Annotated in this window: 93 protein-coding genes, 10 pseudogenes and 1 riboswitch (1 of these 104 cut by a window edge); of the genes and pseudogenes, 56 read left to right on the plus strand and 47 right to left on the minus strand. The window is 55.6% G+C overall.

Going from position 1 to position 109,863, the window contains the following annotated elements; genetic code table 11:
* Positions 1 to 183, minus strand: a pseudogene (gene xth / locus CPJ18_RS23915) (exodeoxyribonuclease III); its annotated part reaches 529 nt to the left of the window's first position; the annotation flags it as partial.
* A gap of 9 nt (positions 184 to 192) precedes the next feature.
* Positions 193 to 369: a hypothetical protein gene (locus tag CPJ18_RS23920; RefSeq protein WP_080803337.1), complete on the minus strand. Its 177-nt coding sequence runs from the start codon at positions 367 to 369 to the stop codon at positions 193 to 195.
* 281 nt (positions 370 to 650) lie between these two features.
* Between CPJ18_RS23920 and CPJ18_RS23925 the strand changes: the two are divergent.
* The 7 genes and pseudogenes from CPJ18_RS23925 to tnpC all read left to right on the plus strand — a co-directional run.
* Positions 651 to 895 (plus strand): annotated as a pseudogene (locus tag CPJ18_RS23925) (hypothetical protein); the annotation flags it as partial.
* A 440-nt stretch (positions 896 to 1,335) separates the two neighbouring features.
* The gene (locus CPJ18_RS23930; protein WP_080803339.1) at positions 1,336 to 1,923 is read left to right on the plus strand and encodes a putative pterin-binding protein; all 588 of its coding nucleotides are present in this window, start codon (positions 1,336 to 1,338) and stop codon (positions 1,921 to 1,923) included.
* Positions 1,920 to 3,830 carry a putative bifunctional diguanylate cyclase/phosphodiesterase gene (locus CPJ18_RS23935; RefSeq protein WP_103660267.1) on the plus strand — a complete coding sequence of 637 codons (1,911 nt, stop codon included), beginning with the start codon at positions 1,920 to 1,922 and terminating at the stop codon, positions 3,828 to 3,830. Before CPJ18_RS23930 ends, CPJ18_RS23935 begins: the two co-directional genes overlap by 4 nt.
* A gap of 188 nt (positions 3,831 to 4,018) precedes the next feature.
* On the plus strand, positions 4,019 to 6,763 hold the full coding sequence (locus CPJ18_RS23940) for an EAL domain-containing protein (protein WP_167397972.1): 2,745 nt from the start codon (positions 4,019 to 4,021) through the stop codon (positions 6,761 to 6,763).
* Between the two features lie 574 nt (positions 6,764 to 7,337).
* Positions 7,338 to 7,724 (plus strand): IS66-like element accessory protein TnpA, encoded by a 387-nt coding sequence (gene tnpA / locus CPJ18_RS26660; protein ID WP_245445482.1) that lies wholly within the window; start codon positions 7,338 to 7,340, stop codon positions 7,722 to 7,724.
* Entirely contained in the window at positions 7,721 to 8,074 is a 354-nt protein-coding gene (gene tnpB, locus CPJ18_RS26665; protein ID WP_146258722.1) for an IS66 family insertion sequence element accessory protein TnpB, read from the plus strand. Before tnpA ends, tnpB begins: the two co-directional genes overlap by 4 nt.
* A 69-nt stretch (positions 8,075 to 8,143) precedes the next feature.
* Positions 8,144 to 9,715, plus strand: a complete 1,572-nt coding sequence (gene tnpC, locus CPJ18_RS23950) for an IS66 family transposase (RefSeq protein WP_103660269.1) — start codon at positions 8,144 to 8,146, stop codon at positions 9,713 to 9,715.
* A gap of 87 nt (positions 9,716 to 9,802) precedes the next feature.
* Here tnpC and CPJ18_RS23955 read toward each other — a convergent pair whose 3' ends face one another.
* The 4 genes and pseudogenes from CPJ18_RS23955 to CPJ18_RS23970 form a co-directional block, all read right to left on the minus strand.
* Entirely contained in the window at positions 9,803 to 9,985 is a 183-nt protein-coding gene (locus tag CPJ18_RS23955; RefSeq protein ID WP_103660270.1) for a hypothetical protein, read from the minus strand.
* 28 nt (positions 9,986 to 10,013) lie between these two features.
* Complete coding sequence (locus CPJ18_RS23960) at positions 10,014 to 10,451, minus strand: EamA family transporter (protein WP_103660271.1); 438 nt, start codon at positions 10,449 to 10,451, stop codon at positions 10,014 to 10,016.
* Between the two features lie 2 nt (positions 10,452 to 10,453).
* Positions 10,454 to 10,837: pseudogene (gene crcB, locus CPJ18_RS23965) on the minus strand (fluoride efflux transporter CrcB).
* Between the two features lie 10 nt (positions 10,838 to 10,847).
* Entirely contained in the window at positions 10,848 to 12,668 is a 1,821-nt protein-coding gene (locus CPJ18_RS23970) for a voltage-gated chloride channel family protein (RefSeq protein ID WP_103660272.1), read from the minus strand.
* An 89-nt stretch (positions 12,669 to 12,757) separates the two neighbouring features.
* Positions 12,758 to 12,834: riboswitch (Fluoride riboswitch) on the minus strand.
* Between the two features lie 406 nt (positions 12,835 to 13,240).
* Between CPJ18_RS23970 and CPJ18_RS23975 the strand changes: the two genes are divergently transcribed.
* Complete coding sequence (locus tag CPJ18_RS23975) at positions 13,241 to 14,692, plus strand: EAL domain-containing protein (RefSeq protein ID WP_167397973.1); 1,452 nt, start codon at positions 13,241 to 13,243, stop codon at positions 14,690 to 14,692.
* A 675-nt stretch (positions 14,693 to 15,367) separates the two neighbouring features.
* Here CPJ18_RS23975 and CPJ18_RS23980 read toward each other — a convergent pair.
* The gene (locus CPJ18_RS23980; protein ID WP_103660274.1) at positions 15,368 to 15,520 is read right to left on the minus strand and encodes a CsbD family protein; all 153 of its coding nucleotides are present in this window, start codon (positions 15,518 to 15,520) and stop codon (positions 15,368 to 15,370) included.
* Between the two features lie 224 nt (positions 15,521 to 15,744).
* On the opposite strand from CPJ18_RS23980, the gene CPJ18_RS23990 reads away from it, so the two are divergent.
* From CPJ18_RS23990 to CPJ18_RS24030, 8 genes are all read left to right on the plus strand, one after another.
* Positions 15,745 to 16,758, plus strand: coding sequence for a sensor domain-containing diguanylate cyclase (locus CPJ18_RS23990; RefSeq protein ID WP_245445483.1), 1,014 nt, complete (start codon positions 15,745 to 15,747; stop codon positions 16,756 to 16,758).
* Positions 16,759 to 17,113: 355 nt separating this feature from the next.
* The gene (locus CPJ18_RS27680) at positions 17,114 to 17,353 is read left to right on the plus strand and encodes a cupin domain-containing protein (RefSeq protein WP_407026505.1); all 240 of its coding nucleotides are present in this window, start codon (positions 17,114 to 17,116) and stop codon (positions 17,351 to 17,353) included.
* Between the two features lie 127 nt (positions 17,354 to 17,480).
* On the plus strand, positions 17,481 to 18,596 hold the full coding sequence (locus CPJ18_RS24005; protein WP_103660279.1) for an ABC transporter ATP-binding protein: 1,116 nt from the start codon (positions 17,481 to 17,483) through the stop codon (positions 18,594 to 18,596).
* Positions 18,593 to 19,243 carry an ABC transporter permease gene (locus tag CPJ18_RS24010; protein ID WP_080803361.1) on the plus strand — a complete coding sequence of 217 codons (651 nt, stop codon included), beginning with the start codon at positions 18,593 to 18,595 and terminating at the stop codon, positions 19,241 to 19,243. Before CPJ18_RS24005 ends, CPJ18_RS24010 begins: the two co-directional genes overlap by 4 nt.
* On the plus strand, positions 19,240 to 19,911 hold the full coding sequence (locus CPJ18_RS24015; RefSeq protein WP_080803364.1) for an ABC transporter permease: 672 nt from the start codon (positions 19,240 to 19,242) through the stop codon (positions 19,909 to 19,911). Before CPJ18_RS24010 ends, CPJ18_RS24015 begins: the two co-directional genes overlap by 4 nt.
* Positions 19,912 to 19,973: 62 nt before the next feature.
* Positions 19,974 to 20,888 carry an ABC transporter substrate-binding protein gene (locus CPJ18_RS24020; protein ID WP_103660280.1) on the plus strand — a complete coding sequence of 305 codons (915 nt, stop codon included), beginning with the start codon at positions 19,974 to 19,976 and terminating at the stop codon, positions 20,886 to 20,888.
* 92 nt (positions 20,889 to 20,980) lie between these two features.
* On the plus strand, positions 20,981 to 21,721 hold the full coding sequence (gene hutC / locus CPJ18_RS24025) for a histidine utilization transcriptional repressor HutC (RefSeq protein ID WP_103660281.1): 741 nt from the start codon (positions 20,981 to 20,983) through the stop codon (positions 21,719 to 21,721).
* Positions 21,722 to 21,795: 74 nt separating this feature from the next.
* Positions 21,796 to 23,289 carry an HAL/PAL/TAL family ammonia-lyase gene (locus CPJ18_RS24030; RefSeq protein WP_103660350.1) on the plus strand — a complete coding sequence of 498 codons (1,494 nt, stop codon included), beginning with the start codon at positions 21,796 to 21,798 and terminating at the stop codon, positions 23,287 to 23,289.
* A 17-nt stretch (positions 23,290 to 23,306) separates the two neighbouring features.
* Here CPJ18_RS24030 and CPJ18_RS24035 read toward each other — a convergent pair whose 3' ends face one another.
* The gene (locus CPJ18_RS24035; RefSeq protein WP_103660282.1) at positions 23,307 to 24,050 is read right to left on the minus strand and encodes a phosphate/phosphite/phosphonate ABC transporter substrate-binding protein; all 744 of its coding nucleotides are present in this window, start codon (positions 24,048 to 24,050) and stop codon (positions 23,307 to 23,309) included.
* Between the two features lie 20 nt (positions 24,051 to 24,070).
* Positions 24,071 to 25,114: a fatty acid desaturase gene (locus CPJ18_RS24040; RefSeq protein WP_103660283.1), complete on the minus strand. Its 1,044-nt coding sequence runs from the start codon at positions 25,112 to 25,114 to the stop codon at positions 24,071 to 24,073.
* Between the two features lie 131 nt (positions 25,115 to 25,245).
* Here CPJ18_RS24040 and CPJ18_RS24045 point away from each other — a divergent pair, with 131 nt between their 5' ends.
* Positions 25,246 to 26,082, plus strand: a complete 837-nt coding sequence (locus CPJ18_RS24045) for a helix-turn-helix domain-containing protein (protein WP_103660284.1) — start codon at positions 25,246 to 25,248, stop codon at positions 26,080 to 26,082.
* 110 nt (positions 26,083 to 26,192) lie between these two features.
* Here the strand turns inward: CPJ18_RS24045 and CPJ18_RS24050 are convergent, their stop codons facing one another.
* The 11 genes from CPJ18_RS24050 to CPJ18_RS24100 form a co-directional block, all read right to left on the minus strand.
* Positions 26,193 to 27,353: a M20 aminoacylase family protein gene (locus tag CPJ18_RS24050; protein WP_103660351.1), complete on the minus strand. Its 1,161-nt coding sequence runs from the start codon at positions 27,351 to 27,353 to the stop codon at positions 26,193 to 26,195.
* 18 nt (positions 27,354 to 27,371) lie between these two features.
* Positions 27,372 to 28,349 carry an ABC transporter ATP-binding protein gene (locus CPJ18_RS24055; protein ID WP_103660285.1) on the minus strand — a complete coding sequence of 326 codons (978 nt, stop codon included), beginning with the start codon at positions 28,347 to 28,349 and terminating at the stop codon, positions 27,372 to 27,374.
* Complete coding sequence (locus CPJ18_RS24060; RefSeq protein WP_103660286.1) at positions 28,346 to 29,344, minus strand: ABC transporter ATP-binding protein; 999 nt, start codon at positions 29,342 to 29,344, stop codon at positions 28,346 to 28,348. Before CPJ18_RS24060 ends, CPJ18_RS24055 begins: the two co-directional genes overlap by 4 nt.
* Positions 29,344 to 30,909, minus strand: coding sequence for a gamma-glutamyltransferase family protein (locus tag CPJ18_RS24065; RefSeq protein ID WP_103660287.1), 1,566 nt, complete (start codon positions 30,907 to 30,909; stop codon positions 29,344 to 29,346). The genes CPJ18_RS24060 and CPJ18_RS24065 overlap by 1 nt, the downstream gene beginning before the upstream one ends.
* Positions 30,910 to 30,913: 4 nt before the next feature.
* On the minus strand, positions 30,914 to 31,816 hold the full coding sequence (locus CPJ18_RS24070; protein WP_103660288.1) for a polysaccharide deacetylase family protein: 903 nt from the start codon (positions 31,814 to 31,816) through the stop codon (positions 30,914 to 30,916).
* Positions 31,813 to 32,598, minus strand: coding sequence for an SDR family NAD(P)-dependent oxidoreductase (locus CPJ18_RS24075; RefSeq protein WP_103660289.1), 786 nt, complete (start codon positions 32,596 to 32,598; stop codon positions 31,813 to 31,815). Before CPJ18_RS24075 ends, CPJ18_RS24070 begins: the two co-directional genes overlap by 4 nt.
* A 4-nt stretch (positions 32,599 to 32,602) precedes the next feature.
* Positions 32,603 to 33,472: an ABC transporter permease gene (locus CPJ18_RS24080; protein WP_103660290.1), complete on the minus strand. Its 870-nt coding sequence runs from the start codon at positions 33,470 to 33,472 to the stop codon at positions 32,603 to 32,605.
* Complete coding sequence (locus tag CPJ18_RS24085) at positions 33,469 to 34,395, minus strand: ABC transporter permease (protein WP_103660291.1); 927 nt, start codon at positions 34,393 to 34,395, stop codon at positions 33,469 to 33,471. The genes CPJ18_RS24080 and CPJ18_RS24085 overlap by 4 nt, the downstream gene beginning before the upstream one ends.
* A gap of 13 nt (positions 34,396 to 34,408) precedes the next feature.
* Complete coding sequence (locus tag CPJ18_RS24090; RefSeq protein ID WP_103660292.1) at positions 34,409 to 35,914, minus strand: ABC transporter substrate-binding protein; 1,506 nt, start codon at positions 35,912 to 35,914, stop codon at positions 34,409 to 34,411.
* A gap of 81 nt (positions 35,915 to 35,995) precedes the next feature.
* Positions 35,996 to 37,453 (minus strand): ABC transporter substrate-binding protein, encoded by a 1,458-nt coding sequence (locus CPJ18_RS24095; protein WP_245445484.1) that lies wholly within the window; start codon positions 37,451 to 37,453, stop codon positions 35,996 to 35,998.
* Between the two features lie 50 nt (positions 37,454 to 37,503).
* The gene (locus CPJ18_RS24100; RefSeq protein WP_103660293.1) at positions 37,504 to 38,421 is read right to left on the minus strand and encodes a GntR family transcriptional regulator; all 918 of its coding nucleotides are present in this window, start codon (positions 38,419 to 38,421) and stop codon (positions 37,504 to 37,506) included.
* 594 nt (positions 38,422 to 39,015) lie between these two features.
* Between CPJ18_RS24100 and CPJ18_RS27495 the strand changes: the two genes are divergently transcribed.
* Positions 39,016 to 40,848 carry a methyl-accepting chemotaxis protein gene (locus tag CPJ18_RS27495; protein ID WP_103660294.1) on the plus strand — a complete coding sequence of 611 codons (1,833 nt, stop codon included), beginning with the start codon at positions 39,016 to 39,018 and terminating at the stop codon, positions 40,846 to 40,848.
* A gap of 301 nt (positions 40,849 to 41,149) precedes the next feature.
* On the opposite strand, the gene CPJ18_RS24110 is transcribed toward CPJ18_RS27495, so the two are convergent.
* Complete coding sequence (locus tag CPJ18_RS24110) at positions 41,150 to 41,569, minus strand: type II toxin-antitoxin system VapC family toxin (RefSeq protein ID WP_103660295.1); 420 nt, start codon at positions 41,567 to 41,569, stop codon at positions 41,150 to 41,152.
* Positions 41,566 to 41,820, minus strand: a complete 255-nt coding sequence (locus CPJ18_RS24115; RefSeq protein ID WP_103660296.1) for a FitA-like ribbon-helix-helix domain-containing protein — start codon at positions 41,818 to 41,820, stop codon at positions 41,566 to 41,568. The genes CPJ18_RS24110 and CPJ18_RS24115 overlap by 4 nt, the downstream gene beginning before the upstream one ends.
* Positions 41,821 to 42,080: 260 nt before the next feature.
* On the opposite strand from CPJ18_RS24115, the gene CPJ18_RS24120 reads away from it, so the two are divergent.
* The 14 genes and pseudogenes from CPJ18_RS24120 to CPJ18_RS24185 all read left to right on the plus strand — a co-directional run bounded on the left by CPJ18_RS24120 (position 42,081) and on the right by CPJ18_RS24185 (position 56,860).
* The gene (locus CPJ18_RS24120; RefSeq protein WP_245445485.1) at positions 42,081 to 44,525 is read left to right on the plus strand and encodes a methyl-accepting chemotaxis protein; all 2,445 of its coding nucleotides are present in this window, start codon (positions 42,081 to 42,083) and stop codon (positions 44,523 to 44,525) included.
* Between the two features lie 453 nt (positions 44,526 to 44,978).
* On the plus strand, positions 44,979 to 45,857 hold the full coding sequence (locus CPJ18_RS24125) for a LysR family transcriptional regulator (RefSeq protein WP_103660297.1): 879 nt from the start codon (positions 44,979 to 44,981) through the stop codon (positions 45,855 to 45,857).
* 5 nt (positions 45,858 to 45,862) lie between these two features.
* Positions 45,863 to 46,174, plus strand: a complete 312-nt coding sequence (locus CPJ18_RS24130; protein ID WP_103587874.1) for a uracil-DNA glycosylase family protein — start codon at positions 45,863 to 45,865, stop codon at positions 46,172 to 46,174.
* Positions 46,171 to 46,479, plus strand: coding sequence for a uracil-DNA glycosylase family protein (locus CPJ18_RS24135; protein ID WP_146258723.1), 309 nt, complete (start codon positions 46,171 to 46,173; stop codon positions 46,477 to 46,479). The genes CPJ18_RS24130 and CPJ18_RS24135 overlap by 4 nt, the downstream gene beginning before the upstream one ends.
* Before the next feature lie 63 nt (positions 46,480 to 46,542).
* Positions 46,543 to 47,688, plus strand: coding sequence for a TDT family transporter (locus CPJ18_RS24140; RefSeq protein WP_103587876.1), 1,146 nt, complete (start codon positions 46,543 to 46,545; stop codon positions 47,686 to 47,688).
* Positions 47,689 to 47,742: 54 nt separating this feature from the next.
* Positions 47,743 to 47,982 (plus strand): thioredoxin domain-containing protein, encoded by a 240-nt coding sequence (locus CPJ18_RS27500; protein ID WP_103587877.1) that lies wholly within the window; start codon positions 47,743 to 47,745, stop codon positions 47,980 to 47,982.
* Between the two features lie 118 nt (positions 47,983 to 48,100).
* Complete coding sequence (locus CPJ18_RS27685) at positions 48,101 to 48,361, plus strand: DsbA family protein (protein WP_425353162.1); 261 nt, start codon at positions 48,101 to 48,103, stop codon at positions 48,359 to 48,361.
* 398 nt (positions 48,362 to 48,759) lie between these two features.
* Positions 48,760 to 48,870, plus strand: a pseudogene (locus CPJ18_RS24155) (IS3 family transposase); the annotation flags it as partial.
* A 785-nt stretch (positions 48,871 to 49,655) separates the two neighbouring features.
* A complete protein-coding gene (locus tag CPJ18_RS24160) occupies positions 49,656 to 50,642 on the plus strand; it encodes a BMP family protein (protein WP_103660300.1) in 987 nt (328 codons plus the stop codon).
* Positions 50,643 to 50,650: 8 nt separating this feature from the next.
* A complete protein-coding gene (locus CPJ18_RS24165; RefSeq protein WP_103660301.1) occupies positions 50,651 to 52,054 on the plus strand; it encodes an amidase in 1,404 nt (467 codons plus the stop codon).
* Complete coding sequence (locus CPJ18_RS24170) at positions 52,051 to 53,571, plus strand: ABC transporter ATP-binding protein (RefSeq protein ID WP_103660302.1); 1,521 nt, start codon at positions 52,051 to 52,053, stop codon at positions 53,569 to 53,571. The genes CPJ18_RS24165 and CPJ18_RS24170 overlap by 4 nt, the downstream gene beginning before the upstream one ends.
* On the plus strand, positions 53,561 to 54,610 hold the full coding sequence (locus CPJ18_RS24175; protein WP_077122903.1) for an ABC transporter permease: 1,050 nt from the start codon (positions 53,561 to 53,563) through the stop codon (positions 54,608 to 54,610). The genes CPJ18_RS24170 and CPJ18_RS24175 overlap by 11 nt, the downstream gene beginning before the upstream one ends.
* The gene (locus CPJ18_RS24180; protein WP_077122904.1) at positions 54,607 to 55,551 is read left to right on the plus strand and encodes an ABC transporter permease; all 945 of its coding nucleotides are present in this window, start codon (positions 54,607 to 54,609) and stop codon (positions 55,549 to 55,551) included. The genes CPJ18_RS24175 and CPJ18_RS24180 overlap by 4 nt, the downstream gene beginning before the upstream one ends.
* A gap of 16 nt (positions 55,552 to 55,567) precedes the next feature.
* Positions 55,568 to 56,860, plus strand: coding sequence for an amidohydrolase family protein (locus CPJ18_RS24185; RefSeq protein ID WP_103660303.1), 1,293 nt, complete (start codon positions 55,568 to 55,570; stop codon positions 56,858 to 56,860).
* A 332-nt stretch (positions 56,861 to 57,192) separates the two neighbouring features.
* Here CPJ18_RS24185 and CPJ18_RS27325 read toward each other — a convergent pair whose 3' ends face one another.
* From CPJ18_RS27325 to CPJ18_RS27335, 3 genes and pseudogenes are all read right to left on the minus strand, one after another.
* Positions 57,193 to 57,432: a hypothetical protein gene (locus tag CPJ18_RS27325; RefSeq protein ID WP_245445497.1), complete on the minus strand. Its 240-nt coding sequence runs from the start codon at positions 57,430 to 57,432 to the stop codon at positions 57,193 to 57,195.
* Between the two features lie 159 nt (positions 57,433 to 57,591).
* Positions 57,592 to 57,666, minus strand: a pseudogene (locus CPJ18_RS27690) (hypothetical protein); the annotation flags it as partial.
* On the minus strand, positions 57,663 to 58,268 hold the full coding sequence (locus CPJ18_RS27335) for a Fic family protein (RefSeq protein WP_245445486.1): 606 nt from the start codon (positions 58,266 to 58,268) through the stop codon (positions 57,663 to 57,665). The pseudogene CPJ18_RS27690 and the gene CPJ18_RS27335, both read right to left, overlap by 4 nt.
* Positions 58,269 to 58,561: 293 nt before the next feature.
* Here CPJ18_RS27335 and CPJ18_RS24195 point away from each other — a divergent pair, with 293 nt between their 5' ends.
* Positions 58,562 to 58,762: a type II toxin-antitoxin system VapB family antitoxin gene (locus tag CPJ18_RS24195; RefSeq protein WP_007597733.1), complete on the plus strand. Its 201-nt coding sequence runs from the start codon at positions 58,562 to 58,564 to the stop codon at positions 58,760 to 58,762.
* The gene (locus tag CPJ18_RS24200) at positions 58,759 to 59,142 is read left to right on the plus strand and encodes a type II toxin-antitoxin system VapC family toxin (RefSeq protein WP_077122907.1); all 384 of its coding nucleotides are present in this window, start codon (positions 58,759 to 58,761) and stop codon (positions 59,140 to 59,142) included. The genes CPJ18_RS24195 and CPJ18_RS24200 overlap by 4 nt, the downstream gene beginning before the upstream one ends.
* Before the next feature lie 225 nt (positions 59,143 to 59,367).
* Here the strand turns inward: CPJ18_RS24200 and CPJ18_RS27015 are convergent.
* Positions 59,368 to 59,536: pseudogene (locus tag CPJ18_RS27015) on the minus strand (IS5/IS1182 family transposase); the annotation flags it as partial.
* On the opposite strand from CPJ18_RS27015, the pseudogene CPJ18_RS27340 reads away from it, so the two are divergent.
* Positions 59,528 to 59,770: pseudogene (locus CPJ18_RS27340) on the plus strand (hypothetical protein); the annotation flags it as partial. The pseudogenes CPJ18_RS27015 and CPJ18_RS27340 sit on opposite strands and share 9 nt — an antisense overlap.
* 431 nt (positions 59,771 to 60,201) lie before the next feature.
* Here CPJ18_RS27340 and CPJ18_RS24210 read toward each other — a convergent pair.
* Entirely contained in the window at positions 60,202 to 61,095 is an 894-nt protein-coding gene (locus CPJ18_RS24210; protein ID WP_077122908.1) for an NAD-dependent epimerase/dehydratase family protein, read from the minus strand.
* Positions 61,096 to 61,531: 436 nt separating this feature from the next.
* Between CPJ18_RS24210 and CPJ18_RS24215 the strand changes: the two genes are divergently transcribed.
* Complete coding sequence (locus tag CPJ18_RS24215) at positions 61,532 to 62,329, plus strand: creatininase family protein (protein WP_103660304.1); 798 nt, start codon at positions 61,532 to 61,534, stop codon at positions 62,327 to 62,329.
* On the opposite strand, the gene CPJ18_RS24220 is transcribed toward CPJ18_RS24215, so the two are convergent.
* Positions 62,317 to 63,288, minus strand: a complete 972-nt coding sequence (locus tag CPJ18_RS24220) for a LysR family transcriptional regulator (protein WP_077122910.1) — start codon at positions 63,286 to 63,288, stop codon at positions 62,317 to 62,319. The two genes, CPJ18_RS24215 and CPJ18_RS24220, sit on opposite strands and share 13 nt — an antisense overlap.
* A 178-nt stretch (positions 63,289 to 63,466) precedes the next feature.
* Here CPJ18_RS24220 and CPJ18_RS24225 point away from each other — a divergent pair, with 178 nt between their 5' ends.
* From CPJ18_RS24225 to CPJ18_RS24250, 6 genes are all read left to right on the plus strand, one after another.
* Positions 63,467 to 64,483, plus strand: a complete 1,017-nt coding sequence (locus CPJ18_RS24225) for an ABC transporter substrate-binding protein (RefSeq protein WP_103660354.1) — start codon at positions 63,467 to 63,469, stop codon at positions 64,481 to 64,483.
* Positions 64,484 to 64,594: 111 nt separating this feature from the next.
* Complete coding sequence (locus tag CPJ18_RS24230) at positions 64,595 to 65,422, plus strand: ABC transporter ATP-binding protein (RefSeq protein ID WP_103660305.1); 828 nt, start codon at positions 64,595 to 64,597, stop codon at positions 65,420 to 65,422.
* Positions 65,419 to 66,213 (plus strand): ABC transporter permease, encoded by a 795-nt coding sequence (locus CPJ18_RS24235; RefSeq protein ID WP_077122912.1) that lies wholly within the window; start codon positions 65,419 to 65,421, stop codon positions 66,211 to 66,213. The genes CPJ18_RS24230 and CPJ18_RS24235 overlap by 4 nt, the downstream gene beginning before the upstream one ends.
* Positions 66,213 to 67,529, plus strand: a complete 1,317-nt coding sequence (locus CPJ18_RS24240; protein WP_103660306.1) for a cytosine deaminase — start codon at positions 66,213 to 66,215, stop codon at positions 67,527 to 67,529. Before CPJ18_RS24235 ends, CPJ18_RS24240 begins: the two co-directional genes overlap by 1 nt.
* 3 nt (positions 67,530 to 67,532) lie before the next feature.
* Positions 67,533 to 68,939: an FAD-binding oxidoreductase gene (locus CPJ18_RS24245; protein ID WP_103660307.1), complete on the plus strand. Its 1,407-nt coding sequence runs from the start codon at positions 67,533 to 67,535 to the stop codon at positions 68,937 to 68,939.
* A complete protein-coding gene (locus tag CPJ18_RS24250) occupies positions 68,939 to 69,529 on the plus strand; it encodes an NAD(P)H-dependent oxidoreductase (RefSeq protein ID WP_103660308.1) in 591 nt (196 codons plus the stop codon). Before CPJ18_RS24245 ends, CPJ18_RS24250 begins: the two co-directional genes overlap by 1 nt.
* 34 nt (positions 69,530 to 69,563) lie before the next feature.
* Here the strand turns inward: CPJ18_RS24250 and CPJ18_RS24255 are convergent, their stop codons facing one another.
* Positions 69,564 to 69,953 carry a RidA family protein gene (locus CPJ18_RS24255; protein WP_103660309.1) on the minus strand — a complete coding sequence of 130 codons (390 nt, stop codon included), beginning with the start codon at positions 69,951 to 69,953 and terminating at the stop codon, positions 69,564 to 69,566.
* Positions 69,954 to 70,230: 277 nt separating this feature from the next.
* Positions 70,231 to 70,722 carry a substrate binding domain-containing protein gene (locus CPJ18_RS24260; protein WP_103660310.1) on the minus strand — a complete coding sequence of 164 codons (492 nt, stop codon included), beginning with the start codon at positions 70,720 to 70,722 and terminating at the stop codon, positions 70,231 to 70,233.
* A 245-nt stretch (positions 70,723 to 70,967) separates the two neighbouring features.
* Here CPJ18_RS24260 and CPJ18_RS24265 point away from each other — a divergent pair, with 245 nt between their 5' ends.
* Positions 70,968 to 72,506 (plus strand): Fic family protein, encoded by a 1,539-nt coding sequence (locus CPJ18_RS24265; RefSeq protein WP_103660311.1) that lies wholly within the window; start codon positions 70,968 to 70,970, stop codon positions 72,504 to 72,506.
* 303 nt (positions 72,507 to 72,809) lie between these two features.
* Here CPJ18_RS24265 and CPJ18_RS24270 read toward each other — a convergent pair whose 3' ends face one another.
* Together CPJ18_RS24270 and rhtA are read right to left on the minus strand one after the other, a co-directional pair.
* On the minus strand, positions 72,810 to 73,913 hold the full coding sequence (locus CPJ18_RS24270; RefSeq protein ID WP_103660312.1) for a GNAT family N-acetyltransferase: 1,104 nt from the start codon (positions 73,911 to 73,913) through the stop codon (positions 72,810 to 72,812).
* On the minus strand, positions 73,913 to 76,186 hold the full coding sequence (gene rhtA, locus CPJ18_RS24275; protein ID WP_103660313.1) for a TonB-dependent siderophore receptor RhtA: 2,274 nt from the start codon (positions 76,184 to 76,186) through the stop codon (positions 73,913 to 73,915). Before rhtA ends, CPJ18_RS24270 begins: the two co-directional genes overlap by 1 nt.
* 160 nt (positions 76,187 to 76,346) lie before the next feature.
* Between rhtA and rhrA the strand changes: the two genes are divergently transcribed.
* Positions 76,347 to 77,288, plus strand: coding sequence for a rhizobactin biosynthesis transcriptional regulator RhrA (gene rhrA / locus CPJ18_RS24280; RefSeq protein WP_149896063.1), 942 nt, complete (start codon positions 76,347 to 76,349; stop codon positions 77,286 to 77,288).
* 42 nt (positions 77,289 to 77,330) lie between these two features.
* On the opposite strand, the gene CPJ18_RS24285 is transcribed toward rhrA, so the two are convergent.
* The 7 genes and pseudogenes from CPJ18_RS24285 to CPJ18_RS24315 all read right to left on the minus strand — a co-directional run bounded on the left by CPJ18_RS24285 (position 77,331) and on the right by CPJ18_RS24315 (position 86,955).
* A complete protein-coding gene (locus tag CPJ18_RS24285) occupies positions 77,331 to 79,136 on the minus strand; it encodes an IucA/IucC family protein (protein WP_103660314.1) in 1,806 nt (601 codons plus the stop codon).
* Positions 79,120 to 80,484, minus strand: a complete 1,365-nt coding sequence (rhbE, locus tag CPJ18_RS24290; RefSeq protein ID WP_103660315.1) for a rhizobactin siderophore biosynthesis protein RhbE — start codon at positions 80,482 to 80,484, stop codon at positions 79,120 to 79,122. Before rhbE ends, CPJ18_RS24285 begins: the two co-directional genes overlap by 17 nt.
* Positions 80,485 to 80,486: 2 nt before the next feature.
* A complete protein-coding gene (rhbD, locus tag CPJ18_RS24295) occupies positions 80,487 to 81,077 on the minus strand; it encodes a rhizobactin siderophore biosynthesis protein RhbD (protein ID WP_077122928.1) in 591 nt (196 codons plus the stop codon).
* Positions 81,070 to 82,824 carry an IucA/IucC family protein gene (locus CPJ18_RS24300; RefSeq protein WP_077122929.1) on the minus strand — a complete coding sequence of 585 codons (1,755 nt, stop codon included), beginning with the start codon at positions 82,822 to 82,824 and terminating at the stop codon, positions 81,070 to 81,072. Before CPJ18_RS24300 ends, rhbD begins: the two co-directional genes overlap by 8 nt.
* Positions 82,811 to 84,295 (minus strand): L-2,4-diaminobutyrate decarboxylase, encoded by a 1,485-nt coding sequence (gene rhbB / locus CPJ18_RS24305; protein WP_103660316.1) that lies wholly within the window; start codon positions 84,293 to 84,295, stop codon positions 82,811 to 82,813. Before rhbB ends, CPJ18_RS24300 begins: the two co-directional genes overlap by 14 nt.
* A pseudogene (gene rhbA, locus CPJ18_RS24310) lies at positions 84,292 to 85,662 on the minus strand (diaminobutyrate--2-oxoglutarate transaminase); the annotation flags it as partial. The pseudogene rhbA and the gene rhbB, both read right to left, overlap by 4 nt.
* A 27-nt stretch (positions 85,663 to 85,689) precedes the next feature.
* Positions 85,690 to 86,955, minus strand: a complete 1,266-nt coding sequence (locus CPJ18_RS24315; protein WP_077122948.1) for a RhtX/FptX family siderophore transporter — start codon at positions 86,953 to 86,955, stop codon at positions 85,690 to 85,692.
* 879 nt (positions 86,956 to 87,834) lie between these two features.
* On the opposite strand from CPJ18_RS24315, the pseudogene CPJ18_RS24330 reads away from it, so the two are divergent.
* Together CPJ18_RS24330 and CPJ18_RS24335 are read left to right on the plus strand one after the other, a co-directional pair.
* A pseudogene (locus CPJ18_RS24330) lies at positions 87,835 to 88,125 on the plus strand (type II toxin-antitoxin system RelE/ParE family toxin); the annotation flags it as partial.
* An 11-nt stretch (positions 88,126 to 88,136) separates the two neighbouring features.
* Positions 88,137 to 88,451 (plus strand): addiction module antidote protein, encoded by a 315-nt coding sequence (locus tag CPJ18_RS24335; RefSeq protein ID WP_103660319.1) that lies wholly within the window; start codon positions 88,137 to 88,139, stop codon positions 88,449 to 88,451.
* A 217-nt stretch (positions 88,452 to 88,668) separates the two neighbouring features.
* On the opposite strand, the gene CPJ18_RS24340 is transcribed toward CPJ18_RS24335, so the two are convergent.
* Entirely contained in the window at positions 88,669 to 89,592 is a 924-nt protein-coding gene (locus tag CPJ18_RS24340) for a MurR/RpiR family transcriptional regulator (RefSeq protein ID WP_080803407.1), read from the minus strand.
* A 100-nt stretch (positions 89,593 to 89,692) separates the two neighbouring features.
* Between CPJ18_RS24340 and CPJ18_RS24345 the strand changes: the two genes are divergently transcribed.
* From CPJ18_RS24345 to CPJ18_RS24355, 3 genes are all read left to right on the plus strand, one after another.
* Entirely contained in the window at positions 89,693 to 91,063 is a 1,371-nt protein-coding gene (locus CPJ18_RS24345) for an MFS transporter (protein ID WP_167397976.1), read from the plus strand.
* Between the two features lie 66 nt (positions 91,064 to 91,129).
* Positions 91,130 to 91,606, plus strand: a complete 477-nt coding sequence (locus tag CPJ18_RS24350) for a GAF domain-containing protein (RefSeq protein WP_077122937.1) — start codon at positions 91,130 to 91,132, stop codon at positions 91,604 to 91,606.
* A 46-nt stretch (positions 91,607 to 91,652) separates the two neighbouring features.
* A complete protein-coding gene (locus CPJ18_RS24355; protein WP_080803412.1) occupies positions 91,653 to 92,879 on the plus strand; it encodes a metal-dependent hydrolase family protein in 1,227 nt (408 codons plus the stop codon).
* A gap of 935 nt (positions 92,880 to 93,814) precedes the next feature.
* Here CPJ18_RS24355 and CPJ18_RS24365 read toward each other — a convergent pair.
* The 3 genes from CPJ18_RS24365 to CPJ18_RS24375 all read right to left on the minus strand — a co-directional run bounded on the left by CPJ18_RS24365 (position 93,815) and on the right by CPJ18_RS24375 (position 96,698).
* Positions 93,815 to 94,978 (minus strand): zinc-dependent alcohol dehydrogenase, encoded by a 1,164-nt coding sequence (locus CPJ18_RS24365; RefSeq protein ID WP_103660356.1) that lies wholly within the window; start codon positions 94,976 to 94,978, stop codon positions 93,815 to 93,817.
* 118 nt (positions 94,979 to 95,096) lie between these two features.
* Positions 95,097 to 95,630 (minus strand): DUF4142 domain-containing protein, encoded by a 534-nt coding sequence (locus tag CPJ18_RS24370; protein ID WP_103660357.1) that lies wholly within the window; start codon positions 95,628 to 95,630, stop codon positions 95,097 to 95,099.
* Positions 95,631 to 95,642: 12 nt separating this feature from the next.
* Positions 95,643 to 96,698, minus strand: coding sequence for an alpha/beta hydrolase (locus CPJ18_RS24375; RefSeq protein WP_103660321.1), 1,056 nt, complete (start codon positions 96,696 to 96,698; stop codon positions 95,643 to 95,645).
* An 801-nt stretch (positions 96,699 to 97,499) separates the two neighbouring features.
* Between CPJ18_RS24375 and CPJ18_RS27695 the strand changes: the two genes are divergently transcribed.
* Both CPJ18_RS27695 and CPJ18_RS24385 read left to right on the plus strand, forming a co-directional pair.
* On the plus strand, positions 97,500 to 97,757 hold the full coding sequence (locus CPJ18_RS27695; protein ID WP_103660322.1) for a DUF3253 domain-containing protein: 258 nt from the start codon (positions 97,500 to 97,502) through the stop codon (positions 97,755 to 97,757).
* 157 nt (positions 97,758 to 97,914) lie between these two features.
* A complete protein-coding gene (locus tag CPJ18_RS24385) occupies positions 97,915 to 98,592 on the plus strand; it encodes a YciE/YciF ferroxidase family protein (protein ID WP_077122942.1) in 678 nt (225 codons plus the stop codon).
* A 386-nt stretch (positions 98,593 to 98,978) separates the two neighbouring features.
* On the opposite strand, the pseudogene CPJ18_RS24390 reads toward CPJ18_RS24385, so the two are convergent.
* The 4 genes and pseudogenes from CPJ18_RS24390 to CPJ18_RS24410 form a co-directional block, all read right to left on the minus strand.
* A pseudogene (locus CPJ18_RS24390) lies at positions 98,979 to 100,192 on the minus strand (IS3 family transposase).
* Positions 100,193 to 100,681: 489 nt separating this feature from the next.
* Positions 100,682 to 100,981, minus strand: a complete 300-nt coding sequence (locus CPJ18_RS24400) for a DUF982 domain-containing protein (RefSeq protein ID WP_103660323.1) — start codon at positions 100,979 to 100,981, stop codon at positions 100,682 to 100,684.
* Between the two features lie 76 nt (positions 100,982 to 101,057).
* A complete protein-coding gene (locus CPJ18_RS24405) occupies positions 101,058 to 101,531 on the minus strand; it encodes an Hsp20 family protein (RefSeq protein WP_103660324.1) in 474 nt (157 codons plus the stop codon).
* Between the two features lie 329 nt (positions 101,532 to 101,860).
* Positions 101,861 to 102,937, minus strand: coding sequence for a LacI family DNA-binding transcriptional regulator (locus CPJ18_RS24410; RefSeq protein WP_077122432.1), 1,077 nt, complete (start codon positions 102,935 to 102,937; stop codon positions 101,861 to 101,863).
* A gap of 223 nt (positions 102,938 to 103,160) precedes the next feature.
* Between CPJ18_RS24410 and CPJ18_RS24415 the strand changes: the two genes are divergently transcribed.
* From CPJ18_RS24415 to CPJ18_RS24435, 5 genes are all read left to right on the plus strand, one after another.
* Positions 103,161 to 104,000, plus strand: a complete 840-nt coding sequence (locus CPJ18_RS24415) for an ABC transporter substrate-binding protein (protein WP_103660325.1) — start codon at positions 103,161 to 103,163, stop codon at positions 103,998 to 104,000.
* A gap of 103 nt (positions 104,001 to 104,103) precedes the next feature.
* Positions 104,104 to 105,618 carry an amino acid ABC transporter permease/ATP-binding protein gene (locus CPJ18_RS27510; protein ID WP_077122434.1) on the plus strand — a complete coding sequence of 505 codons (1,515 nt, stop codon included), beginning with the start codon at positions 104,104 to 104,106 and terminating at the stop codon, positions 105,616 to 105,618.
* A 27-nt stretch (positions 105,619 to 105,645) separates the two neighbouring features.
* Positions 105,646 to 106,653, plus strand: a complete 1,008-nt coding sequence (locus CPJ18_RS24425; RefSeq protein ID WP_103660326.1) for a Gfo/Idh/MocA family protein — start codon at positions 105,646 to 105,648, stop codon at positions 106,651 to 106,653.
* 35 nt (positions 106,654 to 106,688) lie between these two features.
* Entirely contained in the window at positions 106,689 to 107,813 is a 1,125-nt protein-coding gene (locus CPJ18_RS24430) for an NAD(P)/FAD-dependent oxidoreductase (RefSeq protein WP_103660327.1), read from the plus strand.
* A gap of 475 nt (positions 107,814 to 108,288) precedes the next feature.
* Positions 108,289 to 109,431, plus strand: a complete 1,143-nt coding sequence (locus tag CPJ18_RS24435) for a Fic family protein (protein ID WP_103660328.1) — start codon at positions 108,289 to 108,291, stop codon at positions 109,429 to 109,431.
* Positions 109,432 to 109,863 lie beyond the last annotated feature (432 nt).

Genomic DNA, 109,863 nt, shown 5'->3' on the forward strand with positions numbered 1-109,863 from the left:
CGATTTCTGGCCATGCCATATCGCGCCGTAGCCAGCACGCTCCAGCTCTTTGCGCGGAAATTTATTGGACGGTGCCTTCAGTTCTTGCAGACAAACGATGTCAGGTTGCGCCTCGTCCAGCCAACGAAGGAGGATGTCGAGGCGGCCATTGATGCCGTTTACGTTAAAGGTGGCGAGTTTCACCGACATATGTCAGCGCTTGCGATCACCTTTGTCGCCCTCGCCTGATTTGGTATCATTCTTTGCGTCATGGCGCGCATCGGCTGAAAGCGAACGAGAGACATCGACGCTCTCCTTGAACTTTCCGTCTTCATCGCGGCGTACGTAACGCTTGTCAGTGCCGGTATCGATTAATTCGCGCTTGGTCATCACAGATCTCCCTTTTGGTTGCTGTCCAAGGAAAACGCGCGCTGCTGTCAAAAGATGCATTCGAATCAGCGACCTAAGACAGACTCGCAAAACGGGAGACCACGTGCGCCTAAGTCATTGAAAAACGATTCGTTTGTTGAGTTTCAGTTGGATTTGGCCCACTTTTCCATTTCGTGCTGTACCACGTAGCTACGTTTATAGGCTTGACGGCACACTCCTTTTCACCGTGTAGGTGGATCCCCCTGAAATGGAAAAGTGGCTCAAAATCGTGCGGAAATAAACACCGTCATGTCAATGCGATCGTGGATCCTCCCGAGAACAGTCCACGGGACTGCAGGAGATCAACACCGCCGTCAACGTGATGGACCAGGGCACTCAGCAGAACTCAGCTATGGTCGAGCAGCCCACCGCAGCGAGCCACAGCCTTGCTCGCGAAGCCGCTGCGCTCAACCAGTTGTTGGCACAGTTTGACTTGCGCGATGGACAAGGCTCCGACAGCGTTCTGCGCGGACAGTGGGCCGCCTGACGAACGCGACAGTTTTACTCGGACGTGGTGCCAAAAAGCATTTTGGCACCACGTCCGTTGTCATGAACAATGCATTCCGGCAGAATTGGGAGCGGGACGTCGCTTGAGGAGCATCCTTACGATGACGCCCTCTCCGTTGGTATTCCTAACCAGGCCTCGTTCTACCAGTCGGATGGTTGCTTGCTCCGGATGCTAGGTCGTTTGGCCGGTCGATAAGGGCAACTTGTGCTCGGATAGCATCGCCGGTGTCGCATGAAGCTATGACAGTATGAAAAAACCGGATCTACATTTCACAAGTGTCGCATGCCAACAATATACTCTTTCTATTACTGCGGGGCCATCCATCACGAGCCGGTAGGCGCATCAGGCTGACGAAAACATGGACCATCAAGGTAGAGCCAGCAATCCAATACGAAGGTCACTTGCAAATTCGAAATTAAATGAAAATTATTCATAATTTAATTAAGCTGCTGACCATAAGGGATCAGCAACGATTAATGGATACTGGCTTTGTAGTCGAACCGAGGCCTCCCATGCAAACTCGCCGCCAAACATTGCTCATTTTATCAGCACTTTTAGTTACAACATTCCCGACAACCCGAGATGCCTATTCTGCCGATCCAATCCTGAAGATCAACGTGATGGGGTCTGGACAGGACACAAACGTCGTTCTCGATCTCGACGCAATAGATAGAATGCCAAGGACATCTTTTTCTACCACCACACCTTGGCATAAGGGCGTAACCGAGTTCAGCGGTGTCTCTCTGAAGGACCTTCTCGCAACTATGAAATTTAGCGGCAAAAAGCTTCAAATCATTGCTCTCAATGACTACGAAGTTGAAGCCAGCGTTACTGAATTGGAGGCAGCTGGCGCACTGCTAGCAACCCGTCAAGACGGAATTATCATGCCCGTCAGCGACAAGGGTCCGATTTTCATTGTCTTCCCGTTCGACAGTCGCCCTGAACTGCAGCATCAAAGCTACTACAGTCGGGCTGTCTGGCAAGTTGCGGAAATCAACATCCGATGAAAGCGCTGGGCGAGAAGATTGACCTTCCTATTCGTTATCGGCGCCTCAAGACCGCTCTGACGCTCGTAACGTCGATGCTGGCGCTGATTGCGGTCGGGAGTTCTTTCCTTGCCTTCAGTTACCAGCGCCATATCATTGAGGCATCTCGTTACAACAGCACCTTCGATCTCGGTCAGACCGCGGTCGAGTTGTTGCGCCTTCAATTTGCGCTAAAAGAAAGTGAGATTTCTCGCGATATTAGAGACGTCTCATTTCGGTTGAACATTCTTACCAATCGCTTGAAAATCCTATCATCGAGTCCGGCAAACAGCGAGCCCAAGCAAAAGGCGATGCTGGAAAATCTCACGGAAGCGGTGTCTACGCTTGAACCTTTGGTTGTCGAACCGCACTCACCGGCAGCAATGCGCAACGCTGTTGCGTTGCTGCAACCGTTTGTCGCTCCCGTCTTGCGATTAGGATCGATATCTCATGCGAGCGTCGGCGATGAAATCCAGCAAAACCAAAGCCAACTCAGCATAATCTTTGCGACAATATGTTTCGTGACGATGACATTTGTCGCCTTTGGCACCGTACTGCTGTGGTTTGTCTTCCGCCAGAATGCAAAGTTGGACCGCGTGCTGAGGGTTGACCCTTTGACCGGGATAGCCAATCGCGTTGGTTTTAGCGCTTCTATTTCTATGAAATCAGATGTGGAGCAAGCGCTGATTGTTCTGGATGTTGATCATTTCAAGACTATCAACGACACGCTAGGCCATGCGTCTGGCGACCAACTTTTGATCGGGCTCTCGCAGCGACTTGCCACTGCATGCCGCGGCGCGAAGGTCATCGCACGCATTGGCGGTGACGAATTTGCAATCCTCTACAGCGGCCCAAACGCAGTCAACGAGGCCACGAAGTGTTGCGAGCGGATTTTGCTTGAAACTTGCGCGCCATTTAAAATCGACGGTAGGCTAGTACCAGCGACTGTCAGTCTCGGCATCGGATCGGTGGGTGTTAATCCCGACCATGGCTCTACACTATTCAAGAATGCCGACATTGCCCTTTATGAAGCCAAAAAGTCCGGCCGTAATCGGTTTACAACGTTTCATCCGGACATGAACCAACAACTCACGCGCTGGCAGCACCTCCAAAAAGATCTGGGCGACGCGATTGAGAACGGTGAACTCTTTTTACTTTTCCAGCCTATCGTTGATCTAGCTACCGGCTCAACGCGCGGATTTGAGGCACTGGTGCGCTGGCAGCATCGTAAACTCGGCCTAATTTCTCCCACCGAATTCATTCCAATCGCTGAGGAAAGCGGTCAGATTGGACCCATTGGCGCTTGGGTAATTGATGCCGCTTGTCACCAGGCAGCTGTTCTACCAACGGAAACTTTCATTGCAGTCAATGTGTCTGCCGCCCAACTTACGAATCCTTCGCTGGTCCTTCACACACGCGCTTGTCTCACAAGGCACTGCGTCTCGCCGCAGCGGCTTGAGATTGAAATTACGGAAAGCACTTTGATCGAGAATGATGAGCGGGCGCTTGCGGTCCTTCATGAACTTAGGCGCATGGGATGCCGTATTTCTCTGGACGACTTCGGTACTGGCTACGCGTCACTCAGCTACCTTAGGCGCTTTCCGTTTGATAAAATCAAGATCGATCAATCTTTCCTGCGCGGTGCCTCTCATCGAGAGGAAGGCATCGCGATCATAGCAGGAACGTGCGATCTTGCTCACCGATTAAACCTGACGATTGTTGCCGAAGGTATAGAAACTGAGGAAGACCTTGGAATTGTGAAAGCGGCCGGAAGCCATCAGGGTCAGGGCTACCTGTTTGATAAGCCGTTGACAGCCAAGGAGTCTGTGGACCGCACGGCATCTAAAATCAGGTCGCCTGTCCACGAGAGATGCGGATCGTTTGGATAATCGCCTGGCATAACTTGAGGTGAGATATTCTCGGGCTTGATGGAGGTGTAACTCTGAAAGGTTGACTGTCTTCGCTGCGCTCGTAAATCGTCTCGGACTGGCTTGAAGATAGTTATTTTCATAATGCTTATAAAGTAATTCGATTTTAATGCAGCTGCGGCAAAATTCCCCAAAATATGGGGGTTTCCATGATCAATCGCCGACATAAAAACAAGCGGCCTGTTCGAAATTTGATTTCGAACTCGTCACGTGACGATAAATTGGGGCAAGCTCTACGACGCGCGATTGATAAGAAAGAGATATGGCCAGCGTTTCAGCCACTCGTAGATCTAAAGACCGGAACAATTTTCGGGTTTGAAGTGCTTGCTCGTTGGACAGATCAGACAGGAGCTGCGATCGCTCCTTCGGCTTTCATCCCGACGGCCGAGCGAGAAGGACTGATAAACGCTCTGACGGAACGAATCGTTTCCGATGCGTGTCGTCAAGCAGCGACGTGGGTCGGAACATTTGTACTCGCCATTAATATATCGCCAACCCAATTCCGTGATCCGAACTTGTTCGCATCTCTCAATCAGGCGGTGCAGGCAACAGGGTTTCCGCTACACCGGATACAGGTCGAGATTACCGAAAGTGCCCTCCTCGAGAACGACAAAGTCGTCCTGGCAAATATAAAAGCTATCAAGTCCGCAGGTATGGGCCTTGCATTGGATGATTTTGGCACTGGCTTCGCAAGCCTGACCAGCTTGCATTACTTTCCGTTCGACAAACTGAAAATCGATATGAGTTTTGTGCGCTCCATGCAGCACGATGCGGCCAGCCGCAAAATCGTCGCTTCGGTGATCGGGCTTGGTCAAAGTCTAGGCATGGCTGTCGTTGCAGAGGGTGTCGAAACAGAGACGCAGGCTTCTATACTGAGGGGTCTGGGATGCGATCTTGGGCAAGGCTACCTGTTCGGCAAACCTCTCAACGGGAAGGAAACCGAGGAGGTTCTAACCACCTCCCGTCAAAAGGCGTTGCCTGCCCAAGACTCAATGATTTCTATGTTTCAGCGAGTGCATCAATTAGAGGCATTATACAAGGCCGCGCCGATCGGCTTATGCTTCCTCGACACCACGCTGAACCATATTAGCGTCAATAATCGCTTCGCTGACATCTTCGGACTTTTACCGGCAGACATGATTGGCCGTACGGTCCGCGACTTCATGCCCGATAGAGAGGCCCGGCATGTAACGAGAGATTTGAAACGCGTGCTGAGCGGCGAGACGATTATAGTCCAGGATTACCGACCGGCTGGCGGAAGCGGCTCTTATTTTGTGATCAATCAACGCGTGGATGATGACGATGGCCTGCCTATCGGCGTTTCCGTGACTGCGATAGATATTAGTGATCGCAAGTCAATAGAAACAGCACTTAGCAAGACTGAAGAGACTGCACGCTGGTCTATGGAACTCAGCCCAAACATCCCTTGGTCTGCTGACGCAGATGGTGTGGTCAACTTCATGGGCCCCAGCCCCGACGAGGCGAAACAGACTATATCTGAACGTATCGAAGACTGGCAGGCACGGATGCACCCAGAAGATCGTGACCGGGTCAGGGAGGAGTGGGGAACGAGGGTTGCAACCGGAAAAGTTTTCGAGACTATGTTTCGGATGAGGTTGTTGGATAACACGTGGCGATGGATGTTGAGCCGCGCTAAGCCGCAACTCGATCGGACGAACGCGGTCTCAGGCTGGTTCGGCGTGATCACCGAGATCTCGACGCAAGAAGAACTGAGCGTCAAACTTGCGCGCTATAAGACGATGCTTGATATCGTTGAGAGGGGAACACAATCTTCTGCTGGCTTTGCAGGCTCTGAAACGTTGGAGCTGGACAGTATTAGCTCCGTGTCACCGATTATCCATCGGCCTGATAACAACTCGAAAATGGAAGATAGCCTCCCTGCGGACCACCTTGTCGCGATGCTGATGCGAATGTTCGAGTTTTCGCCGATCGCCATGTCAATCACCACCAGTGACACAAAGACTTCCAGTTACGTCAAGGTTAACGATGCGTATTTACGCCTCACTGGACGCAGGTGGGAGGATATTAGTGGGCAGACGCTGACCGGCGAAGGTGCTGCTATAGACAATCCGGCCCGTGATCGGCGCCATCGACTGTTGGCAGAAGAGGGGTCCTACCAACTGGAAGAAGTGGACATCGCCTACGCCGACGGTACTGTCATCCCTACCCTGATATCCGCGCAAAGAACACTGATCGACGGTGTATCATTTGACGTCGAAATCATTTTGGATGTATCTGCCAGAGTAAGGCAGCAACGAGAAATTGAAAACGCGTTAAAAGCTTCCGCACGAACCGACTCCCTCTCAGGGCTCCCAAACAGAGCCGCTTTCGAAGAGTTCCTTACTGAGGCTGTCGAGCGCAACCTGACAAATGACCGAAAACTTGCTCTCGCCTATATCGACCTGAACGGGTTCAAGGCGGTCAATGATGCATCCGGCCATGCAGCTGGGGATGAAGTTCTCAGAACTGTGGCAAGTCGAATGCGCGAAAACTTCAGGGCAACGGACTTTATCGCGAGAATTGGTGGCGACGAGTTTGCTGTCATCCTCGATTTGGACAATCGCCTTGTTGCGAGCTTCCAATCCCATCTCTTTGAAACGATGGAGCGAGTATTCAAGCCTATTCCAGTGAAAGGTCAGGTCAAGTTTATTGGGGCTGCGGTTGGCGTAACTTTCCTGCAAGCTGGAGATACGGCATCCTCTTATGTGGACCGCGCAGATGAATATATGTATTTGGCGAAAAAGACTGGAGATCGGATTGCCATCGTATGCTTCGGTCAAATAATGGATCGGGTGGGGGAACGCTCTGAAAGCCACGCTTACCCTGCCCCGAAGGAGACGAGAAATCTGAAAGACAGAGCGTGCAATGATTAGCAACAAACGCCCTATTCTCGCGATCCAGACGGGTCGTTTAGTTACAGACTGTTAAGTTTGCAGAGGTTTTTTCGAGCTGCACTCCAATCCCGTCGCGGAGAAGATCGTCGTAATGTCCACTTCAGATCGGTGAGGCATTCATAGCCACCAGCATTTAACTGCTCGGCGAAGAGCTTTTCAGGGTATTGCCCTTCCCTGCTGTTCTACGGCTTGCGTGAAGAATGTGAGAATCTGCACATGTCGCAGAGGTCATGGATCTGATCGCCCTCCTCGTCCCCGGACTGTTTTTTGGAGATGCGCCCCTGCCAATCTACGACTGGGATCTGCGCAGTCCCTGGTCGGGATCGGGTCTGCTCGCTTCATTTTTACGCTCGCCTATATCGCCACCAGTAACCTCTGGGTCTCGGCGGGTGCCCATATCATTAAGGACTGGGCAGGATTCATTTTCGTGCTCGAACTTGGCCGTGTACCGACCACCTAGGAGGCGTAGGGGTAACCGGTGTTCTGGTCCCACGTTGCCCTCCGGCGTTTGATCTGTGATCGAGTTTTCATGGATAAAGAGCGGAGTTTCTCGATGGAGACCTCATTTGAGTTTCTCACAACAGGTAGGGCTGGACGTGGGGTTCAGCGACATTGGCCTGATGAGATCAAGGCGAAGATTGTTTCGGAAAGTTTGAGGCCTGGCGCGACGGTCAATGAAGTTGCGCAGCGCTATGGATTGCGGGCAAACAGCCTCTCCACATGGCGGACGATGGCGCGGCAGGGCAAGTTGATCCTGCCAGCACCGGAGGATGCGGTAGAGTTCGCGGCGGTGATCGTTGATCCACCTGTTTTGGAACCTCCGCCTAAAGCGGTTGGTCGCACCGAGATTGTCGTGGGTCCTGTCACGATCCGTCTTGAGGAGGGTGCGTCTGCTGCCCGGATCGCCGCCATCGCGCGTGCTTTGGTGGCGACGACATGATCTTTCCATCGAACCGCGTGCGGATCATGGTGGCGACCAAGCCGGTGGATTTCCGCAAGGGTCATGATGGCTTGGCGGCGCTGGTGAAGAACGAACTGCACAAGGACCCGTTTACGGGAACGGTCTTCGTGTTCCGGTCACGCAAGGCGGACCGGTTGAAGCTGATCTACTGGGATGGGAGTGGTATCGTGCTGGCATATAAGAGGCTGGAAGAGCACACGTTCACATGGCCCAGTATCAAGGATGGATTGATGACGTTGACCCATGCCCAGTTCGAGGCCCTGTTTGCGGGCCTAGATTGGCGGCGGGTTCATGCCGTCAGGACGAGAACGCCGGAGACCATCGAATAGCTGCGGCAAGATGACTCAGGACAACAGATTCCGAGGGCAAATCGGCACAGAATTTGGTAAGTTCCAGCCATGCTGGACACCGCCGATCTTCCCGATGATGTTGCTGCGCTGAAGGCGATGCTGATCGCAGCCCAAGCACGCGAGACGTCCAAGGACGTCGCGATAGCAATTAAGGACGAGCATATCGCTCGCAAAGATGAGCGGATCGAACGGCTTGAGAAGCTGGTGGCCGCCTTCAAGCAGGCAGCCTTCGGGCGCAAATCCGAGAAGACTGATCCCGATCAGTTTGATCTGGCATTGGAAGACCTAGAAACGGCGATGGCCGCGATCCATGCCGAGGACGAGGCGGACGTTCCTGCAGGCACCAGGGTCACCAAGCCACGCGCGACCAATCGCGGCTCCCTTCCAAAACATCTTCCGCGCGTCGAAGAGGTGATCGAGCCGGAAAGCCTGATGTGCGCCTGCGGCGGTTGCCTGCATTGCATCGGCGAGGATGTCTCCGAGCGTCTGGATGTGGTCCCTGCGCAGTTCCGGGTCATCGTTACACGTCGTCCCAAATATGCATGCCGTTCCTGCACCGATGGTGTCGTTCAGGCCCCGGCTCCGGCACGGCTGATCCAGGCAGGAATACCGACAGAAGCAACCATCGCCCATGTGCTGGTTTCCAAGTATGCCGATCATCTTCCGCTGTATCGGCAAGCGCAGATCATGAGCCGCCAAGGCTTGGACCTCGACCGCTCCACGCTCGCCGACTGGGTCGGTCGGGCAGCCTATGAACTGCGTCCCGTCTTCGATGCGCTGATCAGTGAGCTGAAGCGCTCGACCAAGTTGTTCATGGACGAGACCCGTGCTCCGGTTCTCGATCCCGGATCGCGCAAAACCAAGACCGGGTACTTCTGGGCGCTAGCGCGGGATGATCGTCCTTGGAATGGCGAAGCTCCGCCAGGTGTGGCCTTTACCTATGCTCCCGGTCGCGGAGGCATTCATGCGGAACGGATATTGCAGGGGTTTGAAGGGATTTTGCAGGTGGATGGCTATGCCGGATACAATAGACTGATCGGACCCGACCGCATAGGCCGGAACATTCAGCTCGCCTATTGCTGGGCGCACGCGCGGCGCAAGCTGGTAGAGATCACTCGTAACGCAACAGCACCCATTGCTGAGGACGGCGTCAAACGGATCGGTGAACTGTATCGCATCGAGGCCGAATTACGAGGCCTTGATCCCGAGGCTCGTCTCGCAGGTCGGCGCGAACGATCTGCGCCGCTCGTCGATGACATGCAGGCCTGGCTTGTCCATCACCGCGCCAGTGCCGCTGCAAAATCCCCGCTCGGCGAAGCCCTAGCCTACATCGCAAAATACTGGGATGGCCTGAAGCTCTTTTTGACCGACGGTCGCATCGAGATTGATAACAACAGCGTCGAGCGAACCATCCGACCAATAGCCCTTAATCGCAAGAACGCACTATTCGCAGGCCATGACGCGGGAGCTGAGAACTGGGCGATCATCGCCTCACTGATCGAGACCTGCAAGCTCAATGCCGTCGATCCCTTGGACTATCTGACCGCAACAATCACCGCCATCGTCAACGGCCACAAACAGAACCAGATCGATGAGCTTCTGCCATGGAGGAAATACTGACTAGGCGACAGCCTTATCCATGAACCATTATCCTATTGCTGTTCAATTGAATGAACCGATCACCCAAGGTGCGACGCGCTGCGGTCGCTATATCTCCCGGCGGGCAGCTTCATCTTCCTTCTCTCGGTCCGTGCGAAACGAGTTATATTCCCAGCGCCCGGATTGCGGGTTCGTCCGCCGCCAGACGATCTCCAGCCAGAAAAGACGTTCGTCGACAGGCTTCACCGGAAACCATGCGTACCACTCCCGCCATAGGTTCTCCTCCCTCATCCTCCACCACCTCCTCCTGGAGCTAATCTCAAGCCCGATATGCAACGAGTACCGCTCCTCCCGCGATCATCACCACGCCGAGCCAGTTGGGCAGCGACAGACGCTCTCCAAGAAACAGGACGGCGAAGACGGAAACGAGAACGACCGACAGCTTGTCGATGGGGGCCACGCGTGCGGCATCGCCGAGCTTCAGCGCCCGGAAATAGCAAATCCATGACGCTCCGGTGGCAAGGCCTGATAGAACGAGGAACAGCCAGCTTCGCGGCGACACAGACGAGGGCTCTTGCCAGTTGCCAGTGATGTACAGCATCAGGCCAGCGGCCATCAGGATGACGATGGTGCGGAAGAAGGTTGCGAAATCGGAATTGACGTTCTCGATGCCGACCTTCGCGAAAATGGCCGTCAGGGCCGCGAATCCTGCCGAAAGCAGCGCCCAAAGCGGCCAGCTTGTGAGTAAGTTCTTCATGCTCAGCTCCCGTGTCCGCTGAAGCGGATCATTGACAATCCAACAAAGAGGCCCGCCATCGAGCCGAAGAGCGACAGCGCCACGTAGATGGTCGCCATCCCCCATTGTCCGCGCTCCTACAGACTGACTGCATCGAGGGAGAACGTCGAAAACGTTGTGAAGCCGCCGAGAAGTCCGGTCGTCATGAACAGGCGAAGTTCCTGTGGCAGGCCGGAGCGCACCACGAAGAACTCGGTCAGCAGACCCATAAAGATGGAGCCGAGGACGTTCACCGTCAGAGTACCGAAGGGAAAGCCATAGCCGAACAGCCGCGCGGCACTCGTGTTGACCGCGTGGCGCGCAGCCCCGCCGATCCCAGCTCCGAAGAAGACGACGAGATAGATCATGGCCGTTTCCTCAGCGCGTCGCTTCCCTCAAAGCCTCTTCGGCGGCGATCTCGTGACCGAGCACATCCCAGTGCTCGATATGCTTGTAGATGATCACCTTGCCCTTCAGGAGCGCTCCATGTGTGCGGCAGAACTGTTCGAGTTGTTCGCGATCCGCTATGAGTTCGACACACATGGTCAGGTCCGGATTGGGAATCTCCAAGCCCTCGTCCTGGAGCTTGCCACTGTTCGAGTAGCCAAAATGGGTGTGGTGGGCGACGGCGTTCATGATCCCTGCGGCCTTGGCCTGCATCACAAGCTCACGGTAGAGAGGCTTGCCGCCGCCGAACCATCCGCCCTTGCCGACGGCCTTCTCGCGCGGCTTCAGATAAACGCGGATCATCCCGATCTCGCGTGAGGAGAGCTTGTGGCTGGTCATGGCGATTGGCCTTTCCTGTAGATTTGCTGTTGTCCGGAGTGAGCGCAAACGAACCTGAGCCAGGAGGTCGCCTCTGGCTTGGGCGTTCATGTCGCGCATGTGGCGGACGGAAATGTCCGGAGGGATGTCGCTGGCGGCCGCTGTCTTCGGCACGCCGACACGCTGCGAGAGATAGATGCTGGAATGGCCGCTGCAGAGATAGGCGACGAAGCAGGCGACCGCGATGTAGACGGAGTGCGTCGCTCCGAAGAGTTCTATGCCCATGATCATGCACGCGAGCGGCGTATTGGTCGCTCCTGCGAACACCGCAACAAACCCGAGAGCAGCAAACAGGTCCGGCGGAGCGCCCAGCACCCCAGCGAGCGCACTTCCAAGCGCCGCGCCGATGAAGAACAGCGGCGTGACCTCCCCGCCCTTGAAGCCCGCGCTTAGGGTGACGATGGTAAACAGCCCTTTCCAGGCCCAGCTCCAGTAGTCGATGTGATCGGGGCGGAAAAAGCCGAGAATCGTCGCGTCGTCCGGATTGGGCGACCAGACACCCAGGCCGAGATACTCGCGTGTCCCAAGGACGTAGACTAGGCCGATCAGGATGGCGCTGGCCAGCACGGGCCGCAGCGGCGCATAAGGCAGGATCGCCTTGTAGGCAGATGAAGCCAGATGCGAGAGTTCCGCGAAGAAGTGCGCGGCAAGACCGAAGGCGACGCCTGCGATCACCACCTTGAGCATCAGAAGCGCGTCGAGGTGGAATCCGATGCCTTCACCGATCCCGCCGAGATAGGAAATGGAATACTGGACGTGACCGATGCTCCAGGCATGGCAGGTCCAGTCAGCAACGACGGCCGCGAGAAGAGCTGGCAGCAGCGCCTCGTATTGCATACGGCCAATGGTGAGCACTTCCAGCGCGAAGACCGCACCTGCAATCGGAGTGCCGAAAACCGCGCCAAATCCAGCCGCGATTCCAGCCATCAATAGAATTCGAATATCGGATGGCGTGAGTTTGAATACTTTGCCGAACGCACTTGCCAGACTGCCCCCGAGCTGGACGGCCGTTCCCTCGCGTCCCGCCGATCCGCCCACCAGGTGGGTCAGAACTGTCGTCACCAAGATAAACGGAGCCATGCGCAACGGCACGCCGCCGCCCGGTTCATGGATTTGATCGACGATGAGATTATTGCCGCCTTCGGCAGACTTTCCGAACTTTCCGTATGCCCAGACCATGGCAAAGCCTGCGACCGGCATGAAGAAGATCAGCCAAGGGAACTCGAAGCGCAACTCGGTTGCCCTGTCGAGGCTCCAGAGGAACAGGGCGACGAGTGAGCCAACGGCCATCGCCATCGGCACGACGATAACGATCCATTTTGCGAGACTGCGGATTTGCTGAAAGCGAAGACCGAAAATCGATGCGAGCGTCATGCGAGAGACGCTCCGTCGTATGTAGCAATCGAATGGCAATACGGTAGAAAATGAATTCCAGACACAACTCTACTCCTTCGCGTGGTTCGCGTTGAGTAGGAGTCATCAGCTTCGTCGGGGAAGCGGTTCGGCATTGCGCCCGGCAGAATCCATTACCGTGCTCACACCAATATGTGATGTTGGGGCGAACTGTCAACGTCCACCATTCCCGAGATTCCATTGCGAGGGAGAGGTCGCCCGGAAATCCATGCCGTCGGACACCGAGGTGGTACTGGCACATCGCTTACGCGTAGGGGTGGTCGACGGATGCCATCTTACGCCGGATCCTTGCTTACCATGACGGGATTTTGGTTCTGGGTGACTCTTGATCATGTCTTGAAACAAGCGTTCCGCCTCATGACAATCCTAGCGCACTGTTGTAACTGGAAATAGACGGCAGCAAACGGGAGGTCAGCCTGCGACGCTCAAAAATTATCGCGGTTTCGCTCCTTCTCGGTATCCTGGGTGCCGGCGTTCCGATCTTCGGCATGCTCTGGATCACATGGGCTCTGGCCCGAAGTGACGAGCAGACGATGCTCAACACCGTTGCCGAGCGCATCCTGGTTCGAGCCACGCGCGCCGCATCTGAAGCGGAAGCTGCAATCGACATGTTATCCGACAGCGATGGCGAACCCTGCTCAACAGCAAATATCGCCCTGATGCAGCGCGAAGTCTTCAATATGCTGACAATCGAGGAAATGGGATATCTTCAGGACGGAGCTCTACGATGCACGTCTTGGGGCACGCGTCTCGATCTTCCGGAGACAACTCCGGACTTTCGAACGGAAAGTGGCTTGGACGTGACCTTCGCTCTGAGGCCAGCACTCAGGGGTGGCACTCCCAAGCTCGCCTACAGAAAGGATAACTATAACGTTCTTGTCGATCCCGCTCGATTTGTCGATGTGATCACGGAACAGAAAATACACATGGCGGTGGCCGCAAAAGACGGACGCGTTTTTGCGCATACGGAGGCCGCCGACCTTGAGGCCATCCGACGGATTGCTGCCCAGGCGCAATCCGCTCCTGATGGAACCTATGCTTACGGCGTAGTCAAATCCGACGACTGGATCGCTATAGCGCTCGAACCGCATCCAGCATTATTCAGCACGCTGAGGCGAGAGCAACTCCTCATGCTACCGCTGGCGCTTATGCTAGCAGGTGTGATGGTATCGACCGTGGTCTGGTTTTCCAAGCAGAGATTATCCATGCGTCGTGAGCTTGAGATCGCAATCCGGCAGCAAGAGTTCATAGTTCACTACCAGCCACTTATCGACTTGAAGACCGGGCAGTGTATTGGCGCGGAAGCGTTAGTGCGGTGGAAGCGCCCTGACGGCAGCTGGGTTCGCCCGGATCTGTTCATCCCTGTCGCGGAACAGTCAGGGCTTATCCAGAAGATCACTGCACAGGTCATTTATAGGATTGGACAGGACATCGGTCAGATTTTGTCCCGGGATTCGTCCTTGCATATCGCCATCAACCTGTCGGCTGAGGACCTCGCCGACGGTAGCTTTCTGCGGCTTATCGACCGACTCGTTCGAGATCATCGCCTTCAACCGAACCAAATCTGGTTAGAGGCGACAGAGCGTGGCTTCCTAGACTACGCCGCTGTCAGCGAGACAATCTCACGGGCGCACCAGTCAGGCTATGTTGTTTGTATTGATGACTTTGGAACTGGCTACTCAAGCCTTCAGCATCTCGAGCAGCTTTCGTTTGATGTCCTGAAAATCGACAAATCCTTCGTTGACAGTATCGGCGTCTCATCACCGAAAAGCATGGTTATCCATCATATCATCGAAATGGCAAAATCCCTTGGAACCCGCATCGTCGCGGAGGGGGTGGAGCGGTCCGAGCAAGCGGAATACCTCAGTGAAACGCGGGTTGAATTCGGACAGGGGTGGCTGTTCAGTCGTGCGTTGCCAAAAGACGAGTTTGCCGCTTTCCTCCAGGAGCGCTCGACCTTTGCGCAGAAAATTTCCGTAGTCTGAGCCTGCTCCAACCCTAGCTGGCGCCACTATCGTTGATCAAAGAGGGTCAGGTTTCTGGGTCGACGGTGCTCTGACCCTGTGGAGTGGATGGCCGCAAACATAATGGCCTAAAAGACATCCTCGTCGGATACAGGTCTCGCATTGACGCCAAGTTCTTCTGGAACGTTACTGAAAACCTCTTTCGGGTTCCCCGTCATGAAGAATACAGCCTTGCTTTCAGCACAGCGCCGATCTCAAGGCGCATAGGACCGTCGGTTGAATTTACATCAACCAGCGCGATGTTCGTAAGAGGAGCCAGATCCGAAGCATCAGCCTTGCACGATGCCAGACCAGCGTCTTCAAGCCCTGCGGCGACCACGGTCCCCAATCAACATTGCGATAATCAATTGGTCTTCCACAATGAAAACTTTAGGACGGAGATTTAAGGTGTTCATCGCGCTGGAAAGCGCTTCGCACTCGAATGTTCCACGATGCAGTATTAATGAAACAAAGTCATGACCACCTGCCTTCACTTTGAGACGTGGTCATCGCTAAAAGGCCCCTTCGTGCATTTCAGCTGATATTTGGATTACAGAATTCCGATAACCCGTAGCAAGAAAAAGGGCCCCGATCCGACTTCGGCTCACAGTTATCGTCGTGCCCATAATGCTCGGTCAATGATATCCTCACATTTTCCTAAGCTTCGCCTTTGGCCTGCTGCGCATGACCTTTGGCTTCGTGGGCCACGCCCCTGCCTTGCATTTCTTGGTTGTCGTTCGTGTTACCTAGGGCCTGACGGATTTCGCCAGCCACTTCATTGGCCTTGCGCTTAACCTTGGTGCTACCCATTGTCGTTCTCCTTATGTGAAATGGATTTTGTTACTGGTGAAGGAACGGGTACAATCACATGAAAACCAATACTAGTGGCGGGAGCGGAGACCGGGCCGTTCTTTTTGACGCGTCGGCCATGGCATCAGCCACAAATATTGAAATAAGCAAAAATATATTTCATTTTTTACCGCAAGGTAGGAGACCGAAACTTTCATTCAACTTTTTCAATGTAAAGATATGGGTTGAGCGCCAATGTGAAGCTGGCGTCGACTTTAGCCAGTGAGGCCGACATGCATTCGTCACCTGAACGTGCCACTCCGTTCAATATGAACGAGGGTGTAGCGTCGCCGTCCGAGCAGTTCAATCACCTGCAGGGTTTGTTCGAGAAATCGTTCAAGGCGGCCCGTGTTGGTATCTGGGAATGTAGCCTGCCTGACGAGACACTGACGTGGACAGATACCGTATTCGAGTTTTTCGACCTACCTCCGCAAACCCCTCTTACAAGAGCTGACATCGTCGCACTCTATACGTCAGAGTCTCGAGAAAAGCTCAGGGCCGCACGCAACGCGGCGATACAAGACGGCGACGGTTTTACACTTGATGCGCAGATCATCACTGCGAAAGGCAACTCGCGCTGGATCAGGATTACCGCTATCGTCGAGCGGGGCGAGGGAAGATCTATACGCATTTTTGGAATGAAGCAGGATATTACCGCCGAGAAAGCCATGGTCGATAATATTCGTCGGCTAACGGAAATTGACACGCTGACAGGACTCGCTTCACGCGCAAAGTTTGAATCTGTTCTCGCCGCGATGTGTACAGGTGGCACCCACGTCCAATATGGATTGCTACTTGTGGACCTGGACGGCTTTAAAGCAATCAACGACACGCTGGGGCACCAAATGGGCGACGAATGTCTACGAGAAGCGGGGAGTAAGCTTACTAAAGCGCTACCTGACGCCGTTGTTATCTCGCGTATTGGTGGTGATGAATTCGCTGTCATTCACACTTGCGAGTCCGCAAAACGTCTTCAGGACCTTGGAAAGCATGTCGTTGACGCTCTTGAATGGTGGTGGGATCCATCGTCCATCGAACTCAAAATTAGCGCTTCGGTCGGCGGAACCATCATCAAAAAGGAAGCAGTTCCCAACGACGTTTTCGCACTTGCTGACCGCGCTCTATATTCGGCCAAAGCAGGAGGTAAGAATAGTTTTGAGCTTGCAATACAAGACGACTTTGCGGTGAGTGCTGCGTAAAAAAATCAATGTCAGGGGCTGAACTGATGGGGTGGATGCCCCTCCGGTGGGCATCGGAATATGATGGCCTGCTCAGCGCCATGGTGACGCTCACGGAGGAAAGGCAGACGACACAGGTGCATATCCTTGTGATCGACCTCGCAGCGGAGTTTCCTAGTTTGTACGACGGATCGCGGCGGTGTGGTTCTATCCGCGGCTCCGGCTGAAATCAGGGCATTGCGTTTTGCTGCCGAGCGGTCGTCCGTTTCGCATAAGCAGCAAATCAGACCTCGCGTCCGTTGATGCCGCTTTTTTTCGCTGGCCGACGCAACGGTGAAGTCTTCACCTATGAAAAGGGCGGCATTTGTTTCAAAATGTGCCGCAGCAATTCGGTTTCGATGGACCGGATTCCAGTTTACTGCTGGGCATGCGTCCACCCATTGTCCATATCAATGACGAAACAGAGCAGACGGCGATGCGCTGGGCGCTCGGACGGATGATGGCCGAGTTGAGCACTCCTAGAGCTAGCAGCGATATACCCGTTGAGCACCTCTCCCACTTTATAGTGATCCTACCCCTTCGCTGCTTTGCCATAATAGTCCCGCATAAGATTTAAGCACTATCAGAGTGCGCAGTTTTTTTAAGCGCCCCGCTTGCTTAGGTCCGATCTTCATGCTTGTATAGACAACCAAAGCATATCGGAGCATTGGCCAGATCCGATATCGATATCAGGGGACTGTGCCATGATAACATTCGACCAAGTCACTAAGCACTACCGTGGCCCGACAACGGCTGTCGATAATCTGTCGCTGACTGCACCGACCGGCAAGCTCACAATCTTTGTCGGCCCTTCAGGCTGCGGCAAGACGACATCACTTCGTATGGTCAACCGGCTGATCACGCCCTCCTCGGGTAGAATTCTTCTCGACGGCGAGCCAACAGATGCGATGGACATCGCGCTACTGCGGCGCAAGATCGGCTATGTCATCCAAAACGCCGGACTGTTTCCCCACCGCACCGTCGTGCAGAACATCGCTACAACCGCGCGGCTGAACGGAGCGCCCAAGGGGCAGGCGCTTGGCACTGCTCATGACCTTTTAGAACGTGTCGGTCTCTCCTCCGCCTTTGCCAATCGCTATCCATGGCAGCTTTCGGGTGGCCAGCAACAGCGTGTCGGCGTTGCGCGCGCACTCGCGTCAGACCCGAAATTTATGCTCATGGACGAACCTTTCAGCGCTGTCGATCCGGTGGTCCGCGCCCAGTTGCAGGACGAGTTCCTTCGCCTTCAGCGCGAAATCGGTAAAACCATCATCATGGTCACCCATGACATTGACGAGGCTCTGAAACTTGGAGATCAAGTCGCAGTTCTGCGCACCGGCGGTACGCTGGCGCAGATCGCCACCCCCCAACAACTGCTGGCAAGACCCGCCGACGACTTCGTGGCCGATTTCATTGGACGCGACAGGGGTTATCGCATCCTCGGCTTTACCGAATTCCATAATGGCGGCGTGCCACTTGGCCAGGAACCGACAGCCACGCTTGGCGCCACCCCAGAAGCTCTTCGGCAGATAGCGACCGACAGATGGGTGCTCGTAGCAGACGCCGAGCACCGACCACTAGGCTGGGCCGATATCGAAAGCGCCAAGGCTCCATTGAGAGATGGCGATCTCAATCTCAGCGGAACGCTTGCCGTCGAAGGCAGCAGCCTGCGCCACGTCCTCGATGCTGCACTCAGTTCACCGTCGGGTCGTGGCGTGATCGTTGGACCATCAGGCGTATTGGCGGGCACCGTCACCCTGTCTCATGTGGCAGCCGCGATCGAGGCGGCTCGCTCCGGTCGTGTGGGAGCGCAAGTATGAGGTTCGATTGGCTGTACCGCGAGTCCGGCCGTATCGCCGAACTCTTCCTCTGGCACCTTTGGCTTTCCGTGATCCCCGTGGTCATCGGCCTCCTCCTTGCTCTTCCTCTTGGGTGGCTTGCGCAAAGGGCCGGTTTCTTCCGTTCGACTATGCTCGGTGCGGCTGGTTTGCTTTACACCATCCCGTCTCTCGCTCTTTTCGTTCTCCTGCCGCTCGTCCTTGGCACGCGCATTCTCGATCCGCTCAATGTGGTTGTCGCGCTGACGATTTATGCGCTGGCTCTACTTATCCGCACCGTCAATGACGGCCTCAATTCCATACAGCCCGATGTCATTCAGGCTGCCAACGCCATGGGCTACCGCACATTGCCGCGGCTTATTTTCGTTGAGCTACCCCTTGCGGTGCCGGTCATTGCCGCGGGCCTGCGTGTCGCTGTGGTCTCCAATGTCAGCATCGTGTCCGTCGCAGCACTCGTCGGCACACCGCAGCTCGGTCTTCTCTTCACCCAAGGGCTTCAACTGCGCTTCCTAACGCCGATCTTTGCCGGGATCGTTCTTTGCGTGCTGCTGGCAGCCCTCCTCGACGGGATCGTGCTCTTTGCCACAAAACGGTTGACACCATGGCAGCCCGGAGGTGCAGAACGATGATCGCATGGTTTTCCGATCCGGCCCACTGGACAGGCACGGATGGCGTCTTCGCCCTCGTCATTCAGCACCTGATCTATAGCGGTGTTGCCCTCTTTTTCTCATGCCTAATCGGCTTGCCAATCGGTCTTTATGTCGGACACACCGGCCGCGGTGTGGTTGTCATTGCAGGTCTTGCAAATGCGCTGCGTGCACTGCCAAGCCTTGGTCTTATCGTACTGCTCGTCATCCTATTTGGTCCGGTCTTTGCATCGGATATGGCATTCATCGTGCCCAGCATCATCGTTCTCGTTCTGCTCGCCGTTCCACCCATCATGAGCGCGACCTATGCCGGCGTTGCGGCGGTGGATGCGGCGGCGGTGGATGCGGCGCGCGGCATGGGCAAGCGTCCGCTCGGTATTCTTTTAGATGTAGAACTGCCCTGCGCCCTGCCGCTGGTTTTCTCCGGGCTACGGAGCGCTACATTGCAAATTATCTCCACTGCAACCATCGCGGCCTACGTGTCGCTTGGCGGGCTTGGACGCCTTATCATCGATGGCCGAGCGCAGAACGACTACTACCAGATGGCAGCCGGTGCCATTTTGGTCGGTGCGCTCGCCCTTATGGTCGATCTGGTGATCGGCATCATATCAAGGCTCACGGTGTCACCCGGACTAACCCGCCGCGCATAAGGCGGGCCCTCAACCAAGACTGCATTTTTTTTGAAGACGTTGAAACAAAAGGAGTAGTTTGCATGGCATTCAATATCTTAAAGGTCGCTGGCGCATTTGCGCTGATCGCGCTTTCCGCTACCACGACGCTCGCCCAGACCGACCCCCTTGGAAAGGCTCCGGCTCAACGTACGGATACGTCCACCATCATCGTCGGCTCGGCCGATTTCCCTGAAAGCCAGCTTCTGGCCACCATCTACGCCAAGGCGCTGGAGGCAAAGGGCATCAAGACTGAAACGAAGCTCAGCATTGGCAGCCGCGAAGTTTATATGCCGGCACTTCTAGACGGCTCGATCGATCTCCTGCCGGAATATGCTGGCGCGACCTTGAGCTACCTCGACAAGAATGCCACCGCCCACTCGCCGGAAGACGTGGCGAATGCTCTGAAGGCCGCCCTGCCGGAAGGCGTCACGATGCTGACACCGTCCAAGGCGCAGGATTCCGACGGCGTAGCCGTGACCCGCGCAACGGCGGAGAAATACAAGCTCAAGACGATCGCCGATCTCGCGCCGGCTGCATCAGAAATCGTCCTCGGCGGCCCGCCGGAGTGGAAGACGCGCAAGGAAGGCATCATCGGCCTAAAGGACCTTTACGGCCTTGAGTTCAAGTCGTTCAAGCCCCTAGATGTCGGCGGCCCGCTGACCCTGTCTGCACTCCTGAACGACCAGGTTCAGGCAGCTAACCTTTTCTCGACGGATCCGGCGATCGCGGCCAACGATCTGGTCGTTCTCGAAGACGTCAAAAACCTGTTCCCGGCCCAGAACATCGTGCCGGTCATGGCAAAGGCCAAGGTCAACGATACGGTCACGAAAACGCTGAATGCGGTTTCCTCCGCTTTGACCACCAAGGATTTGATCGTGATGAACGGTCGCCTTGCCAATCACGACAGCTTCGATGTGGTGGCCGAAGAGTGGCTGACGACTCACGAGTTGAACTAGATGCTGTTTGCGGGTATGGCACGCACCATACCCGCACACGCGCCGACGACGCGTCAGATGCCGAACCTTCGTCGTTCGCCTTTTGGAGCCTCATGCAGACGGTAGAGAAACAGATCAAAAAGGGCCAAGGCGAACAGTTAGCCGACAAGCCGCTCTACGTCACGCTCAAGGATTATGTTCGAAGCCGTGTCGAAACCGGCGAATGGTCGGTCGGTCAACGGGTTCCCTCGGAAAACGAATTGGTCGAGCTGCTCGGCGTTAGTCGTATGACCGCCAACCGTGCATTGCGGGAACTGGCGGATGAAGGCTTCGTCATTCGTGTGCAGGGCAAGGGTTCATTCGTTGCCAGCAAGAAGCGAACGTCGCAGTTTCAGAGCGTGCCCAACATTGCCGATGAGATCACCCGCAATGGCGGCGTCCACACGGCCAACGTCATCGTGCTGCGCATGGAAAGCTGTGACGCCGAACTGGCAGAGGCGCTTTTGGTCGAGATCGGAAGCCCGGTGTCGCATTCGATCATGGTCCATGCGGAAGACTCCATGCCGATGCAAATTGAGGATCGTTTCGTCAACCACACCATCGTTCCGCACTACATCGATCAGGACTTCAACAGAACCACGCCGAACGGCTATCTCACATCCGTGGCGCCGATCGTAAAAGCCGAGCAGCATATCGAGGCGGTGACGGCGCAGCCTTGGGAGTGCAGACTGCTCGCCATTTCCAAGACGGAACCGTGCCTTCTAGTGCGCCGCCGCACGTGGTCTGAAGCCGGCGTGATCTCCTCGGTGCGCCTGCTCTACCCCGGCAGTCGCTACCGCCTTTACAGCACCTGATCCTTCATTCGGGGACGATGCCCGTCTCCTCCCGAATGAACAGTCCCTTTCCGAACGAATATCAGGACACTCGCATGACCGTGTTGCTCGATGACAGGCTAACTTGGCAGGAGGTGGCGGCTGTCAGTAGGGGAGAAGCGTTAGCCCTGTCGGACGCTGCCCTTCAGCGCATCGAGACGGCGCAGCAGATCGTCGACAGCATTGTCGAGCGCGGCATCCGTGCCTACGGGGTCAACACCGGCGTCGGAGCCTTGTCAGATACGGTGGTCGACCGGGCAGCGCTTGGCAAACTTTCGCACAACATCATTCTGAGCCACGCCTGCGGCGTCGGTCGCCTTCTCCCGCCTCGCGACGTGCGCGCAATCATTGCAGCCCAAATCGCCAATTTCGCCCATGGATATTCCGGCGTCAGCCGACAGATTATCAAGCATCTGACGACCTTTCTCGAACTGGACTGCATTCCAGACGTGCCCTCTCGCGGATCGGCAGGATATCTCACCCATAACGCGCACACAGCACTCGTCCTCATTGGCGAAGGCTCCGCCAGAATAGGAGGACGCATCTTCAGTGGGCGGGACGCATTGGCCGAGATCGGACTGGAGCCGCTGGTGCTTGGCCCGAAGGAAGGGTTGTGCCTTGTCAATGGCACGGCCTGCGCCACCGGACTTTTCAGCGTTGCTCTCGACCGCGCCTCCCGGCTGCTCGACTGGGCCGATGCGGTTGCTGCCTTGACACTGGAGGCTACCGGTTGCCAGATATCCGCCTTTAGCGAGCCCGTCCTTTCGCTGCGCGTTTCCGATGGCATTGCCAAGGTCGGCGCGGCCTTGCGCGCCCGCCTGGCGGGAAGTGGCCTTATAGAGGCATCGAAAGGCCGCCGCACACAAGATGCGTTAAGCCTGCGCGCCATTCCCCATGCCCATGGTGCCGCACGCGATCTGTTCCAGACATGTGCCACCGTTGTAGATCGAGAACTCGCATCGGTCACCGATAATCCAGCAGTCGCTGGCACGCCGGAGGAGCCGCTCGTCTGGTCGGAAGCCCATGCGGTGGCCCCGGCGCTTGGCCTCGCCGCAGACTCTCTTGCGATCGCCATTGCCCAGATCGCGGCTATGAGCGAGAGACGAATCGACAGGCTGGTCAACCCGCTGGTGAGCGGGCTGCCACCTTTCCTCGCCTCCGATCCGGGAAGCCACTCCGGGTTCATGATCGCGCAGTATACTGCTGCCACTCTTGCAAACGACAATCGACGGCTTGCGGCCCCCGCCTCGACCGATGGTGGCCTGACCTCCGCTCTTCAGGAGGATTTCCTGGCGCATCCGACGGCCGCCGCCAACAAGCTTCTCGCCGTTCTCGACAATGCTGAATACATCCTAGCCATCGAATGGATGGCCGCCACACAGGCCCATGATTTTTTAGAAAGTGTGGCGTGCAGGGCACCGGGCACGGACGTGCTCCACAGCCTATTGCGGTCGCAGCTCAGCCATTACGTGGATGACCGCCCAATCTCGTCCGACATGGAAAAAACGAGACTGTTCTTATCGCAGGCCATCCCTCCACAGTTACTTTAGTCAATTCGGGCGGGCGGCTACATCAGTAAGTCAAGCTTGACGGACTTGGCACGGATGAATGGCAGGCCTTTGCGCTGTCCCGTCCAGCCAACGACATGCAGATCCCTTGCCGCAGCTTCGTATCGTTCTGCCAGCATCCATGACTGACAATCGATTGCGGCAAAATCCGCTTTACCCCTTGCCACGGCTATGACCGAGGCGCGGTGTGCACCGGTTTCGATTAATGCGGAAAATAGGTCGAGACTTTCGCCGATGGATTCCAAGTCACGCTTTAAGGCTAGATAACCCGACATCGAGCGATGCTCGTTGAAGGCAAGTTTCCGGCCCTGAAACAGCGTGACCGGCAAGACAGGTCCGCCAGTGTCAGGCACCGCGACGCTCGAGCCATTCTCCCTGCGGGCAATAACGGCGCTCGAGTAGAAGATACCAGAGCCGCCTGCGATATTGTCATAGGAGCTTTGACCAATGACCTGGACATGATCCTGCAGGCCAAGCTCCATCGGCCCCCAGCAGGTGGTCGCGATAAGAAGAGCTGGGTGGCGCCAGAGGACGGCAAGGTCGAGGGCGTCAGGATCGAGCGTCGCTGGGTCTGGCGCGATGAGCGATCCGCCCTCCCTGCGAATGCCGCCTGGAACTGGGGGCATGTCCGCGTTGCGTCGAACGAGGTGCTGTGGCGCATCAATGCCTTTTGCCATGAAACGGGCACGCATTTCCTCCCAAGTGCCATCCACATTGGAACGCACTTCTGGCCAGTCGTACATCGGCAGAGCTGCAATCCATCTCACGCGGACAGATCCGATGTTACGACGTTGCCGGGTAGAAGAAAGTCAGAAAGATTAATCTGCTCCTGGGAGGAAACGATAGTCATGGGCAAAGCGTCGTCACGCCTCAGGACTGGATGAACCACGGGCTCCTTCGCCTTGAATGCGAAGGCGCGGAAGACTTCGAAATAGTTGGTAAAGACGTAACCCTCATTCATCCTTTGCCAGTCCGCGCGTCCGCTACGATAGAGCGATGGAAGGTCATACCAGGCCACGGTAGGCAACTTGTGATGCACGAAGTGCAGGTTGTTATAAAGAAAGAGGGGTGCAAGTAGCGAATTTTCGACGATGATCGTCCGCCCGTCCGGCTGTTCCGCCCACTGATGCTCGCAATAGGAGCGGATGGCGATAATCGAAACCCCAAGATAGGCGGAAACGCCGACATAGAGCCAGACCGGAATGCCGAAGAGATGAGAGACGACCAGCAAGGTCGGGATGAGCCCCGAAAGGTGAAGCATCCATGCAATGATGACCTTGCGATCGCCCTTCAATATCTTACACCACTCTGAGGCGGTGAAGCCGACAACCATCAGAGGCGGGCCGATAATCACCCGTCCGATCAATGTGTTGTTCCAGGACAACAGGTGCCTGAGGAACACCGGCATCGTCTCCCAGTCGCTCAGAGCGCGGTAGTAGCTTTCAGGATCGTCAAAAGGATCGGTGAGACGCTCATCCGCGTGGTGCTGAAGGTGCGTCCGTTTGTAGCTGCGATAGGGGTAGAACACGCCGAGTGGTGCAAAGACCAGCGCCTCATTCACCCGTGCGCTTCTCGTAGGATGCCCATGTAGAACCTCATGCTGAAGCGAGGAGTGTAAGGCCACCGCCACCCCCATCAGTAAGAGCGCTGCGATTGGATAGGTCGGATAAAGACCGTAGCCTGCAGCCCCCCAAAATCCGTAGCACGCAGACAGCAGACCGATCGTGGGCCACTCTATTCTCATCTTCCGCATTAGACGGTGGTGCGATCGTAGTTTTTGTCTGTCGGAAAAAGTTCCGCTCATCATGATCCCCACAAATTATCCCGGATCAGGATCTCATCGACAATGCAAGCGAGCAACGAGAGGATGGTGACCAATTGTTGTTTCTGGTAACAGGAGGTGTAATGTGTTTACTTTTATAAACAATGAGGTTGATTATGGACAAGCGGGCTCTGGCGGAACTTTTTCGTGTCCGCTTGCTAGAACTTGTGACACGTTCGGGCGTCACACACTCCGCGTTTGCAGCCGGGATCGGCATTGATCGCTCGGCGCTTTCGCAGCTTTTGTCGGGTGATTCGGCGCGTCTGCCGCGCGTGGAAACCCTCCTCAACATTGCCGAGCGCCATGCGGTTTCGCTCGATTGGCTTTTGGGCATCTCGCACGACCCCGGCCTGACAGGCGAATTGCGACCGAGCTTCGAAATCGAGGAAGGCGGCGAGGATTATACCGATACACTGCTAATGAAATGGCATGCCGAGGCGACTGGGTCGAAGATCCGCTATGTTCCAGCACGCATCCCCGACCTGTTGCGGACCCCTCAGATCATAGCCTTCGAAGCCGAGAGCGCGCATCAGAACGTCGGACCGCAGGCCAGTGAGACGGCCTTTCGGCTCGATTACAATCGCCAACCGGGCACTGACATGGAGGTCTGCATGCCGTGCGAAACGCTGGAAGCCTTTGCACAGGGACAGGGCATGTGGAGCGGGTTGAAAAAAGAGGTCAGAGCCGCACAGCTGCGTTACATGTCCGATCTTATCAATGAGCTGTATCCATCCTTCCGCCTGTTTCTGTTTTACGAAAAGGAGCGCTTCTCCGTGCCTTACACGATCTTTGGATCGCACCGCGCGGCGATCTTCGTGGGCGGCATGTATCTCGTCCTCAACAACGCCGAGTCGATCCGCAAGATGCAGCGCCACTTCGATGAATTGATCCGGTTTACCCGCGTGCATGCGCATGAGAGCGCCGACTATGTGAGATCGCTCAAGGTTCATTGAGAGTAGAGCGATCAAAGGCAGCCTGTTCACTGACCGAAGCTACAGCTCTAGACAGGATATGAACTCTCGGCATCCTTGTGTTATACGAAAAACGCAAACAAAACTGCCTGTCACCGGCGCAATGAACTTCTGGTCTGCGCGATCGAAGCAAGAAGGGCCGCGCCGACTGGAATGATATCATCGTCAAACTCGTAGGCTGGATTGTGCAGCGGAGCAGTGTTTTCCTGGCCAATGAAAAAATATGCGCCGGGAACAATATTCAACATATCTGCAAAATCTTCACTCGCCATGAACGGTGGGCAATCTGCCGTCACCTGCGTTTCGCCAAGCAGCGAACCTGCTATGTCGACTACTGCTTGTGTCTGAGCATGATGATTGAAAAGCACCGAGAAAACATTTCGGATATCGACGTCGATCTCTACGCCGTAGAGCGCCTCGCAGCCCTTTGACGCCTGACGCATCTTTTCGCGTATGAGCAATCTCGTCCCTTCATCCAGAGCGCGGATCGTTCCACCACACTCCACGACGTCAGGGATGACATTGTAAGCTGAGCCAGCCAATATCTTTGTGACCGAAATAACCGCAGAAGAAATAGGCGAGACGTTTCGTGAGACGATCGTCTGAAGCGACTGGATCAGCGTGTTCATGACAATGACAGGGTCAATCGTCGTATCGGGCAAAGCTGCGTGACCTCCCTTGCCCTTGATGCGGATATCGAAGAAGTCGGCCCCTGCCATCGCGGGGCCTCTTGAGATTGCAACCGTTCCTTTGGGATGATGCGGTGCGTTGTGAAGCGCATAGATTTCATCACACGGGAAACGTTCGAACAGACCGTCGGCTATCATCGCCCGCGAGCCGCCCAATCCTTCTTCAGCGGGTTGGAACACGAACATTACAGTCCCTGAGAAATTCCGGGTTTCCGAAAGGAAGCGGGCGGCTCCAAGAAGCATCGTCATGTGTCCATCGTGCCCGCAACCATGAAAGCGATTGTCATGGCGAGACCGATAGGGAAGATCGGTCAATTCCTGCATTGGCAAAGCGTCCATGTCCGATCGCAAGGCAATCGTCGGGCCTTCACCGTTTTTCAGCAACCCCACCACGCCGGTCTTGCCGATGCCCCGGTGCACTTCTACGCCCATGTCCTGCAAATGCGTTGCTACGACATCTGAGGTTCGCTCTTCCTCAAACCCGATTTCGGGATGAGCGTGGAGATCATGGCGGATGGCGACAAGGTCGGGAAGAAAGCTCGTAATGTGATCGATGATTGACATGCACTTCATTCCTTAGGCTTAACCACGGCGCTCGTGGCACGCAACATCAGTTCCGCTCGTTGTTGGCTCAAGTCGAGGTCGGTCTGTCCAGCACCGCTCGACTTTGATCGGGCAGCGGGTGACAAAAGGACAGCCAGTTGGTGAAGCAAGTGGACTTGGAATTTCGCCGGACAGAACGATCTTCTTGCGTGCTCTTTGCGCCACCGGATCTGCCAGTGGAATAGCAGATATCAGCGCCTCAGTATAAGGATGGCGTGGCGCTCCGTACACATCATCGGTTTTACCACGTTCGACGATCGTGCCGAGATACATGACCACCACGTCGTCGGCGATATGGCGAACGACCGACAAATCGTGAGAGATGAACAGATAGCTCAAATTCAGGTCTCGTTGCAGTTTCATCAGAATGTTGAGGACTTGCGACCGGATCGAGACATCAAGGGCCGATACGGCCTCGTCACACACGATCAGTTTGGGAGATAGGGCAAGCGCCCTCGCAATCACCACGCGTTGCCTTTGGCCACCCGATATTTCGTTGGGGAAACGGCTGGCCTGCATGGCTGAAAGACCGACCATCTCCATGAGCTCGGCCACGCGCCTGGCGCGATCCGGACGCGACCAGCCACGGATTTTCAGTGGTTCGCCGATGCTGTCGGCAATGGACATCTTGGGATTGAGTGCGGCACTCGGATCCTGAAAGACGATCTGCATCTCGCTTGAGATGAGTTCGTGTCGTGCCTTCGGCTGCATCGAACTCAGAGGCTTGCCATCAAAATGGATTTCGCCGCTGGTGACGGATGCAAGACCCAGAATTCCGTACCCGGTCGTGGACTTGCCGCACCCGCTTTCGCCAACAAGCGCAAGAGTCTTACCGCGTTCGATGTCCATCGAGACGCCATCCACGGCCTTGAGGACGGCGCGTCCGCCAGATGCTGCAGGCTGGCTGACATTGAAATGTATCTTGAGGTCTTTTACGGAGAGAAGGGGTGAAGTCATGCCAGTTCCACCGTTCTTTCAGCGTGCCAACATTCACGCAGGTGAGTGTCTCCGCCGACGGCGCGGCCATTCGGCGCAGGTTCTGTGGCTGGCTGTATTTCGCAAATCGCATCGCTCAAGGGACAGCGATTGCGGAAACGACAGCCAGCAGGCCAGTTGCCAACATCGGGAACTGTGCCTTTTATTGTGTTAAGTTCTGTTTTGCGTGTCCCAGAAAGCTTGGGGATCGTCGTCAGCAGAAGTTTTGTGTAGGGATGCGCTGGCGCGGCAAACACGTCGTCCACCAAACCTGTCTCCACAATTCTGCCCGCATACATAACAGCCACGCGGTCAGCCATCTCGGCCACGACGCCCATGTCGTGGGTAATCAGCAGGATGGACATGCCGGTTTCCTGTCGGAGGCTCTTCATGAGGTCGAGGATGGACGCCTGGATGGTCACATCAAGCGCCGTCGTCGGCTCGTCGGCAATCAGAAGTTTCGGCTTGGAGATCAGCGCTGCCGCAATCGAGACACGCTGGCACATGCCGCCGGAGAGCTCGAAGGCGTACTGGCTGTAGCGTCGCTCAGGGTCGGAGATACCGACGCGGCGCATGATCTCGATGGCCGTCTCTTTGGCTTCGGCCTTGCCGGTTCCGCGATTAAGAATGAGAGCTTCGGCAATCTGGTCACCGACATGCATCAGGGGATTGAGCGCGGCAATCGGCTCCTGGAAGATCACCGACATATTGGCACTGCAAAAGGCTCGTCGGTCTTTCGGACTCAGATTGACGACATCCCTATCGGCAATCCGCAGATTTCCCTGCATCTTAGCCGCGTCTGGTAGGAGCCCCAGAATAGACAGTGCCGTCATGCTCTTGCCACAGCCACTTTCGCCGACGATGGCCAGTATCTCGCCCTGCTGTATTGAAAGGTCAATCCCATCGACAATCGCGGCGCCATCGATGCTGACGCGTAGCCCTTCCACATTCAACAGCGGCACCGATTGCCCAACCATCACGTTGCCTCCTTGCCGGTCTTGCCCTCAGCCGCCACATGGGCCCAGGGGCTGTAGGGGTGCGCCTGGCCGACACGCATGCCGTCGCTTCTGATCATCACAGCCGACGGGATCGCAAAATTGACCGGGTAGAGCGCATTGTCGACAATCTCTACCGGATAGTGTTTGGATACGGCAGCGGCGATGTCGTCCGCATCGCGTTGGTCGATCTTGATCGTCGGCGTGCTGCTGTCTATGCGGGGGCGATGAAATGCGTCTTCGAGCGTCAATCCGTAATCGACAACATAGGAAACAAGCTGCGTCAGCGCCGGGAAAATCTGGCGACCACCCGCGGCGCCGATGGCCATAAACGGCTGTCCATCCTTGCGCAGTACGAGCGGGCACATATTGGCAAGCGGCTTCACACCTGCAGCGATAGAGTTCGGGTGGCCCGGGCGCGGATCGAACCACATCACGCCATTGTTCATCAAAAAGCCGGTTTCCGGCAACGCGACCTTCGATCCGAACCGGGACAGGAGCGTGTTTGTCAGTGAGACCATGTTGCCATGGGCATCGACCACGCTGATATGGCTGGTGCAATCACCATCTGGTGTCGCCGCCTGTCCCATCGTGGTCAGCCGTTTCCGATAGGACGTGCGTGCCGCGGTGGCATAGGCAACGGCTGAGGTCGCATCCGGCGTTGCCTGAGCCGAAAGAGAATTCGCAAGCAACTCCATCGCGTCGATAAAGCTCGGCCCGCCGCTCAATCCCGGCATCACATTGATTTCGACCCCACGGTAATCCATCGTCCTGGGTTCGACCCAGCGCGGCTGGTAGGAGGCGAGATCTTGCAGATCGATGGGCGAGCCACCCGCGCTGAGGTCACGCACCAGACTTTTGGCGATATCACCTTCATAAAAGTCACGCGCACCCACTTCTGCCAGCCGCCTCAGAACCTTTGCTTTGGCTTTCATAGGACGATAGACGTCTGCGGCACGGTCTGAAGTGCGGGGCGGTTTTCCATTCTCCATGAAGAGATCAGAGGTCGTCGGGAACGTCGACAGCGTTGCCCATTCGGTCGCGATACAGAAACAGGAATACCAGTCCATCAGCAGACCGCGCTCGGCGTGCTTTATGGCAGGCGCGAGTGCCTCGGCCCAGCTCAATGTCCCAAAGCGCACAAGTGCCTCGGAAAAGCCTGCAATGGTTCCCGGGACGCATATGGATGAGTAACCGATGAGGTTACGGTCGTCTTTCACACCCGGCCAATTGAACCAGTCACCGCCTTGGTCGCCAGTGATCGGATAGCTCTCCGGGTTCAGTCTGCGCGATGATTTCACACCAAAATCAAGACCATGGACCTCGCCGGTTTTCACGTCCGCGTGGAGCAGAAACCCGCCTCCGCCTATGCCCGAAAGCCATGGCTCCACGATGCTCAGGACAAGGCCTGTGACGACTGCGGCATCCATGGCGTTTCCGCCTTTTGCCAGAACATCCGCCCCGGCTTCCGCAGCGAAACGGTTCTGGGCCGAAACGATGCCGGCGCGACTTTCGACGGAAGGTTTCTGTATTGTCCAGGTCTGCATAAGGCTATTCCATGTTTGTGCGGGTTTTGAAACCCACCGGTATTTCGGCATCGACGTGATATCTGTCACGATTGGGCGAGTTTAGGTGATGTCTGGCGATGTCGCCGACGGTGGCGATCCACACGTTTTTTTCCTGCGTGACGAGGTCGAGCAGCTTTTCGAGGAGATGGATGCGGTGCGCCCTTCCGGAAATCCAGTCATGGACGGTCAGCATCAGCATGCCACCGTAACGGTGCAGGTTTTGCCACTCGTCACGCCATATTTCGAAAACAGCCTGTGGCGACGCCGGTGGCCAGTGGTCAACTCCGCCGCCTAAAAATTTGAAATAAATGGCGTCATCGATTGCCCATTGCACCGGAACCTCAGCGACATCGCCAATGGTGTATGGATGATCGAAGCCCGACAGCGATGTATCGTAAAGCCCGTGGCGCTTGATCTCCGCCAGCATATGAGGCGTCAGCTCCCACGCGGGTGAGCGAAAACCGGCCGGTTTTATCCCCGTTTGGCTGCGGAAAATATCGAGTGACCGTTCAAGCGCCTCGGAGAACTCGTCATCGCTCGTCTGCGAGACGATTTCATGAAAGTAGCCATGCAAACCGATTTCGTGGCCTCGCTCGACCATAGCTGGCAGCAGCTCAGGATAGAACTCGGCCACTGAACCCGGCACGAAAAAACTGCCTTTGATGTCGTATCGATCCAGCAAGTCAAAGATGCGCCAGATCCCGACCCGGGGACCAAAGCGCCGCTGCTCCAACTGACCAAGATATCGTGGAGACGCGTCGTCCCGGTTCTGCCAGAGCCACGGGGAATCGGCATCGACATCGACAGAAAAAGAAAAGGCGCTGTTCTTGCCGTCAGGCCATTGATAGTTAGGCCATGGACCTGAATTCTTCAAATGATTTGTCAAAGCGCGGTCCTCTTGTCTTGAAAGACCGTCATCACCCCTGCGGAATTGCCTCCATCGACGGTGAGCGTCGCGCCGGTCACATAAGCTGCGGTGTCACCAGCGAGGTAAAACAGCGCGTCGGTGACATCCTTTGCGGACGATGCCCTGCCCAGCGGGATGGTGTTTGTCACGGTATTGACGTGGTCATCGGTGAGCTTGCTGACGGCGCTGCCTGCTGCAAAGCCGGGCTCGAGCGCATTTACGCGAATGCCATATTCCGCAAGCTCGAGAGAGAACCCTTTGGTCAAGCGATCGAGCGCTGTCTTCGAAACGCAATACGGAACAACGGTGCGACGCATCTTGCGGGCGGCACCAGAGGAGATGTTGACGATATTGCCCCGCACCTTCTCCTTGATCATCAACAGAGCCATGCCGCGCGTAATCGCAAAGGGAGCGCGCAGATTGATGTCGAAAATCTGGTCCCATTCCGCGACATCGATATCCAGAAGGAAGCCGCTTGGGTAGATGCCGGCATTGTTCACGACAACATCCGGTGCACCCCAGTTGTTTCCGACAGCGTCCACAAGTCCCTGGATAGACTGTGCATCCGTGAGATCGCAGGTGTGAACAAACGATTGTTCGGTCAGGCTCAGCCGTGCAGCAAGTGTGTCGAGTTCTGCTGTTCGGGCATCGGTGAGACACAAATGCGCACCTGCTGAATGGAGCGCCTCGACAATCCATTGACCGATGACGCCACACGCACCTGTCACAACGATCCGTTTACCGGAAAAACCGCTACTCATAGAACTACCTCATTTTGGGGTCGAAGCGATCACGAAGCTGGTCGCCGAGCATGTTGACGGAAAGGACAAGGAGAAACAGGCAGATGCCGGGGAACGTGGCGATCCACCAGGCGGTGGCCACATAATTGCGCCCCACGCTGAGCATCGCGCCCCAGCTGGCGGTGGGTGGTTGGACACCCAGTCCGAGGAAAGAAAGCCCCGCCTCAAACAGCACCATGAGGCCAAACTCCAGCGTTGCGACAACGATCAGCGCACCCATGATGTTTGGCAGGACATGGCGCAGAAGAACGTGCAGAGTACCGGCACCCATGAAGCGCGACAACCGCACATAGGGCATATTGGCGACGGACAGAGTCTGGCCGTAGGCAACACGGGCGTAGCGTGGCCAGCGTGTCAGCGCCAGGACGATCACGACATTGACGAGGCCGGGACCAAGGATCGCGACAGTTATGATGGCCAGCAGGATGGCTGGAATGGAAAGGAAGATGTCGGTCAGGCGCATGATGACCGTCTCGACCACGCCACGGGCGTAACCAGCGATCATTCCAAGCGCAGTGCCGACGATGCCGGAGAGGATGACAGACGAGAACGCAACGAAGAGCGACACGCGTGCGCCATATATCAGACGGCTTACTAGATCACGACCAAGCTCGTCGCTGCCCAGTGCGTAAAACACGTTGCGTGCGGTTGTGCCCGGGACTTTCAGTCGCCCCAGAAGATTTTGTGTGTTGGGATCATAGGGCGCAATGAGGGGTGCGAAGATGGCAGCCAGCACGAAGAGCGCCATGATGATGATGAATGGCAGCGCCTTAAGATTGCGACGCAGACGTCTGGGGTTTGTGCGCGGAGATGCCGCCGATACTGCGCCGCTCATCGCTTGATCTCCAGTTTGATGCGCGGATCGACAACGCTGTAGAGAACGTCTGCAAGGATGTTCAGCGCGATGGTCACGAAAGCCCCCATGATGACGACGCCCTGAACGATGAGAAAATCGCGGGAAATGATAGACTGCACCGTCAGCTGCCCAAGGCCCGGCCATGCAAAGACCGTTTCCACGATCACGGCACCGGCGAGAAGATTGGAGATTTCGAGTGCGGCGACGGTGATGACGGGTATGGATGCGTTTCTCAGAAGATGTTTGACCACCAGTCGCCCCAGCGGCACGCCACGGGCGCGTGCTGTCCTGACATAGTCCTTGGAGAGTTCATCGATCAGCGCCGTGCGCGTCACACGGGCAAAGGTCGCCATGCTGATCAGCCCTAGTGCAATGGAGGGCAAGATGAGGTGTTCGAAACCGCCTGCCGATGACGGCGGCAGCCAGCCGAGTTTCACGGCAAAAAACATGATGAGCAGAATACCGCTCCAGAATGTCGGGAGGCTTTGCGCCGCCAGCACAACGCCAGCCAGAAACACACTGACCGGATTGCGGTGAAACAGCGCTAGAAAGATTCCGACCGGAATACCGATGCCACAGGCTACGAAGAGCGCGCCACCGGCGAGCATCAATGTGTAAGGCAGTCTCGACGCGATGATATCGATTACCGGCACGTTCTGGATGATCGATCGCCCGAAATCGAACCGCATCAGGTCCAGAAGAAAGGAAGCATATTGAACGAGAAGCGGCCGGTCGAAGCCGAGGGAACGCCGCATCGCTTCGATATCTTGAAGCGATGCCGTTTCGGGTACCAGCAGGAAGGTCGGGTCGCCCGTCAGACGCTGAAGAAAGAAGATGAGCGTCGTGACGCCGAAAACCACGACCAAAGCCTCGCCCAGTCGTTTGATAAGAAAATGTTTCATGATGCTGCCAACATCAGTCAGCCCACGTCATGCGGTTGAGGAACATGCTTTCATTCGGCGTCGGCTTCCATTGGAGCTTGTTCGAAGCACCGTAGATGATCGCGGCCTGATAAAGCGGAATAAGGTAGTTCTTTTCCGAGTTGATCTGCTGCACGGTTTTATAAAGCTCCAGCCGCTTGGCCTCATCAAGCGTTTGCCGCGCTGCGACCAGCGCATCGTCAATCGACTTGTCGCCTGCCGTGGCCCAGCCACTGGTGGAATTCAGCGTCGGGAATAGAATGCCATCGGCATCCTGACAGGCGCAGGACCACCGGCTGAACGCCGTTGCCGGGACGGTCGCTGGCCCGCCTTGCATCTGCTTTAACCAGGTTGCCATGTCGGTCATCTGGATTTGCGCATTGAGGCCTACATCGGTCAGCATCTGCTGTAATGCCTGCACGACGCGCTGGTCATACACGGGTGACGTCAAAAGTGGGATCGGCTGTGCTGCCGCCGAACCCGCGGCTGCAATCAGTTCCTTGGCTTTTTCTGGATCGTAGGGTGTGGAGGACAGACCTGCTACCCAGCCAAAATGCGCAGGACTCATGAATTGATCGACTGGCTTATCATATCCACCAAGAATACCCTGGGTGATGCCCTCCTTATCAATAGCGTAGGCAACAGCTTTACGCAGGTCGGCATTGTCCATCGGAGCCTTTTGAGCATTGAAGGCAAAATAGGCGACCCGTTCGGTCAAGACAGACAGTGCTTTGCCGTAGGCAGAGCCTTCAAGCTGGGCGGCCAGGTCGGAATCGAGCGTGACGACAAGATCTGCAGCTCCGGCCTGAATATTGGCAAGGCGCGTGGCTGCATCCGGGACAGCACGAAATGTCACTTCCTTGAACGGTCCCTTGTCACCCCAGTAGTCTGCATTGGCCTCGACGACGACTGCAACGCCGCGATCCCAGCGCTTGAATTTATACGGCCCGCTGCCAACCGGATTGAGATTGAAAGCGTCCTTGCCAATTTTTTCAACGGTCTCCTTCGGCAGCACCGAAAGCTTCACCAACTGCGCGAGCAGGGCCGGATAGGCACCGTCTGTCGTCAGCGTGACCTTTGACGGGCCTGTCACCTCTGCATTCACGATCTTATTGAACTGGCTCAGCTGTGGGCTTGCAAAAGCAGGATCGATGATCCGCTTCACGCTGAAGGCCACATCTTCCGGGGTCAGCTTCTGACCGTTGTGAAAGGTGACATCGTCACGAATGGTGAACTCGATCCTCGTATCGGACAGATACGTCCACTCGGTCGCCAGTTGCGGAACGATCTTGCCGTCATCGTCGCGTGTGACGATGTTGTCGAAGATGTTTCGATAGACGAAATAGCTGTCTGGGTTCCATTGCAAATGGGGATCCAGTGACGACGGCTCGTTCACCAGGTTGACCGTGAACATATCTCTTGCCATCGCAAATTGCGGGGTGGCCGTCGAAAGCAACCAACCTGCGGCTACGGCAAGCAACCCGTTCCTCACGTTTTTCATGTTCGTTCCCTTTATACTCGAAGCTTTCTGCTTCTTTGAGCTGGTGCCAGATACGCTCTGGCAAGCGTTCGATACGATGCCTCAATCACTCCATGTCATGCGGTTCAGAAACAGGCTTTCATTCGGAGTCGGCGTCCATGCGAGGTGATTGGATGCGCCATAGATTGCGGCCACCTGGTAGAGCGGGATCACAGGGATGTCGCTCGCCACCGTTTCATGGACCTTCTGGTAGCTTTCCAGACGCTTGCCTTCATCGAGCGTAGAGCGGGCATCCGCCAGTTGCTTGTCGACCTCGGGATTTCGATATGTGGACCAGATGTTCTTAGAATCCAGAAGCGGGAAGAGAACACCATCGACATCCTGGCACGCGCAAGACCAGCGGCCATAGCCCAGCAAGGATGCGGTTTCTGGACCACCCTGAGAGCGCTTCAGATAGGTCGCCATATCCGTCATTTCGATTTCGACGTTAAAGCCGACATCGGTAAGCATCTGCTGTATAGCCTGCACCACACGCTGATCGAAGACCGGTGCCGTTGCGAAATTGATTTTCGCCTTCGCAGCTTCTCCGGCATCAGAGACGATTTTTTTAGCCTGATCAGGATCGAACGTGGGCCCTTTGATGCCATCGACCCAGCCAAAGTGAACCGGCGTTGCAAGCTCGTCGACTGCTTTGTCGTGACCGCCGAGAATGCCCTCAATCAGCCCTTCCTTGTCGATTGCATGAGCGACGGCCTGACGCAGCTTTACATCGTTAAAAGGAGGTTTTTGCGTATTCAGGCGCAGATAGGCGACACGTTCCGTAAGCGCCGACAATGTTTTTGCGGAAGCGGAGCCTTCCAACTGCGCTGCAAGATCGCCATCAAGAGTGACGCCGAGGTCAGACGTCCCGGCTTGGAGGTTGGCCAATCGGGTAGATGCGTCAGGCACGGCCCTGAACGTCGCCTTTTCAAATTTACCTTTTTCACCCCAATAGTTATCGTTACGCGCAAGGGTGACGGAAACACCACGCTGCCACGATTCGAATTTGTAGGGTCCGCTGCCAATCGGCTGCAGATTGAAAGCGTCTTTGCCAACACGCTCGACAATCGCTTTTGGCACGACAGACAATTTAACGAGCTGGGCAAGGAGCGCAGGGTAAGGACCGTCCGTTGTCAGCGTTACGGTATTCTCAGCGGTCGCCTTCGCATCAACAATCTTGTTGAACTGGCCGAGCTGTGGACTGCCGAATTTCGGGTCAGTGATGCGCTTGACGCTGAAGGCAACATCATCCGCCGTCAGCTTGGAACCGTCGTGGAACGTAATGTCATTGCGTATCTTGAACTCGATCTCGGTATCGGACAGATATTTCCATTCGGTGGCAACCTGCGGAATAATCTTGCCAGCGTCATCGCGGGTGACAAGATTATCAAAAATATTTCGATAGACGTAGTAGCTGTCTGGATTCCACTGCACATGCGGGTCCAGCGATGATGGCTCGTTGACGAGATCAATCGTCAGGGCATCCTTCGCCCAGACCTGGCCAGCCATGGGCGCGGTCAAGAGGTAGACTCCCAAGACCGAAACAAGCATTTTTCTGCGAAGCGAATTTGTCATTGCTCATTACCCTTATTTTCGGAATTCGACGCGCCTAAGAGGATGTGTGATGCAGCACTGGGGTCGATGGAAGGCTGCTCACTCATCCGGCTGGCCAAGGCAGGCTGAGGCAGTGCTGATGTGAAGGTTTTCGATCGCAACATATGATCGACGATGTATTCGCGGAACCGCTGCACATCTTCCAACAGGAGGTACTTTGCAGCGGCTTCATCGCCATTCTCAAGGACATCGACCAGAGCGGTGCGGGAGGGAGAAACGTAGCTGGGATGTTTTCCTTCGAAGTAAGACAGCAGCCTTGCGGAATGATCTAGGGCGCCATTAAGCCACTGTACGACTATTTCTCCGCGCCGCCTTGCTAGAAGATTTAGGAAGGAGCGGTCGAGCGCTCTGGCTGCTAAGATAGCCTCAGCCTCTGAGCGACCAGCTAGAGCGTCAAGTTGAGAAGCGATAATCCTGAAACTTGCCGACTCCTCTGGCAAGAGAACACCCTTAGCCAACTGGGATTCGACGACATTCCGAGCTTCTAGAATGTCTCCAATTGCCGCGCCGGTGATAGGGGCAACCTGCCAGCCATTTCTTGGAATCGGAGAGATAAACCCCTCCACTTCCAGTCTGGCAAGGGCGTTCCGCACGGCAGCTCGACCCAGACCAAAGCGTTCCGAAATGTCGCCTTCAGATACCGCGTCTGCTGGTGCCAGCTCACATTCGATCAAAGCTCGTTTTAAGCGTTTAAAGGCAAATGCATTCTTTCCTTCTGGTTGAAGGGCGGGATGGGCGAAGGGTGATGATTGATCGAGCATGCAATGACGATATCGAAACGTTAAGATTTCACAAGATGAAAAATGACATCTCACAAACCAATTTTGGAATATTAAGCCCTGCGCCCTGATTAAATTGCTCTGCGAAATGTCCATCTGGAATCGCCAGCAAAGATGGGAACTTCGCTCTTGATTGTTTGAATGCCGCGCTACATGAACCGGTCAATGTGTCATAAGAAAGCGCGCCGTGAACGACCTTCAAGACCCCAAACGGAGTACGATGGGGCCCTGTCGTTTCTTGATAAAAGGGTGGTCCGGAATCGGGGCAACTGAAACCCACACGTCTCGCGGCAGTATTGGAGGTTTCGCCGAAGTTGCGGGGTCCGATCTTGATTTTGTGGCTCGAGTTGGCCAGTCACTGGGCACTCCGCAGTCACCCTGTTGTGATCCGGACCCAGAAAATTCACCTCAGACAGTGTCTTGTGAATTTTCACCCAGCTTGGAATAGGACCGTAAAACCAACTCCTTAGTAGGGTATAGCAGAAAACGTTTATTTAGAGTTGTTTTAAATACTGACAAAGGTGCCTATTTCAACCCAAAATAAGCTTAACAACACTTTAATGTTTTGAGCGAATATTATCCTACATAAATTTGGGGTAGAGGCGCGAACGGCAGATGCCGCTCTGAAACGCGGACAATGATGTCCACCCCTTTGTTTGCGTCTCCACCTCTGTTCATGGAAGTGTTCCCATGTCTCTCATGCAAAACCTCCGGATCAGGACGAAAGTCCTGTCTCTGGTCCTTCCCACCTGCCTAATCGGCATTGGAGGGGCTATCTATGTCTCAAACAATTTTAAATCCGCCGACACTGAGTACACCGACTTCATCGGCAATGACGGCAATGCGGAGATCGACATGGCGATCGCCAGCCAGCGCCTGGTTGCAATCGTCTATGATGCGTATCAAGTGTTCCTTTACGACGCTGGTACAGCAGGAATGAAGAGAGCGACGGATGACTACGCTGCAAGCAAGACCAGACTTCACGAACTGATCGATAATGCCGAAAAACTGTTGCCAGAAGAAAGCCAGACGCTTGGCGCTCTGCAGTCTCAGGCTGAATCCATTATCGAGATTACCGACAAGGCGGTAGCAGCAGGATCAGCCAATCGCGATGAGGAAGCGAAAGCGCTGCTCGTTCAGGCTGACGAGAAGGCTGCCAAGGCGATCGGTGAGATGAGAACCTGGATCAATGGCGCCAGCGATGGCATCAAGACCAGGTCAGCAGAACTCTCCGAAAAGACCAGCGACACCATCCTTTACACCCTTATCACCCTCGCCGGGGTATTTTCGCTTACGCTTTTCTTGGCCGTGTTTGTCACGAAACGCGAAATCACGTCTCCGATCGAGCGTCTACGTTTACGCATGATGTCTCTTGCTTCTGGAAAGGTCGATGAGGTCGTTCCAGGTGCCGATCGACGTGATGAGCTCGGCAGCATGGCGTCAGCAGTCGCTGTCTTCCGTGACAATGCAATCGAAAAAGACCGTCTTGAAAAACAGACCGATGCTGACCGTGCCTTGTCTGAAAGCGAGAGACTGGAACGGGAAAGACAGAAGGCGGAAGATGCAGCGAACACGAAGTTCGCGGTCGACGCTCTGCGCGGTGGTCTGGAAGCTCTGGCCGACGGGAATGTCTCTCACCGGATCCGCACTCCATTCACGGGCACGCTTGACGAGCTTCGTTCGAATTTCAACGGATCGGTCGAAAAACTCCATTCGGTTCTGAAATCCGTTGGACAGAATGCTTCTGGCATCGATGCTGGTGCAAATGAAATCAGATCTGCCGCTGACGATCTGTCGAGACGCACAGAACAGCAGGCTGCATCTGTCGAGGAAACGGCTGCGGCGCTAGAACAGATCACCACCACCGTATGGGACTCAGCCAAACGCGCTGACGATGCAGGCAAGCTCGTTGAGAAAGCGCGAAGCGGCGTCGAGCGCTCAGGCGAGTTGATGCAAGACGCGGTACAGGCCATGATGGCTATAGAGAAATCCGCAGGTGAAATGGGCAACATCATCTCAGTTATCGACGAGATCGCGTTCCAGACCAACCTGCTGGCCTTGAATGCCGGTGTTGAGGCTGCTCGCGCAGGTGAAGCCGGAAAAGGGTTCGCGGTCGTTGCACAGGAAGTTCGCGAACTCGCGCAACGTTCGGCGACAGCCGCAAAGGAAATCAAGACTCTGATCGCGGCTTCCGGTTCGCAGGTTCAGACTGGGGTCAGCCTGGTGAAGCAGACAGGAAACTCACTCGACACCATTGTCGACGAGGTCCGGGAAATAAGCCGTCATGTCAATGCGATCGTGGAATCATCCCGCGAGCAGTCTACGGGGCTGCAGGAGATAAACACCGCTGTTAACGTGATGGACCAGGGCACTCAGCAGAACGCAGCCATGGTCGAGCAGTCGACTGCGGCGAGCCACAGCCTTGCTCGAGAAGCGGCTGCGCTCAACCAGTTGCTGGCACAGTTTGACTTGCGTGGTGGACAAGCCTCTGACACCGATCTGCGGGGACAGTGGGCCGCCTAATAGGTGGTGGTTTTAGTCAAGAGTGGTGCCAGGACGCCAAGATGGCACCACGCCCCTGATGATGAACAATGCATTTTGGCTCAGTTGGAAACGGGCAATCGCTTGAACTATATGAAAAATCGCGGGCCAGAACTAATTCCTCCGCCTAATTGGTCGTGTCGGCGCATGGAAGATCGAGCCCTCTGATCAGGTGATACATCTACGGCTGTATTCTCTATACCGTTAAGCGATCGTGTCGCGCTACTTGACGTGTTCAACGCTCTTGAAAGGATATGAACCGGCGACCTGTAATTCTAAAGACCTAGGCGGACCAGGGATTGATAACTATCAATCCGGCTGCTTCAAATGGGCTTGTATCTCGCGTTGCGACCGCGAGATGGTTTTCTGCGGCCGTAGCAGCAATGTATCCATCAGCCTTCCCGATCGCCTTTCCAGATGTTCGGCCGCTCGCCATCAGGTCCGCGTAGAACTGTGAGGTACCTTTATTAAAGGGCAGAATGCGTCCGTCAAAAATTGGTAGAACCTCACCTTCAAGGCGATCGTGGAGAATTGTCTGACGCTTCCCCGACGGCATTGAGGCAATCCCGAAACGAAGTTCGGCAATTGAAATAGCAGAAATGAATAGCGTTTCGATGGCCTGTGCATCCAGCCAAGTCAGCACAGCGATATCGGGAGCTGGCTTCCAAGGCTCAGATATTACATTAGTGTCTAGCAAGATCATTCGAAAGTCATCGGTACTGCCGGGGTCCTGTCGCGCTGTTGTTGCAGCGCTTCGACATCATTGTTTGACATTTCGGCGTCACGGCCAATAGCCGCGAGAAGCGAGCCGAGTTTCACGCGTCCAGATGGACGAACAGCGGCTTCGAGAATGTCACGAATTTCGGCCTCGGTACTACGACCGTGGTAAGCTGCTCTTGCGCGTAACGCCCGATGAGTTTCATCAGAGAGGTTTCGTATGGTCACCGCCGCCATTTATGCGATCCTATATATATTTTCGCTGTGATATCACTACCACGGAAATGATAGCATTTTCAAGTCGTACTACGAGCCGCCGGAAATGGGAAATTGTTCGCGTTCTTTCGCCTTTCAAACGATCTCTGACGGATTTAAGCAGTTTTTTATTCATTTCCCTTAGCGTTTGCTACTGGGGCGGCGTTGTGCCGCGGGGAAGAGGTTAGAGCATGAAATTATCCCGGAAGATGAAATCCATCGGATTCAGAACATCGAGTGGGATGGCATTATTGCTCATGTCGGTCGTGCTGGTCGCATTTGTGGGGATTCGCGGGATCGGAAGTCTGACAGGTGCCGTATCTCAAACCGTGGATACGTCGAAGGTCCTGATTGGAGCCAACAAGGCTGAAGGCGCCATAATCCAGTACCTCGTCAGCAAAGAACCCCAACGCATTGATCAAGCAGCTAACGCGCTTGAGACGGCGCAAGCGACACTCGCCTCTCTGGCCCTGTCAAAAGAAGAAAGCACGCAGCTCACAGCTGGCATCTCGATGATGTCAAATGCGATCAGAGCTCTCGGAGCCGCTCAGGATGCTGTTCAGAAAACAGCCATAGCTTTGCGCGATACGACCGGAAGCATGGTTTCCCTGGCTGATCAGGCTGAAAAGAGTGCACAGGATATCGCCAACCAGGCCGAGACCAATTCGAACAACGCGCTGATCAGTCTCAATACCATCCGTATCCTTATGCAGAATGCTGGCAATTTCAGCGAAGGGATCAATGCTGTTGAGTTGGCGCTTGTGAAAGCCTCCGCGCAGGGTGGACAGATAGCGAACGATCAGATCGCAAACCCGATGGCCCGTGCTCAGGCCAGCTTGACGGAAGTTGTCAAGCTGGGAGGAGCACCTGAGATCCAGCCGATCGTCAGCAGCCTAGAGAAGAGCTTCACAGAGATTCAGACCGCCATTACGAAAGATAATGGCCAAGCTTTTTTCTCGACACAGGATTTCACGCTGTTCGCTAACATTTCAACCGCCTCTCAGAAGCTGGACGAGGTGCTACGTAAATCCGCAGAAACGGAAGTGGCCTCCAAGAGCGAAAAAGATAAGGCCCGATCAAAGGCCCGTATAGTTTCCGGTACCGCACGCAACTTCAGCAATGTCTTGAAAGACATTCTTGTTCAAGTCGAACGATACCGCCTGCAGCCTTCTGTTGAAGCTGAAGCAGTAGTGGCGGCAGGCATGAAGAAGGCGGAAGCCTTCGGTGGCATGCTGGCGAAGACGACCGGGAATGACATGACTGCCAGTCTCGCCCAACTGGGCCAGACTTTCGATGCTATGAACAAGAATTTGGCGTCGTTCGATCAGCAGGCGTCGCTGGTCGTGTCGACATCGCAGAGCGTCACCGACGGTATTGTCGAGATCGCAGGCGAAATTGCGTCGAAATCAGAACGCCAGGGTAGTCAGGGCACATCCTGGATGTGGGGAGCCGGTTTGTTTAGCCTAGTCCTGGCTATGGCCATTGCGCTCTTCATGGTCCGCTCCGTTGCGCGGCCGATGATGCAAGTTGCGCAGGCAATGGCGCGTCTAGCAAAAGGGGAACCTGATACGCATCTGAAGCTTGCGAAAACCGACAACGAAATCGGTGAGATGATTGGTGCACTGCAAGTGTTTCAAGAAAACGACCGCGCTCGCATAAATGCCGAAGCCGAGACAGGTCGTGAAAGGCAACAAGCAGAAAATCTGCGGGTTGAACGTGAAGCCGAGCGTGTGACGGAGGCGCAAGCGATGGAACATGCGTTCCGACAGATTTCCGGTGGTCTGGACGCTTTGTCCAAGGGGGATCTGACAACGCGAATCGGAGCAGTCGACTCCCGATACGAGCGTATCAGAGATCACTTCAATAGTGCCGTTTCCACGTTGGAAGAGGCAATCGGCGCTGTTATCCTCAGCGTTAGCACGATTCGGTCCGGGTTATCAGAAATATCAAGCGCATCCAACGATCTTGCCCGTCGGACGGAACAGCAGGCTGCCTCTCTCGAAGAAACAGTTGCCGCCTTGGGTGAGGTGGCCACCGGGATCAACAGCACTGCCGATGGCGCAGGCCACGCTCGAAAGACGGTTGCGCTCGCTAAAACAAATGCTGAAAGCGGCGGAGCGGTGGTGGAACGCGCCATCAGCGCCATGAGCGGAATTCAGGATTCATCGACAAAGATCGGCAATATCATCGGTGTCATCGACGAAATCGCATTCCAGACGAATTTGCTTGCGCTCAATGCAGGGGTCGAGGCTGCGCGTGCCGGGGAAGCCGGCAAAGGCTTTGCCGTCGTTGCCCAAGAAGTGCGCGAGCTTGCGCAAAGATCTGCAAGTGCGGCTCGCGAAATCAAGGTGTTGATTTCAACATCCACGGCTCAGGTTACAGCAGGCGTCAAGCTCGTCGACGAAACGGGCATATCGCTCAAAGACATCTGCGAGCAGATCGGCGGCATCAGCGTCATCATAGACAAGATTGCGATGGCGGCGCGGGAACAGGCCGTCAGTCTTCGGGAGGTTTCCAACGCCGGTGACGAGATGGACAAGGTCACCCAACAGAATGCAGCTATGGTCGAGGAAACAACTGCCGCATCTCAAACTCTCTTACAGGAAACTGAAATGCTGGCCCAAATGGTGGGGCAATTCGCGACCCGGCCTGCAACGAGCGTTGGACTCCTTGCAGCGGCAGCGTAAAGCTGGCGTCTAATGATCGTGCTTTTCGGCCGGCTTTACTGGACAACGGTCCAAAGATACGCGGGTTCTTTTATGGGCGGATCGCAAATTTTTGCGCGTAACGGTATCTCGGCAGGCACGTCAACTGGGAAGAAATTTCGTGCGCATGTAGTCTTGAGCAAACATCAGCAGAACTCAGGAGAGTTGCCCAATACGGATGATGACAATTGATCTCAGTATAAGCTGTCAGGGAAATTGTCGCGCTCCTCCACTCGACCCTATCTAGGAGTTGCGACAATACGCACACGTGTTGGAGGAAGAGCTATAGAGCGTGCCTTCTTCAGCAACGAGTTCCTCCTAATTCTGGTACAGAGAAAACTAGCGCCATTATGCATCAGTTCCATCGCATAATTTTGCTACGAACATTCGGAAAAATCGATTATAACTCGGAGCAAATTCAAGGTTGCTATCTTCATGACCCTCGACCAGTTGCGCATCTTCGCCGAAGTCGCCCGCCAACAGCACATCACCAAGGCTGCCAAAGCGATGAACATGACGCAGTCGGCCGTCAGTGCTGCGGTCATCGCGCTTGAGGAACGGCACGGCGTGGCTTTGTTCGACCGTATCGGTCGTTCTATCGTTCTCAATCAAACGGGAGCAATATTTCTCGAACACGCCCTTCAAGTGCTGGCGGAGGCGAAAGCCGCCGAGTCTGCGCTAAGCGACCTGGCGGGACTTTTGCGCGGCGAATTGTCGGTTATGGCGAGCCAGACTGTTGGTGCCTATTGGCTGCCCTCCAAGCTAGCGAAGTTTCACACACGCTATCCTGGTCTCGGTCTCGAAGTCAGGATCGGCAATACCGAGGCGGTAGGCGACGCGGTTGAGGCAGGGCGGGTTGAGCTCGGCGTTGTAGAGGGCGCAGTCGACAGACCGGCCTTGTCGTCGCGCATGATCGCCACGGATGAGATGATCCTCGTCGTGTCGCCAACTCATCCCTGGGCCAAAGGCAAAAAGCTCGGAAAGGCCGATTTTGAAGACGCGACATGGGTTCTTCGCGAACCCGGATCGGGAACACGGCTCGCCTTCGAGACGATGATGACGAAAATGAAATTGGAGCTGCAGGCGTTGAACGTTGCAATTGTCCTGCCCGGAAACGAGGCCGTGCTCGGCGCAGTCGAGGCCGGCATGGGGGCAACACTGACATCGCGAAGTGCTGCCCAGACCGAACTCAACAGCGGCCTGCTGGTCGAGGCCAATGCTTGTCAGCTTCCGCGCCCATTCTTCCTGCTCCGGCGTAAGGAGCGGTATCGCTCCAAGGCGGCCGATGCGTTCGAAGCCCTGTTGTCGGAATAGACACGATGACCTATCGCGGGCCTGATACGCTCTCGCACGAGCATCGACGCGAGGAGCGATTGGCCGCGCTTGACAGCGCGCATATGCAGCCATTGAACGCCTTCCGGGAGCACCTTCAGCTTAACTCCGACCGGGATATGCCGAACTTAGATCCATACGATGGCAGTATCAGCGCAAGACTGCTGATCCTTTTGGAGACGCCTGGACCAAGTCCGGTCGAATGCGGCCGGCGTTTCGATAACCCGACCGGCACGGCGAAGAACCTGCGCGAGGCACTGACTGGCGCAGCGATATCGCGCCGAGACATCGTTCTGTGAATACGGTCCCTTGGGTCCGTGCGAGCCGAAGCTCGATCGTGGCCAGCGAGCGGCGCGAGGGCATCATGGGACTTGCAGGCCTTCTGCGGCTGCTGCCGGACCTACGTGTCGCCATCCTGGCGGGCGCGGTGGCGAGCGGTGCTGGAAGGGTACTGGTGGATGCCGGCATCGAGGTGATCCTCTGCCCCCATCCGAGCCCGACGCTGATCGATGCCTCGCCGACGCTGCGCGACCGCCTTCACGCGGCTTTCGAAGCTGCCGCCGCAAAACGCGATCAATCGAAAACAGCGATCGAAATATCCTGAACTATGCGTTGGAATTGATCGATGTACCCACGTATTTTCTCCTCAACGATCAGGAGAAATTCGATGCACAAGATTGTTGCCTTCAAGAAGCCGGTAGCGCCAGCTCCGGATGCTCCTATGCAAGGCTATGTCATACGGAACTTTACGCCAAATTGGTTCGCGACCACTATGGGCACCGGCATACTTTCGGTCGCCTTCGCACAGTTTCCGGGGCATCCGTGGCTTTTCGCGATGGGTCAGGCGCTTTGGCTCTTCAATATCCTGCTATTTGCCACCTGCACAACGCTCTACACGGCACGCTGGCTGCTCTATTTTCATGAGGCAAGCCGCGTCTTCTCGCATTCTGTCGTGTCGATGTTTTTTGGCTGCATCCCGATGGGACTGGCAACCATCATCAATGGCTTTCTGATCTACGGCATCCCGCATATCGGCGACACGGCGGTGGCGATCGCAACGACGCTCTGGTGGATCGACGTCACCGTGTCGCTGGCCTGCGGTCTTGCAATACCATTCATGATGTTTACGCGCCAATCCCACTCGATTGACCAAATGACAGCGGTCTGGCTGCTGCCGATCGTGGCGAGCGAGGTGGCGGCCGTCAGCGGTGGCCTGCTTTTGCCCCATATCGCCGACGCTCAAACGCAGTTGACGGTGCTGATGACCAGCCTGGTCCTATGGGCCTGCTCGGTTCCGCTGGCCATGAGCGTGCTCGTGATCCTTTTCCTGCGCATGGCGGTCCACAAGCTTCCGCATGTCAACATGGCCGCCTCGAGTTGGCTGGCTCTCGGCCCGATCGGAACCGGTGCCCTTGGTCTTCTCGTCATGAGCCAGACCGGACCCGCCGTGTTGTCGGCGAATGGATTGGCGAGCGTTGCTCCGGCCTTCGGTGGCGCCAGCTTCCTCGGCGCGATCCTCTTGTGGGGCTACGGCATCTGGTGGCTGGCGACTGCTGTCCTGATCACCCTGCGCTACCTTCGCGAGGGCCTGCCATTCAATATCGGCTGGTGGGGCTACACCTTCCCGCTTGGCGTGTTTGCCGTCGCCACGCTTCGTCTCTCAATGATGGTGCCGATGTCGTCTATCGCAATCTTTGGCGCGGTTCTTGTTATTGCACTTGTCTCCATGTGGCTGCTGGTCGTGGCCAAGACGATCAAGGGCACTCTTGACCGCTCGCTCTTCGTCTCGCCCTGCCTCAAGGCCGACCGATGACACTCCGGCATTATTCAAGCCGGAGTGTTTTTTCGTAACCGAACAGGAGAAGACATGACGTTTCGTATGATGGCCATGATCGTCGGCATTGCTTTGGGATGCGTGACATCGGCCAAGGCCGAACCCGTGCAGGATTTGGTGAACCCGTCCGTATTCCAAGACAGCTTCGTTGGGCAGAAGACCGCTCCAGTCACGCTGGTCGTCTATTCCTCCCCAACCTGCAGCCACTGCGTCGACTTCCGTGAACGAGACCTGGCGAAACTGCAGGATACATATGTGGCATCGGGTAAGTAGACGATCGCGTACCGGCCCTTCGTGCGAAACTCGGTGGATGCCGTTATCTTCATGCTGGCGAATGCGCGGGGCCCAGACAAATTCGACGAGACGATATCGTCCTTCATATCGAAATTCGATGAGATTGCTGCGCCCCAATGCCGAGGATGCATTGCGCGAGATCGCCGCTAGCATGGGCATCGACCGCGCGGGTTTCGATCGCGCTGTCGCCGATCAGGCCAATCTCGACAAGCTTAATGCTGCGACAACCGGAGCGAACAAAAAATTCGGAGTCGCCGGCACGCCATCGGTTTTCGTCAACGGCCAACAGGTTCGGATTGAAATGAGTTTCAACGAGGTCGCCAAAGCAGTCATAAAAGCCACCGCCAGCCTGGAGTGAAACCAAAATCTGAGAGTGGCGGAATTCCCTGTAGGAAGTTTCCTTACGATCGACCAGGCTGGTTTTTTTCTGAAAAGACGCACGACTGGGCGCCGTCGTCGAACGGCTTAGAATGTCTGCTTTTTCGCCCTGTTCCCGCCGGCTGTTCACTGTCCATACCGCAATCCGTTGCGGGTATCGCCCTTCAGACATCGTTCCCAGGCAGATTGGATCCAACGCGCGTGATCCTCCTGGCGGCATATGAGCAAGCCGCATTTGGGCACGCCTCGAGTCACGATCTGCCTTCCATAATTATTCGCGCAGACCGGAATAGTACCGCGCGTGCCAACCGCTCATGCCGACGTGAGAACAAATACGGATGAGCAATGGAATAAACGACGACCCACAGCGTTCCTATCGTCGCCGAGGTGGATGCCTATATCCGCTGGTACAATGAGAAGCGTATCAAGATATCACTGGGATCGCTCAGCCCGGTCGAATACCGTAAGAGCCTCGGCCTTAAATTATGAAGCAGTCCAACTTTTTATCCGCACCCCCCACCGGCTCAGTTCCGCATGGAAACCGACACAAGTGGTCCTTCGGAGAGTGGGTCGAAACCAATAACCAATCCAAGTCCCGCTCTAAAGGATATTTCACATGGCTTCAGGATCGCAATCGGCCCGGCTAGTCGATAGGCTTTGAAGCTAACGATCTCCGTTCCAAAATAGCGCGTCGCCAGAAGCCAGACACATCTGCCGTGCTCTGACCGCTTGATTGTCACGCTCGATGGTCGACCACGAGACATCCGTCGACATAGCCGCCCAGCAAACTCCTAGGTGCGTCTTCGACCGACCCGATATCATGGCACGGGGTTTCGCCGACGTCATTTGTGGTTCCAGTCATTCGTTACAAATCCCGCAGCCATCGTCATCCATGCTCAAGGCTGGCCGCCGCTTTAGACAGCAAGGCAGATCCTCGCATCCGAAGCGCACATCGCTTCGCGGTCGCGCGGAAAAACTCCCAAACGGAACTCCGACATTATGTTGGCCGCGCGTTGTTCCATGGCACAAGTCCAGTTCGAGGCTTACACCAGCGACGATTTGCACTGTCGGCTGTAGGTGCTGGCAGGTGGTTGCACTGGTGAGAAAATATTGGTGCCCGTCAGCCGAAATCGCTTTTGAAACTGCTCAATTTTGGGGCTATGCGGGGGCAGCATCCCTCCACTCGGCCTATTTTTTAATCGACAATTCTATTTGACTTTATTTTACTCTAATCCTAAAAATTTGAACCAAATGGTAAAACCTGGGGAACGTTCATGAACAATAAAATCATCCTGAGCCGTCGCGGTGTGCTCGCGTCGGGACTGGCGCTCAGTGCCGCCGCCTTCATACCTTCCGTGCGTGCTGCGGTGCCGATCAAGGTCGCGGGCATCCATGGATCGCCTGTGGAAAATGCTTGGAATTCCGTCCTTCACAAAGCGCTACAGGACGCGGCATCGGAAGGTGTCATTGAATATGTATTCTCAGAAGGCGTTTCCGGAACGGACTACCCGCGGGCAATGCGCGAATATGCGGAACAGGGTGCGAAGCTTATCATCGGCGAGACGTTCCCGGTTGAAAAACAGGCGCGCGAAGTTGCGGCGGATTATCCAGATACGGCCTTTGTCATGGGTTCCAGCGGCAAGGAAGCCGGCGACAATTTCGGCGTCTTCGGCACGTGGAATTTCGACGGAGCCTATCTTGCCGGAATGCTCGCCGGCAAAATGACGAAGTCAAATATCGTTGGCTCCGTGGGCGCAATGCCGATCCCGGAAGTCAACATGCTGATCAACGCCTTCGGCGAAGGCGTGAAGGCCGTCAACCCGGATGCGAAGCACATCGTCACTTTCATCGGCACTTTTTTCGACCCGCCGAAAGCCCGCGAGGCGGGACTGGCTCAGATCGATTCCGGTGCCGACATTCTGTTTGGAGAGCGGATCGGGACGGCGGATGCTGCGAAAGAACGCAAGATCAAGTCTATCGGTTCGCTGATCGATTATACGCCGCGCTATCCGGATACGGTCTTCGCCAATGCGCTGTGGAATTTCCGTCCGATCCTCAATGCAGCCCTTGCAGACGTTGCTGCCGGAAAGCCCACCGGCCGAGATTACACTGCTTACGGCCTGATGAAGGAAGGTGGCAGCGATATCGTTTATGTCAAGGATACAGCTCCGGCGGATGCGGAAGCTGCCATGGAAGCAAAACGCGCAGACATCAAATCCGGTGCGTTCATGGTTCCCAAAATCACGGACGAGCCGAAGTAAGCCTTGCCATGCAAGCCGATGCAACAGCGCTGTCCAAGGCGATTTCCTCTGGGCAGCTGACGTCACTTGAGGCAATGCAGGCCTCGTTAGATGCTGCCCAGACACACGAAAGTCTGGGCGCTATCGCCTACATGGACCGGGATAAGGGGCTCACGGCTGCCGAGTCGATGGACGCACGGGCAACCGACCAGCGTCTCGCCATGCCTTTCGCTGGCATACCCACGCTTGGTAAGGATCTTGGTGGACCCTTTGCCGGGTTTCCGATGGCGGCAGGTTCCCGGCTGATGAAGCGTCGTGGAGGATTGGTCGATTCCGATCTTGCAGAGCGCTTCAGGGCGGCGGGCTTTTGCTTCTTTGGTCTGTCCACCAGTCCGGAATTTGGTCTGTCTCTTGCCAGCGAACCCGCCATCGGGCCAATCGCACGCAACCCCTTGGCAACGGATCTGTCTGCTGGCGGCTCCTCTGGCGGTGCGGCGGCAGCGGTTGCGTCGGGCATCGTTTCCATCGCTCACGCGACTGATGCGGGAGGCTCGATCCGCGTCCCAGCCGCCTGTTGCGGACTTATTGGATTGAAACCGAGCCGTGGCGTCATGCCAGCAGGCCCACATTTTGGCAATCATCTGGCCGGAATTGCAACAGAGCTTGCAGTTTGCCGGTCTGTACGGGACACGGCCGCGGTGTTTTCAGCACTGGCTGGCACGACACGCGGCCCGTTTCCACCCGTTGCGTTGCGGCCAAAGCACGGAACCAAGCTTCGTATCGGCCTGCTTTCCCACACGGGTTCGGATCTTCCGACCTCGGCAGAACGGTGTCTGGTGGTTGAAGACGCTGCCAGATATCTTGAAGCTGCCGGGCATATGCTCGTCGCCGTTCCTTTTACGGCGATAGAAGCGATTGCTGCTGCGAGCCGCCAATCCTTCATTGACATTGTCTGCATCAATCTTGCCGACACCATCACCCGCTTCGATCTCGAAGTTTCAAAAACAGAACGCCTCACGCAAGCCGTCATCGAGCGCGGCCTGTCTCTTTCGGCGCGGGATGTCTGGCACAGTCTGAATGCCATGCTCACGGTCAGCCGTAATCTCTGGCGTCTGTTCGATGACATCGATTGTCTGGTGAGCCCCATACTGTCGTCCGCTCCCTTGCCGTTGGGTTCCTTCCCCAGCGACCATGTTGATACGGAGCTTCACTTCCATCGTATGGCCGCTTTCGCGCCTTTGGCAGCGGTCGCCAACGCCTCCGGTTTTCCGGCCATAACCCTGCCGTTCGGATCGGACAGTGCCGGACTGCCGCTTCCCGTACAACTCATGGCGCCCATGGGTTCAGACTATCTGCTTTTGCAGCTTTCAAAACAACTTGAGCAGGATGGCCGCTGGCAGCACCGTTTTCCCGTCGCAGGATTGCCCACATGACGACACCGGTTCTGGACATAGTGGGCGTTAGCAAGACATTCGGTACAACGCGTGCCAACGACAACATCTCGCTATCGCTCGCCAAGGGTGAGATCGTTGCCCTTCTGGGAGAAAATGGTGCGGGTAAGACGACGCTGATGAGCATTCTGTTCGGCCATTACGTGCCCGATAGTGGCCGGGTACTTGTGGATGGTCAGGAATTGCCGCAGGGCAAGCCGCGTGCTGCCATTCGTGCTGGCATCGGTATGGTGCATCAGCATTTTGCTCTGGCACCCAATCTCACCGTTCTGGAAAATGTGATGACTGGCACTGAAAGCCTTTGGTCATGGCGCTCGCGTCGGGCAGAGGCACGGGCCAAACTGCTTTCGATTTCCACCCGTTTCGGCCTCAAGGTTGACCCGGATGCACGGCTTGGCGATCTTTCAGTCGGTGAACAGCAACGCGTCGAAATTCTCAAAGCATTATACAACGACGCGCGTATCCTCGTTCTCGATGAGCCGACTGCCGTCTTAACACAGATGGAGGCGCAAGGGCTTTTCACGACGCTGAAGGACATGGCCCGGCAAGGATTGTCGCTGATATTCATCTCCCACAAACTGGATGAGGTCATGTCGACGGCAGACCGGATTGTGGTGCTGCGCGGCGGGCGCCATGTTGCCGAACGCAGGGCCTCTGAGACCAGCAAGGCCGAGCTTGCCGAATTGATGGTGGGACGCACCGTGACGCGACCGGTGCGCGATCCCTCCACGCCCGGAGACGTGGTGCTGGAAGCCGTATCGATTACCGTTCGATCCGGCGGTGTGGACAGGCTGAAATCGGTCGATTTCCGACTTCGCGCCGGTGAGGTGCTTGGCATTATTGGCGTCTCAGGCAATGGCCAGGCTACACTTGCTCAGCTGCTTTCCGGCACGCAAGCAAAAACCGGAGGCGATCTGCTGCTGTTCAACAAGGCGGTAGATAACCTATCGGTTGCCGATGTGGTGGCCTCGGGCATCGGTCGCATTCCAGAAGACCGGAACAAGGAAGGTGCGATCGGCGATATGGCGATCTGGGAAAACACAATCCTGGAAAGATTGCCGTCCTTTTCCAGACGAGGAATGGTCGATCGGAAAAGTGCAGTGGCCTTTGCACAAAAGATCATCGATCAGTTCGACGTTCGCGGCGGCTCTCCCGCAAGCCGTATCCGGCTTTTATCCGGCGGCAATATGCAAAAACTGATCCTAGGACGAAACCTCATCAACAGGCCACACATCCTGCTTGCAGCCCAGCCCGCCCGTGGGCTGGATGAAGGTGCGGTCGCAGCCGTGCATGAACGCATTCTAGAAGCGAGACGGCAAGGCACTGCGATTTTGTTGATTTCGGAGGATCTGGACGAGGTCATGGCACTGTCTGACCGTATTCAGGCCATTGTCGGTGGGCGCTTGTCGCCACCCATCGACGTGGAGCAGGCAACGTCTGGCAAGCTTGGTCTCATGATGGCCGGAGAATGGGACAAGGAGGACGCTCATGCGATTTGAGCGCCGCGAACACAGACCGACAGCGCTTGTGATCGCAACCCCGGTCATCGCTATCATCGTTGCATTGGGAATTGCGGGCATACTGATCGCTCTTGCAGGAGCGCCTGTCCTCGAGGCCTATTGGCGCATCCTGAAAGGCGCTTTCGGCTCCAGGCTGTCGGCCACCGAAACCCTGACCCGGGCAACACCTCTCATCCTCACCGGTCTTGCTGCTGCCGTCGCATTCCGTGCCAAGCTGTGGAACATCGGCGCAGAGGGACAGCTCTACATCGGTGCGATCACGGTTGCCTGGCTCAGCTCCCATTTTCTCGGCTCAATGCCGTCCATCGTTCAGATCCCAATCCTACTTGTTGCAGGTGCCGTCGGCGGCATGATCCTGCTGCTCGTGCCGCTGTGGCTGAGATTGCGCTTTGCCGTGGATGAGGTGGTAACGACGCTGCTGCTCAACTTCGTCGCCCTTCTTTTCGTTTCCATGCTGATCGATACGGTGTTGAAAGATCCGATGGCATTCGGCTGGCCTCAATCTGAATCGGTGGCGGATGCGGCCATGCTTCCCAAGCTGCTTGCCCGTTCGCGTCTGCATCTGGGGCTGGTCATCTCCATCCTGCTTGCTTTGCTTCTCGTCTTCGTGCAGTCCCGCACGGTTTTTGGCATACAGTCGCGCGCAGCGGGGCTCAATCCGCAAGCCGCGGTCTTTGCCGGTGTGCCGCTCGGTCGCACGCTCGTTATCGTCGCATGCATATCCGGTGGACTGGCAGGCCTTGCAGGCGCGGTGGAGGTCATGGGCGTCAAAGGCTATGTCACAACCGACCTTTCGCCGGGCTATGGATATTCCGGAATCGTTGTTGCCATGCTGGCCAATCTCAATCCGTTTGGCGTCGTGCTGGCAGGCATTTTCACCGCCACCATGTTTGTTGGCGCGGACGGCATGAGCCGCAGCCTTGGTATTCCAAGCTACATTGCTGATGTGATCGTGGCATTGTCGCTCCTGACAATGCTGGTTGCCGTCTTTTTCACCCAGTACAGGATCCGCCGATGAGCGCCATTGTGGACATCTTAGCTTCCGCCGGGATGTGGGCTGCGGTTCTCAGAATCGCGACGCCTTTGATACTGGGAACGCTGGGCGCGGTTTTAAGCGAGCGCGCAGGCGTGCTCAACCTCGGCATTGAAGGCATCATGACTTTCGGCGCGATGATCGGCTGGCTCTCCGTTTACAACGGTGCCGATCTCTGGACGGGCTTTCTGGTGGCTGGGCTTGCCGGAGCAGCGTTCGGAATGTTGCACGCGCTGCTGACCGCTACTCTGGGCCTGTCGCAACACGTATCGGGACTGGGGGTGACGCTGTTCGCATCCAGTTTTAGCTACTACGTATTTCGCCTCATGGTGCCAGTTGGCGGCACGCCGCCCACGATCACGCCGTTCCAGCCGATTTCCATTCCCGGCTTGAGCGATCTGCCGTTCATTGGCCCCGCCGTTTTTGCGCAGACGCCACCAACCTATGCTGCAATCGTTATCGCCCTGCTGTTTGCCTACGTGATATTTCGCACACCGCTTGGATTGGCGATCCGAATGACCGGTGAAAACCCGCATGCAGCTGAGGCGCAGGGTATCAACCCCATGGTGGTGCGCTACGGAGCCGTGATTGCAGGAAGTGCTTTTATGGGCATGGCGGGCGCCTTTCTGACCTTGTCCGCATTCAACAGCTTTTTTCCCACCATGGTGCAAGGACGCGGCTGGATCTGCATCGCGCTGGTGGTCTTTGCATCCTGGCGGCCGCAACGAGCATTGATCGGTGCGCTGCTCTTTGCGTTTTTCGATGCGTTTCAGCTTCGTCTTCAGACGGTGCTTGGCGGTGCAGTTCCCTATCAGATTTTCCTGATGATCCCTTATGTTCTGTCGATTGTGGCGCTTGCAGTGATGGCACGAAGCGCCCGCGTTCCACAGGCACTCATGCAACCCTATCGGCGTGGCGAACGCTGATCAAGAAAGGCCCGTTATGTTCGATATCATCATCCGCAATGCCAATCTGCCCGATGGACGCAGCGGTTTCGACATTGGGGCAAAACATGGCAAAATCGCTGCCATCGAAAAGCGGATAGACGCTCAGGCGGCTGAAGAAATCGATGCAAGCGGCCGACTGGTCTCTCCGCCCTTCTGCGACCCACACTTCCACATGGACGCCACGCTTTCGCTCGGCATGCCGCGCATGAATGTTTCCGGCACATTGCTGGAAGGTATCGCGCTGTGGGGTGAGTTGCGCCCGACCCTGACCAAGGAGGCTCTTGTCGAGCGTGCGTTGCGCTATTGCGATCTGGCCGTCAGTCAGGGCTTGCTGTTCATCCGCAGTCATGTCGATACGTCCGATCCGCGGCTTGTGACCGCAGAGGCGCTGATCGAGGTACGCGAGCGCGTAGCACCCTATATTACATTACAGCTGGTCGCCTTCCCCCAGGATGGCTATTACCGTGCCAAAGATGGTGAGGCCTCGCTGGAACGTGCGCTGGACATGGGCATCGATATCGTCGGCGGAATACCGCATTTCGAACGCACCATGGACGATGGGCGACGCTCGCTCGAAGCGCTCTGCCGCATCGCCGCTGAACGCGGCCTTCCGGTTGATATTCACTGCGACGAGACCGACGATCCCATGTCGCGACATATCGAGACGCTTACCAATGAGACTGTGCGCTATGGTCTTCAGGGCCGTGTCGCTGGCTCCCATCTGACCTCAATGCATTCGATGGACAATTACTACGTTTCCAAGCTCATTCCGCTGATGGCGGAAGCCGAGATCAATGTGATCCCCAATCCGCTGATCAACATCATGCTCCAAGGTCGCCATGATACCTACCCGAAACGCCGAGGCATGACGCGCGTGCGAGAATTGATGGCCGCCGGTCTCAACGTCTCCTTCGGTCAGGATTGCACGATGGACCCGTGGTACTCAATGGGCTCGGCAGACATGCTGGAAGTTGGACACATGGCCATTCACGTCGCCCAGATGGGTGGCATTGAAGACAAAACGAGAATTTTCGAAGGTCTGACCGTCAACTCCGCGAAGACCATGGGGCTTGAGGGCTACGGATTGGAAGTCGGATGTCATGCCGATCTCATCATCCTGCAAGCAGCCGATGTGACGGAGGCCCTGCGGTTGAAACCAACCCGCTTGTTTGTGCTCAAAAATGGCAAGGTGATCTCCCGAAGCGCGCCGCGGATCGGAGAATTGTTTATCGACGGCCGACCATCAAGTGTCGACCCTGGTCGCGATTACGTGCCGACTAAAATATGAAGTGTTGAAACTTTAGGTGTATATTGGTGCTCTTGATGGCAATCGAACGCTGCACCCTTAGTTCGGCTAAGCTGCTATTCCGCGTACCATTAAACCTCCTCTGGACGCTTCTCAGGCAGCAGTGAGGGGTCCGCCAGTACACGAAATAGTCATACGTCCTCGGGATAGAGACGAGGGAAAAGGGTATCGAGCGCTTGGACTGGAAAGCGCAGCGACACAGGCCCCTTTTCGGTAACTGACGCAAGCAGGCTCTCATCCGTCAGCGCCTTTAGAACGCGCCGCGCCGATCGATCTGGCAGGCCAGTGATACGCGAAGCCTCTCCCCGTTCAAATTATCCGCGCACAAGGGCTTCCTGAAGTAAGGGCGCGCACTCGTCAGGCAAAGTTTCCTGACGATAGACATAACGCTTGAGGCGTCCCCCTAGTGTTTTGAGTTCAAACAGGCTGTCCATGTATTCGAGCTGATCGAGACACACGCGCAGAAACCAACTGGTGAACAGTTCCAGTCCCTTGAGCGACAGGTTGCCCAGTCCATCGCGGTCGCCCTGACGTGGCTCGTCTGCCCAAGCCATATGCTGCTTATATTCGGCCCGTCCTTCAGGCCCCCCGGCCAGGCCTAGAGCCAAGCCGCGGGAAGCTGACCAGAGACCATGAGCTCCCACTCCGGCCGCTTGTGCCATCGCATGACTCATCAAACGGCTAACTCGGCCGTTGCCGTCTGGAAACGGATAGATGTAGTTGAAACGGTGATGCGCGGTCGCCATCGCAAAAAGGCGGGCGCTACGGCTCCTCCCAACCGCCATCATCGCTTCTTCAGGAGCCGGCTGGAAGGCGAACCGCTGATGAAATCGGGCACGCGATCGCTCGCAGGAGGCAAATGCCTGCCGACCTCGACGTCCTGCTCCTCCCCTCGCCGCCATTCGCCGGGCGTCATAACAAAGCTGTGGTGGTTACCAACAATCGTCAGCATCTTTACTGTTGCGCCATCATAAAAGGCGCGGTGAAGGTAGCGGATGAATTCAAGCGATGCAGGATCAGGCAACGTCCCTGCCGCCTCTCGCTCGTCGATCTCCTGCTGAACACGATAGTGGGCGACTGCTTCGATCTTGAGGTCGCGCCGATCGTCCTCGGGCTTAATTCCCTGCAGGGCCTGCTCGATCTCACGTGGTCGGGTGTTGTGGCCTTCGATCAGATTACTATAGTAGGTGTTCATGATCCTGACGGTGCGGGCCAGTTGGGCTGCGGTTTCAGGATGGAGAGCCCGGCCAAGTCGTTCGGCCCTAGCGACAATCTCAAGCGAAATGTCCAGCAGTTCGCCACTGGGATGCTCGATACGCGCCGGTTCGATTGGCCGATATCCAGTTTCCTTATATCGTTTATATATATGGGTTTTTTGTCGATTTACCATCACATTTGGCCCATCTTTTGGCCGATATTATCGTCAGCACTATAGCCCCGTCATCAAGACACGACCCACCCAATCACCAAAAAGAACTCCAGCAATGACACTCGGTTAGTCTTCCCTGGCAAATCTTTGCGAACTTGTGGCCTTTCCATTGCGATGTTCATATTAGTTTACTCGCCTTGAACGGATACGAACCTACAACCCGGTAAACATGGAGATATTAGCTGCACCCAACGAGTCGTAGATTTGTGCACCAAATGGTGCTATACGAGCTACTCATTTACGGGAGCTAGAATATGCGATCGACCATAAATCTTGACGACAATCTTATGGAACGGGCCAAGTCCCTCACGGGCACCAAGGAAACAGCAGCTCTCGTCCGACAAGCGCTCGAGACGCTTGTGCGTGTGGAATCCGGCAAACGCTTGATCGCGCTTGGCGGCTCTATGCCTGAGGCTGAGGCATCGCCTCGCCGACGGAGCGACGTGGCCAAGTGATCCTGGTAGACACCTCGATCTGGATAGATCATTTTCGATACGACGACGCAGAACTAAAAAAAATCATCAATGATGACCAGTTGCTTTGCCACCCGTTCGTTGTCGGCGAACTGGCGCTCGGTGGCCTAAGAGAACGAGGCGCAGTTCTAGCTTTCCTAGCAGCTCAACGCGAAGCAATGATCGCGACCCACGCAGAGGTAATGATGATGATTGATCGCCATTCGATATTCAGCATGGGGATTGGTTACACAGATGCCCACTTACTGACTTCAACGTTGCTCGACCGGCGATCAAGCTTGTGGACAAGAGATAAGCGCCTAGCGGCCGCAGCGCAAAAAGTTGGTGCGGCACTTTATCCGCATGCGCACGCCTCTCATTAACAATAACGCAAGGACCGCTCAGCAATATTGACGCCTTGAATGGATTCGACCCATCGGCTCCTCATTTAAATCAACGCTTGATCACTGAATTGTTCAGATCCTAAAGAAGTTTAGAAGTCCCACTCTTCATCTTCTGTCGCCACCGCCTTACCAATGACGTAGGACGATCCCGATCCGGAAAAGAAGTCGCACGAAGGCTCTGACCGAGAACGGCATCAAAGAACTTCAAAGCCTACTTGCCGACAACAGGACGTGGGACGGCGGTATCTGCGAGTTCCTCATCGACACACAGTGCGATCCTGAACTAATCGACCGCATCATGGCCGATAAGATGAAGCGCGGCCTTTAGATTCTATCTCGCGACACCCGAAAAATGCTTTCGCCGGACGCTCACGTTGAAATCCCAGCTGCCACCAAAAGGCGCCTGGGACTCGATGACGAGTGCTCGTGGATTGTTCTGACAGAAAGTAACCGTTTTGTATGGCCCGGACCCGACGTCAGGCCGATGGACGGTGAAACCGGCTATTACGGCGCGTTCCCACCAGCCCTGTTTGACGAAGTTAAAGCCAAGGAACTCCATTATATTATTAATTACAATTTGATCTCATCGCTTTGTATCGCACTGTAAAGAATACCTGTACGGCCGCTTTGTACAAAAGGGCGTTTTGTGTGAAGCTGGTTATTAATAACCGCCCGCTTCTTGGCGAAAGGCGACACCAGTTCGCTTCGTATAACACGGGGATGTACTTAGTGCGAAGTTGCCGTCGTCGGTCATAATAAGTCCAACTCAATCGGCCCTATGTCTCAACCATAGAAGTGATACACGATTACCGAAAGGAGAACGCGGCATGGTATAGCTAGCGCTCTTACGAGCTCCGACAAGACGATTGGGCGAGCAGTATAGTCGTTGCTCGGTACCGGATTTTTGTCCCAGCCACTTACCATTTTTCTCTCTCCAATTACGAAACGAAACCATGTTAACGGTTAAGTTGAGAAAATGACAAGATCGACTTTTCGAACCACCGGTCTATTCTCATTCATCTAGTCCTGACATAGGTGTTACCTCACTACATACAATTTCCACGGATGCTCTTCTTTGAAGCCAAGTACGTCGCGGGCCTTGCGATTCGAGAGCGGTGCTTCGTCCTTTCCCATTTCCCGTAGGATCGGCGTATCAGGGCAGTATTTGGTGAGAAACTCAGCGGTCGAAAGATCGGCAGTAATTGTGTCATTGACCGCGTTGAAAATCTGAAATCCTAATCCATCTTTTTCGATGCATAGGTGAACGAGATTGCCGAGATCTCGCGCGTCCACGTAGCTCCAGGCATTGCGTTTTCTGGACATAGGATCGTCAAGAAAAGCTGGAAACTTAGAATATTCATGTGGTTCTATGACGTTGGCGATGCGCAGCGCGTAGATGTCTGCCCCGTAGCGCATGGCAAACGCACGCGCCGTCTTTTCATTCAAAAGCTTCGACAGGCCATAGCTGTCCATTGGGTCGGAATCGTAATTCTCATCCAGTGGGAATGCATGGAAATCCTTGTCTCCTTCTGCAAAACAGACACCGTAGGTCGTCTCGCTCGAGGCAATAATGACCTTGCGAACGCCCAGCTTCATAGCTGCTTCGATGACATTGTATGTGCCGACCACATTAGCTTCGAAGGTCTTGTTGTCAGGCTCGATCAACACGCGGGGAATGGCTGCAAAATGGACGACGGCATCAGGCGCAGATGGAGGAACGCCCTCTTCGAAACCGTCAAAGCCAAAATGTGTTGTCAGTGCATTGAAAACCTGACCGCTGTCGGTGATATCTGCGATCAGCGTGTTTACCCCTTGCAGATCCAAGGGCTTTAGGTCGACGTTCAAAACGGAATAGCCCTTTTCCAGCAACTTTGGAACGGCATGGCGCCCAGCCTTGCCTGTGCCACCTGTAAAGACGATACGCTTGGTCATATCTGGCCCCCTTGTAGAGCTAACTCGCTTCAAAACGGTCGATCGGCAGCCAACTGAGCACGACAATTATGTGCATCGCTGGTTTGGCACTAGCATACGATAATAATTCGGGCCAGCTTACAAGTAAGATATGTTTTGAGGGGTTTTCAGCAGTTAAATTTGTTGAAAGCACTCTGATGATAGGAGGGCGCTCTTGAGCCAATTCGATCCGGCGGCATCAATTAGGCGCTGGTGGATCTGGCAGGGAGCGATGGGGAACCATCGCCCTACCGGGGCCATTTATGTCACGCTTGTCTAAACCTGAAACATCTAAATTTCCGATAGGTCAGAGTATCTGCGCACACAAAAAGGCATCAGGGCAGACTGAAATCAATGCTTTCCGATCCTCCGTTCATCTCTTACGCCTGTCTCGGAAAAAACGAAAGCAGGGACGACAATGGGAAAGCCGTTTTACTGGAATGAATTGAACACCCTCGATTTTGCGGGCTTGTCCGTGGAGCGAACCATTGCCGTCTTGCCGATCGCTTCGACCGAACAGCACGGCCCTCACCTCCCCGTGGCGACAGATGTCGCTATTGCAAACGGAATGCTGGCGGAACTCAGGGCTCAGCGACCGGATGATCTCGACTTCCTCGTCCTGCCGACACAGGAAATCGGCAAAGCCAATGAGCATATATATGGTCCCGGCACACTATCACTCGGCCCCGAAATACTCATCCCGGCCTGGACGGCGATTGGCGCCAAGGTGGCAGAGGCGGGCGTTCGCAAAATGGTGATTGTCAACTCCCACGGCGGCAATGTCGATATCATGAGCATTGTTGCGCGTGAGTTGCGCGTCAGACATCAGATGGCGGTTGTCAGCACGCAGTGGGGCCGGTTCGGCAACCCAGACGGCATGATCTCCGAGCATGAACAGAAATTCGGGATTCACGGCGGGGATGTCGAGACGTCGCTGATGCTGCATTTGCGTCCTGACCTCGTGCGGATGGAGCACGCCCAGAATTTCACGTCCAAGGCCGAGTGGATGAAAGAAAAGTCGCGGTTCTTGCAGCCCCTTCCACCGCACTCCTTGGCCTGGATTGCTCATGACCTCAATCCCCACGGCGTCGTCGGAAATGCGGCGGCCGCCACGGCAACCAAGGGCGAAGCCATCTGCCGTCATCAGGTCGCTGGCTTCATCGACCTGTTGCGCGACCTGTCAGACTATTCACTGGACAATCTCTATGTGAAGTGAGCGCCTTCGCTTCTGTCCGGTTGACGTTGCGGCGGTATATGCCCCTTGGCTTCCAGCTCCGCCACAAGTTCTGCCAGTCGAGACAGCAGGAATTCTACGAAGAGACTGGTCACCGTATCGAGCGAAGAGCGGGACCGCGCGAAGAGCTTCATCGGTTGATGCCGAGGATGTGGGCCAGCCAACGGTCGAAAGACGAGTTCCCCTCGACGGCATTCCGACAGAACATCGAGGGGGTTGAGCAGCGTCAGCCCCGTACCCAGCTTGACCAGTTGCTTGAGCATGTCGGACGCATTGCTCTCCACAACCGGTTGGACGGCAACGGAGAGTGGCGCGAAAGCCAGATTGATGACGTTGCGAAGACTGGTGCCTGACTGTGCGAGGACCAAAGGTTCTTGTGCGATATCGGCAAGGTCGATTGGCCCCTCGCCTGCCAAACGGTGTCCTGGCGGCAGGACGGCACCAATTGGTATGTCAAAATTTGCAAGTGTGCGAATACCGGGCGTTGCCGGGATATTGAAGCCAAGGCCGATATCCACTTCGCCGGCCAGAACGGGTGAAATCGTGGTCGACGGGCCATCATTGCGCAGATGGACATGAACTCTTGAATGCTGGGCGATGAAACTGGCGACAATGTCTGGCAGCGGTCCCGCGGCGAGACCGACGGTCGCGACCATCGAAACCTTGCCCGCCTGAGGCGTTTTCAATCCGCGAATGCGACCTTCCATCCGCTCATAGGTCTTGAGAACTTCGCGGATGTGTTCGATGCACAATTCTCCTGCTGCCGTCAGCCTCAGCCCTCGCGGCATACGCTCGAAGATCGGCGCACCCAACTCTTCCTCCAAGGCCAGTATCTGGCGGTTGATCGCTGATGATGCGACGTTCAGCCTGGCAGCAGCCTTGCGGATCGAACCACATCTGGCAATCTCATCGATGTAGCGAAGTTTTCGTGAGTGCAGCACGGAAGAACCCTTTGCTCAAATTTAAGGAAGGCTGCCATTTTCAGCAGTCGGTTTCGCAAGCGATGCCGTAAAGGCATCAATGCGCACGAATTTTGATGCTTTTCAAAGATCAATGCAACAGCTCAAATGAAAGGGAACAGGCACGCCTACGATGCCGGTAAAAGGGGAACAGATCGAAATGTTCAGATATTCCGAGACGAAGAACTGCCTTGCCGCATTGGGTTTGTGTGCCGCTACCTTATCCGCTCCGCAAGCATGGGCGCTTGATGAAGTCAGCTACGGAACCAACTGGCTGGCGCAGGCTGAACATGGCGGCTTCTACCAGGCGATTGCGGATGGCACATACGAGCGACACGGTCTGAAAGTAACAATCGTTCAAGGCGGCCCCAACGCTGCCAACCGTTCCTTGTTGTTTGCCGGAAAAGTCGATTTCTATATGAGCGGCCAATTGGGCGACATGGATGCCCGCAAAGAGGGGATTCCGGTGGTCGGCGTTGCCTCGCTGTTCCAGAAAGACCCGCAGGTCCTGATGGCGCACCCCGATGCTGGCATCGAGACGTTCGGCGATATGAGCAAGCTGACGACCGTGTTCATGGGCAAGGAAGGTTTTACCACCTACTTCGAATGGATGAAAAAGAATTTCCCCGGCTTCAGGGAAGAGCAATACAAGCCCTACACGTTCAACCCGGCACCGTTCATCGCCGACAAGCAATCCGCACAGCAGGGCTACCTGACATCGGAGCCTTACGAGATCGAAAAGCAGACAGGCTGGAAGCCGAAGATCTTCCTGCTGGCTGATGCCGGATACGCCCCCTATTCGACCATGATAACCGCCATGCAGAAGACCGTGGACGAAAAGCCTGAAATGGTTCAGCGCTTCGTCGATGCCACGCTGGAGGGTTGGTACTCGTACCTCTACGGCGACAACAAAGCCGCCAACGATCTCATCAAGAAAGACAACCCGGAGATGACGGATGGCCAGATCGCCTTTTCCATCGCGAAGATGAAGGAATACGGCATTCTTGAATCTGGTGAAGCAGCGACAAAGGGCATCGGCTGCATGACCGACGAGAGATACAAGACGTTCTTCGACAATATGGTGGCAATTGGTGTTGAACCAGCCGACCTGGACTACAAGCAGGCTTATACGACAAAGTTCGTTTGCAAAGGCGTGGGCATGGCCCTCAAAAAATAAGAGAGCGCGATGGGATCGTACACCTCACTCCGATGGGTGAGCCGTGGCCATCCCATCACCCGGCCTTCTCACTGAAACTCCCGACGCCACGACGTTTGCCAAGGCCATGCTATGACCCTATCGCCAGTTTCGAAATTGCCATCCAGTAAAGAAGGTCGCAAACGACCGCTGGTCAGCATGAAGGGCGTTTCAAAGCAGTTTTCAAACGGAACGCTGGCGCTCTCCGACGTTTCGTTGAGCATCGAGAATGGCGAATTCGTCAGCCTGCTCGGGCCGTCCGGCTGTGGAAAATCGACAGCACTAAGGATTATCGCGGGGCTCGGAAACGCGACCTCCGGCACGATCGATTGGCCGAGTTCACGGATCAATTCCAACGGCCTGCCGGAAGGTGACATCTCGTTCGTCTTTCAGGAACCGACACTGATGCCCTGGCAGACGGTGTTTGGCAACGTCCATCTGCCATTGAAGCTGCGGGGCGTGTCCAAAGCGGCCGCCAGAAATGACGTCGCGCGTGCGCTTGAGACGGTTGGTCTCAGCGATTTCAAAAAGGCTTACCCGCGCGAACTCTCCGGCGGCATGAAGATGCGTGTCTCGATCGCTCGGGCGCTCGTGACGAAGCCGAAACTGCTGTTGATGGACGAGCCATTCGCGGCGCTCGACGAGATAACGCGACAAAAACTGAATGACGACGTGCTGAAGCTTTGGAAGCAGACCGGCATCGCTGTCGTCTTCGTCACCCATTCGGTTTTCGAAAGCGCTTACCTGTCAAACCGTATTGTCATCATGCGACCAAGGCCGGGTCGCGTGCATGCGGATTTCCCTCTCGTCACCAGCCTAGAGCGGGACGCCCGTTATCGCACTTCTGAGGAATATCGTCAGGCCTGCGAGAAAGTCTCCAACATGCTGATCGAAGCCATGGACGGCGGAGAACACCCATGACCTTCAACCGTGACGTGGCTTTGCGCATAACAATTCCGATCGCGGTGGTGATCTGCATGATCGCGATATGGCAGGCCATCATCAGCGCGTACGCGATCCCGCAATATATCCTGCCTGGCCCCATCGCTGTGGGAAAATCCCTTTACAATGACTGGGGCACGTTGTCGCCAGCACTGCTGGTGACCACGAAGATCACGCTTCAGGCATTGGCCTTGGCCTTGCTGGGCGGGGTCGGCATTGCCATTATTCTCGTGCAATCGAAATGGCTGGAAATTGCGCTGTATCCGATCACGGTCATTCTCCAAGTGACACCGATCGTCGCGATTGCGCCGCTGATCCTCATCTACACACCGACGACCCAGATCGCGCTGCTGATCTGCGCCTTCCTTGTCGCATTTTTCCCGATCCTGTCGAACATGGCGCAGGGCCTGAAAAGCGTAGATCACAATCTGCTCAACCTGTTCGACCTGTACGGCGCATCCCGTTGGCAAACGCTGATCTATCTCAAGCTGCCATCGGCGTTGCCCTACTTCATGACGGGTCTGCGGATTGGCGGTGGGCTTGCACTCATCGCAGCCGTCGTCGCAGAATTCGCCGCAGGTTCGGCAGGCGCTGGCTCCGGCCTCGCATTCCGGTTGCTGGAATCACAATACCGGCTCAACATTCCACGGCTTTTCGCAGCACTGGTGCTGTTGTCGCTGCTGGGCGTTGTGATCTTCTGTATAACCTCCTTTGTTTCGTGGTTCTTTCTGCACCGGTGGCACGAAAGCAGCCTGAGGAGAGAAAACTGATGACCGATGGATTTGTGGTCCTGCCAAAGGCAGACCGTTTCGCACTCACGCACGCCACCTTGCCTTCGGTGACGGTTGAAGGGTTTCAAGCACAGGCTAAGGATGGCCTTGTTTCTGCGGACATCGTGATCGCCAACGGCATGATCGAGGCGGTCTTACCGGCCGGTTCCACCCCTTCGGACATGCCACAGGCCGACCTTCGCGACGGCATGATTTTCCCGTGTTTCGTCGACATGCACACCCATCTGGACAAGGGCCATGTGTGGGACCGCCGGCCGAACCCCGACGGCACATTCACAGGAGCCCTCGAGAATGTGCGCGCCGACCGCATCGCCCATTGGTCGCGCGACGATGTCCGCGCACGTATAGAGTTTTCACTCAAGGCAGCCTATGCCCACGGCACGAAGCTGATCCGCACGCATCTGGACAGCATTCCACCGCAGACGGATATCTCCTTTCCCCTGTTTGCGGAAATCCAGGACGAATGGAAGGACCGCATCGCTTTGCAGGCGGTTTCCCTTCTGCCGCTCGAGAGCGTGCTCGACAAACCGGTGTTCGACGCCATCGTCGCCACCACCAAACGACATGGCGGCCTGCTGGGTGGCGCGACCCGCATCCTGCCGGATCTCGATAAAATCCTCGACACCATGTTTCGCAACGCTGCGGATAACGGCCTCGACATTGATCTGCATGTCGATGAGACCGAGGACCGGGAAGTCTTGACGCTGGAGGCCATCGCCGACGCAAAACTTCGTCACGGTTTTGACGGCACCGTCACCGTGGGGCATTGCTGCTCGCTAGCGCGCCAAGACGACGACACGATAAAGCGGGTGATCGACAAGGTCGCCAAGGCGAACATCTCTGTCGTGTCATTGCCGATGTGCAATATGTACCTTCAGGACCGCCATGCGGGCCGAACGCCGCGCTGGCGTGGCACGACTTTGTTCAAGGAACTCACCGCCGCCGGTGTGCCCACCGCCGTCGCCTCCGATAACACCCGTGATCCCTTCTATGCCTATGGCGATCTCGACGCAGTCGAGGTGTTGCGAGAAGCGGTGCGCATTCTCCATCTGGATCACCCGATCGATGACGTCGCACGCGTCTTTACCACGACGCCTGCCGACATCCTCGGACGCCGTGATGTCGGCCGAATCGGCGCGGGCCTGCCCGCCGATCTGGTCCTGTTCAGTGCGCGTCGGTGGAGCGAATTCCTGTCCCGTCCGCAGGCGGATCGCATCGTGATACGCGATGGCAAGGCCATCGACCGTTGCCTGCCGGACTACCGAGACCTTGATCCCATCCTGATGAAAGAGTGACCCATGGCCGACTATGCGCAGATCAAGAAAGAGCTAGAAGGCATTGCGACAGAAGACAATCCCGCCCTCGTGCGTCAGAAAAGTCGGGATTTTTACTGGTATTCCCCTGTCCTGAAACGTCAGTTGGACAATGTTACAGCCGACCTCGTCGTTTCGCCAAAGTCGGTCGAGGAGGTCATCCAAACTCTCAAGGTTGCCTATGCCCATTCCGTGCCGGTGACACCACGCGGCGCCGGCAGCGGCAATTACGGCCAGGCCATGCCACTTTCGGGTGGTATCGTCCTCAATCTCATCAACATGAATGCGGTCAAGGAAATCCATCCCGGCCGCGTCATCGCCGAGCCTGGCGTTGTCATCGCTCAACTGGATCGCCAGACAAAAGCGCATTCCAACCAGGAACTGCGCTTCCATCCATCTACAGCGCAATCAGCAACGATCGGCGGTTTTATCGCCGGGGGTTCCGGCGGCGTTGGCTCCATCCATTGGGGCGGGTTGCGTGATTTGGGCAATATCCTGCGCCTGCGCGTCGTCACCATGGAGGCCGAACCACGGGTGCTCGATCTGACGGCATGGGACCTGCAAAAAGTAACACACGCCTATGGCACCAATGGCATCATCGTTGAAGTGGAAATGCCGCTCGCCCCCGCCTATGAATGGGTAGACGTTCTCGTCGGTTATGACGATTACATGGATGCGGTTCGCCTTGGCGATGCGATTGCCCACAAGAACGGTATTCTCGTGAAGGAAATCGCGCCGATTGCGGCACCCATTCCGTATGACTATTTCCCGCGGCACAAACCGTTCATTCGGCATCGAGGTCAGTCGATCTGCGTTTTCATGGTAGCACCCCAGTCTATGGATGCGTTTGCCGCTTTCACCGAACGTCAGCACGGCGAAATCCTGTTTCGCTCCGACAAGGTCGAAAGCATGAAAGGCATCCCGCACGCCTATGAACTTGCCTGGAACCACACGACACTGCGCGCGCTGAAGGTCGACCCCAGCTTCACCTATCTACAGGTTCAATATCCGGGGCCTGATCATGTCGCTAAAGTCCAAAGGATGACTGAGATTTTCGGCGATGAGGTTCCGGGACACCTGGAGTTCCTCAAATTCGATGGTCACATCCAGTGCTCGGGCCTACCGCTGGTGCGCTTCACCACGGAAGAACGGTTGGAGGAAATCATAAAAATCCATCAGGACAATGGTTGCCCGATCTTCAATCCCCATCGCTACACGCTCGAGGAAGGTGGCATGAAGCAGACGGACACCGTACAGCTTGCCTTTAAAAAAGAAACCGATCCGAATGGCCTGCTCAACCCTGGCAAGATGATCGCCTGGGACAATCCTGACTTCGACTTCAAAAGCGGTGAGAACTACCTCTTCCCCGGTTTGGCGGCAGCGGGTGGCTGATGAAGATTTTGCTCCTCCACTCTCATCCGGTTGAATCGAGCTTCGGCTCGGCCTTGCATGTCGAGGCCCTGAACACCCTGCGCACTGCGGGCCATGAGGTGGACGATTGCGATCTCTATGCAGAAAATTTCGATCCTGTGCTCACCCGCGATGAACGCCTTGGTTACCACACCGTGCCAACCAATATCGAGCCGGTGCGCTCATATGTCGAACGGTTGCGCGCCGCCGATGCACTGATAATCGTGACACCCGTTTGGAACTTCGGATGGCCAGCTATTCTCAAAGGCTATTTCGACCGCGTCTGGCTGCCGGGTGTCACCTTCGACATGGATGAGGGTGACCGTGGCAAACTCACCCGCAAGCTCACCAACATCAAGAAAATCATCGTGTTGACGACCTATGGCGGAAATCGCTGGCGTGCTTTCCTGGCGGGTGACCCGCCGCGGAAGATGGCAACCCGTGTGCTGCGCGCAGTCGCCAGACCGGCAAGAGGCGTCACCTACCTTGCGCATTACGATATGAACAATTGCACGGTTGAAACCCGTAGGAGATTTCTGGCGAAGGTCCGTGCGGAAATGCAGCGCCTTTAGACAATGCGCTAAAAATTATGACCTTTTGACCATCTCAAAAAACCTTGGCGGCGGTAATCTCTACCTCGACCAGGAATTCCTCGCGGGTGAAGCCGCCGACCACAAGCAAGGTCGAAACCGGCTTCGGATCAAGCGTAAAACGATCGCGAACGGCCATATAGGCTGGGAAGTCTTCGCGCTTGGTGACGAAACCGGAGGTGCGTATGACATCCGCATAGGTCATGCCCGCCTCCTCCAAAATGGCGCTAAGCGCCTTGAAGCACAGTTCTGCTTGAGAGGTGACGTCTGGTGGGACTATTTCATCCGGGCCGATCCCCAGTTGCCCAGATGTAACGAGCAGGCTCGCACCAGGCTCCACCAGCAATCCATGATTATAAGCGCCGAACGGTTGGCGCACGCAGGGAGGATTGAAAACACGCTTCATGTTGCACTTCTTTTGATGATGGTGAGAAGAAGCTAGCTCGGCTTGTCTCATACTTCAATCCACATGAGCCCAACGGAAAGCTGTTTACCTAATTGGTCAAGTTCGCCATCGAACTGCAGTCGATCGCTTGCGAAAAACAAATATGCATGTCGGCTCGTCTGAGCAACATCATATCGGCTAACGAGGTAATTTGAGGCCACGCTCTTGAACCATTATGAACCGACGACCCAGCAATTTGGGGGACTCGGTGACTGGTTTAGCTAGATAAGGCTGTCCGTTAGCAGGCCGCGCCAGTCATTGATGCGCCCTCCCTGACTGCGTCGGCAAGAAAGTAGAAAACCGTGCGGACCCGCATTGGAAGATTTCGGCGCGAAGCATAGACCGCGGTGATCGGCAGCCGTGCCTTCGGCAGACAAGGCAGAACGTTGATGAGCCTCTCCGATGCGATGTCTTCGGCAACGAGGATATGAGAGAGGATGGCCAGCCCTCCTCCGGCGACGGTCGCTCGATAGACAGCACTCGCATTGTTGAACACCATCCGCGGACTAATCGCTGCCCGCACCTGATCGGCACCATCGGCAAATATCCATGCACGCGTTTCACCGCCGCGGCTGTAGCAAATGCAGTCGTGCTCTGCGATCTCGCTTAGGCCACGAGGTTGGCCTCGCTCTGCGACATAGCCGGGCGATGCAACAAGAAAGGCCGTGGTCCAGCCAAGCCGGCGACAGATCAGGCTGCTGTCGGAAACGTCACCGAGACGAACTTCTATGTCTAAGGGAAGGAATGTTTAGCGGCGTAAACGCGGTGCACGAAATGCTGCGATGACTCACGACACCAAAAACGCGTTATGACTCATCATCAAAAACATTTATTGAATCATCACCTTGAACTCGTATTTACTCGACGTTAAAAACGCGCATATAAACGACATCAAAAACGTGCAATGATGCAGGAATTGCCTTTGAGCCGGGGCATTGTGAGTTCGCGAAAGAATAACGAGGTCGTGAGAACCAAATGGCTACACCAAATGAAAAGTTGGCTGACGCTCTGCAAGCCCTCAAAACATTGCAGGATGGCGGGCGTCGAATACTCAAGTCCGACGAGTTCAGCCGACTACACCGAGAGCGCCTTACACGGAGCGGATTTCTCCAAGAAGTCATCCGCGGCTGGCAAATGTCAACGGGACCCCAGTCCCAAGACGGCGACACAACCCTTTGGTACGCTTCATTCTGGGAGTTCTGCTCCCTCTACTGCGACGACCGCTTTGGACGGGAATGGCATCTGTCACCGGAACAATCGATGCTACTCCACGCAGAAGCAACTGCGATTCCGCCCCAGGTGATTATCAACAGTCCAAAGGCAACGAGCAACAATTTATCACTGCTTTTTGGCACATCCATCTACGATCTCAAGACCAAGCAAATGCCACCGCGCGAGGATCTCGTCGAGAAAAACGGATTGAGGTTCTATACTGCGGACGCCGCCCTGGTAAAAGTTGCTGAAGCGTTTTTCAAAAGATCACCTATCGAAGCCCAGATCGTGCTGAAATCAATGCGCGATGTGTCGGGTGTCCTCGGTCGATTACTCGACGGAGGGCATTCGGCCGTGGCAGGCCGTCTGGCCGGGGCATTTCGGCGCATAGGAAAAGGCGAGTTCGCCGACGATATCTTGAAAACGATGAAAGGCGCGATGTACGACGTTAGAGAGACCGACCCGTTCGATCAAAACCAGCAAGTCTCCACCTTAGCTGTCGCTGGATCTCCCATTGTGGCGCGTCTCAATGCTATATGGGAAAGCCAGCGTCAGGCGGTCCTCGATGTTTTTCCTGCTGCACCCGGACTTCCCTCGGACACCACCGAATTCATAAAATCGGTCGAGGACATATACAAGAACGACGCATACCATTCGCTTTCGATCGAAGGGTACAGCGTTACTCCGGAACTCATTGATCGCGTGCGCGCTGGTACGTGGGATCCGGATGTGGATCAGCAGGATCGGCAAAACCGGGACGCCCTGGCAGCACGCGGTTATTGGCAGGCATTTCAGAGCGTGAAGGAATCTGTTGCGGAGATTCTCCGCGGTGCACCGGCGGGAGCCGTTATCCGTATGCAACATAGGGATTGGTACCGCGAACTGTTCGGTCCCTCCGTAGCCGCAGGTATCCTAAAACCCAGCGCCCTCGCGGGCTATCGAAACCACCCTGTATATCTTCGCGGATCATGGCACGTACCACCGCGTTCCGAAGCGGTTCCGGATGGAATGGAGACCCTGTTCGATCTACTGGAGAAGGAAAGCGAACCAGCGGTTAGGGCAGTCCTTGGCCACTGGTTGATAGGCTATGTTCATCCCTATCCTGACGGCAACGGACGGATGGCACGCTTCCTAATGAACGCCATGTTCGCCTCGGGTGGGTTTCCATGGGCAGTGGTTAGGGTTGAGGATCGGTCAACTTATTTGTCCGGCCTTGAACAGGCGAGCGTCCACATGAACGTCAAACCGTTCGCGGAATTCATCGCGGAGCGCACCTCTTGGTCGATGAGTAAGGCACTCTAAAATCATCGATCGCCTTGATAGGGATAGAACTGTGGAAATGAAATTCTAGGATGATGACCTGACACGACAGGGTTTCAAGCTTACACGGTGAAGCAAATGAGAGGCCCAAGATTCGGCGTCACTGTATGTTTGCGGCAAGATACTGCTAACGAATTTTGGCAGCCATATTTTGACGGCGGCGAGAAAAGGAAATGCTGAGGAGAATTTTGGGTTACCATTTCAGGTCGTAATTCCACGGAACTGCTTGAGGTGATTAAACATCCAGTCTGAAAACATGATCATTGCCTGGAGGGTTCACACAGCCTAATCGGCTGCATGCCACAAGCGATCCGAAAAAAACCTCTGGCGGGTAATTGCCATGATGGCAGCATGTTTCGTCGGAAGATTGACGCTCTTAACGTGGGAAAAGCCAGATTTCTGGAGATTGCGCAACTGCCGATGATGGCTGCTGCTTGGCTCCTGCACGATAGATTGGGTGCGGGGATCGTCTAGAAACATGTAGTGGAGAAGCGAAGGTAGCCATGCGGTGAACCAGTCACGACCTCTGCAAGCGTCATCACCGACGATGACATGGCAGCCTCGGTCGTAGTCACCTGCATCGCAGAATGTGCCAACGCTATCTTCTTTAGCCCAGTAGACTTCGAAATAGGCGAATGCCTTGCAATCGAAACGGCCGATCAGCGGCATAATATGCGGATCGGCAAACATGCCCGCCAGATAGCGGCGATGCCTGTCTTCGTCGCCAGCCTCGTGCCAAAACTCGTTGACCCGTGGCTCATTCATCCAGCGATGCACGACTGGCAGAGCGTCAAGCGTGGCCACATCGAGCGAAAATACGCCGCCTAGCCAGGGAATATAGCGAGCATAGACAGTTCCCCGCGGCTTGGGTGGCCGCCAGGGATGCGCTATCCTGCCATCGAAAATATCATGCCGTGGAAAAGCAGTCGAGGCAGACGAAGTCCAGACGCCGGTTGTTTGCCAGAACATATTGGCGAACAAGATCAGTTGCCCGGCTGCTTCATCCTCGTGAAGCCAAATTCCATTGCGAGACAACTCGTCGCGAATGCCGAACCACCCCTCACCCTTAAGTGCCAGAGATAGAAGTGCGGATGACGTTGCAAACAAATACTCTAAAACGGCACTCACCAACCGCCAGCGGTTATCCACATCTCGAGAAATATCGACAATTTCAATCTGAGCATTGGAACCGCTCAGGGTAAGCCGGAACGTAGCATTCCGGTCTTGCCCAGTTGAGACTGACAAGACAAAATCTCTTCGACGCACCTCGACGGCATCCAGACCGTCGAGGCAGAAGGCTCGATAGACGACAGGGTCGGACGCCGAAACCGATGAAAGGCACCCGGAGGGATTGACGATACCGTGCCCTATGTCACCCTGATGATCCATCAGAAGACTTTCGTCAGCGAAACGGCGAAGGTACGACCGCGCCCCTTGTAGTCGAAGATTTCATTGGCCACGGACTGACCCACCGTGCCGCCGTAGAGTGCTTTCGCACGAGAGCCCCAGACGGTCGTGTAATCCGTATCAAAGACATTCTGAATGCCGAAATTCAGCGTCGTATTGGCTGTTTCAAATTTGTAGCCGCCTGTCAGATCGAAAAGCGTATAACCTTCGATTTTGAAGTTGTCGGCATCCGTCAGATCGAAAATATGCTGCCCAGTGAATTTGAGACTGAGCGCATCGTTCGTCCAGCCGACATAACCGCCTACCTTGGAAACACTGGCATTTTGTACTGTTGCCTTTTCCCAACCATTGTCACCCTTCACGTCTGTGCGAACCCATTGGCCCAATACCCCAACGTCAAAACCGTGGTCGAGCTTTGCTCCTAGTTTGCCTTCCACGCCATACACGCGCTTGTCCTCGTTGAGTACGCTGACCGCAAGGGATGTGCGGTCAAGTGTAATGGATTTGTCGGACAAGGAATAATAGGCCGCAGTTTCCATAGTATACGTGCCATCATCAAAACGGTATCCGACTTCAACGGAGTTCGTTTTAATGGCCTGCAGCGCAGAATCCGCTACGTTCACGCTGTTGTTTAAGACGTATCGATTTCCGACACGCGTATAACTGCCCACGCCGTAATATTTGGCGGGATCAGGCAGTTCGAACCCTTGGCTGAAATTGGCATAGACTTGCTGCGTATTCGTAATTTCATATGCCGCACCGAAGTTTAACAAGAAGTCGTCATAGCTGACACTACCACCGGGAATGGTATCCGCTGAGGTTCCGGAGCCTTGAACGATGGCGACCTGCTGGCCAGCTCCCACAAAATCCGAAACTTTCGTGTGAACGAACTGGTACCGTGCTCCACCGTTGACCGTGAGACGATCCGTAGCCTCATAGGATGCTTCTGCAAAACCTGCGATCGTAGAGACTTTGATGCTCGGATAGAGGCCCGCTATTCCAATCGTATTGAAATCAAGCCCACCGCTGGACGATGCGGTCGCGTAATCAAATACGTTCTGGTGAGAGGATAGTGCATCGTGATCGGCGTCGAGACCATAAGTGATCTTCAGCTTATCGGTCGGCTCTGCAACCAAAGCAGCCTTCCCAGAGAAGTAGTCCGTATCCTGCGCACTTCCACCAAAGTAGAAGCCGAAGGGCAGCGAAGAACTGTTGGATGCCGGGAACGGGCTGAATGATATGCGCTCCTTCCGAAAAGCACCTTGCAACAACAATTGCTGTCCGAGGAAGTCCTCATCTGTGTAGGTGGCGTTCAGCATCGTGCGTTGCGTGCGTGGATTGAAGTCTGAATCGTATCCAGCGCGTGTTTCGAAAAGAGATGGATTTCGCGTCAGAAAACCACCCAAGCCCGCACCGTAATAAAGCCCATAGTCAGAATCCTGTCTGCTATCATAATACTGTCCGGACAGTTCTAACCTGCGCGTATCGTCGATTTGAAAACCAACCGACCCAAGGAAATCCAAACGCTTATTGAACGCAGTCGACGTCTGAACGATGTCCGGGATAACCATAGTGCCGCTACCATCGTAGTAAGCTCCACTGCGATTTCCAGAGATGGAGAGACGTGCATCCCAATTCTCGGCATTATACGTCACAGCGCCCTTGGCGAAGCGGTCGAAATCCTGGCTTCCAGCAAAACCGCTTTCCGCGCCGACGGAAACTTCGCTGTGCATGCCCGTTGGGGCGTCCTTACCCTTTTTGGTGATGATGTTGATGATGCCGCCGGTTGCGTTGCCGCCGTAGATGGCTGTCGCACCGGACAAGACTTCGATGCGCGCAATATTGAACGGGTCAATCGAGTCGAACTGGCGGCTTAGTCCGCGGGCGGAGTTCATGGACACGCCATCGATCAGCACGAGAGCCGAACGACCGCGAAGATTTTGACCATAGGAGGTTCTCGCACCATCGCTGGCGGGGTCGAAGCTTGGGACCGTATCAGCGAGTATCTGCTGAACGGACTTCCCGGCATTGGCCTGCGAAGAGATTTCTTCGCTTTCCACCACATAGATCGTTTTGGCAGTTTCGGAAATCTGCTGCGGAGAGCGGCCACCTGTCACCACAATTGTTTCCAGAACCGTCAAGTCCCCGCTCGCCTGCGTATTTTCAGACGCATCCTGCGCTTGCGCTGATGCATGCAAACCCGTTGCAACGGCGATAGCCAACAGGCTAACGCCAATATTCCACTTTCTGAACATTTCGCCCCCGATGCACAAAAAATCCCCGCAGCCGTCTAACTGCGAAAAATACAAGACTATTTTTATCATGTTTTATGAGGTAAGACGTTGACGCGCTTGGATGAGAACGAACACGTTTTGGATAATTGCGAACATCAACAATAAAGACGGGTTGATTTTTATGGAAATAATTCGGCCTCTCAAACTTGGGACCATTTCTTTGCCCGACTCCGAAAGCAGGCTCGTTTGCCGCACCATTTTGCTGGATATGCTGGGGGAAGCAACGATCACTGTCGAAGATGGTGATCTGGCTGGTGTGACCGGACTTTTCTGGAAACACGTCGATCTCTCGCTAGCAACCCTTTACCTTCCCAAAACGCCACTGCGCCTCAAAGCAAACGGCATTGGCACCCCTGATATCGTCATGCTTCGGGCCACGGACGGACCGCTGATCGTGCATCATCGCCAGCAGACATTTACGCTGGCATTGCGAGACGTCATTCTGCTTCCGGCGGATACGTCTTCAGAAATCGTTTTGCCTGAGGGTGGGAGGTTCGATTGTGCGCATCTACCGCATTCGGCCATTGCGCCGGTTCGAAAATCGCTCGAAAGCCTGCTGCTGCGACGGTTTCAGGCGGAGTGCCTGCCGCTTCAACTGCTCACAAATTACGCGGGCTACCTCTTGCGACAGGACCATCAGGACAAGGACCATGCCAGCATGATGGTCGCTCACTTCTATTCGTTGCTGCCCGTTCTGGCGCAACAGGTGAAGGACGAAACCACCCCGCCGGAGGTGCCGCAAAATCGGGTGGAATCGATGAAGGTGCTGATCGAAGACAATCTGGCGGATGGCTCATTCTCGATCACTGATGTCGCCAGGGCCGAGGGCATCACGCCGCGAGCCATTCAGAAGATTTTCAGTCGCACAGGAACGACATTCTCTCGCTATGTGCTGGAGCGGCGGCTCGTACTGGCCAAGACCTTGATCCTGTCCGACACTGCGGCAACGCCGATCAGCCAGATCGTCTATAGCGTCGGCTTCAATGACCTGTCCTATTTCAACCGGACGTTTCGCAGCCGTTATGGCATACGCCCCACGGATTTGCGGCGCATGACAGGATAAAGCGAAGAGGCGTGACGGAGGGCTCAACGCCCTCCGTCATATTCAGGCCGCTTCTTTCTTCCGGTCGAAATGAACCAGCGGATTGCTGACCATTCCCTGGAAGTCCGGCACTGGACGCTCGTCATCATCGGCATAACCATGGGTGAAGAGGCGAACGCGATTAAGGCAAAGCCTTGGATATTCTTCACAGAACAGATCGAAAATCTCGAAGCGGTCGGCCATGTCAGGGAACCGCGCCTGATACCGCTTCACGCTGGCTCCAGCCAAGGCCCAGAACGCTTCTTCCGAAAGGCCGGACTTCTTGTCTAGCAGTACCGACATATAGCGGAACACGCAGACGAACAGCGTTGTCTGGATGAAGTGGATCAGGAAGTCCGGCGGCAGGCGAAGCAGAACGTCCTCAACTTTAGCTGGAAGGCTGGCAGTTTCCGGAAAATTCAGGTCGCAGACAATGACATCATCGATGAAGTCGCGCAGTGCCAGCCGCTCCGGCAAGCCATCTTTCAAAATCAGTGTTGCGTTCTGGCCGTGGGCGGAGAATGCAAGCCCGTGGCGTGCGAGCAGATGGAAAACAGGCGGCAAGACCACATCAAAGAATCGCGCCATCCAGGTTTCAACGCTAACGCCAGCCTTCTCCGCCAAGGCCTGAACCACCGGCTTGCTATCGCTGCCCGCATGCATGAAGGCGGCCAACGGCATGCCGGTCTCACCGGCTTTGAGGTAACCGGCTAGGCTATCGCGCCACAGGCATCCCAGCATTTCGTTGAACTGGTATGGCGCACCCGGGATTTTGGAAAATTGCGGATGGACATAATGCATGCCCGCGCGCTCACCGAGAAGAATAAGGCCGCATTCCTCGGAAAGGAAAGTGTCACTCGCCAGCAGCTTGTCCAGCCACGTTGTGAAGGGAGCAGCCGTCAGGGCGCGCTTACCCGGAATGCCACGATAAACCGCCGTGTTAAGTATGGTCATGCACAACTTCAGCGTCGATTTGGCAGGTGCGCTGACATTCGACATGGTCCGGACAGACTGCTGCGGCACGTAAAGATCATTCCCCTCGCCCAGAAGCACGATATGCCCAGATGAGATATCAGCGGCGAAATGCGGCACGATCATGTGGTCCCATTGCCAGGGATGAACCGGCATGATGTCATGTGTCGTCAGTGATGCGCCAGCGGCTTCGAGCTTTCGAACGAAGGTCGCGAAAGCCTCATCACCCAAAGCCTCGGCAACGAGTGCCTCATTCGTCATGCCATCTTCGGCAACAAAGGACGCGCGCTCGCGGCTAACCCCGATCCAGACGATTTTCATCGCCGCACGGTTTTCTGGCGTATAGGCCAGATAGTCGGCATAACCCAGACCGATGCGTCCCTTGCTGACGGTAACCCACGGATGGCCGGTCGTCTCGCCTTCCATACGGATATCGTCCAGCTCGGCCAGTTCGGCTCCGGTCTTGCTGGCGCGGGCCGCGATATGAGCATCCGAGACCAGCGTGTTGCCAAGCTCACGAATGAAATGTGCGACCGTCATCGGCTTCACACCAAGCTCAGGCAGCACCTCTGCGCAAAAGGCAAGCGGATCGTGAACCGGTGTATCGACGCCGTCCGCATGTTTTACGATGCTGTTTGGTTCGACCGAGAGGTTGTCGAACACATAGCGCTTTGCCTTGAAGCTGTAGGATGCGTTGGAAAATTCAATCTGGTAGTGGCCTGACCTTTCCTGCTTTACCGGGAACACGCGCTCATAGGCGAATTCTTCGATGACCTTGGCCAGCAGGCGGCGGGATGTTTCTTTCCACAGGGTCGGTGCGAAAGCGGGCTGAAAAGGTGCTTCAAACGGCGCGGGCATAGACATCTCCTGACATTTTCGAGGATTGGGCCGGATCTTGTGGAACTCCAAAGCTTTGGAATGCAGAGCGTGCGGTGACCCGGTAATGCTCTTCTTCGAGCAACTGGTTGATGATGACGGCGTTGCGGAACGCGCCAAGCCCAAGATCGGGTGCCCCGACACCATGCTGGAAAGTTTCGGCATTCTGAACGAAGACGGCACCCTTGCCACCATCGCGGCGTTTCGCGCGGAAATCAGCGCCAACGACAAGATCGCCGCGCTCACAGGTTTCCAGAACATCGCCTTTCAGCCTGTCCAGCCATTGGGGCCACGCATGGCGATATCCTGTCGCGGCCACGATTGCGTCGGCCTCGATAATGCTATCCTCTTCGGAAAGATTGTGACGGACGCCAATCTTCAAATCACCGGAGAAACCTGTGCCTTCGACATTGGTGACTTCGCAATTGGGCGAAAGGGAAAGCCCGGGATCGCGCCCGCCAATGGAACGCTCATAGAGAAGGTCGAAGATGTCGGAGATGGTCGAGAAGCTGATGCCTTTATAGAGCAGCCCCTGATCGGCGACGACATCGCGTCTTTTTGAACGCGGCAGGGTGTGGAACGCACGCATATAATCAGGCGTGAAATATTCCAGACCGAGCTTGGAATATTCCATCGGGAAGAAGCCTGCCGAACGGGTGATCCAGCGAATGGAAGCACCGGCTGCGATCCGTTCGGGCGTCAATTCGTTGAACAGCGCCAGCACGCATTCGGCCGCGCTCTGGCCGGAGCCAATGACGGTAACCCGACGCGCCTTGGTCAGTTCCGCCTTTCGCTTTGCAAATTCGGCAGAATGGAAAATCGGCGCATTGCTGCGAACCCCTGTCCATGCGGGCAAATGCGGCGCGGTGCCGATGCCGAGAGCAATGTTGCGGCTGTGATAACTGCGCACAGCGCCGGCCGGAGATCGCGTTTCCGTTACGAAGGTTTGCGAGGCCGCATCGTGCCGCACACCGACAACGCTTTCGCCAAACCGGCAGCTTTCCAGCTGTTGCGATGCCCAGCGGCAGTAATCATCATATTCCTGACGCGGGATCAGGAAGTTTTCATAGAAATAGAATTTGTAGAGCCGGTCGTGCACCGCAAGGTAATTCAGGAAGCTCAAACGATGCGTCGGGTCCGCCATGGAAACGAGATCGGCAAGGAACGGCACTTGCAGCGTGGTACCCGGCAGAATGAGGCCCTCATGCCAGCGGAAGCTCGGCTTGCGTTCCAGAAAGGTGGCCGAGATCTGCGGGTGGGAAGACAGAAGCGACGCAAGGCCTAGATTGAATGGCCCGACACCGACGCCGGTCAGATCGAGTGTTGTCATGATCAAAGTCCAAATTGTTCGGTGAAGCGCTGCCTGTGGCAAAACATCAGCTTGGCACGCTTGTCCGGTAAATCGATTTCCCCCTGCTCCTCGAAGGCGCAGATGGGGGCGTAGCGAAGCAGGCGACGGGCGGCGACGCTCGGTTCGCCCACCACCTTCTCCGTGGCAGGGTCATCCAAAAACAGAAAGCGCGTGAAGGCGCGGATCACCGCTGGCGCAATGCCGTGGCCCAGAAAGGATGGCTCCCCCACCAGCATGTGCCAGCCGCGATCCTTCTCCGCTGCCAGATAGTGGCGGCCGAGAATATCATCTTTTGCCCAATAGGCTTCCCAATAGCTCATGGGCGAGCCATCAATGAAGCCGATATACGGGTCCTGATGCGGATCAGCCAGATTAGTGTCGATGTAGGCGGCAATATCCTCTTTCGGCTTTGCCATCTTCCATTGCGGCACCACATGTGGCTGGTTCATCCAGCGCCAAAGCAGATCGAGATCGCGGTTCTTATCCAGCATCCGGAAACTGACCGTGCGGCCAATATCCGGGTCGTATCTCGAATAGGCAAACTGGCTGCTGGCTGTGGTCAAATCAGCCATGGGCCTGCACCCTGGCGCTCTGAAACAGCGGATTATCGATTTCCAGATAAACGGACTGTGTTTCCAGCGGCCCGACAAGTTCATCCATCTGCGCAAGCCTCGTTCTGAGGTTCGCCTTGCATCTCAGAGCCGGTGCCAGCATCTTGCTGACGAGGCCGGATCGGCCGCCTTCCTCCGCGTCCAGTTGCAACAGCGCCTCGCGCAGCATCCCGATCAGCCGTTGCTCGTTGATCAGGCCCTCGCGACCAAGCGCGCCGATCATGCCCAGCGTGGAATTGATCAAGCCGTAATAGAGAACACGTTCATCCACGGCGTCCTCACCGAAGACGGACTCGCTTCGTTCGCCAATGCCCGGAATGGCCGCATTCAACGCTCCGTGGGCGCGCTCGTGGTGGAAGAAGCCTTGGTTATCCCGATAAAAAGCCGCGACAGGGTAACCCTCGGCAATTTCCAGCAGCGTGTTTTGCTGGTGTGCTTCAATGGCGATACCGTGGCGCAGGTAAAGCGCAAACACCGGCGTTACGAAAACAGAGAGGAAACGGGCGAACCAGTCTTCCGCAACAGCCTCGACCGAGCGGCTTTCAATATCGGCCCGCTTGCGGATCAACACCCCGAGCCGGCTGCCGCGCTCCGGCAAATGCTCGCACAGCGCCGCCAGAAGCGTGACATTGCGGCCAACCTCTGCACCGTGGAACGGGTTTTCGCGCATGGACACGGACAGCCCATCGTTTACCTCGCCGCCGACGGAGACACCGATATAGGCTGGGTCAGGCATGAAATTCAGACCGGGATAGTCAGTTGCGAGAGCGTTCCCCAACGCGCTTGCGCGGAAGCGATACATGTCATCGCCGCGCAAAAGCTCCCGCGCCAGATTGATGCGCACGGAGTTGGTAATGCCGATGCCGAGTGAGAGCTTCAGCATGAAGGGCGCATCGGGCCGATAGAGCGTTCGTACGGATGACGTGGGAAACCAACGCTTTCCGGCCTCTCCGCAATCCACGATTTTTCCCGAAGACACCAATGCGCCGACATCAGCATCTTTCAGCATGGCATCCGCCTGCCAGGGGTGCACAGGCAGGAAGGCAAAGTCTCCCTCAGGCAGCTGGCTGCGCAGAACGCCCAGCGTTTCGGCCTCTACTGCGTTCAACCATGCTTCGACAGAGGGCGAACCATTGGAATGGCCAGCGTGATAGATGTCACGGGTAACGGCAAACCAGCGCAATAGAAAGCTTGCGGCGAATTCAGGTGAATATCGCTTGCCTTCCTCTTCCGTCATGCCGTCGCGGCTTTTCGGGCAAGGGTGAATGCCGTGCCCGGCAATTAGGCCCTGTTCCGCTTCGATGAAAGAAACGTCCTCGCCGACGAGTTTTTCGAGATCGGCTTGGCGGTCCTGAAGGGCGGCTTCCACCAGCATGCGGCTGGAATGAGCACGGCTCAAAAGGTCGCGACGGCCTTCGTCGGAGGCATTGGCCTCCAGCCGTTCAATGATGATGCTGATTGTGTCGCTGGCGCTGACGGCGCGCGTACCGTTATCATCGGTCAGCACAATTGGCTCGCCGAACAGGTGATGGCCGGTCGCGGAGCGATACAGCACTGGGATTTTCAGGCTGCCGCCGTGGCCTGGAAAGTTCAACGTCAGTTTTTGGCCACTGCCATCATGGCCCCAGACGATGCGGCTGGCATATTCGCGTGTCACGCAGTTGAGGAGGGATCGAAGGGCGAGTGTTGCTGCCTTACAGGCGTACATGGTCGTTCTCCAGTTCGCGCGCCATGGTTCCAACCGCGTCCAGAACACGGTCGATGACGTCAGGTGTCGAATTCGGGTTGAGAAGCGTCAGTTTGAAATGAACCCGCCCATCAAGGACGGTTGTCGCAAGGGCGGCGGTGCCGTCGCGGAAAAGCTGTGCCCGTATGGCCAGCGTCAGTTCGTCGGATCGCGCAGCACCGTGTGGCGAGATGTAACGGAAAAGGACCGTGGACAGCGTGGGCTGCTGCGCCAATCGCAGATAGTCGCGCTTGCGAATGGAGTGAGCCGCCGCCAGCGCGTTGTCCAGTGTCCGGCAGATCAGGGCATCGAGACCATCTTGGCCGATGGCACGCAACGTCATCAAGAACTTCAAGGCATCGCTTCGGCGCGTGGTCTGGACGGATGATTCCACAAAGTTCGGCACATCTCCGAAAATTGAGACCTCGGGGTTGAGATAATCGGCCTTCATCGACAGAGGCGAGAAATGCGCGCCGTCACTCAGCAGCAAGGCTCCGCAGCTGATTGGTTGAAACAGCATTTTGTGGAAATCGAGCGCGACGGAATCGGCCCGCTCGATGCCATCGAGGCAATCCCGATGCCGGGAAAACAGAAGCCCGCCGCCATAGGCCGCATCCACATGCAGCCAGAGCCCATAAGATGCAGCAAGATCAGCCACCTCGCTCAACGGATCGATCGCACCGAGATCGGTCGTGCCCGCCGTTGCCACGACGACGAAGGGGACGCGGCCTTGCTCTTTGGCTTGGTCTACAGCCTCTTTCAAAGCCGAAACCGACAGGCGGCCTTCTATATCCGTCGGCACCGTTACGACGGCATCGCTGGCAAAGCCCAAAACGGATGCGCTTTTGCGAATGCTGAAATGCGAATGCTCCGAGGTGAAAATCACGCCGTGACTTCTCGCCGCTGCACCGTGCCGTTCCGTTGCCAGATAGAGCGCCGTCATGTTGGACTGGCTGCCGCCACTGGTGAAGCTGCCGCTTGCTGATGCTGGCAGACCGGCAAACTGCGTCAACCACGTCAGCACCCGTTCTTCCACCAGCGTTGCGAAGGGTGACTGATCCCAAGAATCGAGTGACTGATTGGTGGCGGAAATCAGCACTTCAGCCGCCAGTGCGGGTACAGCCACCGGGCAATGCAGATGCGCCATGGTTGCCGGGTTTCCCACATCGAGCGCATGCCTAACCGCCGGAACGCCAATATCCTCAAGCGCTGCGGAGAGACCGGTGCCCTGCTGCGGGAAGACATCCAGCGAAGAGAGAAAGCCGCGCATATCATCCGCATCCACACCAGAATGAACCCGGTGTCTGGACGCGTTCTGCACGGCCAGATCCACCGCTTCGATCATCGCCTTGCGATAGGATGCCTGCGATGTAAGGCTAGGGCCGAGGATGGACGCTGAAAGCTCATCCCCGGCGGCAAGCACCTGTTTGCTTTGCAATACGGTCACGTTCATGCCGCGTCGCGTCCAAGGCGCGAAAACGTGTCGGACAAAATGTTCGACACCTGATCGATCTCAGCATCGGAAATGGTGAGCGGCGGCAGGAACCGCAGCACGCTGCCATGACGTCCACCGGTTTCCAGAATAAGTCCCGCTCTAAAGGCCTCGCTCTGCACCGCGCGCGCCATATCTCCGCCATGCGGCGGCTGACCCGCACTATCAGGTTTGCGCGTTGGATCGATCATTTCGACACCAAGCATCAAGCCCTCACCACGCACATCGCCAATGTAAGGCGTCTGCATCCGAATGCGCTCCAGATTGGCGCGTAGCCTGCGCCCGGCAATGGCCGCGCGTTCGACCAGACCATCCCGCTTGATGATCTCAAGTGTTTTGGAGCCCGCCGCCATGGCCAATTGGTTGCCACGGAATGTGCCTGCATGGGCACCCGGCTTCCACAAATCGAGACCTTCGCGATAGATCATGACAGCCATTGGCAGACCGCCGCCGATGGCCTTGGAAAGAATGATGATGTCAGGAACGATGTCCGCCTTCTGGAAGGCATAGAATGTTCCGGTACGACCGACGCCGCTCTGCACCTCATCGAGGATCAGCGGAATGCCGAGTTCACGCGTCACGGCGCGAACTCGGCGCAGCCATTCCACCGGCGCGGGGATAACGCCGCCCTCACCCTGAACGGCTTCCAGAATGACGGCAGCGGGCAGATTGACGCCACCTTCTGGGTCCCGCATCGCGGACTCGAAATAGTCTGCAGCAAGCGTTGCGGTTTCCGCACCGCCCCGTCCGAATGGGCAACGATAGGCATAGGGATACGGTAAGAAGTGTGTGCCCGGCATCAACTGGCCCACGTCCACCTTTGGCCCCAAAGACCCCATGAGGGAAAGCGACCCTTGCGACATCCCGTGATAGGCACCGCGAAACGCAACGATATCCGTGCGGCCCGTAGCGGTCTTGGCAAGCTTTATAGCGGCTTCCACAGCATCCGAGCCGCTGGGTGAGCAGAACTGGATTTTTGCTTGTTCGCGCAGACCGGCGGGCAGCGTTTCATAGATATCCGATACGAACTTGTCTTTGACCGGGGTCACGAGATCGAGCGTATGAAGCGGCAGACCCGAAGTGAGGACCTCTTGCAGGCTTGAGATAACCTCGGGGTGGTTGTGTCCGAGTGCCAGCGTTCCGGCACCGGCAAGGCAATCGATGTAGGTCCGGCCTTCGACATCGGTCACCATGCAGCCAGAGGCGGATTTCAGGGCCAGCGGGAAGCGGCGTGGGTAGCTGCGGGCATTGGATTCTCGGCGCGCCTGACGCTTGAGATAGAACTCGTTATCGTGCCGTTGGAACGTGTCCATAAGATCAACTCCAGTGGAATCTTTCGTGGAATTCGCGTTCGCTCAGACACCTGCCGTAACAGGTGCCAGCGAACAGCGCCCGAGCCTTTGGAGAAACCACACTGACAGTGCCATGCCAGCAAGAGAGATGACGGTCGCCGTGGAAAACAGCGCGGAGTAACCCAGCTTGTCGGCAACGATACCGGCCACGGATGCACCTGCCATGTAGATGATGAGTTCCGCGCACGTCAGGATGGTGAAATCCGTGCCGGGCTGATCATGCGATGAGGATTTCATGAAGAAGGAATAGATGGCGACGAGTTCCATGTAGCGGATGAGGGTCTGAAACGCCGAAGCCGATAGCGCCACCCAGATACCGGGGAGAACGCCTGCTGCGTTCAGCGCAAATGCCAGAAAGCATATGCTTCTCAGACCACCCAGAAAAACAAGCGTTACGGTCAGTCCAGCCTTGCGGATGAGAAATGCGGCAATCGCCACACCAATCAGGCCAGCCGTTGCGGCAGCACCGCCGGAGAGATAACCGATCCAGTCCGTTGGCACAGTGATATCGACCAGATAAGTGCCTTCCATGCCGCGCACGAGACCTTCGCTGGCGCGATATGTCAGCGCAAAACCGAGGATCAACCAAGCATTCGGGCGACGGAAGAAGCCGAGCAAGCTCGCAGGCTTTTGGCTTTTCGCCGCAGTTGGCGCTTCCGGCTGCATGGCGACGGCAGCGGTAAGCGGCAGAAGAGACAAGGCGGCAACCAGAAGGATCATGGTCTGCCATCCGGCAAGATGGAACACGACCAGAGCCGCCGTTCCGCCGATGATCACGCCTAGCGCTACGGCCCCAGCCTGCACCGCATTACCCATGGACCGTGTTCTGTCCGTCAGTTGCCGCACCGCATAGCCATCAGTCGCAATGTCCTGAATGGAGGACGTAACGGTGATGCAAATGCAAATGGCAAAGAGAACCGAAACGTTGCTGGGATCGACTAGAGCCATCGAGGCAATACCGGCGCTCACCAGAAGCTGGGTGGGCACCACCCATCCCCGGCGATGCCCGATCTTAGGCCAGGGAGACCAGCGGTCAACCAATGGCGCAACGAGAAACTTCAGGATCAGGGGGAGCATCAGCAGAGAAAACAACCCGATAGCCGTGCGCGACGCGCCGCTTTCTCGCATGATCGGCGGCAGGGCGACCAGCAGCAGATAGGTCGGAATGCCCTGAGCAAGATAAAGGCCGCCCAACACACCCACCAACCGTCGCTCGAATGGCTTGGTCAAAACAGCGCTGTCAGAAATCTTCTCATCGATGTTTGCCATGCGGGAACCGAATTGTTTGGCCGGGATCGCAAAAGCCCAGAAGGTGGGCGTCAAACGCCATCGCGTACCGGTAAATTAAACAGGAGTATTATTATCATATTTAATTCCAGACAATCCCGAAAGCTTGGATGTGAGCGAACCCGATTAAGACAATAACGAACCGTGAATGTAAGCGGGGACTTTCACGGCGCAAAGGTGGCTCAAACTCAGCCTCCGCTGGGCCGACTCCGTTTGACAGAAAACCTTGAGGACATCGTATCAGGCGCAATCAGGGTTCAGGAAAACGCACCGCCGAATCGTGAACTTTATCTGCGAATGAAACAGACCGTCTGGCGGCGATTACCCTCGCCTCCAGCACCTCATCCCTGGTCTGGTCGGAGTTGAGTCCCGAGATGGCCGATCCGTCAAGGTCCATCGCCCCCACCCTCTCAATCATGCCAACCTCAAGCAAATCGGCACCGTCGCAAAATGCTAGAAGCGGCATCGTTCCAGCACCGCCAGATGTTGCTGCGAACGTCGTTTCCCTTATGTGGGTATGCGTTAGGCCGCACATTGGATGATACATGTTCCAAATATGCGGCACTTACATGTTGTACAATGGCACAATCTGTATTTACCGCCTTGTTGATATACGAACCGGCGACCCCGTCGCTTGGATCACGTGTCTTTGCATCAATTTGCGCTCGGAATGCTCGGTCTTGGGCCACGCAAAGCGGGCAAACCGCTATGGACAGCCGCAACAGGAAAAACAGGCCATTCTGATGTGATGAAGATTGAACCTGCGGTAATCATATGGCTGACATTTGTGATAAAAAATCAAAACATCCAGCACTCAGAGCGCCGCCTTGAAGTTATGTCCCCTATGGGTTACATAAACTCATGTTCACGATTAGGCGCACCCGTGATTATGCGGACTGGATCAAAACGCTAAAAGACTTTCGTGCTCAGGCTCGAATTGCCGACCGCATTGACCGTCTCGCTGCGGGAAATCCTGGCGATGTAAAGCCAGTCGGCGAAGGCGTGAGTGAACTCCGCGTTAATTATGGGCCTGGTTATCGTGTCTATTTTGTCCGGGACGGGTCGGTCGTTTATGTTCTTCTTTGCGGTGGCGACAAGAGTACGCAGGACAAAGACATTCGACTAGCTAAAAAACTAGCACAGCAATTAAAAGGAGTAATCGCATGCCACTTGAGACGTTTGAGTACGACTCCGCCGAATTCCTTGGATGTGAGGAAGCGATTGCTGAATATCTTCTAGCTGCTAGCGAAGATGGAGACGCAAACCATATTGCTCGCGCTCTTGGAGTTGTCGCGCGCGCGCGCGGCATGTCAGACCTTTCTCGGAATACCGGACTTACACGACCTGCTCTCTACCGGGCATTAAGTGGGGATGGCAATCCAGAGTTTGGGACGATCGCAAAGGTAGCTGACGCACTTGGTTACAGGCTAAATCTTGTTTTGAAATCCGACAGGGGATCGACCGCCGCAGTGAAGTGACCCTTGCATCATCAGTTGCGGGTAGTGGCGAGGGGGGCGGCCTAATTGATGTAGCGCTTTTGGACGAGAGCGCCTTGAAGAGATGTAAACCGACGACCTGCTCTTCTCCCGACGAAGCTGATCATCAGAAAATTTACTGATACGATTCCGACCTTAGGGCCAGTCGTTTCGTTGCATTCGATGGCCCAGCATCAAATCCCGAAGTGGGCGCGGATGTTCAAATTTTATCAAAGGGTTTTCCTGCCATGGGCGCGGTCTTCGTAAAGAGCAAATCCTGACTTAGCCACTGCTCTTCAAAATTTGCGATGGATCTAGCGCTCATCGCGGGATCAAGGGCACCGAGTTCCGCTGAAATTGCTTCCACAAGGCTGATGCCCGGTAAGATAGTTGTATAAAACGACGTGCTTTCTGCTGGTGCCAGTAGGAGATGGTCGCCATTTTCGGCGAGGGCATCGACAGCGGCATCGGTGATTATGCACGTCGTCGCACCGCGTTCTTTGGCTTGTCGCGCGGCACGAATGGCGGAATTATAAAGCCTCCAGAAGGTGATGATAACGACGACATCACCTTCCTTCACATCACCCAGTGCGTTAGCGATCATCACGCCATCCGTAGCCAGCTCCGTACGATAACCACAAAGCGTGGCGTGGTGCGCGAGGATGTTGGCTATCGATGCAAAGCTGCCGGACCCAACCACAATGCGTCGTTTGGCGTCTGCAATAGTTTTTGCAACATCGCGGACAGACTGCCTGTCCGTTCGTCTCCGCAATGCCGTCAGTTGCTCAATCTGACGGTTCAATGCCGCGTCGAAGGGCCGTTCCGAACCGGTTTCCTGTTGATGCACCACACTAACTTCCGGTGCAGAAAGCTTGCTCATAAAGCGGGCGCGGATTTCTTGTCTCAGATCCGGCCAGCCGGAGAAACCCAGGCTTTGAGCCGTTCGCGTAATGGTCGCTACATTGACGTTGGCTCGCATTGCAAGCTCTGCTGCAGATGCAAAGGACGCATGTCGCGGATCATTGATCACGGCTTGAACAACTTCGTGCGCGGCTGGCGTTAGCTCATGTTTTTCATCGAGGTGACGCAGCCAGTCCTCAAGCGACTGCATAAATTCGGATGCAGCGTTCTTTGCATATTGCATTATTAAATCTTCCTGTGCAAAACTTATTGCGCGACAAAACTTTGCGCGCGCAATCCGCATTGGCGCGGTGAGCGATCACACTATATAATGGGAACAGGAAATGTATAACACCGCTGCGAGACTGGAGAGGCTGCCAGTCGGCCGGTTCCAATATAAATTACTGATGATGGGCGGCCTTGGTTACATGTTCGAAGCCTGGGACGCGGGTATTATCGCTTTCCTGCTTCCCGCCTTGCGTGCGCAGTGGCAACTGACCAGTCTGCAGGTCGGTTATCTCGCCAGCAGCACTTACGTCGGATTTCTCATCGGTGCCTTGATCGCGGGAGCGATTGGTGATCGATATGGCCGCAAAAATGTAATGCTCTGGGCTCTGGTACTGTTCTGCCTCGCGAGTCTTGCAGGTGCTGCGGTCAACGACTGGCATCAGTTTTTCGCAATTCGTGTGATCGGCGGTATCGGGATGGGTGCAGAAGCTGCGATCATCGCGCCGTTCTTGTCGGAATTCGTTGGTGCCAAATATCGCGGCAGGTTTACCGCTTCGCTCGCAGCCTTCTTCTCATTCGGCTTCGTGATCTCGGCGGTGCTCAATTATCTCTTGGTGCCGACGTCTGAAAATGGATGGCGTTACGCACTGATCGTGACGGCCATGCCTGTCATTGTTGTTCTGTGGTGGCGTCGTAGTCTGACAGAATCTCCGCGCTGGCTTGAAAGCCAGGGCCGATACGACGAGGCCAACGAAATCGTCACGGCGATTGAAAATGACTACCACAAACGTGGTGTGTCACTACCAACAGCTGCCTCTGCGCCCCACGTTGCAGCAACGCCAAACACCTCTCTGTTCAAGAATTTTAAAACACTCCTGTCGCCACGGTTCTTGCGGATCACCATCATGACGTGGCTGTTGTGGGTATCGGTTACCTTTAGCATCTATGCGTTCATGACCTGGATTCCGAGCCTGTTGGTGGAACGAGGCATGACGATGACGAAGAGCTTCTCCTTCTCCATTCTCATCTATGCCGCGCAAATTCCAGGCTATTTTACCGCTGCATGGTTTTGCGAAAAGATAGGTCGCCCCTACACCATCGTCCTTTACATGGCGTTGGCCGCTGTATCGGCGCTATCGCTCGCTTTCGCCACAGGTGACAATCAGGTTATCGCGCTCGCCATGACACTTTCCTTCTTTATCAATGGTGTTGCGGCTGGAGAATATGCCTACACACCGGAAGTGTTTCCGACACGTATCCGCGCGACGGGTGTCGGCACCGCATCGGCAATTGGTCGAATTGGCGGCATAGCAGCACCAATCCTCGTCGGCGCGGTTTATCCAATCGGTGGCTTTGCCGGCGTGTTTGGCATGACGACGGTCATCCTGCTGATCGGCGCGGCATCGGTTCTGCTTTTGGGTATTCCGACCAAGAACCGCTCGCTTGAGGAAATCGAGGCTGAAGAGTTCACCGGACGCTCGAACTGAAACGGCGTTCTGTTGTGGCAAGTGGGAGCGGCGCCTGTCGCTCCCCGGAATGGGAAAGGAACCCGTATGGAAAATGACATTTCGCTTTACCAGGCAATGAAAAAGAGCAATCAGCCTCAGCCCTTCTTTCAGGCGCTCGACGCGCTGTTGCAACAGGAGGTGGGGCATATCCTTTTTACGCTTCTGGCGGTCGATAGCGATGAGGTCGTTCGCATCTATTCGTCCGATGTTGACCACTATCCAGTATCCGGACGCAAACCCATGACCGATACGCCATGGGGGCGTCATGTGATTGGCGAACAGAAGAGCTTTCTTGCCAAAGACATGGACGACTTGAAATGGGCTTTTTTCGATCATGAACTGATCGCGAGCCTTGGCGGCGGAACACAGATCAACGTACCCGTTGTATTCAATGGCGAATGCATCGGAACCATCAATCTTACCCACCGCGCAGGTGAATATAACGAAAGCCATCTGGCTCGTGCAGAAGCTTTCGCGCCGTGGATCATCCCCTATTTTCTGCAGGCGGCTCGGCACTTTTAAAAATTTCTTGGCGTACCCATAGCAGTCCGAATGAAAGCAAATCTTGATGACGACAATTCTTCTAAAAAATGCCTGCATCGTTGATGGCTCACAAAATAAGCCAGCTGATCCGGTTGATATCTTTATCCGGGACGATCTCATCGTGGACGTGCGCAGCGGGATAATAGAGCAGGCTGACCAGGTGGTCGATCTTACAGGCAAGACTGTATTGCCGGGCCTGATCGACGGACATGTGCATGTTATCGCCACAAAACTCGATCTGGGCGCGAACGCGGACTTGCCTAATTCTTTGGTAGCGTTACGGTCTGCCAACATCATGAGGGCGATGTTGATGCGCGGCTTTACGACTGTTCGTGACCTTGGCGGCGCCGATCATGGCCTGGTGGAGGCATTGCAAGAAAGAGCAATCGTCGGTCCACGATTGATCATTTGCGGCAAGGCGCTGTCCCAGACCGGTGGCCATACCGACTATAGAGGCCGGTTCAATCGTCGTTCGGTTGAACATTACCCGGATCAACTGGGAGCTTTGGGGCGTATTTGCGACGGCGTCGATGCGGTTCGTCAAGCCTGCCGCGAAGAAATCAAAGGTGGCGCGCAATTCATCAAGCTCATGGCAAATGGTGGCGTCTCATCGCCGACCGATCCTATCGCAAACCTTGGCTTCTCGCGAGATGAAATGCTTGCGGCTGTCGAGGAGGCGGAGAATGCCCAGACCTATGTTGCCGCTCACCTTTACACGGATGCTGCAATTCGCCGAGCTATCGAATGCGGCGTCAAATCAATCGAGCATGGCAATCTGATCACGCCTGAAACGGCAAATTTGGCGCGCGAACGCGGAGCATTCGTCGTGCCGACCAACATCGTCTATGATCGTCTGGCCAAGGACGGCGCATCACTCGGCCTTCCACCGGTTTCTGTCGCGAAGATTGAAGACGTGCGGAGCGCGGGTTTCAAAGCCCTCAAGGTTCTACATGAAGCGGGTGTAACGATGGTTTATGGCACCGACCTTCTCGGAGAAATGCATGAGCATCAGTCAGATGAATTTGTTCTACGGGGCGAGCACCTTCCCGCCGCAGACGTCATTCGATCCGCCACGCTCGATGCCGCAAAAGCCCTGGGTTACGAGGGCAAGCTCGGAACCGTCGCCGCTGGTGCATTTGCAGACCTTATCGTGGTCGACGGCAATCCTCTTGAGAACCTGTCTTTGTTAACCGGCCAGGGTCAACATATGCCGTTTATTCTCAAAGGCGGAGAATTTGTCAAAGGTCTTTGATATTCCGGGACTACTCTTGGTCTTGATTTCTGCCTTGTTTTGACAATTGGGGCGAGCGGCGCCTCCCGTGGCTTTGGCGCCATCGTCACCACACGGGCTCTTGAAGGGACGACCCCGTCGTCGCCAACGCCCGCATCCGAAAGCAATCAACGATCGGTTTGGTGAGCAATCAAACTGTTGTCAGCGATTGTGCAGACATTGTCGGCAAGGTGCGAACCGTGAGCGCCGCCCCCAGCCATAACCAACCCGCGGGCCCTCAAAAGCTGGTTGAGGTCCAGGTCCCTTTGCCAACGGCCCTTTGCGCCTGCCGCTCGGTACGATACCGTCGCAGCGATCAAAAAGAAGCATGCACGGGACGCTGGTTAAACGTCATCCGATAGGAGGCCGCTTTCGATCTCCCACGCCTTGAAAGGATATGAACCAGCGACCCTGCCAATCAATTTTCCCGGTTGAGAGATTGTCTTATTAAGGCAATATCTTGGGGCGATTTGAATAAGATCGATCGGTCTCGTCATCTCATGGCGCCAGTTAGCATCACTGATTGAAGCACCGTGCGGAGATTAAGTGCTATAAAGTCCGCATAACTGCGGAGATTAAACTTGCTATTCTCCGCATTCGGACGCCAACGGGATTCACGGCGGACCGGGATAATGCTTTTATCGTCGGCATTCTCCTTTTACGAGTGATACTCGTTGCAATCGTAGCAGTGTCGGCCATTCTTTCAGTCGCTATGTATTCGCTGGCCGGACGAATAGAGACTGGACAGTTTGCGATCACAAGGATCAGGCGCTAATGCGCAGCCGCGGGTCTCTTCGCAACCGTGATCATATTTCCAGGCGTATTGTGGCTAGAGTTGTGTTGATCGCAGCGCCTCGGCCCATAGGAAATTCCGTGCCCGCTATCCTGAGAAGACAGCGGGCACCTTTATTCACACCTCAGCCGTGGGGTTTTATAACCACCTTCACGCAACCGTCTGTCTTGTCGCGGAACGACTTATAGGCCTCCGGCCCTTGTTCAAGCCCGATACGGTGGGTGATCAGGAAGGAAGGATCGATTTTCCCTTCGACAATCAGCTGCATGAGCGGTTCCAGATAGCGCTGGACATGCGTTTGCCCTGTCTTCAAGGTCAGCCCCTTACCCACCAAGGCGCCAAGCGGAGCAGGAACCGCCGAGCCTATGAACACGCCCGGGAGAGATACGGTGCCGCCGGGTCTACAAGCAAGGATCGCCTGGCTTAGAGCATAGGGCCGTTCCATGGAGGTCAGCTTGGTCTGAAGGGTTTCCATAACCCCACCGGCACCGTGACTTTCCATGCCAACCGCTTCGATGACGGCATCAGGTCCTTGACCATTCGTCATATCGAGAATGCGCTCTTGCAGACCTTCGTCGGAATAATCGAGCGTTTCCGCACCGGATTGCCGTGCGAGTGCGAGGCGTTCAGGGATTGTATCTATCGCAATCACCCGTTCTGCTCCCAGAAGGAAAGCTGATTTTATGGCGAACAGCCCAACAGGACCGCAGCCGAACACGGCGACGGTCTGGCCCCGCTTGATGTCGCAATTTTCGGCAGCCATGTAGCCGGTCGGAAAGATATCGCTCAGGAAAAGTACTTGCTCGTCACTCAGGCCTTCCGGCACCACGATTGGTCCCACGTCAGCATAAGGCACACGAAGATACTCGGCCTGACCGCCTGGGAAACGTCCGTATGTTTCGGAATAGCCAAACAATCCCGCCGTTGGGTAACCAATCTGCTTCGCCTGCTCGCCACCATTAGGGTTGGATCGTTCGCACAGCGAAAACAGGTTCCACTTGCACATGCGGCAATCGCCGCAGGAGATGGTAAACGGCACAACGACCCGGTCACCAACCTTCAGCTTGGAGTTGCCGCGGCCGACTTCAACGACTTCGCCCATGGTCTCATGGCCCATGACGTCGCCAGCATGCATTCCGGGAACGAAACCGCCATAGAGATGGAGATCGGAGCCGCAAATCGCGCAACTCGTCACTTTGATAATTGCGTCACGATCATCCTGGATGATGGGGTCGTCCACCTGTTCACAGCGAATGTCTCCGCTTCCGTGCCACGTTAAAGCTTTCACGTTCAATCCTCCGATTTTTTCGATGATGGGCGTTGGAAATGGGGGCCAGAACGCCGCCCTTCGTGCGCCGAGGTCGCAGGCTTGCCCAGCGCCATAGCCGGGCTTACCAAGCGATCGATCAGTGTGCAGCAACCAGTTTGATCACATGCATTTTGTGCATTTCGAGCTTTGGAAGAGTTTTGGTAGCAAACTCCTTTACCGCAGCACCGTCACCGCCCTTTGCATAGGTTGCAAATAGCGTAACCGCCTCCATATGCGCTGTGGTCTGCATCTCGATATACAGTGGCTGGAACTCTGCGTCGGATGCGCCCTTCAAAATCTCGAGCATTCCGGCATGTTTCGGCGAAAGCTTGGGCGCTTCATCACCCAGCTTGGCTACCTTTTTCAGTTCTTCCGCAGCCATCGTGTGATCGGCGATCATCTGTTTTGCGAATTCCTTGACGTCGGCATCCTGGGCCTTTTGCTCGGCCAGCTTGCTGGACTCGATTTCGAAGGCGTTGGAGCTGGTCACGACGTTGACGAAAGACGTTCTGTCCATGTTCATCGCAGGGGCGGCAGTATCGGCGCTTGCGGGCATGGCGGCTGTTGCCATCGACGCGCAGGAGGACGCTAAGGCAATGGCGGTGAGGGTCGATTTGAAAATAGTCTTCATGGTCATTAATCCTTACTTGGCTTTGGCAAAGGCAGCGGTGAGATCGGCGACAGCGAGATCGACCGCCTGCTTGGCTTCAGGAACCACTTTGCCCATCCCGAAGAATTCATGCGTCACGCCATTATAGGTCTTGGTATTCACCGCCACCCCGGCATCCTTCAGCTTGGATGCATATGTTTCACCATCGGAGCGAAGAGGGTCGATCTGCGCGAGGATTACGGTTGCAGGGGCAACACCTGCCAGATCAGAACGGCCGTTGAGATTGATCCGTGGATCCTTTGTGTCGTCCTTGGAGGAAACAGTGTTCTTCACAAACCACTCCATGTCGGCCTTGCCAAGCGGCTTGGCGTTGGCATTTTCCTTGTAGGACGGTGTGTCCATATCGTTACCGGCAACTGGGTAGACGAGCAGCTGATGAACCGGCTGTTTGGTCTTCATATCCTTGGCCATTAGCGCAACATTGGCCGCAAGATTGCCGCCTGCGCTTTCGCCAGCGACAGCAATTTTATCCGAGTTGCCGTTCAGCTCGTGGATATTTTCCACCACCCACTTATAGGCCGTCCATGCGTCGTCATGAGCCGCAGGAAACTTGTGTTCTGGCGCATGACGATATTCGACAGAAACGACAATGGCGTTGGCTCCCATAGCCAGTGCACGCGGGGCGCTGTCATAGACATTGATATCGGCAACGACCCAGCCGCCGCCATGATAATAGACGACTACGGGGAACGGTCCATTTCCGCCCGGAATGTAGACACGTGCAGCAAGACCTCCTTCTTTTGAGGGAATTGCGATGTCTTTTGTCGTTACCTGCGCTTCTGGATTTGAAGACAAGCGCTTATCCCATTGCACAGCATGTGCTGCATCTGCTGGGCTTGCCTGCGCGCGCGCTTCCTGTACGGCCAATGTTGAAAACGGCTTGGCATCAAGCGCACCCAGTTTGTCCAGAACGGCCTGCATCTCGATGGTCGGCTTGCCCATCTCCTGGGCCATAGACGGCATTGCCGTCGCGAGCGGGAGGATCAAGGCAAGGGCTGCGGTACCATAGTAACGTGGTCGGATATTCATTCGCTATTCTCCCGTTTCATAGATCCTGAAACCGGGGCGCGACGCATAAGTTCCTACAATACATGAAGAGAAATTATTTTTGGCTTACGATGAAAATTGCCGATTGAAGATAGACAGGTGGTAACTTCTCAACTTAGATTTCTATTGAAACCTTCTGTCGACATTAGCCTTAGTTCCCGTGATCTATAGTTTCACCGTGATCCGTATTTTCAAATATCCCAAAAAACCTAACATGATTGCGACGGCATCAGACACGCTCCTCGTCAATCGCGGTCATATATATAAGTCGGCAACCGCGACTGTGATCGTGCGAATGTCGGCGGCTCGTGCGGCTGTGCAACGCCACTGCCAATACTCTGTGCGAATGTTGCCCAGAGGCCTCGGATGCGCCCAACATAGGAACACGTCAGCTTGAGCTTTGCCCTTAACCGCCCTTAGCTCGTGAGTGGAATAGAGCCCTTTGCCCGTCTGTTGCTTGACGCTAGATCGCGTCCGATCTCTAAGAGCCTCGCAGTGCAAAGTCCAACTTCGGACTTCGTATATTTGGTAATGGGATTTGAACAACGAATGTTGGACCAATTTTTTATCTGTGTCTCAGAAATAGCTCGAGCTCACTGACTGAGACACTTGGCCCAGCCCATCCGGTTACCCACTTCAACAAAAATGCCGGGGCGAAACCGTACCGACCTTCCTAACGCCTGCGCGATCTAGCAGCGTTTATTGCGCGCATATTTACAGACTAAAAAAATCGGGTTTTTGTGATACGTTCACATTTGAGGTAGCTGACTGACGGCATAACGAATGAAACCGAATGCAGAAATCACGATTTTAGGATTCGTTACACGTCGACCTAGCGCCACAACCTGTCCGAGCGAAGTGGCGCGAAGTCTTGCGGAGAATGACGGTGCCCCGCTTGAATGGCGCAAATATATGCCGGTTGTCCACGAAGCGGTCGATGCCTTAAATGCGCGATCGGAGATTAGCCTTACCTGGAAGTCGCTCGCGATGCCGGAGCGAAAAGGTCCCTACAGAATAGGCGGTCCCAAGGGCAATCACTGACGGGCTTATTATCGCAATGAGGCAATCAGGATGGAGTTGAGAACAGTAGCTACATCTTAGATACGGGTCAGCGTAGTTATTCTCGGGGGTTGGAACATAAGGTGCCAAGGCTCGTTCACAGTCGCCGGATACACGGCTGCCTCAAGGGAGAAACGATATGGCAACTGCTCAAAAAGCCACCAAGGATGACAAGTCTTCGAAAACCGTCGCAAAAAAGACTGCGCGAGCTTCCGGAACGAAAAGTGTAGCTGCAAATGCTGAGACTCGTAAAAAGCGAGCACAGGCGGTCGCAACAAAGTCCGCCTCCCGTACGGTCGCACGAGCTTCTGCAAAGGATGACAAGAGCCTTTCCGACCTATTTGAACACGCGCTTGGTGATATCTATTACGCTGAGAAGAAAATTTACAAATCTTTACCGAAGATGATCAAGGCTGCGGATCATCCAGAATTGGTTCAGGCCTTGACCTCGCATCGCGAGGAAACTGCAGGTCAGATCGAGAAGCTGGAAGCAATTTTCGAGCTCCTGGGCAAACGTGCAAAAGCGGAAAAGTGTGATGCCATAGACGGTATCTTGGAGGAGAGCGAAAGCCTGCTGGACGATTTTGGTTCGAGCGTAGCAGCAGATGCTGCTATCATCTTCAGCTGCCAGGCGATCGAGCACTATGAGATCACCCGTTATGGCTCAATGAGCGCCTTCGCAGACGCTCTAGGTATGGACGAAGCCAAGAAGCACATCGACGAGATTCTCGCTCAAGAAAAAGCTGCAGATACCAGTCTTACAGAGCTTGCCGAGGACTCTGTAAACGCTGCTGCAGCTGAGTACGACGACGAGTAAGCTGCTCAGTCAACACAAAGGGCTGGCCGCGGCCATGCTGGCCAGCCTTCCTTCGCACTCTGTCAAGAGAACATAGAGGCACAAAGAAGCCGTTCCACGACTTAAATCCAATCGCTGCGCTTCTATGTTCAGTATTGTCTATCTTGTGGTTGTGACTGTCGCTTTAGTCGTAGCAATGGCCTGAGCCGATGATTTGGTTAGCGCAGCTGGCCGCCCCCGCCAATGTGCTGATGCGTCTACGGTGGCGCGGCTCCACCGGCTTTGCAGAGAAGCCAACTCTCGCACTGCCTATGGTCAGCGGAATTTTTTTGCCAGACCCGTGATCAATTTGATCAAGACACGAAGTAACGGTGCTGGAGTGCACCCCATTTCACCGGACAGGTCGGCTAGGTTGATTTAGCTCTGATGAACTGCCGAGGGGAAGCCATCTTGAACGCGGAATGGGGATGGATTTCGTTGTAGTCCTCGATCCATCCGTCGATGAGCCGGAGCGCTGTTTGGGCGTCCGGAACTTGGGATATCCAAATATAGTCCCGCTTCAACGTTTTGACGAAAGCTTCCGACATGCCATTCGACTGCGGGCTGGCGACCGGCGTGAAGCAAGGTATCAGATTGAGTGCCTGGGCGAACAGCCTTGTCTCCCGCGCGGTGTAAGCCGAACCATTGTCCGAGAGGTGCTCGATAGCATTGGGGGCTCGGGTTACGCGGAAGCGTTTCTCGACTGCCTCCAACATCATGTCGCGCACGTCAGAGCCGGAGATGCCTGCATTGGCGACTGCCGTCCAAGCGATGATCTCGCGGTCGAAGGCGTCGATGATGAAGGCGAGACGAATGATCTCGCCATTCCAGCAGGTGAACTCCAGACCGTCCGAGCACCAGCGAAGGTTAGAGCGCATGACCATGACCTTGCCATCATGGATGCGGCCTTTGCGAACGGCCGTATGTTTCTCGAGCAGCATGGCATGGTTGCCCATGATACGATGAACCCGTTTGGCGTTGACGACAGGCTGATCGGCGGCTCGCCTTTCGCGATTGAGAAGCGCGGCGATCCGCCGATAGCCATAGGTTGGCCTTTGATCCACCAGCCTGCGAATGGCGGGCAGAAGCTCTGCATCCTCGATCTTGTGGTAGGGCCCACGCGGCTTTGATTTGCCTTTCAGCCGCTCGATGAGGTTGGAACGGGAGACGCCTAGCGTGTCTGCGACGGCCTTCATCGCGAACCGTCCTTCGGCAACAAGATCGGCCGCGATATCCGTTTTTTTGAGTCCGCTTTGGAAAGGGCGTCGCGGAGGATTTCGACCTCCATTGTCTTACGGCCGAGCATGCGCTCCAGCTCGCGGACGCGATCTTCCAGTTTCTTCACTTCCGAATTGCCGACCACCGGCTCGTCAGAATCCACGGCTGCAGCACCTCCCTAGCTCAAAAGCCTGCGCCACCGATAAAGCAAATTGGGCGCAACGCCATGGCGGCGAGCGGTGGACGATACCGTCTCGCCTGGTTCAAAACTCTGCTCAATCATTGTCAGCTTCTGCTCGGTTGTCCACCGCCTGCGGCGCACATCTCCCGTCAGCAGTTCAACGTGTCGATACTCGTTAGACATAAGCCTATACCCAAGCCTGTGCTTGAGCCTTTCTGCTTATGCCGACTGTCCGGTCGAAATGGGGGGGCAGTTCAGGTGCCTTGAAGCGGGGTGAACTTGGGATAATCAGATTAGCACTGTCCTCATCTGGACCAGGGATTGATCACTTCCAGCCCAGTAGCCTAAAACGGGCTTACGTTGCGAGTTAAGATCGCGAGACCGTCTGCCGCCGCTGTGGCCGCAATATAGCTAACGTCCACTACAGAACCAGAGCTTTCTGCGTCATCGACTTTTCAAAAACGCGTGCCTATTCCCGGCCAAGATTCGACTCGATCTCGTCCATCAAAGGCTGCCATAGAATGTGCGTAGCTCTGGCACACAACATAAGTACAGCACGTCCTCTCCTCGAGAGGTCGCGAGCTGTTCGGCTTCATTGACCTTAACCAGGACCGTTCGTTTCATCGCGTTGTTGGCAGTGTTCTAGAGCATATGGTGCATCATCACGTCACCTCACAGCACGTGCGGATCTTTGTTTCGGCACCAACGCCACGCAGCGCTCGAGTCTGTTTCCCGCGCTATCAGATCGTGTTTCTCGGCAAAAGCAGCAAAAAAGCTGCGCGCCGTCTCGGCTTCGATTTCACCGCGTAGCGCGGCACTGCATGCCTTAAGCGCGACCGAGTGCGCGCTGTCCCTCTGCGATGGCGGCCATTCGACAAGATGTCGGTAAGCGTCCATCACGCTTCGAACCTCAGCCGGAAATCCGAGGCCCACCATAATCGAAACGGGCTGTCTGAAAATTTCGGGTTTCATTGTTCTCTCCTTCCCTACCCGGAATGTTGACGGGTGCCGTTGCAACGGCACCCTCTTGTTGAGCAGACAATGAACTTTAAGCTGCCTTTTGCGCTTCGATCTGCGCCGGAGCAGCTGATGTCAGCGTGGGTGCGCTTTCGATGGAAATCTTGCGCGGTTTCAAGGCATCGGGGATCTCACGAACAAGATCGATGGACAGAAGACCGTTGGCCAGATCCGCTCCGTTTACCCTGACATGGTCGGCAAGTTCGAAGCGGTGCTCGAAAGGACGGCCGGCAATGCCGCGATGCAGGTAGCCATCATTTGCTGCCTCCTGCTTCTTGCCCGTGACGGTCAGTAGGTTGGACTGAAAAGTGATGTCGAGGTCTTCCTGCGCAAAGCCTGCCACAGCCACAGAGATCCGGTAGCTGTCATCGCCAGTCTTGACGATGTCATAGGGCGGCCAATCGCTGACCGAGCGCGCGCGCTGGGCATTTTCCAGAAGGTTGAAGACCCGATCGAAACCAACGCTCGAGCGGAAAAGAGGTGCGTAGTCGTAAGATGTTGCCATAGCCATATCCTCCTTGAAGCAACATGGGGTACGGAAGCGCCGAAACACGGCACCTCCAGCAAGACCAGCCCTTTACTAGCGACTGGCGGCAATCGATTTGGTTTTTCACAATTTCGGGTTCAAGAGCTCGGGCAAAAAAATTCTAGCTTTATTGCCGAAGTCGATACTCGCGCGTAGCGACGGCGGATCACCGACGATCCCGGCGCTTTCCCCGAATCCGATATCAAGTGATACGTGGGACGACTGGACTGAACTCGTGGGAGTTTATCGGAGCCTGAAGCATCGGCTTCCGAGATTTAAGGTTACAGCACATCTATCAGAATTGAGGTTTAGACCCCTGTATAAAGAGTTGTGATTGAGCCACGTTCAATCAGTGTCGTAGGAAGAACCACCTGGCGCGGAGGACTATCGTTTCCGCTTAACCGTTCGATCAGCATCCGGGCGGCGGCTTCGCCCAGTTCGTAGACAGGCTGGCGAACGACCGTAACAGGCGGAGTTGTCACCGCTGTCCAGGCTGCATCGTGGAATGTCAAGAGCGAGAGGGCCTCCGGCATAATAATGCCAAGTTCGCGTGCAATCTTGAACACCTCGATTGCAATGAGACTATCTGAGGCAATGATCGCCGTCGGAGGCGTAGTGGCGCTAAGTAAACCGATAGTCAGTTGACGCGTTGCCTCCGGCGTGTTCGCCCCTAAGCGCACCCATTGGGGCATGTTATCAATCCCGGCCTCTTCGCCTACCTGAAGGAAACCCTCGATGCGTTCTCTCACGGAAGCAGTCAGGATGTCTCCAATATTGTGATAGAGATGCGTGGGCGTGTCGCAAGCCGTCACATAGGCGATACGGCGGTGACCACGATCAAGCAGCAGCTGTGTTACGGCTTCCGACGCGGCTCTATCGTCGGTCGTGACGCTGTCAACTGCCAGTGTCGCAATGGCGCGATCAAGGAGAACCAACGGTCGGCCCGCACGTCCTCGTTCCTTGAGATGCTCGGTCTCACTCTCCTGCGCTGGCGAGACGATCAACCCATCGACCCGCTTGGCAACAAGCGTCTTGACAGCCGCGCGCTCGACGTCAACATCTTCTCCCGAAGTGGCCAGTACCACGTTGAAGCCTGCCGCACGCGCGACATCCGAGATGCCGCGTACGGCCGAGCCAAAGAACGGGTTTTCAATATCACCTACCACAACACCGATCGTGCCAGACCGGCCGGTGGTCATGCTGCGCGCTAGCTCGTTTGGGCGGTAATCGAGCGCTTTCGCAGCAAGCTCGACAGCGTCCCGGACCTTATCGCTGACAGTACCGTACCCACCGAGGACGCGGGCGGCTGTCGCTTTCGATACCCCCGCTGAACGTGCAACGTCGGCCACCGTCGTAGCAGTATTCTTTGGCTGAATTTCTTTCATGGATTAAGCTTTACAAGAGATATTGACGAGCGGTCAACTCGAATATAACAATCATAAAACCACAAAGAGACCGGTCTCAATTCAAAAGAGACTGGTCTCAGTGGAATACCAATTGAGAAACCGGGCCGTGACGCAAGTGACGACTGAGGGCAACCTCCGTCGGCCAATGCTCCATGTCATGCAAAACCGATCCGCAAACAACCACCAGAGACGGAGAACAAAAATGAAGATTTCTGCCCTGCCAAAATTCTCGTTTTCAGCGCAAATGCGCACCGCAGCGCTCGCCTTCAGCCTTGTGCTGGCCGGCGGAACAGCAACCGCTGTCAGAGCGGCTGAAAACCCTTACGGATTGATCGACCCGCAGACGATCAGCGTCGGCACAATGGGAGACGCAAAGCCCTATACGTTTACCACAGTGGACGGTGCCTTTACCGGCTTCGATATTGAGCTTTTCTTGAATGTTGCAGAGCGGATGGGATTCAAAAAGGACCAGGTCATTTTCACAGGCCAGGAGTTCTCAGCGCTGATGCCGTCGGTTGCCAATGGACGCTTCGACGTTGCGGTCGCCGCCATTGGAACGACCGACAAACGCAAGCAGACAGTTGATTTTTCGGATGGGTACCTCGCCGGATATCTGTCGGTCGTCACGCCCGATGCTGCTATCAAGGATGCGGCAGCGCTAAAAGGCAAACGCCTGGGCGTGGTACAGGGTACGTTGCAGGAAATATACGCCGAGAAAAACTTTGCCGGAACAGACCTCGTCAAATTTCCCGATAACAACTCCGCCATTTCCGGCCTGAACAATGGCACCGTAGATGGCCACTTCCTCGACTACGAGGCCGCCAAGGAGTACACGGCCCGCTATCCGGCGTTGAAGATCGCAATCAACATTCCAAGCTCCGATGCCCCCGCAGGCTTCGTCATCCGCAAGGGTAATGACGCGCTAAAGGCTGCTTTCAACAAGGGTTTGCATGACGCCATGCAGGACGGCACCTGGAAGTCGCTTTACGAAAAGTGGTTCCCAGGTTCTCCGATGCCCGAAGCCTATCTCCCCAAGAAGTAATGCGGTGGCCCGACCGCCTCACGGTCGGGCTCTCAAGCGACCGCTTGATCGCCACGTTTCCTCGCCCTGCCCTGCAGGTAAAGATACTTCGAAGGAAGACTGTATGAACTGGTTCGATAATATCAGTCGAAGCTTTTTCGACTGGAATGCCATGGCCGAGGTTTTGCCCGCGATGATCACGGTTGGGCTTAAGAATACGCTGATACTTGCTTTTGCATCGACAGTGTTCGGGGTTATCATCGGCATGATCTTGGCAATCATGGGGATATCCCGCTCGCCATGGCTGCGGATTCCCGCGCGTATCTATACCGACGTCTTCCGCGGCCTCCCCGCCATCGTTACCATCCTGCTCATCGGTCAGGGCTTTGCTCGCATCGGACGAGATCTGTTTGGGCCATCTCCCTACCCTCTTGGCATTCTGGCACTCAGCCTTATCGCCGGTGCCTACATCGGCGAAATCTTCCGCTCGGGGATTCAAAGCGTTGATCGAGGGCAGATGGAAGCGTCACGCGCTCTCAGCATGAGCTACGGTCAGGGCATGCGGCTCATCGTCGTGCCGCAGGGCATTCGTCGCGTGCTTCCAGCTCTGGTCAACCAATTCATCGGTAACGTAAAGGATTCTAGCCTCGTATACTTCCTGGGCCTGCTCGCCTCTGAGCGCGAAATCTTTCGCGTTGGACAGGACCAAGCCGTTGTTACAGGAAACCTGTCACCTCTGCTTTTGGCCGGAATTTTTTACCTCGTAATCACGGTACCGCTGACGCACGTGGTCAACACCATCGATATGCGGTTGCGCATTGGCAAGCAGAAGTCGACAACCCTGACCAGCGGTCTGGAAGAGGTCTCCGAACTCGACCGGGCCCAACAGACCAAGGATACCAACGCGGCATTCAAGGGCGGGAGCATCAATGTTCGGGATTTGACCATGGCCTACGGCGAGTTGGAGGTGCTGAAAGGCGTCGACCTCACGATCAAGCCGGGCAGCGTAACCTGCATCATAGGCCCGTCAGGTTCTGGGAAATCCACGCTCCTACGTTGCCTCAACCGATTGGTAGAACCAAAGAGCGGCACGCTTCTGCTTGATGGTGACAATATTCTTGCAATGAAGCCCGAGAAACTTCGGCGGCGCGTTGGGATGGTATTCCAGCATTTCAATCTGTTTCCCGATCACACGGCGCTCGACAACGTCATGTTGTCCCTGACCAAAATCAAGCGAATGTCCCGAGAGAAGGCAGAGCGCATTGCCAAGGCACGCCTTGCCGATGTGGGACTGGCCAGTCGCCAACATCATCGGCCCGGTGGTCTTTCCGGCGGACAACAACAGCGCGTGGCTATTGCTCGGGCCCTGGCAATGGAACCAGAAGTCATCCTGTTTGACGAAGTGACGAGCGCGCTTGATCCCGAACTCGTCAAGGGTGTCCTAAACCTGATGGCGGAGCTTGGTGGGCAGGGTATGACAATGGTGGTCGTCACCCATGAGATGGGCTTTGCCCGACGCGTCGCCGATCAGGTCGTCTTTATGGACGAAGGTCGCGTGGTGGAAACCGGCACGCCAGACCGGATCTTCGACGACCCGCAAAGCCCCCGTCTACGCCGCTTCCTCGCCGAAGTATTGTGACCGACCGCCATCAAAGAGAGGATCGACATGACGAAGACACTCCGCTGGGGCGTATTGGGATGCGCCGACATCGCGACAAGTACGGTCATTCCAGCAATACAGACGAGCATGCTTGGGCGTGTAGAGGCAATCGCTTCACGATCGCTCGAAAAGGCAAAGGCCGTGGCCCTGGCGCATTCCATCCCGCGCTACTACGGCAGCTACGATGCGTTACTGTTGGATCCCGATATTGATGTTATCTACAATCCGCTTCCTAACCATTTGCATGTACCGATGACGCTGAAGGCGTTGCAGCACGGCAAACCAGTGCTTTGCGAAAAGCCCATCGCACTTACAGCTGACGAGGCCGAAGCGCTTGCCGAAGCGGCCAAAATCCTGCGGGTGCCGGTCGCGGAAGCCTTCATGGTCCGTCATCATCCGCAATGGCATAAGGTGCAAGCGCTTATAGCCAGCGGCCGTATTGGCGAACTGCGAGCGATCCAGATTTTGTTCTCGTATTTTCTGGACGATCCGGAAAATGTCCGCAATCAGCCAAGCACTGGCGGTGGTGGCCTCTACGATGTCGGTTGCTATGCCCTCAACATAGCACGCTATGCCTTCGCAGCCGAACCCCTTCGCGCGATCGGCCTTTTCGACCGTGATCCAGAGTTCGGAACGGACAGGCTAGCCAGCGGTCTTCTCGAGTTTCCCGGCGGGTGTCAACTTGGCTTTACTTGCTCCACAAAGTTGGCTCTGACGCAAAAGGTAACGCTGCTTGGAACAGGGGGCCGTATTGAAATCGATGCGCCGTTTAATGCTCCGCTCGACGCCACCACCACAATCACCGTGGATGATGGACGCGATCTTTCAGGCTCCGGTCGCGAGGTGATGGAGATTGCATCTGCCAACCAGTACCGCCTGCAGGCCGACGCTTTCGCAAAGGCAATTCTCTCTGGCGCGCCGCCCCTACCAGGTCTCGATGACGCCATCGCCAATATGAGGGCAATCGACGCTCTTTTTCGCTCGGCCATCTCCGGCCGCTGGGAAACCCTCTGAATTTATGCATAGCAATCTGAGTGAAAGACAATCCTATGTCCAAAAATACAATCTCTTCAGTCGTTATCATCGGCGCTGGCATCTTCGGGGTCTCAACAGCCGTAAATCTGTTGCGGCGAGGCATCACCGTTACCCTTATTAACGACGGCCCTGTAGCCAACGGGGCCTCTGGCCGCTCGCTTTCGTGGCTCAATTCAGCCCGTATGCGCTCGAACCCCTATCACCTTCTGCGCATGGCCGGGATCGACCGGTACCGGACATTGTCAAGCCAGCTTGGTCCGGTCGACTGGCTCAAGTTCGATGGTGGTCTGACTTGGGACCCGGAAGGCGAAGGCAACGAGATATCGGCGGCCTATGCCCATGAGGTGTCGCTTGCCTATGACGCGCAGCATATGCCCCCTGGCGACGTAGCCAATATGACGCCCGGTGTCGAAACAACAGCGATCACTGGGATCGGCGCGATCTTCAATCCCGGCGAGGGATGGGTAGATCTGCCCTCGCTTATCGGTCATCTGATGATAGAATTTGCTACGCGCGGTGGGGTACTCATCTCCGACGAGGGTAAGGCGCAGGTTGCTGTCGAAGAAGGGCGAGCTATTGGCGTGGAGACGTCGGCAGGCCAGCGACATATCGCTGATGCGGTTCTCGTCGCAACCGGACCCGCTGTTCCAGCAATGGCTGCCGAACTCGGTGAAAAAATTGACGACGGCACCCCTGTCGCCCTTCTAGTGACCACCAAACCGATCGTCCATCCGTTGAAAGCCGTACTCAACACGCCCCGTGTTGCCATCCGCCCAGCCCCCGACGCTACCTTCGCCATCGACGCGGATTGGGCAGCCGATGAGGTTGTGACGCGCGCCGACGGCTCCTACGAAGTCAAACAATCCACCATAGACAGATTATTAACGGAAGCTTCCACTGTGTTGGCCGGACAGCCAAAGCTGGAAATGGCCTCCTACAGTGCCGGCCGTAAGCCTATACCAGGTGACGGCGAGCCAGTGCTTGGGGTATTGCCCAATGTCCCAGGTTGCCACGTCGCATTTAGCCATAGCGGCGCCACTCTCGGCCTCATTATTGGCGAATTGACAGCCCACGAAATGGCGACAGGCAACCGACATCCGCTTCTAGCGACGTTTCGACCGGAACGCTTCATCGCTTGAGCACCCACGCGGCGGCACTCATAATAGGGCACCGCCGCGCATGTCCGTCATCCATAAGCGAACAGGGTTTGGGTAAAGTGGTGTATCTGACGGAGACCATCCTCGGCGTAGATGGCCAAACACGTGATGTGATCCGTTGCAAGTCGTGTTATGCTGCTAGCGACGCTCTTCATCGCCGACTTTGAGGCAGCTGAGAAGCTCGGCAAGCAGGTGGAAACCACTTCTCTGGGCCGGTAACGTCGAAATAGAGCTGATCACGCGGACTTGCCAATTCCATCGCCTTGAAGGGATATGAACCAGCGACCCTGCTAATTAATTTTCCCGGTTGAGAGATTGTCTGATCGATCGGTCGTCATCTCATGGTGCCAGCTAGCATCACTGATTGAAGCACCGTGCGGAGATTAAGTGTTATAAAGTCCGCATAACTGCGGAGATTAAACTTGCTATTCTCCGCATTCGGCGCGTACTTTGAACTATGGTGTATATCTGGCAATCTCCTCAATGGCCGAAGTTTCGATGGAAGTTCGAGCACTTTGCATCAAGGCTTTCAGCCGTACGACTCGATCAGGGGCGCCTCATCGGCCGCGTCGAAAGCCTTGGGTTTCGCACACGCGAGGCAGCGTTTCTACAGGCGCTGACAGACGACGTCGTTAAATCCTCGGCGATCGAAGGGGAGCGCTTGGATGAACAGCAGGTCCGATCATCGTTAGCCCGACGGCTTGGTATCGACATCGATGGCTTCGTGACCCCGAACCGGTCTGTTGAGGGTATTGTCCAAATCACTCTCGACGCCACGATCAATTGCTCATACCCACTGACGGCAGAGCGGCTATTTCAATGGCATGCAGCGCTTTTTCCCACTGGCCGAAACGAATGGGGTCACAAGCTGCGTGTCGGAGATTGGCGTGACGACTCGGGCGGTCGTATGGAAATCGTGTCAGGCGCATTCGGATACGAGAAAGTTCACTATGTCGCGCCGCCGGCAGACCGCTTAGAACGTAAGATGTCGACCTTCCTCGAATGGTTCAACGAAACGCATGATCTCGATCCTCTTGTCAAAGCGGCTATCGCCCACCTCTGGTTCGTAGCCATCCATCCTTTCGGAGATGGCAACGGTCGCATTACCCGTGCAATCGCCGACATGACACTTGCACGGAGTGGTGGTGGGGCACAAAGACTTTACTCTATGTCCGCCGCTATCGAGAGGTCACGCGCTGGCTATTACGAAGCCCTGCAATTCATCACCGGCAATGAATCTCTCGACATAACAAGCTGGGTTGAGTGGTTCTTGGATCGTTTGGGCAACGCTGTTGAAGGCGCGCTGGCAACTCTTGACAACGTCATGCTGAAAAATGACTTTTGGCAAAAGCATGCTGCGCATGATTTTAGCCCGCGACAAGCTAAGGTCCTCAACAGGTTGCTAGAGGGCAACTTCGAAGGCAAGCTCACATCGACGAAGTGGGCAAAGCTGACGAACGCATCTCAAGATACGGCGTCCCGCGACATTGCAGACCTGTTAGAGAAAGGCATCCTGAGAAAGGGAGACGCTGGAGGCCGCAGCACAGCCTATGAGCTGATTGTGGAGTTTCCGGTGAACCAATTGTCCAGAGGAGATTAATCAGGAGGCGTTAGAATTCGCGATGTCGCTTCGTCCGGAAAGCAAAACACATCTCTTCGGCGTAGTCGCATCAACTCAATCAGCATATTAATGCCTCGTTAACCTCATTCCCTTAGCAAGCCGCCTCCGGGCTGGACTGTAATCTGCAAGGGAAACCTGAATGAGCATAGATCAATCGGCAATCGTCTTTCGGCGCAAGATTTCCAGTTTCTGCGACATGAAGTTGGCACCGCTCACAGACGCAAGACAACTTCGAGCACTTTCGGAATACATGACCGATCTCATTGACGACCGGATGCCTCCTCCAATGCTCGGCAGGCATGTCAACTGGGAAGAAATTTCGTGCGCATGTGGTCTTGAGCAAACGTGTGCGTCCGGCCAAGTCATTTCGCGAACTGAGCCATCCAGGCGATGATCTGGCGTTAGTACCAG

This window comes from Agrobacterium rosae, assembly GCF_002915175.1.
GTDB classification, from domain to species: Bacteria; Pseudomonadota; Alphaproteobacteria; order Rhizobiales; family Rhizobiaceae; genus Agrobacterium; species Agrobacterium rosae.

What these genes read in the sequence shown, in the direction of transcription:
- CPJ18_RS24035 (WP_103660282.1), bottom strand. Translation starts at nt 24,050, where the DNA reads ATGTACGACTGGCCAGAAGTGCGTTCCAATGTGGATGGCACTTGGGAG.
- CPJ18_RS24195 (WP_007597733.1), top strand. Translation starts at nt 58,562, where the DNA reads ATGCGATCGACCATAAATCTTGACGACAATCTTATGGAACGGGCCAAG.
- CPJ18_RS24115 (WP_103660296.1), bottom strand. Translation starts at nt 41,820, where the DNA reads ATGGCGGCGGTGACCATACGAAACCTCTCTGATGAAACTCATCGGGCG.
- CPJ18_RS24085 (WP_103660291.1), bottom strand. Translation starts at nt 34,395, where the DNA reads ATGAAACATTTTCTTATCAAACGACTGGGCGAGGCTTTGGTCGTGGTT.
- CPJ18_RS24230 (WP_103660305.1), top strand. Translation starts at nt 64,595, where the DNA reads ATGACCCTATCGCCAGTTTCGAAATTGCCATCCAGTAAAGAAGGTCGC.
- CPJ18_RS24300 (WP_077122929.1), bottom strand. Translation starts at nt 82,824, where the DNA reads ATGTACGCCTGTAAGGCAGCAACACTCGCCCTTCGATCCCTCCTCAAC.
- CPJ18_RS24030 (WP_103660350.1), top strand. Translation starts at nt 21,796, where the DNA reads ATGACCGTGTTGCTCGATGACAGGCTAACTTGGCAGGAGGTGGCGGCT.
- CPJ18_RS24215 (WP_103660304.1), top strand. Translation starts at nt 61,532, where the DNA reads ATGGGAAAGCCGTTTTACTGGAATGAATTGAACACCCTCGATTTTGCG.
- rhtA (WP_103660313.1), bottom strand. Translation starts at nt 76,186, where the DNA reads ATGTTCAGAAAGTGGAATATTGGCGTTAGCCTGTTGGCTATCGCCGTT.
- CPJ18_RS27695 (WP_103660322.1), top strand. Translation starts at nt 97,500, where the DNA reads ATGAAACCGAATGCAGAAATCACGATTTTAGGATTCGTTACACGTCGA.
- CPJ18_RS24435 (WP_103660328.1), top strand. Translation starts at nt 108,289, where the DNA reads ATGGTGTATATCTGGCAATCTCCTCAATGGCCGAAGTTTCGATGGAAG.
- CPJ18_RS23975 (WP_167397973.1), top strand. Translation starts at nt 13,241, where the DNA reads ATGCTCAACACCGTTGCCGAGCGCATCCTGGTTCGAGCCACGCGCGCC.
- CPJ18_RS24170 (WP_103660302.1), top strand. Translation starts at nt 52,051, where the DNA reads ATGACGACACCGGTTCTGGACATAGTGGGCGTTAGCAAGACATTCGGT.
- CPJ18_RS24040 (WP_103660283.1), bottom strand. Translation starts at nt 25,114, where the DNA reads ATGATGAGCGGAACTTTTTCCGACAGACAAAAACTACGATCGCACCAC.
- CPJ18_RS24125 (WP_103660297.1), top strand. Translation starts at nt 44,979, where the DNA reads ATGACCCTCGACCAGTTGCGCATCTTCGCCGAAGTCGCCCGCCAACAG.
- CPJ18_RS27500 (WP_103587877.1), top strand. Translation starts at nt 47,743, where the DNA reads ATGACGTTTCGTATGATGGCCATGATCGTCGGCATTGCTTTGGGATGC.
- CPJ18_RS24400 (WP_103660323.1), bottom strand. Translation starts at nt 100,981, where the DNA reads ATGAAACCCGAAATTTTCAGACAGCCCGTTTCGATTATGGTGGGCCTC.
- CPJ18_RS24210 (WP_077122908.1), bottom strand. Translation starts at nt 61,095, where the DNA reads ATGACCAAGCGTATCGTCTTTACAGGTGGCACAGGCAAGGCTGGGCGC.
- CPJ18_RS24075 (WP_103660289.1), bottom strand. Translation starts at nt 32,598, where the DNA reads ATGAGTAGCGGTTTTTCCGGTAAACGGATCGTTGTGACAGGTGCGTGT.
- CPJ18_RS24175 (WP_077122903.1), top strand. Translation starts at nt 53,561, where the DNA reads ATGCGATTTGAGCGCCGCGAACACAGACCGACAGCGCTTGTGATCGCA.
- CPJ18_RS24270 (WP_103660312.1), bottom strand. Translation starts at nt 73,913, where the DNA reads ATGGATCATCAGGGTGACATAGGGCACGGTATCGTCAATCCCTCCGGG.
- rhrA (WP_149896063.1), top strand. Translation starts at nt 76,347, where the DNA reads ATGGAAATAATTCGGCCTCTCAAACTTGGGACCATTTCTTTGCCCGAC.
- CPJ18_RS24080 (WP_103660290.1), bottom strand. Translation starts at nt 33,472, where the DNA reads ATGAGCGGCGCAGTATCGGCGGCATCTCCGCGCACAAACCCCAGACGT.
- CPJ18_RS24255 (WP_103660309.1), bottom strand. Translation starts at nt 69,953, where the DNA reads ATGAAGCGTGTTTTCAATCCTCCCTGCGTGCGCCAACCGTTCGGCGCT.
- CPJ18_RS24180 (WP_077122904.1), top strand. Translation starts at nt 54,607, where the DNA reads ATGAGCGCCATTGTGGACATCTTAGCTTCCGCCGGGATGTGGGCTGCG.
- CPJ18_RS24405 (WP_103660324.1), bottom strand. Translation starts at nt 101,531, where the DNA reads ATGGCAACATCTTACGACTACGCACCTCTTTTCCGCTCGAGCGTTGGT.
- CPJ18_RS24100 (WP_103660293.1), bottom strand. Translation starts at nt 38,421, where the DNA reads ATGGACATTTCGCAGAGCAATTTAATCAGGGCGCAGGGCTTAATATTC.
- CPJ18_RS24140 (WP_103587876.1), top strand. Translation starts at nt 46,543, where the DNA reads ATGCACAAGATTGTTGCCTTCAAGAAGCCGGTAGCGCCAGCTCCGGAT.
- CPJ18_RS24375 (WP_103660321.1), bottom strand. Translation starts at nt 96,698, where the DNA reads ATGAATATCCGACCACGTTACTATGGTACCGCAGCCCTTGCCTTGATC.
- CPJ18_RS24385 (WP_077122942.1), top strand. Translation starts at nt 97,915, where the DNA reads ATGGCAACTGCTCAAAAAGCCACCAAGGATGACAAGTCTTCGAAAACC.
- CPJ18_RS24020 (WP_103660280.1), top strand. Translation starts at nt 19,974, where the DNA reads ATGGCATTCAATATCTTAAAGGTCGCTGGCGCATTTGCGCTGATCGCG.
- hutC (WP_103660281.1), top strand. Translation starts at nt 20,981, where the DNA reads ATGCAGACGGTAGAGAAACAGATCAAAAAGGGCCAAGGCGAACAGTTA.
- CPJ18_RS24005 (WP_103660279.1), top strand. Translation starts at nt 17,481, where the DNA reads ATGATAACATTCGACCAAGTCACTAAGCACTACCGTGGCCCGACAACG.
- CPJ18_RS24235 (WP_077122912.1), top strand. Translation starts at nt 65,419, where the DNA reads ATGACCTTCAACCGTGACGTGGCTTTGCGCATAACAATTCCGATCGCG.
- CPJ18_RS24185 (WP_103660303.1), top strand. Translation starts at nt 55,568, where the DNA reads ATGTTCGATATCATCATCCGCAATGCCAATCTGCCCGATGGACGCAGC.
- CPJ18_RS24340 (WP_080803407.1), bottom strand. Translation starts at nt 89,592, where the DNA reads ATGCAATATGCAAAGAACGCTGCATCCGAATTTATGCAGTCGCTTGAG.
- CPJ18_RS24345 (WP_167397976.1), top strand. Translation starts at nt 89,693, where the DNA reads ATGTATAACACCGCTGCGAGACTGGAGAGGCTGCCAGTCGGCCGGTTC.
- CPJ18_RS23960 (WP_103660271.1), bottom strand. Translation starts at nt 10,451, where the DNA reads ATGAAGAACTTACTCACAAGCTGGCCGCTTTGGGCGCTGCTTTCGGCA.
- CPJ18_RS27495 (WP_103660294.1), top strand. Translation starts at nt 39,016, where the DNA reads ATGTCTCTCATGCAAAACCTCCGGATCAGGACGAAAGTCCTGTCTCTG.
- rhbB (WP_103660316.1), bottom strand. Translation starts at nt 84,295, where the DNA reads ATGAACGTGACCGTATTGCAAAGCAAACAGGTGCTTGCCGCCGGGGAT.
- CPJ18_RS23930 (WP_080803339.1), top strand. Translation starts at nt 1,336, where the DNA reads ATGAAAATTATTCATAATTTAATTAAGCTGCTGACCATAAGGGATCAG.
- CPJ18_RS24350 (WP_077122937.1), top strand. Translation starts at nt 91,130, where the DNA reads ATGGAAAATGACATTTCGCTTTACCAGGCAATGAAAAAGAGCAATCAG.
- CPJ18_RS24055 (WP_103660285.1), bottom strand. Translation starts at nt 28,349, where the DNA reads ATGACTTCACCCCTTCTCTCCGTAAAAGACCTCAAGATACATTTCAAT.
- CPJ18_RS23935 (WP_103660267.1), top strand. Translation starts at nt 1,920, where the DNA reads ATGAAAGCGCTGGGCGAGAAGATTGACCTTCCTATTCGTTATCGGCGC.
- CPJ18_RS23955 (WP_103660270.1), bottom strand. Translation starts at nt 9,985, where the DNA reads ATGAGGGAGGAGAACCTATGGCGGGAGTGGTACGCATGGTTTCCGGTG.
- CPJ18_RS23940 (WP_167397972.1), top strand. Translation starts at nt 4,019, where the DNA reads ATGATCAATCGCCGACATAAAAACAAGCGGCCTGTTCGAAATTTGATT.
- CPJ18_RS23920 (WP_080803337.1), bottom strand. Translation starts at nt 369, where the DNA reads ATGACCAAGCGCGAATTAATCGATACCGGCACTGACAAGCGTTACGTA.
- CPJ18_RS23970 (WP_103660272.1), bottom strand. Translation starts at nt 12,668, where the DNA reads ATGACGCTCGCATCGATTTTCGGTCTTCGCTTTCAGCAAATCCGCAGT.
- rhbE (WP_103660315.1), bottom strand. Translation starts at nt 80,484, where the DNA reads ATGACAACACTCGATCTGACCGGCGTCGGTGTCGGGCCATTCAATCTA.
- CPJ18_RS24240 (WP_103660306.1), top strand. Translation starts at nt 66,213, where the DNA reads ATGACCGATGGATTTGTGGTCCTGCCAAAGGCAGACCGTTTCGCACTC.
- CPJ18_RS24060 (WP_103660286.1), bottom strand. Translation starts at nt 29,344, where the DNA reads ATGGTTGGGCAATCGGTGCCGCTGTTGAATGTGGAAGGGCTACGCGTC.
- CPJ18_RS24045 (WP_103660284.1), top strand. Translation starts at nt 25,246, where the DNA reads ATGGACAAGCGGGCTCTGGCGGAACTTTTTCGTGTCCGCTTGCTAGAA.
- CPJ18_RS23980 (WP_103660274.1), bottom strand. Translation starts at nt 15,520, where the DNA reads ATGGGTAGCACCAAGGTTAAGCGCAAGGCCAATGAAGTGGCTGGCGAA.
- CPJ18_RS24355 (WP_080803412.1), top strand. Translation starts at nt 91,653, where the DNA reads ATGACGACAATTCTTCTAAAAAATGCCTGCATCGTTGATGGCTCACAA.
- CPJ18_RS24015 (WP_080803364.1), top strand. Translation starts at nt 19,240, where the DNA reads ATGATCGCATGGTTTTCCGATCCGGCCCACTGGACAGGCACGGATGGC.
- tnpA (WP_245445482.1), top strand. Translation starts at nt 7,338, where the DNA reads ATGGAGACCTCATTTGAGTTTCTCACAACAGGTAGGGCTGGACGTGGG.
- CPJ18_RS27510 (WP_077122434.1), top strand. Translation starts at nt 104,104, where the DNA reads ATGAACTGGTTCGATAATATCAGTCGAAGCTTTTTCGACTGGAATGCC.
- CPJ18_RS24130 (WP_103587874.1), top strand. Translation starts at nt 45,863, where the DNA reads ATGACCTATCGCGGGCCTGATACGCTCTCGCACGAGCATCGACGCGAG.
- CPJ18_RS24050 (WP_103660351.1), bottom strand. Translation starts at nt 27,353, where the DNA reads ATGTCAATCATCGATCACATTACGAGCTTTCTTCCCGACCTTGTCGCC.
- CPJ18_RS24250 (WP_103660308.1), top strand. Translation starts at nt 68,939, where the DNA reads ATGAAGATTTTGCTCCTCCACTCTCATCCGGTTGAATCGAGCTTCGGC.
- CPJ18_RS24415 (WP_103660325.1), top strand. Translation starts at nt 103,161, where the DNA reads ATGAAGATTTCTGCCCTGCCAAAATTCTCGTTTTCAGCGCAAATGCGC.
- CPJ18_RS24370 (WP_103660357.1), bottom strand. Translation starts at nt 95,630, where the DNA reads ATGAAGACTATTTTCAAATCGACCCTCACCGCCATTGCCTTAGCGTCC.
- CPJ18_RS24090 (WP_103660292.1), bottom strand. Translation starts at nt 35,914, where the DNA reads ATGAAAAACGTGAGGAACGGGTTGCTTGCCGTAGCCGCAGGTTGGTTG.
- CPJ18_RS24425 (WP_103660326.1), top strand. Translation starts at nt 105,646, where the DNA reads ATGACGAAGACACTCCGCTGGGGCGTATTGGGATGCGCCGACATCGCG.
- CPJ18_RS24120 (WP_245445485.1), top strand. Translation starts at nt 42,081, where the DNA reads ATGGCATTATTGCTCATGTCGGTCGTGCTGGTCGCATTTGTGGGGATT.
- CPJ18_RS24285 (WP_103660314.1), bottom strand. Translation starts at nt 79,136, where the DNA reads ATGCCCGCGCCGTTTGAAGCACCTTTTCAGCCCGCTTTCGCACCGACC.
- CPJ18_RS24265 (WP_103660311.1), top strand. Translation starts at nt 70,968, where the DNA reads ATGGCTACACCAAATGAAAAGTTGGCTGACGCTCTGCAAGCCCTCAAA.
- tnpC (WP_103660269.1), top strand. Translation starts at nt 8,144, where the DNA reads ATGCTGGACACCGCCGATCTTCCCGATGATGTTGCTGCGCTGAAGGCG.
- CPJ18_RS24225 (WP_103660354.1), top strand. Translation starts at nt 63,467, where the DNA reads ATGTTCAGATATTCCGAGACGAAGAACTGCCTTGCCGCATTGGGTTTG.
- CPJ18_RS27335 (WP_245445486.1), bottom strand. Translation starts at nt 58,268, where the DNA reads ATGGTAAATCGACAAAAAACCCATATATATAAACGATATAAGGAAACT.
- CPJ18_RS24335 (WP_103660319.1), top strand. Translation starts at nt 88,137, where the DNA reads ATGCCACTTGAGACGTTTGAGTACGACTCCGCCGAATTCCTTGGATGT.
- CPJ18_RS24315 (WP_077122948.1), bottom strand. Translation starts at nt 86,955, where the DNA reads ATGGCAAACATCGATGAGAAGATTTCTGACAGCGCTGTTTTGACCAAG.
- CPJ18_RS24160 (WP_103660300.1), top strand. Translation starts at nt 49,656, where the DNA reads ATGAACAATAAAATCATCCTGAGCCGTCGCGGTGTGCTCGCGTCGGGA.
- CPJ18_RS27325 (WP_245445497.1), bottom strand. Translation starts at nt 57,432, where the DNA reads ATGGCTTGGGCAGACGAGCCACGTCAGGGCGACCGCGATGGACTGGGC.
- rhbD (WP_077122928.1), bottom strand. Translation starts at nt 81,077, where the DNA reads ATGGCTGATTTGACCACAGCCAGCAGCCAGTTTGCCTATTCGAGATAC.
- tnpB (WP_146258722.1), top strand. Translation starts at nt 7,721, where the DNA reads ATGATCTTTCCATCGAACCGCGTGCGGATCATGGTGGCGACCAAGCCG.
- CPJ18_RS27685 (WP_425353162.1), top strand. Translation starts at nt 48,101, where the DNA reads ATGAGATTGCTGCGCCCCAATGCCGAGGATGCATTGCGCGAGATCGCC.
- CPJ18_RS24010 (WP_080803361.1), top strand. Translation starts at nt 18,593, where the DNA reads ATGAGGTTCGATTGGCTGTACCGCGAGTCCGGCCGTATCGCCGAACTC.
- CPJ18_RS24065 (WP_103660287.1), bottom strand. Translation starts at nt 30,909, where the DNA reads ATGCAGACCTGGACAATACAGAAACCTTCCGTCGAAAGTCGCGCCGGC.
- CPJ18_RS24165 (WP_103660301.1), top strand. Translation starts at nt 50,651, where the DNA reads ATGCAAGCCGATGCAACAGCGCTGTCCAAGGCGATTTCCTCTGGGCAG.
- CPJ18_RS24245 (WP_103660307.1), top strand. Translation starts at nt 67,533, where the DNA reads ATGGCCGACTATGCGCAGATCAAGAAAGAGCTAGAAGGCATTGCGACA.
- CPJ18_RS24110 (WP_103660295.1), bottom strand. Translation starts at nt 41,569, where the DNA reads ATGATCTTGCTAGACACTAATGTAATATCTGAGCCTTGGAAGCCAGCT.
- CPJ18_RS24410 (WP_077122432.1), bottom strand. Translation starts at nt 102,937, where the DNA reads ATGAAAGAAATTCAGCCAAAGAATACTGCTACGACGGTGGCCGACGTT.
- CPJ18_RS24430 (WP_103660327.1), top strand. Translation starts at nt 106,689, where the DNA reads ATGTCCAAAAATACAATCTCTTCAGTCGTTATCATCGGCGCTGGCATC.